We start from the raw sequence: 86,394 nt of genomic DNA on the forward strand, positions 1-86,394 counted from the left end.
GGCTTTGCCTATCTGGCGGTGGTGATCGACCTTTACTCCCGCCGAGTGGTGGGCTGGTCGATGCAGAACCGCCAGATCACCGATCTGGTCCTGCAGGCACTGCTGATGGCGGTGTGGCGCAGGAAGCCGAAGAACACCGTGCTGATCCACTCGGATCAAGGATCGCAGTTTACCAGCATGGACTGGGCCTCGTTCCTGAAGGCGCACAACCTGGAGCACTCGATGAGCCGGCGTGGCAACTGCCATGACAACGCGGTGGTCGAGAGCTTCTTCAACCTGCTCAAGCGTGAACGCATCCGGCGACGGACCTATCGCTCACGAGACGAGGCCAGGCAGGATGTGTTCGATTACATCGAGATGTTCTACAACCCGATACGCAAGCATGTGAGGAACGGGATGCTGTCACCCGTAGAGTTCGAACGGCAGCAGATGATGAGCACCGAGGGCGTCTAGACAACTCGGGGCTATTCACAGTTCCGGCAGGTGATAAGCAATATGGTCGAAATGGAGGCGACCACGCTGGCGGTCATTCACGTTTTTTGGGCAACCTCCGCCATGCTTTTAATGGCCACGGCCCTCATCTGGCTCGCCCCGCGACCGACGAAATCGGGCGGCATGTCAATGGGGCATTGAATCGCGAAACGAGCTGCCGCGATAGTCATTTCGCCGACTTGGCCTCCACTAACGTGGCAATTGCCGCGGGAACAGAAGTGTCCTCAATTGTGGGAGGAATTTCAAAAGGCTCGCTGTTGACGATCTTGCGCAGCAAGTTGCGCAGAATCTTGCCGGAACGGGTTTTGGGCAATTGCGGCACAACATGGACTTTCTTCAGAGCCGCCAGCGCGCCGAGCTCGTCGCGCACGGCTTCAACTGTGCGGCTTGCCAGAGCCTCGTCGCCGTCGTGCCCGGTGCGGGCAGAGACAAAGGCAATCGGAATCATGCCTTTGATCGGATCATCGGCGCCAATTACAGCACATTCGGCAACGCCGTCCTGGCTCGCGACGATCTGTTCCATCTGACCGGTCGAAAGCCGGTGACCAGCGACATTGATGATGTCGTCGGTGCGCCCCATGATGTGGAGAAAGCCGTCGAGGTCGCGATAGCCGGCATCGCCCGTTTCATAGAAACCGGGAAAAGTCGCAAAATTCTTCTCATAGCCCGCCTTGTTGTTCCAAAGGGTCCGGAAGGCCCCAGGCGCTAGCGGCGCACGAATGACGACATTGCCGCTGTCGCCTTCGGCAACGGGCTTTCCGTGATCGTCCAGGATCGCGAACTCATAGCCCGGCACCGCCAAGCCGGCGCTGCCGCGCTTGCGGCGTCGATCACCCAGGCCAATGCAGGTGGCGATGGCGGGCCAGCCCAGCTCTGTTTGCCACCAATGGTCGATCACGGGCAGGCCGCTGTTCTGTTCAAGCCAGTCTATCGTATCGGGATCGGCGCGTTCGCCAGCCAGAAAGATTGCCTGGCATCGTCCGGTGCCGATCTGCCCGAGCAACCTTCCGTCAGGGTCTTCCTTGCGGATGGCGCGGATTGCGGTCGGCGCGGTGAAGAACGACTTCACGTGGTGACGGGCGATGATCCGCCAGAATGTCCCGGGGTCGGGTGTTCCGACCGGCTTGCCTTCGAACAGGACGGTTGTCGCTCCGACGAGCAAGGGTCCATAGACAATATAGCTGTGACCGACCACCCAGCCGACATCGGAAGCCGCCCAGAACGTGTCGCCGACTTCGATACCATAGATATTTTCCATGGACCAGGCCAGCGCCACAGCATTTCCGCCATTCTCGCGCACCACGCCTTTGGGCAGGCCAGTTGTTCCCGAAGTGTAGAGTACATACAGCGGATCGGTTGCCGCTACCGGAGCGCAGGGCGGTATTTCATCGCCAATGGTGCGTGTACGAAGTTCCATCCAATCGATATCGCGGTACGGGTTTAGCGTGGCGGCAACCTGTTCGCGCTGGAGGAGCACGACGTTCTGGACCGGGTGAGAGGTCAGCGCGATCGCCTCGTCCACCAATGGCTTGTAAGCGATCGTTCGTCCGCCTTCGATCCCACAAGAAGCGGTCAAGACAAGTTTCGGCGTGGCATCGTCGATGCGTTTGGCGAGTTCGAGTGGCGAAAAGCCGCCGAACACCACCGAATGAACCACACCGAGCCGGGCGCAGGCGAGCATGGCAAAGACGGTCTCCGGGACCATCGGCATGTAGATGACCACCCGATCTCCTTGCGCCACTCCCAGGTTCTTGAGCATTGCTGCCACCCGACCCGTTTGTTCGAGAAGTTCGGAATAGCTGTACCGCTTGATCGTCTTGGTGACCGGGCTGTCGTAAATCAGCGCAGTGGATCCGCCGCGACCTGCTGCCGCATGCCGGTCGAGACAATTATGGCAGGTGTTCAGCTTGCCGTCCGGGAACCATCCCTCAATATCATCAAATGCCACATTCGGGGGCGTGAACCAGTCGATGGCTTGGGCTGCCCGCCCCCAGAATTCGGCTGCGTTCTCGCTGGCTTCTTGCTGTGCCCTCTCAAGGCGGCGTATTGCGCCCTGCGACGATGGGTTTCCGGTTGAACTCATTTTTTGACTTTCCTCGACAACAGGATCGACGCGATTATGATCAGCGATCCAAGTACATGATATTGCTCAAACCTCTCTCCCAGGAGCGGTACAGCCATCAATACGCCAAACACCGCCGGAAGGTTCATGTAGATGCCGGCCCGCATCGATCCAATGAGGGCAACCGCCCGGTTGAACAAGGCATAGGAAACGAGTGAAGGAAAGATGCCAATGAACACCAGCGCACTTGCCGAGGTTAGCGAGAGAGCGGACGGGCCTTCGAGCAACAGGTGCAATGCGTAGGGGATGGCAAGCGAGACGATACCCGCCGCAAACAACACCACCAGCAGGCTCAGGTGATGCAGCTGGGGTGCCTTGCGCAAGGACGTCGCATAGGCGGCGTAGAGAAACACCGCGGCCAACGCTAGCAGATCGCCAGTGTTGAGCGCCTCGAGGCGCAGGTTCGCCAATTGCCCCTTGGTCATGAACCATGCGACGCCCAAGATCGACAGTCCGGCGCAGGCAAAATGGAGCAAGGCCACGCGTTCGCGGAAAATCACTGCCGGCATGACCAGCGTCATGATCGGCATGGTGGATTGGAGCAGCAGATTGTTTGTTGCCGTAGTCAGCTGGAGACTACTGTAGACGAGCAAGGAAAAGACCCCGACACCAAAGAACCCCAGCAATCCCAGGAAGGGCCAGGACCGGCGAATAGCCGGAAGGTCATCGCGAAGATGCGGCCAGGCGAATGGCAGGACACATGCCGCGGCGATAAGCCATCGCCAGAAGCCTATCGTCACTGGGGTCAGGTCGTCTCGAATCGCCCGACCGACAATCGGGTTCAATGCCCAAAAGAAACTTGCCAGGCACAGCAGCAGCGTCGGAGTGTGCCAAAAACTGGACACAATTCCGTGCCTGAAACGTCGGACGTGATCGACTGTCGACATTGCACTCTCACCCGGCACCGGGGACCGAAAGATACGGCTTGCATCCCACAAGTGCATTGCATATGGTGCATCGCGTTGCATGTATAGTGCGAATCGACTATGCAGTACTCAGACAAAAATGCATGGGAGCGATGTTATGAAAGGATCGTCGGCACTCGTCGACAACATCGGTGCGAGCCAGTCTCGCCGGGTGTTCTGGGATCAAGATGTCTATCAGCTGGAGCTGGAGCGGATATTCTCGCGATGCTGGCTCATGCTCGGACATGATTCGCTAGTTCCCAAACCGGGCGACTTCATTACTACGTACATGGCAGAAGACCGTGTCATCTTGTCGCGGCAGCCGGACGGTTCACTGAAGGCGTTCATCAATTCCTGCACTCACCGCGGCAACCAGATCTGTCATGCCGACAGCGGCAGCGCCAAGGCGTTCGTGTGCAATTATCATGGTTGGGTTTTCGGTCAGGATGGTTCGCTCGTCGATGTTCCGATGGAAGAGCGGTGCTATCACAGCGATCTCGACAAATCCAAGCTGGGGCTCGCGCCGATCCGGGTCGAAACTTACAAGGGCTTCATCTTCGGCTGCCATGATCCCGAAGCGCCCTCGCTTGAGGACTATTTGGGGGACTTCTGCTGGTACCTCGATACGATCTGGGATGGTCCGGACGGTGGTCTGGAACTGCTCGGGCCGCCGTTGAAGAGCACCCTCGCCTGCAATTGGAAAGTCCCGACCGAGAACTTCGTCGGCGATGGGTATCACGTGGGCTGGACGCATGCCGCCGCTCTCCAGATGATCGGGGGCGAGCTGGCTGGCCTATCGGGCAATCGCGCCGACATGCCGTTTGACGACCTTGGTCTGCAATTCACCATGCGGCATGGCCACGGGTTTGGCCTGATCGATAACGCGGCGACTGCGATCCACGTCAAGCGCGACGGGTACGTCAAATATCTCGAGGAGACGCGGGGCGGAATTCGCGAAAAATTCGGGCCGGAGCGCGAACGGCTTTATGTCGGTCACTGGAATACGTCGATCTTCCCAAACTGTTCGTTCCTCTACGGAACCAACACCTTCAAGATCTGGCATCCGCGCGGGCCGCATGAAATCGAGGTCTGGACCTATACCATGGTGCCGAAGAATGCCGACACCGAAACTAAGCGGTCGATCCAGCGCGAAGCGATCCGTTCATTTGGTACGGCGGGAACGCTCGAAAGCGACGATGGCGAAAACATGTCGTCGGCCACCTACAACAACAACGGTATCATCACCCGCAAGGGGTGGATGAATTCGAGCATGGGCAAGGACCGCGAAGGGCCGCACCCCGTCTATCCAGGAATTGTCGGGGTCAGCTTCATCGGCGAAACTTCGTATCGAGGCTTTTATCGTTTCTGGCAAGAAATGCTCGATGCGCCAGATTGGGCCGCCATCCGGGCCAATGACGATACCTGGGATGCAATGTGGACCAACCGTAATTTCTGGCCTGAACGTCTGTCGGCGAAGCAAGCCGAGCCGCAAGACTGATCCCGACAGCAATCTGGACCGCAAGATGACCGAAACACGCAAGCCCGTAGGCATGGAACTGCATCATGCCATCGTCAGTCACTATTCCGCCGAGGTGCGGATGTTGCAGAACCAGCAATATCGCGAATGGTTCGATACTGTAATCGCCGAAGATATCCATTACTGGATGCCAGTTTACGAACAGCGGTTCGCACGTGACCGCCGCCCGGATCCAACCCCGGGGGATGCCGCAATCTACAACGATGACTATGCCGAGCTGCAGCAGCGGGTCGACCGGTTGCTGACGGGTCAGGTATGGATGGAAGATCCGCCATCACGTATCCGCTATTTCGTCACCAATGTCGAAGCATTCGAAATTGCACCGTTTGAATTCGAGGTCTTCTCTAATGTTCTGGTGCACCGCAATCGCCGACAGAGCGAAGTTTACGTGCACACGCTGGGACGCGAAGACAAGCTGCGGAAAACAGACAGCGGCTTCAAGGTATTCAGCAGAAAGCTGAATATCGACGCGCGCGTCGTGCAGGACAAGAATCTCTATTTCTTTGTATAAGCAAATTCAATCAACTGGAAATCAGGAAACGGGAGAGCAAGAATGGACGCATACGCGGCAATTATCGAGCGTCAAGGCGGCGAATTCGTTCTGGATAACGTCTCTATCGAGGATCCGCGCGACGGCGAAGTGCTGGTCAAGGTTGCCGCAGCTGGCATGTGTCATACCGACCTGACGGTTCGCGATCAATATTACCCGACGCCGCTGCCGGCGGTGCTGGGCCATGAAGGTTCGGGCGTTGTCGAAAAGGTCGGACGTGGCGTCACCACTGTCAAGCCAGGCGACAAGGTCGTGCTCTCCTTCAGCTATTGCGGCACCTGTCCATCGTGCCTCAAGGGGCATCAGGCCTATTGTCCGAGCCTGTTCCCGCTCAATTTCATGGGCCGCCGCCTGGATGGTTCGACGCCGATTACCCGCAACGGCCAAGAGGTCAACGCCTGCTTCTTCGGGCAATCCTCGTTCGCGACCTATTCGATCGCGTCGGAAAACAACTGCGTCAAGGTTGCCGACGACGCACAGATCGAACTTTTGGGCCCACTGGGCTGCGGTATCCAGACCGGGGCGGGCAGCATCCTCAATGCGCTTTGTCCCGAACCTGGCTCCTCGATCGCGATCTTCGGGGTCGGGTCGGTCGGCCTCAGCGCAGTGATGGCCGCCAAGGCCTCGGGCTGCCTCAAGATCATCGCGGTTGACCGCAACGCAGACCGCTTGGAACTGGCGCGCGAACTGGGCGCCACCGATGTGATCGACGCCAACACGGTCAACGCTCAGGAAGCGATCGTCGCGATGACCGGTGGCGGCGCCGACTATGCCATGGATACCACCGCCATTCCAGCGGTGCTGCGCTCGGCGGTGGACAGCACGCACAACATGGGTGAAACCGCAGTGGTCGGCGGGGCGAAGCTGGGCACCGAATTTTCGCTAGACATGAACAACATGCTGTTTGGCCGCAAGTTGCGCGGCGTAGTCGAAGGATCGAGCACCCCGCAGGTCTTCATCCCGCAACTGATTGCGATGCAGGAAGCCGGGCTGTTCCCGTTCGAGAAGCTCTGCACCTTCTATGATCTCGACCAGATCAACCAGGCCGTCGAGGATACCGAAAAGACCGGCAAGGCGATCAAGGCTATTCTCAAAATGTAGGCCCACGGGGCGGTCACCAGGACTTCCAGCTGAAATGAAGAGCGTATTTTCCTTTGGTTCGGGCATTGGACCCGAAGGCGCGCTCGTGCTGGACAAACGCGTCCTTGGCGGGAAGGGCGCAAATCTTGCAGAAATGGCGCAAATCGGCCTTCCGGTCCCGCCGGGCTTCACTATTGCCACCGGCGAATGCCTCGCTTATCTTGACCACGGCAGAGCGTCACTTGATCGCATCCGCGATGAGGTTTCGGCTGCTTTGGGGCTGGTCGAACGGGCGACGGGCAAGACGTTCGGCAATCCTCGCGATCCCCTGCTGGTCTCGGTGCGTTCGGGCGCGCGGGTATCCATGCCGGGGATGATGGACACGATCCTGAACCTTGGCATCAATGATGCGACCGTCACCGGCCTGGGCCAGACCTCCGGGGATGAGCGGTTCGCGCTCGACAGTTATCGCCGCTTCATCCAGATGTATTCCAGTGTCGTGCTCGAAATCGAGCATGGTGTATTCGAGGCAGCCCTTGACCGCATCAAGGAAGATCGCGGCGTCGATGAGGATATCGATCTTCGAGTGGAGGATCTGCGCGGCGTGATCGCGACCTTCAAGGATCTCGTGCTTGCCCATCACGGCGCGGCCTTTCCTCAGGATGTACAGGAACAACTCTGGACGGCAATCGAGGCGGTGTTCCGCTCATGGGACTCACCGCGAGCCAAGGTCTACCGGCGCCTGAACGATATCCCCGGAGATTGGGGCACGGCGGTTAACGTCCAGGCCATGGTGTTCGGAAATCTTGGCGAGACTAGCGCTACCGGCGTCGCCTTTACCCGCAACCCTGCAACCGGCGAGAAGGCTTACTACGGCGAATGGCTGGCCAACGCCCAGGGTGAGGATGTTGTCGCCGGCATCCGCACGCCCCAGTATCTGACCAGGGCTGCCCGCGAAGCCGCAGGTGCGCGGCTTCCCTCAATGCAGGAAGCGATGCCGAAGGCCTATACCCAACTTGCTGAGGTGTTCGAACTGCTGGAGCGCCACTATCGCGACATGCAGGACATCGAATTCACAGTCGAACGCGGCAAGCTCTACCTCCTTCAGACCCGTTCGGGCAAGCGCACCGCCAAGGCCGCGCTCAAGATTGCCGTCGACATGGTCGAAGAGAGCCTGGTCGACGAAGTGACCGCGCTGCTCCGCCTCGACCCGGCCTCGCTCGACCAGTTGCTTCACCCCTCGCTCGATCCGAATGCCCCGCGGGTGCTGCTCGGAAAGGGTTTGCCTGCCTCGCCCGGGGCAGCCTCGGGAGGTGTGGTATTCGATGCGGAAACAGCGGCACGGTGGGCCGAATTGGGAGAGAAGGTCATCCTCGTCAGGCATGAGACGTCGCCTGACGACATCCATGGCATGCACGTCGCAACCGGCATCCTGACGGCGCGCGGCGGCATGACCAGCCACGCGGCCGTGGTCGCGCGGGGTATGGGCCGGCCATGCGTGGCGGGCACCGCCAGTCTCAAGATCGACCCGGTCGCGCGGGTCGCCGAGATCGGCGGCCAGCGGCTCGAAGAGGGCGCATTCATCACGATCGACGGTTCGACCGGCGAAGTGTTCCTGGGCGAACTGCCGACGATCCTGCCCAATCTTTCGGGCGATTTCGCAACGGTGATGGCATGGGCTGACAAGCATCGCCGCCTGAAGATTCGGACCAACGCGGAAACCCCGCTCGATTGCGAAATGGCCCGCCGGTTCGGGGCCGAAGGGGTCGGGCTTTGCCGAACCGAGCACATGTTCTTCGATGAAAGCCGGATCCTCGCCATGCGGCAGATGATCCTGGCCGACAGCGAAAAGGAACGACGCTCCGCGCTCGACCAGCTATTACCCGAACAGCGCGCCGACTTCCGCCGGATCTTCGAGATCATGGAAGGCTTGCCAGTCACCATCCGCCTCCTCGATCCGCCGCTGCACGAGTTTCTGCCGCATACGGATAGCGAACTCACCGAGCTTTCGCGGGCGATGGGTATTGACGTGGAGCAGGTTCGGCATCGCGCAATCGAATTGACGGAAGCCAACCCCATGCTGGGGCATCGAGGCTGCCGACTGGGCGTGGTTTATCCCGAAATATACGAAATGCAGGCTCGCGCGATTTTCGAGGCTGCGCTCGAAGTCGCGGGCGAGGCGGGCATGGCGGTCTGTCCCGAAATCATGATCCCGCTGGTCGGATTGCCGCATGAACTGGAATCACTGAAGGATACCCTGTACAGGGTCGCTGAAGTCGTGTTCGCCGAAAAAGGCGAGCGGATCGCCTTTAGCGTTGGCACCATGATCGAGCTGCCGCGGGCAGCCCTGGTTGCCGACGAAATCGCTGCAAGCGGGGAATTCTTCTCGTTCGGAACCAATGATCTGACCCAGACTACGCTGGGGATCAGCCGCGACGATGCGGCGCGTTTCCTGGGTGCTTATGTGGAAAAAGGCATTATCGCCAAGGACCCGTTCGTCACCCTCGATATCGAAGGGGTCGGCAAGCTGATCGAAATGGCATCGCGCAAAGGGCGCGAAACCCGGCCCGACCTAAAACTGGGGATCTGCGGCGAGCACGGCGGCGATCCGGCCACGATCGCCTTCTGTGAGGAGATCGGGTTGGACTATGTCAGCGCATCGCCTTTCCGGGTGCCGATTGCCCGACTGGCTGCGGCCCAGGCGGCGCTGGCGCCTCCATGAACGGACGATGCAAGCTGAAATTCTGAACCAAATCGAGATGAGGTGCACCTAAAATGGAATATGATCGTAAGGATGCCAAGGCCTGGGCAACGAAGACCGTAAGGGGCTTCTATCAGTGTCCGATCACCCCGATGACCGCCGATTACAAGTTCGATGTGGACGGTATCCGCTACAACATCGATAAATATGTCGAAATGGGCGTAGATGGCTTGGCCGTCGGCGGGTTCATCGCCGAATGCTGGAACGTCTCAGCGTCAGACTGGTTTCGCTATCACGAGATCGTTGCCGAGGCGAATGCCGGGCGGCTCGATCTGTGGACCATCGTGCTCGATCCAAGCGTCTATACCGCGATCGAGAAGATGCAGTTCGTCGAGAAGCTCGGGTATAACGGGGCTGAGGTGATCAACCCGGTTGTGCAGCTCAAGCGCGACGACGAAATCTATTCCTGGTTCAAGTTCCTGACCGACCACACCGATCTGGCCGTCTGCCTCTACCGGACCCCGGTTTCGGGCACCGTGCTGAGCTGGGACCTAATGCGCCGCCTGGCCGATATCGAAACCGTGATCGGCGTCAAACAAGGTGCCATGAGCCGTGCCGAGACAATCAAGATCCGCCAGCTAATGCCTGAAGGCTTCAACACGATGGAGCCATTCGAATACTTCTTCCTCGACGATCTGCGTCTTGGCGGCACCGTTTGCTGGGGTGAATTGTCCTACATGCTGTACGGCAAGAAGCGCCATTTCGCCAAGGAATACATCCGCCTGGCGCATGAAGGAAAATGGGAGGAAGCGCGGGCCGCTTCCGATCAGCTCAGCGAAGTCCGCGAATTCTATCACGACAACTTCCTGTGGGATATCGCCCGCACCGCGACCTATGCCAGCGCACTTGCCAATGTGAAGGCCTGGTACGAAGCGATTGGCCTCAAGGCTGGCCCGATCCTGCCGCCGGTGGCTGATGTGACGCCGGAAAAGAAAGAGCAGATCAGGGCCAAGCTGATCGAACTGGGCATTGCCTGAACCGAACCAACGGGAATCCCAAAGCATGTCCAAGCAATTGCATTTCTGTTTCCACGGCGCCGGCGGGCTAGGCTCGGTCATCGGCGGATTCCTTGCGCGCGGCGGCCACAAGGTCACGCTGATTGCGCGCAAGCCCCATGTCGAGGCGATCCGCCGGGATGGCCTGAGTATTTCGGGTGTGCGGGCGCAATTCGTCCAGCGCGAAAACCTCTTCGCGGTCGAAACGCCCGAGGAGGTTGAAGGCGACATCGACTATTACATCCTGCTGACCAAGGCCAAGGGTACCGATCAGGCGCTGGACGATGCGCAGGTGTTGGTCGATCGCACCGCTTGCGCGCTGACTTTGCAGAACGGCGTGGGCAAGGAAGGCAAACTCCAGGCCGCGTTTGGCAAGGACAAGGTGATCGGCGGCTCGATCATGGACGGGGCGACCCTGCTCGAACCGGGCAAGGCGCTCAATCACATGGCGGTTCCCGTCACCGCTTATTTCGGCGAGCTGGAAGGCGGGGAGAGCGAGCGCACGCGGATCATGGCCGAAGCGCTCGACGCTGCGGGCATGGGTTCGCGCTCAACTCCCGATATTGTCCATGTCCATTGGGAAAAATTGGTTCAGGTCGGTGGAGCATCGTCGTGGAGCGCCAGTACGCTGGGCGCGCTTCCAAAGCTCGATTTTGTGGATGGTGTGGCGGTTCGCGAAGGCGCCGAACACTATGTCCACGTCGTCAAGGATCTGCTGGCGATCTACAAGGCACTTGGCTACGAACCGCAGAACTATTTCGCGCCTGTATCCAGATTGGTCGAGATTGACCGTGAAGGCTTTGAAGAGGCAGTGTCCGGTGTCATGGCGATGGGCACCAGATTCAAGCCGGAAAACCGTCCCGTCCGCACCTCGATGCATGACGATCTCGTAGCGGGCCGGCGGATGGAAGTTGACGAGGTCCTGGGGCCGCTCGCGGCGGCAGCGGAGCAACTGCAGGTTCCTGCGCCAGCCTTCCTCAGCGCCTATCGGGTGCTCAAGACTTTGAACAGCTATCTGTAGTGAAAGATTGACCATGAGGCGTTATTCTATCGCCAGCATTCCGGGAGATGGAATTGGCCGCGAGGTGGTGCCTGCCGCAATCGAGGTGCTGACGGCGGCAGCGGCCAAGTGCGGTTTCGTGCTCGAATTCCGGCACTTCGACTGGAGCTGCCAGACCTACCTCAAAACCGGCAAGATGATGCCCGATGACGGGCTAGATCGGTTGCGGGATCATGATGCGGTGTTCCTCGGCGCGGTCGGCTTTCCCGGGGTACCCGATCATATCTCGCTGTGGGGGCTGCTGCTGCCGATCCGGCGCGAGTTCGAGCAGTACGTCAATCTGCGTCCGGTGCGGCTGCTGCCGGGCATCGCTTCGCCTCTGCGCGACAAGGCTCCTGGCGACATCGATTTCTGGGTGGTGCGCGAAAACTCGGAAGGCGAATATTCCCAGATCGGCGGTCGGACCGGGACCGGCGAGAACGAAATCGTCGTCCAGCAGGCGATCTTCACCCGCCGGGGCACCGACCGCATCTTGCGCTATGCCTTCGACTTCGCTCGGCGGAGCGGGCGCAGGCATGTGACCAGCGCGACGAAGTCCAATGGACTCTATCATTCGATGCCGTTCTGGGACGAGCGCTTTGCCGCGATCGGCGCCGAATACCCCGATGTTGCCGCCGATCAGTATCATGTCGATATTCTCGCCGCACGCTTTGTGATGTCGCCCGAACGGTTCAATGTGGTGGTTGGTTCGAACCTTTTTGGTGATATCCTATCCGATCTGGGGCCGGGAATCACTGGCACCATCGCTGTGGCTCCTTCTGCTAACCTCAACCCCGAACGGCGGTTCCCTTCGATGTTCGAGCCGGTCCACGGGTCTGCCCCGGACATCGCCGGGCAGGGCATCGCCAATCCGATCGGCCAGATCTGGTCGGGTGCAATGATGCTGGAGCACTTGGGCGAAGACGAAGCCGCCGCGCTGGTGATGCGCGCGCTCGAAGCCTCGCTCATTGCTCCTGATATTGACAGGACCCCCGATCTTGGCGGAAACGGGACAACCGCCGGATTTGCAGAGGCAATCCGCACCAAGTTGCTGGGATTCTAGCCTGAAGGCTGGCGATCCTGGCCATGACGAAAGGAAACAGGGTGATGGCTGCCTATTTCATCGGATCGATCAAGTCGCACGACGAAGCCTGGGTGGCAGACTATATGGCCGCGGTTCCGGCGCTGATCGGACGCCACGGCGGGGAGATGGTCTGCCGTTCGCACGAGTTCGTCCGTTATGAGGGCGAGGGAGCCGCACCTGACTATGTCGTGGTGATCCGGTTTCCTTCGATGGAGGCGATCGACGCCTTCATGAACGATCCGGACTATGCGCCGCACAAGGATGCGCGCATCGCCTGCGCCACATCGGATATCTTCGCGATCGCCTGAGGAGGCCGCCATGAAGGTTCTGCGTACTTACCTGATCGCCGTGGGGATCTGGTATCTCTGCAATCTCGTGCTGCTCTGGCCTCCGGTCTACGGCGCGGCGCTGCCGTTGATCTACCCTGGGATCGCGCTGGGGCAGGGGACGCCGATGTTCGGCCTGTTGCTCGACGCATGGCTGATCGTCGGCGTCCAGTTGGCCGCGATCGGCGTCGTGGCACTATGGGGTGCTCGCGACCCGATGCATTACCGCGCGCTCGTCCCGGTGATCGTGCTGACCGAGTTGGTCGGTTCGGCCTGGGACATCTATAGCATTGTCTGGAGCGGTGAGGCTTTGTGGGTCGGGTTGACGACCTTGGCAGCGCACGCAGTGATTGTCGCGGGCGCTTGGTTTGCCGTGCGCGCGGTTGAGCGGGAAACCGCCGGATCAGTCAAGGCGTAGTCCACGGGCGCGCAACCGCGCAATAACATCGTCTGCCGCAGAGCAGGGCAGCCCTGCCTGCCGGGCGAAACGAGGAATCGCGCCGGTGAGGTGAGCGAATTCCGAAGGTCTGCCGCTTTCGAGATCGCGCTGCAGCGAACTGGTGACGTCGGGTGGAAAGCGGCCGATGAAGTCCAGCTTCTCGTATATGCAATCGGGCGGCAATTCGATGCCCAACGCCGCTGCGATCCGTTCGACCTCGGCCATGGCCTCGCGCAAAAGCGCGCTGGCCTGGGGATGGCCCAGCACCTGACCGACCTTCAGGCCGAACGCCGGGGCCACCGCGCCGATCGTCGCGGCCATCAGGAACTTGTCCCACAACGCTGGGCGCATGTCGCCTGTCAGAGTGGTGGGGACCCCAGCGGCAATAAGGTCGCCCGCAAGGATTGCCGAAGCCTGTCCGGCAGCCGGGTCGGTTGCGCGATCGGCGACCGGGCCGGCCAGCAGCGTGGCGGGGACGCCGGTGTGGCGCACGATCCCGTCTTCCAGCTCGAAGAAGCCGTGCATGCGTGCGCCAAGCACGACAGCGCGGGGCAGGGCGGCCTGGGCGATGCCGGGTGCTTCGACCCCATTCTGCACCGTCAGCAGCGTGAAGCGGCTTCCGCGCAGTGGTTCGAGCAGGGCAAGCGCGGATTCGATCTGAAACGTCTTGGTTGCCAGGATGGCATGATCCGGCGGCGTTGCGGGATCGCATGCTGCGGACACCGGCACACGCACTTGCCGCTCGGCCCCGCCTTCGGACAGCAGCACGCCGGTGTTTCGCAAGGCCTCGAGCCGCGCTCCTCGGGCGATCAGCAGAACTTCATGCCCGGCGTTGTGCAACCGCGTGCTCAGGAAACTGCCGATTGCCCCGGCGCCGATGATGACAAACCGGCTCACCGCATCAGGCGAAGAAGCGGTTTTCCGGGCGCGGCAAGCCGAGATGATCGCGCAGCGTTTCGCCTTCGTATTCGGTGCGGAAGAGGCCGCGCGCCTGCAGTTCCGGCACGACCTTGCCGGTGAAGTCTTCCAGGCCTTCGGGCAGATAAGGGAACATGGTGGTGAAGCCGTCGCAGGCGCCCTGCTCAAGCCAGTGCTGCATTTCATCGGCGATGGTCTTGGCGGTGCCGACAAAGGCCAGCCCGCCATAGCTGCCGGCCTTGGCGGCGAGTTGCCGGATCGTCAGGTTCTCAGCTCTGGCCAATTCGATCATGAACCGCCGCGAACTTTTGCTGGCGTTGGATTCGGGGATGTCGGGCAGGGGGCCATCGGGATCGAAGCTCGATACGTCGTGACCCAGCATGCCGGACAGTGAATGGATGCCGCTGTCGTAGTGGACCAGGCTGTCCAGTTTCGCGCGTTTCGCTTGGGCTTCCTCGACGGTGTCTCCAACAACCAGGAATACGGCCGGCATGATCTTGATGTGATCGGGATTGCGTCCTACCGTCGCCGCCCGCCCTTTGACGTCGTCGTAATAGGCTTTGCTGCCTTCCAGCGTCGATTCCGCAGCAAATACGGCTTCGGCGGTTTCGGCAGCGAGCTGGCGGCCCGGGTCCGAGGCACCGGCCTGGAAGATGACCGGCCAGCCTTGAACCGGACGGGCGATGTTAAGCGGCCCGGTGACCGAGAAATGCTCGCCCTTGTGGTTCAGCGCACGCATCCGGGCGGGGTCGAAATAGATGCCCTTTTCTGCGTCCATAACGAAGGCATCGTCGGCGAAACTGTCCCACAGCCCGGTCACCACGTCATGAAACTCGCGGGCGCGGTGATAGCGCGCGGCGTGATCTGGCTGGGTCTCCAGGCCGAAGTTGCGGCTGCTGTCCGGATTCGAAGTGGTCACAACGTTCCAGCCGGCCCGCCCGCCGCTGATGTGATCGAGAGAGGCAAAGCGGCGCGCGACATGGAACGGCTCGTCGTAAGTGGTCGAGGCCGTTGCGACGAGGCCGATTCGCTCAGTCACCCCGGCCAGTGCGGAAAGCAACGTGAATGGCTCGAACGAGGTCACAGTGTGGCTGCGCATCAGCGCCTGGCGTGGCAGGTTGAGCACGCCGAGGTGATCAGCCATGAAGAAATAATCGAACTTGGCAGCTTCAAGGCTGCGGATGAAGCGCTGGATCGCTTTGAGGCTGAAGTTCGCGTCGGGTAAGGCACCTGGATACCGCCAGGCTCCGGTGTGGATGCTGACCGGACGCATGAACGCCCCGAGGTGAAGTTGCTTGGCCATCAGTGCGTTTCCCGGTCTGGAGGTACGGCCGGACCATACCGAACGGTCCGGCCGTTATTTCGTTAGGCAGGCTTTGCCTTGCCTTGCGCTTGGTCGAGTTCCCGGCGAACCGCAAAGTGGTCGTCATAGTTCTCGGGCTTCAGGGCGAAGGCTTTCTGGCGCGTGATACGGTTGGCGTTGATTTCATCGTACTTGAGGTAATAGGCCTTGTGCATCCGGTAGAACGGGATTTCCGGCCAGAGGTGGTGGATCAGGTGGTAATTCTGATAAACCATCAGCGGGTTGAGCAACCATTCCCAGCCGAACCGCATGGTTGTCGCCATGTAAGGGTCTTCGTCTTGCGCGATGATCGCGGGATGATGTGGCAGGATGACGAAGACGATGGCGATGAGGAACAGCGTGATCCGTGACGGCACGAACCACAGCATGAACAGTTCCCAGCCGAAGCCGAAGTAAATTGCCGCAACGAACAGCAGCGCGAGGAGCGAATAGAAGACAAGCAGTTCGGTGCCATGTTTCTTGCGCACGTTCTGACCATATTTGACGAAATACCAGATGTAGGCACCATCGAAGAAGGTCCAGCGGAATGTAACCTGCCACCAGGGCGATTCATGCTCGAACCGGTCGGGGTCTTTGGGTCCATTGGTATGCGTGTGGTGCTTGTTGTGGACCCAGCGGACCAGGACCATCGGGGCATAGGGAAAGAGGAAGAACAAGCCGATCGCGCCGATCGATTCGTTGATCCAGCCAACGCTAGACAACGACTTGTGCGAGGCGTCGTGGATCACGCTGAAGAGCAGATAGGTGATCAGTCCGTTGGCGATTGCGCCGACCCAAAGCGGAAGCATCGAGTTCAGCGCCAGGTACCAGGTCGTTGCGATCCCTGCCATGGAAATGACAAACAGGAGAGCCGTCGGCAGGGCGAGAACGGGCGCCTTTCGCAGCTGTTCGAAATGCTCTTCGGACGATCTGGGAAACGCGATTGCAGCCATTACCCGGGTTCCTTTCCTCTCACTGGCTTAGAAGCGCCTAGTTGGGTTGACGCTTGGCCTCTTTGTCGTATTTGACCGAGGTTATGCTCTTGAACAATTTTGCCGCCTACACTATTCGTTGGACAATATGCAACTCTTTTCCCGTCATGCAAGGGGACTTCGGGCCGGGCAATGCTGGTAATGGGAGTACCGAATGAATGCACGCAAGGCTAGCCAGCTTTCAGCTAAAGGTGATGAAATGGAACATCAGGCTACCGAGCGCTTGCCTCCCAAAGATTTGAGCGCGAATGATTCGCCGCGCAAGGCTATCCAGTCCGTGGAAATTGGTGTTCGCGTCCTCAGGGCCTTGATGGATTGCCCAAGGGATGGCGCACATCTGCGTGATGTTGCCGAGAAATCGGGTCTGTCACGCAGCCAGGCACACCGTTACCTGCTGTCTTTTGTCAATACAGGCGTGGTCGAGCAGAAGGTCCAGAATGGCCGCTATGCACTAGGTGAGTTTTCAGTTCGTATTGGCATGGCCGCGCTGGCGCGGGTGGAGCCGGTACGGATCGCTGGCGATAATCTGGCGAGCGTGCTGGAAGAACTGCAAACGACTGGGTTGCTGTCGGTCTGGGGCAATTATGGGCCAACGGTGATTCGCTGGATCGATGGCGGTCTGCCCCTGTTTACCAGTTTGCACGTCGGCTCTGTTTTGCCCTTGCAGGCTTCGTCCACCGGCATCCTGTATTTGACCCATTGTTCACGAGCTTTGACTCGGCCCGTCATCGCCCAGGAGCGCGCCAGCGGGCTGGTGGTTTCCGACGACGAACTGGAAAGGCAGATAGTCCAAGCGCGCGAGATGGGATACGCGACCACACAGGGTACAGTTGTGCCTGGTCTCTCTGCCTTGAGTGTACCTGTGCTTGGTTCCGGGAACAGGCTTGTTGCAACGATGAGCGTTCTCTCGCGAGTTCAGGACAAGCATTTTTATTCGAAGCCGAAGATCGAAAAGATCCGTTCGGCGGCCATAGCAGCGAGTCGTGCGATCGGCTGGCAAGGATAGCTCCTGCGGTTTTCCATCAGAAGTGGACTGGCCTCCATATTGGTGGACCGGCTTCATGGCGGGGGCGCTGCCAGGCCCGACCATCCGGAAGGTATAAAGATTGTCGCTGACCCATAAAGAGCCAATCGGCAAACGGGAGTTCATCGCCATGATGGCGATGATCCAGGCATTGCAGTCACTTGGGTTTACAACTTTGCTTCCGGTCTTAGGTGTCATGGCAAACGATCTGGGGGCAAGCGGTTCAAACCAGCGGCAATGGGTCATCGGCACCTTCCTGATCTGCTCCGGCCTGTTTTCGCTCGTCCCGGGGACGATCTCCGACCGGCTTGGGAGGAAGCCGGTCCTGCTGGTTTGCATGGGCCTGTTCGCCCTGATCAATCTGCTTTGTGCTTTCGTGGCTGACTTTTCCGTCCTGCTGGCGGCCCGCGCGCTGCTTGGCTGTGCCTCGTCCGCCCTGACCGTCCTTCCTATGGCGATCATTCGCGACCGCTATCAAGGCGAAGACATGGCCAAGCTGCAAGCCTTTGTCGCGATGCTGTTTATGGCAGTCCCGACCCTTGCCCCAAGTTTGGGTTATGTGATCTTTACTACGCTCGGCTGGCGTGCCGTCTTCATTGTCATCGGCGTGCTGTCGATGGGAGTGTCAGCATGGTATTTCTACCGCATGGAAGAAACGCTGCCGCTTTCCCGGCGGCAGTCCCATGGTGCCAGAGAATTGTTCGGTAACATCCGCCTCGTTCTGACAAACCGCCGGTCGATCGGTTACGTCATTGGCATGGCCCTGATTTTCGGCGCTCACTTCGGCTTCATCAACAGCTCGCAGCAATTGATCGGCGAACATTTCGGGGCCGGCGGGGCCTATTCGGTAATCTTTGGCTTGATGGCGGGCTCGATGATGCTGGCCAGCATTGCCAATTCTGCGATCGTACACCGTTTCGGAACCCGGCGGCTTGGGCATGCCGCGATCCTCTGCTACCTCATCGTCTCGGTCTGCCAGGTCTATCTGGCATCGCGCCCGGGCGAGACCTTGTTGCAATTTGTCTTGCTGATGTCCGCGAACATGTGCCTGCTGATCACGGTATTCATCAATTTCACCGCAATTTCACTGCAGCCGTTCGGTAAGCTCGCTGGCGCTGCCGCCTCGGTCCAGACCTTCTTTCGGTTGGTACTTGGTGCTGGGCTGGGTGCCTTGATCGGTCAGGCCTACGACGGTTCGCCACTGCCTTTGGCCTATTCGCTCGTTGGCGTGGCGACTGTGACTATTCTACTGGTACTGTTCAGCGAGGGGGGCAGACTGTTCGCAGCGAGTGTGGCGGTACGGACGAAAGGCTGATCGCCGGACTTATTCGACCTTGAAGGGCTGAGGTATGCCCGGTGCCGGTCGGTCCGAAACCATTCTCACACCGTCTATCACGATCGGGCTAGCGACACCCTTGTAGCCTTCCGGGGTTACCGCCAGACCCCTTGCAACGACATGCGGATCAGCGAACACTTCGTCGAGCTCGTTGATCGGTCCGGCGGGTACGCCCGCGTCCTCCAGCGCGTTGAACAGTTCCTGCCGGTTCCATCGGGCCGTAAGCGTCTCCACGGTTTCGATAAGTTCGGACCTGTTCGCAAGCCGTGCGGGGTTGGTGGCGAAGCGTGGGTCTTCATGCAGTGAACACCGCAAAACGCGGCACAAGCTGGCGAACTGGCCGTCGTTGCCGGCCGCAATCACCAAGGGCCCGTCAAGCGTGGGGAAGGCTTGATAGGGTGCCAGATTGGCGTGACCGTTGCCGAACCGGCGCGGCACATTACCCGATGTCATCCAGTTCATCGCCTGATTGGCCATGACCGCCACCTGGGTATCGAGCAGTGCCATGTCGATGTGGGCGCCGCTGCCGGTGCGGTCCCGGCGGTTGAGCGAAGCGAGGATCGCCACCGTGCTGTACATGCCCGTGAACAGATCGGCCACGGCGATGCCCGCCTTCTGCGGTTCGCGATCGGGTTCGCCGGTCATCGACATCATGCCGCCCATGGCCTGGGCGATGAAATCGTAGCCTGCGCGGTGGGCGTAAGGCCCGGTTTGTCCGAACCCTGTGATCGAGCAGGTGATCAGGCGCGGGTTCAGTGCGGAAAGCGCGGCATGGTCAAGCCCGTACTTCGACAGCCCGCCGACCTTGTAGTTCTCGATCACGATGTCTGCGCCGCTTGCCAGTTCGCGAATGATGGCCTGGCCCTCCGCGCTGGCGATGTCGATTGCGAAAGACCGCTTGCCGCGATTGGTCGAATGGAAATAGGCCGCTCCCAAATTGGTGCCATCTTCCGCTGTCACGAACGGCGGCCCCCAATGCCGCGTATCGTCTCCTACACGGGGCCGTTCGATCTTGATCACTTCGGCGCCAAGGTCCGCCAGCAGCTGTCCGCACCATGGGCCAGCCAGGATGCGGGCTAATTCAAGCACCCGGACGCCATCAAGCGGTTTGACCGGGTCACTGGAACGAGGCGTCTGCCAAGCCGGTTTCGCCATAGCCTCAGTTGCCGCCCTGTGCCGCGATACGCTCACGCCAGACCCGGAGTCCGTCGCCCGCGCCCTTGGCCAAGGTGAGGCTGTCGATCCCGTTGGCGATGAAGCGGGCACCGCCATCGAGGAACTGCTGGACGAGCCGCTCGTCGCGCGAAAGGATCCCGGCCGGTTTGCCGGTTGCCACGATACGCGCCAGCGCCTCGCCGGTCAGCTTGAACAGGGCATCGAAGCTGCTTCCGCCCAGCAAACCTTCGGTCGCGGCCAGGTCCGCAGGTCCAAGAAACAGCGCGTCGATCCCGTCCACTGCGGCGATCGCCTCAATATTGTCGACGGCGGTCGCGGTCTCGATCTGGGCGATGATGCAAACCTGCGCATTGGCTTCTGCGACATAAGCAGGATAGCCACCCCAGCGCGCGGCACGGGCGCCACCGAGGCCGCGTTCGCCTGCAGGCGGATAGCGGGACGCAGTTACGATGGCCTGGGCCTGTTCGGCGGTTTCGACCATCGGAACCATCAGAGTCTGCGCTCCAAGATCGAGAACCTGCTTGATTGCTACCGGATCGTGGCCGGCAATCCGGACGATCGCCGAACACGGCGGCGTCGCCTCGATCGCACGCAGCTGCGCGACGATTCCGGGCAGGGTCTGCGGGCCATGTTCGCCATCGATCAGCAGCCAGTCATAGCCCTGGCCCGCACTGATTTCGGCAATGTCTGGATGGGCCAGGGCCAACCAGAAGCCAAGCTGGACCGGACCTTCGCGCAAGGCCGCCTTGAAGCGGTTGACGGGTGTTTGCATTGTCGCCCTCTATACGAACCGGAACCCAATTGAACCAAACTCGCCGAAATCGGCGTTGAAGACATCGCCCGGCGCCGCTTCGACCGGACGCGTGAACGATCCGCCGAGCACGACCTCTCCGGCTTCTAGCCCTTGCCCCCAGGGCGCGAGCCGCCTTACCAGCCACGCGACGCCGTTGGCGGGATGGTTGAGAACCCCTGCCGCAAGGCCGGTCTCCTCGATCACCCCGTTGCGGCTGAGCAGCGCGCCGATGCGGCGCAGGTCGAGCCCGTCGGGTTTCGCCGGCAGACCGCCGACAATGATTCCGGCATTGGCGGCATTGTCGCTGATCGTGTCCAGGACCTTGCGCGCGGCCCCGGTTTCGGCATCCTTGGGATGCACCCGTGTGTCGATGATTTCGATTGCCGGAACCACATAGTCGGTGGCGCTCAGGACATCGAAAATCGTCGTCTGTGCTCCTTCCAGGCGGCGCCCGAGCACAAAGGCCAACTCGACCTCGACCTTGGGCGTGATGAACCGCGCGGCCGGAACGTCGCTGCCCTGTTCGAACACCATGTCATCCAGCAAGGTGCCGTAATCGGGTTCGGTGATTCCGGCTGCCTGCTGCATCGCGCGCGAGGTCAGGCCGATCTTGTGACCAAAGACGGTCCGGCCGCGCTCTCGCTTGAGATCGACCCAGGCCTGGTTGATGCGGTAGGCATCCTCGATCTGCATGCCTGGATAGCGCACGGAGAACGGCCGGATCCGTTCGCGGGTCTGCTCGGCATGGTCGAGTTCCTGCGCCAATTGCGCGACCAGTCGATCGTCGAATGTCTCGCCTGTCATGTGTCCTGCTCCCAATGCGCAACACTTGGGAAAACTCATTGCACAATGTCAAACGATATCTTAGGCTCCGGCGAAATTGACTGTGAACTCCGGCAAGGAGTCGCGCGGATATAAGGAGTCGCGCGGATATTTCGTCAGGATCACATGGGAGAATGTCATGGCTGCTGAAGGGGTTATCAGGGAAGAAAAGATCACGGGCCGGGGCTTGACCTCGCACACCCTCTTGGCCGGCGATCCGTCCAAGCCGGCAATTCTGCTGCTTCACGGTGCGGGTCCGGGCGCACATGCCGCATCCAACTGGTATCACCTGATGCCGGACCTCGCCGAAAACTTCTTCGTGATCGCGCCCGACCTGATCGGTTTCGGCCAGTCGGTGATTCCCGATCCGTGGCCTGACAGCGTGATGGGCTGGATCGGCACCCGGGTCGACCAGTGCTTTGGCCTGCTTGAGGCGCTCGGTGTGAAGAAGGCCCACGTTGTCGGCAATTCGATGGGCGGCGCGCTGACCCTGCAGATGATGAGCGAGGAGCCCGACACGATCGACAAGGTGGTGCTGATGGGTTCGATCGGAGCCCCCGGCCCGCGCACCCCGGAACTGATCCGCCTGCTCTCGTTCTATTCCGATCCACGATATGCCCGCTATCGCCAGGTGATGCACAGCTTCGCCTACGATGCCGAGAAGTTCGAAGGCATGGAGGAAATCGTCGAGAACCGTTACAAGATCGCCACCGATCCGGGAATCATGAAGACCGCGGTCAAGATGATCGATTCGATGAAGAACGGCATTGAGACGCTCAACATGCCGCCCGAACTGCTGGGCAAAATGCCGCACGAAGTGCTGATCTTCCATGGCCGCCAGGACCGGGTGGTGCCGCTCGACACCAGCCTCTACCTGATCCAGCATCTCAAGCATGCCGAGCTGTACGTTCTCGACCGTTCGGGCCACTGGTCGCAGCTGGAACGGTGGGATGTCATGCGTCCGATGATGGAAATCCATTTCGGCGCCCGCACGTTCTAGGCGGTTGGCCTCGTTGCATGTCTGGTCAGCATTTTCACCAAGGTCCGCGATTGGGTACTTCGGCACGGTCGGACCAAGGCCCGGCCGTGCCGCCAGTGGGTGATGAAGCTTCAATTCAGGTGGAGCAGCACGCGGCGGCGTTATGGGACTATTCTTTACACATTTATGCCAAGCCGGGTGTGGCAGCTTCCTGCCTTGCCTTGCAGGACCAGCATGGGTGTGACGTCAACACGGTGTTGCTTTGCCTTTGGTTGGCAGGGGCGCGTAGCACCATTCTCGCTGTTTCGGACATCGAGGCCGCGCAGCACTCGGCAGCAACTGCGAATGAACGCTTCGTGCAACCGGTCCGTTCGGTGCGGCGCTGGATGAAGCAGTGGTGCCAAGGTACGCCTGAGTCGGAAATTAACGCCGCAGCCTATGCGGCGCTGAAGACGGCAGAGTTGCATGGTGAACGTCTGGTCCAGTCCCAAATGCTCGCTGGGCTGGACCTGGACCAGTTGACCCGTGCCGAGTCGTCCGAAGCAGCAGTCCAGGCAAGCTTTGCCAACTATTGTACCTTGGCGAGCACATCTGGCGGAGTGGCAGAGGAACTGGGTGAGCTTGTTGCCAGGGCCTGGCATTGAGCCAGTCCTGCCTGTCGGGCTAATTGCATTTGAGGAACGGGATATGGATCGGTGCCTGGATGGATCAGTTGTCGCGATCACTGGTGCCGGGCGCGGAATAGGTCGCCAACTGGCGTTGTATTGCGCCGCGCAGGGGGCGGCAATTATCGTCAACGATCCTGGCGTGGCGCAGGCGGGCAACGGCGGCGATACCGCATTCGCTCAGAACACCGCCAACGACATCATCGCTGCCGGGGGCAAAGCGGCGGCCAACTTCGGTAATGTTGCAGATCCGGCGGAGGCGCAGAGCATTATCGAGGATGCGGTACGGAAATTTGGCCGAATTGATGCGGTCGTGAACAATGCAGGCATCCTGCGAGACAGCATCTGGCACAAGATGAGTCACGCGGACTGGACCAGCGTCATCGCGGTCAATCTTACTGGTGTCTTCAACGTTTCCCAGGCCGCCACGCCCTATTTTCGTGAACAGAAGGCGGGCAGTTTCGTTCATTTCACTTCGACGAGCGGTCTGATCGGCAACATCGGGCAGGCGAACTATTCGGCGGCAAAGTTGGCCGTCGTCGCGCTTTCGCAGTCTATCGCGCTCGACATGGCGCGGGTTGGCGTCCGCTCGAACTGCATCGCGCCTTTTGCGTGGAGCCGCATGACCTCGTCAATTCCCGCGACAACCCCTGCCGAACACGAACGTGTCCAACGGTTGCAATCCATGTCGGCAGACAAGATCGCGCCTTTGGTTGCCTATCTGGCATCCGACCTGTCCAAGGACGTGACGAACCAGATTTTCGCGGTTCGCAAGAATGAAATCGCCCTGTTTTGTAAGCCCCGGCCGATCCGGTCGATGACCAAGGTCGAAGGCTGGACGCCGGAGGCAATTGCCCACGAGCTTGTACCTTCGTTTCGCAGCAGCTTCGCGCGCGCCGATGAAGTCTCGGCGCATGTCTTTCCTTATGATCCAATCTGACAGGTAACCGATGTGCAACGCCGGCATGGATGCAGAAGTCTTCGAACAATTCTTGATACAGCTTGAACGCTTCGTGCGCGACCGGCTCATTCCTGTCGAGCGCAAAATTATTGAAACCGACCTCATCCCCGAAAGCGTCCTCGAAGCGATGCGCGACATGGGTCTGTTTGGATTGACCATACCGGAAGAGCATGGCGGCGCCGGCATGAACATCAGCCAGTATATCCGCACCATGCACACGCTAAGTTATGCGATGCCGGCATTCCGCTCGATCATCTCGATCAATGTCGGCATGTTCGCATCAGCCTTCAAGAATGGTGGAACAGAAGCGCAGAAGGCTGCATGGCTGCCGCGCATTGCCGCGGGTGAAATCGCCGCTTTCGGCCTGACCGAACCCGGTTCGGGATCAGATGCGGCGGGTCTGCAGACGACTGCGGTGCCGACCGCCGACGGCTGGCTTCTCAATGGCACCAAGCGATATATTACCAACTCGCCCTTTGCGAAGGTTGGACTGATCATGGCGCGGACGGCCACGGAAAATCTGCCCAAGAACGCCCATATATCGGCATTCATCGTCCCTCTTGACATACCCGGCGTGACGATCTGCAAGTCGGACAGGAAGATGGGCCAGTCGGGTAGCCATATCGCCGATATCGTGCTGGAAGATGTCCACGTTGGCAGCCAGGCTTTGCTCGGCGGCGAACTTGGCAAGGGCTTTGCATTCGCGATGATGAGCCTCGACAACGGCAGGATGTCGGTGGGCGCCGCAGCGACCGCTTATGCCCGCCGGGCGCTGGACAGCGCCATCCGATACGCGACCGAGCGCAAGGCATTCGGCGAGCCGATTGCCAACTTCCAGTTGATCCAGCAGATGCTCGCCCAGAGCGAGATCGAAATCTATGCCGCCGAATGCATGATGGACGATGTCACCCGGCGCGCCGACGCAGGCGAGAACATCTTGCGCAAAGCAGCGGCGTTCAAGGTTTTCGCGACGGAAATGTGCGGCCGGGTGGTTGATGCCTGCGTCCAGATCCACGGCGGTGCCGGCTATCTTGCCGAATACGATGCCGAACGTTTCTTCCGCGATGCGCGCATATATCGGATTTATGAAGGCACGACCCAGATCCTGCAACTCCAGATCGCTAAGCACATGCTGCGCGAATTTGCGGCGGCGAATTGACCTTCGTGGGTTGCACTTCATCCGCAGGCTGCACCATGGGCGGCCAGGGGTTTCATTCCGCCCCGCCCTGGCGCGTGGCCAATTCGCCTGCGGGCCGGATCAAACGCCATGTATAGTTTTCTCGATGGCCTATCGATCATTGAGGCATCGTCATTCGTCGCCTCTCCCACGGCGGGCCTTTATTGCGCGCAATTTGGCGCACAGGTGATACGTGTCGACCAGACTGGCGGCGGCCCCGATTACCGGCGCTGGCCTGTGACGGAGGCGAACGACTCGCTCTATTGGGAGAATCTCAATCGTGCAAAAAAGTCAGTCGCGGTTGATCTTCGCAGGCCTGAGGGGCGTGAAATAGTGCAGGAACTGGTGAGGGCAACCGGCCAGCTCATCACCAATTTTCCGGCGGATGGTTTCCTGTCCCATGCCCTCCTCGCGCAGGGGTGTCCGGATCTTGTCACCTTGCGGATAATGGGGTGGGCCGATGGCTCGCCCGCGCTCGATTACACCATAAACAATGCCGTGGGATACCCTATGCTGACTGGAACCGGCCCCGATCCGGTCAATCATGTCCTGCCCGCGTGGGATCTCATTTCCGGCGCATACGGAGCATTCGCCATGCTTGCCGCGATGCAGTGGCGAAGCACAAGTGGCGAAGGATGCGAGATCCGGCTGCCGTTGTCAGACGTGGCGATCGGCACGGTCGCCAACCTCGGTGGACTTGCAGAAATGCTCTATACGGGCCGGGATCGTCCGCGCCTTGGCAATGCAGTTTATGGCTTGTTCGGTCGCGACTTCACCACGCGCGACGGGGTGCGGACAATGATTGTCGTTGCCACGCATCGCCAGTGGGCCAATTTGCTGGTAGCGCTGGGCCTTTCCGAAGATGTTGCGGCCATCGAACAAGAGCGCGGTGTTTCTTTCGAACAGGATGACGGCCTCCGATATACCTTGCGTGACATGCTCTATCCCTTGTTTGAACGGGCAATCCGTTCGCGTGATTACGCCGATCTGTCCACTGCCTTCGATGCGGGGGGAATCGTCTTTTCGCCCTATCGCAGGATGCTTGATGCGGTTCACGATCCAGCGCTGGTAGCGAACAATCCGATTTTCGGGACGGTGCCAAATCCCAGCGGCTTCGACTATCCCGCCGCGGGCACATTCGCCACCGTTCCTCAAATGCACCGTCGGGAGCCTTGTCCCGCGCCGTACAATGGCCAGCATACCGAAGAAGTCCTGGCGGATCTGCTCTCGCTGCCTGCCGCCGAAATCGGCCGCCTGATCGACGCAGGTATTGTGGGCAACATAGCGAGTGGAGACCCGAAATGACCCTTCGTCGCGCAGCCATTGTCATGCCGATCCGCACTGCGGTGGGCAAGTTTGGCGGCTCTCTTTCGCCGATGACTGCAGGCGAGCTTGGCGCAGTCATCCTCAAGGCCCTGATCGAGCGCACGAAGATCGATCCCGCCCGGGTTGACGATGTCGTGTTCAGTCAGGGATATGGCAACGGCGAGGCGCCGGCCATCGGCCACTGGTCATGGCTGGCTGCCGACCTGCCGCTTGAAGTCCCCGGCTATCAGCTCGACCGGCGCTGCGGTTCGGGGCTGCAGGCGATCGTCAACGCCGCGATGATGGTGCAGACGGGGATGTCCGACGTTGTTGTCGCCGGCGGGGTCGAATCAATGTCCAACGTCGAACATTATTCAACCGACCTTCGCGGGGGCAAGCGTTCCGGCAATATCACCCTTCACGACAGGTTGACGCGCGGACGCCTTATGTCTCAGCCGACGGAGCGTTTTGGTGTTATTTCCGGCATGATCGAAACGGCCGAAAATCTTGCCAGGGATTATGACATCAGCCGGGAACAGGCAGATGCCTATGCCGTGCGCAGCCACCAGCGGGCCGCGGCCGCCTGGGCGAATGGAATGTTCGACGACGAAATCGTGCCGGTTGTGGTGCCGCAAAGAAAGGGCGCGCCTGCCATCTTCGCACACGATGAAGGTTATCGCGGCGACGCGACGATGGCTTCGCTCGGCGCGCTGAAGGCGATTGAGGGCGGCGTCGTAACCGCTGGCAACGCCAGTCAGCAGAACGACGCCGCTGCCGCTTGCCTAGTGGTGGCCGAAGACAAACTCGACGAACTGGGGGTGGAACCGATCGCCTTTTATCATAGCTCGGCCGCGGCGGGCTGTGATCCCAGTCGCATGGGAATTGGTCCCGTTCCTGCAGTGCAACGCTTGTTCGCCCGCAGCGGCCTTGGCTGGGGCGATATTGATCTGGTTGAGCTGAACGAAGCCTTCGCACCGCAAGTCCTGGCGGTTCTGAAAGGATGGGGCTGGTCGGATGACGACGGCCGGAACGAAATCCTCAATGTCAATGGTTCGGGTATATCGCTTGGCCACCCGATCGGTGCAACCGGTGGTCGTATTCTTGCCAACCTTACCCGCGAACTTGTGCGCACGAAAGGCCGCTACGGTCTTGAGACGATGTGCATCGGCGGCGGACAAGGCATCGCCGCAATCTTCGAGCGCGCGGCCTGAAGGTGGCTGATCTGCGCCAGGCCCTGAACGCCGCGAGAGACTATCGCGCCTCGGTCAAGGCAGCGTTGGGCGCGCGCTTGGTGTCCGGAAGGATTGATGAGGAGCAGCGGGCCGCGCACGGCTATGCCTGGGTGGCCACGCTTGTGGCTGCGCTGGAAGCGGTGCTCGAATGGTCCGAGGCCAGGGGCAGCAAGAATGATCTTGACGCCAGGATCGCCATTCTGGCCTTCGCTGAATGCATTGGCCAGATCGGTGGCGGCCTGCCGATGGGCCAGAACGAAATCTTCCGCCCCGGCGACCTCGGACTTGGCAGCGCTGCCCGCACGCTTTTCGACCGGTGCGCGGACCTGCTCGATGTGGACTATGCGGCAACCAGAGGCGAAGTGGCCGCAGCCCTGGCTCAGGGGCAATGGCCAAGCGAGTCGCTCGATGATGCCGAAGCCGACACGATCCGCGAGCAATACCGTCGCTTCACCAATGCTGTCATCGTGCCCCAGGCGCACGGATGGCATCTGGCGAATGACCTTATCCCCGAGGCAGTGATTCAGGCCATGGCCGATCTCGGTACATTCGGAGTCTGCATACCCGAAATCTATGGGGGTCTTGGCCTTGGCAAGCTAATGATGTGCATCATAACCGAGGAATTGTCGCGCGGCTGGATTGGCGCGGGTTCGCTTGGCACGCGGTCCGAAATCGCCGGCGAACTGATCGGCTTGAACGGCACCGAAGCGCAAAAGGCCTGGTGGCTACCCAGGATCGCGAGCGGCGAGGTTTTGCCGTCAGCAGCCTTCACCGAACCCGACACCGGATCGGATCTTGGCTCCATTCAAACCCGCGCACGGCACGACGGCGATCACTGGGTCATCAACGGGGCGAAAAACTGGATTACCCATGCCAGCCGATCAGATCTGATGACGATGCTCGTGCGAACATTACCTGAAGCCAGGGGTTACGCCGGGCTGTCGATGTTGCTGGTGCCCAAGCCTCGGGGCACGAGCGATGACGGTTTCCCAGCCCCTGGCATGACCGGAAGCGAGATCGAGGTCCCCGGTTATCGCGGGATGCGCGAATATGCCCTGCAGTTCGATGCCATGACCGCGCCGGCAGACGCCCTGCTGGGCGGCGAGGAGGGGAAAGGGTTCAAGCAGCTCATGCGTACCTTCGAGGGCGCACGCATCCAGACCGCCGCGCGGGCAGTCGGCGTCGCGCGGCGGGCCCTCGAACTGGGCCTCGACTATGCCTTGGTTCGCAAGCAATTCGGCAGGGCCATCGTCGGGTTTCCGCGCGTGTCGGACAAGCTGGCGATGAGCCTTGTCGATTTTGTGATGGCGCGTGAACTCTGCTATGCTGCCGCGCGAGCCAGGGATTCGGAAAAGCGCTGCGATATTGAGGCCGGCATGGCAAAGTTGCTTGCCGCTCGCGCCGCCTGGTCGAACGCCGACGCTGCGCTGCAGATCCACGGCGCCAATGGTTATGCCCTTGAATACGAGATCAGTCGCATCCTTTGCGATGCGCGCATCCTCAACATTTTCGAGGGCGCTGCGGAAATTCAGGCTCAGGTGATTGCCCGCGGCCTGACCGGAGATGATTTATGACCACCCAGCCAGACGAACAATGGCAAAGCTGGATCGGTCGTGAAGAATTGCGTCACGACTATCTGGAACTCGCTGCCGCAAGACGGTGGCTGGCGACTTTCGACCGCGTTGCGCCGGCAGATGGCAGCGTGCCGCAAGGCTATCATTGGTGCCTTTGCCTGCCAGACGCGCCAACAGCGGCATTGAGCGTGGATGGCCATCCGGTGCGCGGCGGCGAAAGCAGCTTCATGCCACCACTTCCTCAGTCGCGCCGGATGTGGGCATCGAGCAAGATCGAATTTCTTTCGCCGTTGCTCATCGGTCAGAAGGTGCAGCGCAGATCGCGGATCAATTCCATCGCCGAAAAGCAAGGGGCGACCGGCAAGCTTGTTTTCGTCGAGATAGCACAAGAAACCCGCTGCGAAGGCGAACTCTCCGTTCGCGAAACCCAAGCGATCGTTTATCGGGATCCCATGCCTTTGGGCACCGCAGAGCTGCCAAGGCCGTCTGACATGATCTTCGACGGATCCCGATGGGTTGCGCACCGCGCGCTGGTCCCCTCCGAAACCTTGCTGTTCCGATTTTCGGCGCTGACCTTCAACAGTCACCGGATTCATTATGATCGGGCCTACACCTGCGAAATCGAGGGGTATCGCGGCCTCGTCGTTCACGGTCCGTTGACGGCGACACTGCTGCTGGAACTCGCCCAGCAGCACTTCGGCGACAATGCGCTTCGGTGCTTCGATTGCCGAGCGGTGTCTGCCGCGATCTGCGGCGAGGAACTGCATTTGGCGCTTCGCGCGAACGGCAATAGTGTTCAGTTCGTCGCCCATGCGCGCGATGGCCGTCCGATCATGGTTGCCAGCGCCACCCTTTGACCACCTTCCAGGGAAATTGAAAGTGACAATCGATCCGCAAAAATTGCTCAACTTTCGTATTCCTGCGGTTCGTCAGACCGTCACTCCACGCGATGCTGCATTTTACGCCTTATCGATCGGGATGGGGCGAGATCCTACCGACCTCGCGCAGCTGCCATTCGTGGATCCCCTTCGTGGACCGGTTGCCATGCCCGGCATGGCGCTCGTTCTCGCGAGTCCCGGGTTCTGGCTGGGGCACCCTGATTCCGGTGTAGATCCGGTTTCCGTCCTGCATGCCGGCCAATCCATGGTACTGCTTGGCCCGGTTCCGGCAACTGGCGAAGTCGAAAGCACAACCCGCGTCACCCACATTGTCGACAAAGGCGCGGGCAAGGCCGCGTTGATATTCACCGAAACCAATATCCGCGATGATCGCGGCACCTGCTTTGCCTGTCTTGAACGTACGATCTTCATTCGCGGCGGCGGCGGGTTCGGAGGGGAAGGCGAAGCACCGCGAAGTTCGCCGGTACCCGTGGCGGAAGGCAATGCCGGTCTTGTCATTGACCTGACGACCGGTCCCGAACAGGCCCTGATCTATCGTCTCAATGGAGATCTCAACCCGCTGCACAGCGATCCCGCAATCGCGGCGCGCGCCGGGTACAGGATGCCGATATTGCACGGCTTGGGCACGATGGGCATCATCGTTCACGCCATCCTCCGCGGGCGACTTGGCTACCAGGCCGAGCGCCTGCGCGCAGTGCAACTGCGTTTCGCCGCGCCGGTGTTCCCTGGTGAAACCATCAGAACCGAAATCTGGAATAATGGCGCTTTTCGGGCATCGGTGCTCGAGCGCGACGTCATCGTTGCAGATCAAGGGTTTTTCACAATCTCTCAGGATGAGGGCGATGCAGTTTCTTAGTCCTTTCGAACCTCAACACTTTCACGAAATCCGCGACGGCGTGCGCCGGCTGTGTGAAAAGTTCCCGGGTGAATATTGGCGCAAGCTCGACGCTGATCGCGAATATCCGACCTCCTTTGTGGATGCGTTGACGAGCGCTGGCTATCTTTCGGTGCTCATACCCGAGGAATATGGCGGATCAGGTCTGGGCCTTTCGGCTGCAGTTGCCATCCTTGAGACGATTCAAGCGATGGGTTGCAACGGAGCGGCATGCCATGCCCAGATGTATAACATGGCCATCATCCTCAGACATGGATCGGATGAGCAAAAGCGCCTTTATCTTCCCGCGATCGCAAGCGGCGCACTGCGCTTGCAGGCTTTCGGCGTAACCGAGCCGGGAAGCGGCTCCGATACCACTGCGTTAAGGACGACGGCAGTTCGCGATGGGGACTATTTTGTGGTGAGCGGCCAGAAAATCTGGACCAGTCGCGCCGAACACAGCGATCTCATGCTGCTGCTAGCGCGGACTTCGCCGCGCGATCAAGTGACGAAGAAAACCGACGGTCTTTCCATATTCATCGTCGATATGAATCAGGCTCGCACCGCGGGTTCGCTAACGATCCGGCCTATCCGCACCATGATGAACCATGCCACGACGGAACTTTTCTTCGACAGGATGCGCATCCCGGTCGCCAATCTCTTAGGCAAAGAAGGCAAGGGCTTTCATTGCATCCTTTCGGGCATGAATGCGGAAAGAGTTCTTATTGCTGCCGAATGCGTCGGTGATGCAAAATGGTTTACCCGAAAATCCATTGCTTATGCCAATCAACGGGTGGTTTTCGATCGCCCCATTGGCATGAATCAGGGCGTCTCTTTCCCGATCGCGCGAGCCCACGCAAATATGCGCGCTGCCGAGCTCATGGTCCATGAGGCCGCGCGCCTTTACGAAGCGGGGCTTGAACATGGACCCGAGGCGAACATGGCAAAAATGCTTGCCGCGGACGTAGCAGTCGAAGCGGGCAACGCCTGCATCCAGACATATGGCGGATATGGCTTTGCTGAGGAATACGACATCGAACGGAATTTTCGAGAGGCCCGCCTTTATCAGGTGGCACCTGTTTCGACCAATCTCATATTGTCATTCATCGCAGAGCATGTCCTGAAACTACCGCGAAGCTATTGAGGCGGCCACCACGCTCCGTCGTTTCCGCTCACTCGACACAACGATTGTTGCTGCGACCAGGCAGCGCAACACTGAAGAAGAAAGGTGGCCTGCCCTAGAATGCGGCAATGCCAGTGAGTGCTCGACCAAGGATGAGCGCGTGCACATCGTGCGTGCCTTCATAGGTGTTGACGGTTTCCAGATTCACCATGTGCCGCATGACTTGATATTCATCGCTGATGCCATTACCGCCGTGCATGTCTCGGGCATGGCGCGCAATATCAAGCGATTTTCCGACATTGTTACGCTTGACGAGAGAGACCATCTCCGGCGCGAACCTGCCTTCATCCATTAGGCGGCCGACACGCAATGAGGCTTGCAACCCTAGCGCAATGTCTGTTTGCATATCGGCGAGCTTCTTTTGATAGAGTTGGTTGGAGGCAAGCGGCTTTCCAAACTGGTGCCGATCAAGCCCATATTGGCGGGCTGCGTGCATGCAATATTCTGCTGCGCCGAGCGCTCCCCAACTGATCCCATAGCGTGCGCGGTTTAGGCAATCGAAGGGGCCCTTGAGACCCTGGACCCCGGGGAGCAAGGCTTCTTCGTCAACCTCAACCTCATCCATCACGATCATGCCGGTGGTCGAGGCGCGCAGGCTGAGCTTGCCCTCGATCTTGGGAGCGGAAAGCCCCTTCAGGCCCTTTTCAAGCACGAAGCCGCAAATGGCCCCATCATGTGCTTCGCTCTTTGCCCAGACGACAAAGACGTCGGCGAAAGGAGCATTCGAAATCCATGTTTTGATGCCGGAAAGGACATAGCCACCATCAATCCTCTTCGCGATTGTGCGCATGCCCGCAGGATCAGATCCCGCATCAGGTTCTGTCAGGCCGAAGCAGCCGATCAGCGAGCCTGCGGCTAGGCCAGGCAGATATTTAAACCGCTGTTCCTCCGAGCCGAAAGCAAAAATCGGATACATGACGAGCGAGCTTTGCACCGATGCCATTGACCGATAGCCCGAATCCACGCGCTCAATCTCGCGCGCGATCAGACCGTAGGAGACATAGCCAGCTCCAGCACCGCCATAAGACTGTGGGATCGTCGCTCCAAGCAAGCCGGCTTGTCCCATGAGTGGAAACAACTCTGCTGCATCCAGCTCTTCGCGGAAGGCATTGATGACCCGGGGCTGAAGTTCGCCTTGCGCGAAGCCATGAGCCGCATCATGCACCATTCGTTCTTCTTCAGTCAGTTGATCGTCAAAGTTGAAGGGATCGCTCCAATCAAACCGTGCCATCTCGATCATAAATTCCACTCGTCATATGATATCATTCGGTTCAGATGCAGTAATGGCGAGGAGTTCTTCAAGCGTTACCGCGAACCTTGTGAGTTGGACAAATCCCGAAAGTGAAACAATCCACGCAAATACCCGCATGCGGTTGTAGCGAGCTGAAATTCCCCCGAAGGCTACCCTGCCGAGCATAAGGCCAACCGGGCCAGCGAGGAAAACTGGGCCAAAAGCGCTTTTGTCGAGCAGCGAAGCGGAACCGAACACCAGTGCAATCAAGCGATAAATTGCGCGTCGTAGCCATAGATAACGACGACTATCCAACACAAGGTGCGTCCTCACTATGGCGACTGGCTATCCGCATACTCCTTTGGCGTCGCACCAAGTTCAGCCATAGGAACCCTGTTAATCTTTCTCGCCCATTTTGATTTAAGTTTACGGTGTTTTGTTTTTGGCGGGTTGAGCCTTCGCGGGGGGAAGCTTCTGCGCCATGATGTGATCGTAGATCTGCTTGATTTCCGTGTCCGACAATTCGGTCGGGCGGAACGGCGGCATTTCGATCAGGCCCTGGCGAACGACCGAATGTAGGTAATCGTAATCTAAGTCCTTGCGACCGATGAGCGAAGGCACCGGAGCACCTTTTTCGGCCAGCAGCATGGTGCCACCGTGGCCCGGGCCGGGGTTGTGGCAACCTGCGCAGTAACGCTCATAATTCTCCGCGCCATCCGCGACCACTTCGCCTTGCTTGGACGAACAGGCGCCAAGAGTGGCGAGGAGCGAAAGGACGAGGAGCTTGTTCATTGTACCTCCGCAGGCATGGCGACGCATCGGCTCAGACCGAGGCAAAGATCGAGTTGGGATCGAGCGCCTGCTTGACCCGCGCATGCAGGGCCGAGCGGCCACCCTTTTCATAGGTCTTGGCAACCGCCGCCCCCAGCCCGGGGTCGGTCAGGATCTGGCCGAAGCCGGCCTCGGCCTGCGCGGCGATCAGGGCTTCGGCGCAATTCTTGGCCCGTGCCGCATCCTCGCCCTTCCCGGCGGCATGGGACAGTACTTGGCGATGGTTGGCCGAACGCCAGATCGCGGTGGTTTCGCCAACGAAGTCGAAGCCGTTCTTGGCACAGATATCGCGCGACAGTTCATAAAGCTTGACGGCTTCCTCGCCATCCACAGGGCTGACCGGGTTGACCGTAAGCGCCATATCGCCGCTCCAGCCCGCGGTCCTGGCCGGGGGATCGGTCACGACGCCGGTCATCGAGCCCATCCGCCATGCCCACAGCTTGGGATCCACGCCCTTGCCATCGACGATGACCCTGGCGCCGCTGATCGACGAAAACGCGCCCTTGACCATGTCCCACAGGATCGCGACGTTGTCTGGCAACCCATAGAGCGAGCCGTAGAGGTTCCAGTAGCCAAGGCCGAGTGATTCGCCCGCGGCTTTGACCGCGCTCGCCGCCATCGGCCCCTGGCCTTCAAAGTCGGCGCGGCGCTTGCCGAGCAGGGCCGCTTCGTGAAGCGCATTGCCCACCGCGACGCCATTGGCCACCACCATGTTGAGCTTGAGTGGCCCGAGCACATCCAGCAATGGGCCAAGATCGTCCTCTTTGGGAACCGCGACCATGAAGGTCTGGTGCGCCGGAGGCTGCGGCATCATCCACATCCCGACCTTGGTCACTACCCCGAAATCGGACTGGGTGAACAGCCCATCAACCCACGGGCCATAGCCGAACTTGAACAGCTGCCAGCAGGTGCTCTTGGGCATGGCACCCATGCCGGTTCGCACCATCTTGCCATCAGCCAGCATCACCTCGAGCCCGCACTGCATCAGGAAGTGATCGGAATAGGGGGTGTAGCCGGGGCGCCGGTTGATGAAACTGGCGGCCACGCTTTCATCGGGATTGCCGGGAAAGTCGACCCACAGCTTAATCCCCTTTTCCTTGATGTGGGCATCGAGCTGGCGGAAGGTGACGCCCGGTTCGACCAGGCAGGTGGCCAGTTCGTCATTGACCTCGAGGACCTTGTTCATCTTCTGCAGGTCAAGCACGATCACCTTGTCCTGTACGGCTTTTTCAAGTCCGTAGGCGCCGTTGCAGACCGTCTGGACCACACCGCCGCTGGTGCGCGCGGCTTCCAGCACCCTGGCGAGCTGGGCTTCATCGGCCGGAAGCACCACGCCTGCCGGTACCATCCCCGGGGCAGCATAGCGGGCCAGGGTCTGCGGGCTGGTATCGACGGTCTCCTTGCCCAGTGCCTGGGTGAGGGTGCCGAGCGTGGCCGTCTGGCGGGCTTGATCGATCATGGCGTTGGGAGCCTTATTGCTGGAGAATCTTGGGATAACGTTGGAGATCGCCGGCATCGACGGCAAAATCGGCCGAGCGCGCAGCAGGGTCGATCGCGCGGGCCGGTTCGCTGTCGCGCCAGGAAAAGTTGCAGGTCGGGCAGCGCAGGATCGTCCACACGACCGCGCCGTCCTGCCTGCCCTGATGATCGGTGACAGCGCCGCTCGATTTGCAGCGCCCGCAGACGGTGGTGGTCATGACAGGGCTCCCAGCTGCATTTCGCGGATCCGCTTGCTCAGGGCGTCGATCTCGTCCCCGGTTGGCGGGGTGACAAGGTGCGCTTCACCCACCGGATCGGGCGGGAGATAGCTGGTCGCGTCGATGATAAGGCGGTGCCCCTTGCCTGGGATCACTGCCGAAGGATCGATCGGAACGGCAGGCATGTTGGGCAGCACGATGATATCGTCTGCACGGGTGCGGGTCGAAAGCGCCCACATCACCTGGTTGAGATCGAACGGATCGACATCGGCATCGACCATGATCAGGTTCTTGAGGTACATCACGCCGTGCGGCGTGCTCAGCGCGCGCAGCGCGACCGTCTTGGCAAAGCCGGCCATGCGGTTCTTGACCGAGATGATCCCGGTCAGTCCGTGCTGGTAAAGCGCGTTGACCGCGGTGACTTCGGGGAAGCTCTCGCGCAGCTGGGCATAGATCGGGGCGGAGGTGTGCAGGCCGATCAGGGTATCGTGCTCGGTCCAGCCGCGCCCGATGTAGATGTTCTCGAAGATTGGATCGCGCCGGTGGGACACCGCTGTGACCTTGAAGATCGGCGCCTTGCGCACGCCGCTGTAGGAACCGGGAAATTCGCCGAACGGCCCTTCCAGCTCGCGTTCTCCCAGTTGCAGCTCGGCCTCGATCACGATTTCGCTGTCGGCCAGGATGTCGATCCCGTTGCCCGATTTGGTCAGCCGCATCGGCGCGCCCATCATCGCCGAGGCATAGGAATATTCCGATTCCTCGTAGCCGATCGGGGTGGCAGCAAACACCGCAAGGCCGGGATGATTGCCCAGCATGACCGCAATCTTGAGCGGAACGCCTTCCCGTTCGGCCGCCATGATCTGACGTCCCATGTCGTGGGAGGGGATCGTCATCAGGGTGAAACTGTCCGGCCCCTGGATCTGCAGGCGATAGATGCCGACATTCTGCTTGCCGAAATTGTCTGGATCGAGCGGATCGCGCGAGGCGACCGAGGCCTTGCCGATGTAGAAGCCGCCATCATATTCGTTGATCCGATAGACCGGGAGGACATCGTAAAGGTTGATGTCCTGTTCGATCCGGCATTCGTGCACCGGGGCCTGGGCTTCGGGAACAACGCTGATCTGCGCTTCCTGATCGCCCCAGCGGCCGGCGATCTCGAAGAACAGCTCGCGGATTGTCGTGCCTTTGGGGCGGCCCAGCAGCAGGGCGATGTTGTCCCACGAACCATGAACGCCCACCGCCAGGCGCTTGCCGGGATAGCCGGTGATGTTGTCGAACACGATCGCCGGCGCGCCGTTGGCATCGCGTGAGGCGGCAACCGCAATGTTGCGCACGCCGGGTTCGGGCATCACCGGATCGCTCCAGGTGATGGCCTGGCCCGAATCCTCGAGCAGTTCGAGGAAATCGCGCAGCGAGGAGATCGACCGGGCGCGGTTGGGAAGATCGTTCATTGCCGTTGCATCCCGCCTGTCAGTGTCCGCCCGCGCCCGCAGTCGCCGACTGCATCGTGACCCATTTCCATTCGGTCATGATTTCGAGATCGGCTTCGGTCCCTTCGCGGCCAAAACCCGATGCCTTGGTCCCGCCGAACGGAACGTGCGGCTCGTCGTGCAGGGTCGGCGCGTTGATGTGGACCATCCCCGCTTCGGCCCGCTGGGCAAAGGCCAGCGCCTTGTCGAGATCGCGGGTGAAGATCGAGGCGCTGAGGCCGTATTCGGTGTTGTTGGCGAGTTCGAGCGCCTCCTCGAGCGTGTCGAACGGATAAAGCGAGGTCACCGGCCCGAAGGTCTCTTCTTCGAAGACCGTCATTTCCGACGTGACTCCACGCAGCACCGTGGCGGAACAGCAGTTCCCGTCCCATTCGCCGCCGGCAAGTACCTCGGCGCCCTTGGCGCGGGCATCGTCGATGTGGCGGCGGACGCGGTCGCGCTGGCGCTCCGAAATGATCGGCCCCAGCATGGTGGTCGGCTCGCGCAGTTCGCCGCTCTTGGCGCGGCCTGTCGCGGCGGCGAAAGCTTCAGCGAACTGGTCGAAGATCGACCGTTCCACATAGATCCGCGAAGCCCCCATGCAGACCTGGCCCTGGTACATGAAGATGCTGAACAGCGCGGCGTTGACCGCCTTGTCCAGATCGGCATCGGCGCAGATCACCAGCGGGCTCTTGCCGCCCAGCTCCAGCGTGTACTTCTTGAGGTTGCGGGCCGCGATTTCGGCAATGTGCTTGCCGACGCGCGAGGACCCGGTGAAGGTTATCGATGCGACCTTGGGATGGCCGGTCAGCACGTCGCCGATCTCCGCGCCATTGCCGTAGACCACGTTGAACAAGCCGTCGGGAACGCCGGCCTCCTTCCACAATTTAGCGAGCAGATCGGCGATCATTGGCGCGGATTCCGAGGGTAGCAGCACGAAGGCGTTGCCTGTGGCCAGGGCCATGGCTGACTGTTTGATCCCCTTGATCAGCGGCACGTTGAACGGGGTAATCCCGGCGACCACACCGACCGGCTGGCGCAGGCTCATGCTGAACCGCCCAAGGGTGTCCGAAGGGATCGTTTCCCCCCGAATCCGGCGCGGCACGCCGATCGCCGCGCGCAGGAAGCTGACCGCGAAGCGGGTTTCGAACCCGGCCTTGGCGATCGGCGAACCGATTTCGTCGACCAGCACGTCGGCGAATTTGGCGGTATCGCGCTCCATGATTTCGGCGGCTTTCGCGATCCATGCTTCGCGCACGGGTGCGGGCAGATCGCGATGTTTCAGATAAGCCTGATAGGCGGTTTCGACCGCGCGGTTCACGTCATCGGCGGTGCCGGCCGGCACCCGCGAATAGACCGAATCGTCGACCGGATTGAGGTCGTCGAAGTAGGCACCGTTCGATGCGGCAACGGCGCCTCCGCCAATCCAGTGTTCAAGTTGGGTCATGGTCTCTCGATCCTTGTATTCGTCTTGCAGGCGGTCGTACGCTCACCCCTGGTTGCGCATCGCCTTGGGCCAGATCCCCTGCTTGCCCGGGGAAAGGATGCCGTTGGGGTCGAGCACATCCTTGAGGCGATGGTGCAAATCCCACAGCGCCCCATCGTTGTGCTTATAGGTCTTGGCGATCTGGTCCATGAAGGCGAGGTGCGTTCGATACTCGCCAAAGCCAGCATCCGCCGCTTCGTCGACCAGCTTGGCGAACAGATCGTAGGCTCCCTTGCGCATGACCTCGTCGGCGCGGTCGTACATGATCATCAGGATGTGGTGCATGTCGCGCCACCCCACGAGAAACTCGCCGATGTAGTCGAAACCGTAATCATGGCAGCGTTGCTTGATCAGGTTGTACTGGCTCAGCGCTTCCTTGCCGTCGGGTGCCGAGATCGGCGAGAAGTTGATATGCCCGCCGCCGCCGATCCAGTTCATGATGCTGAACTCGGTCATGTTCGGCTCGCCGCGCATGAGCTGAATTCGATAATCCCAGGCGGGATCGTTCTCGCGGCTGAGGTACAGTTTTGCGCCGGGAATGCTCATCATCGCTTCCTCGACGAGCTTCCAGTTGTTCTCGATGATCGGAGGCGGGCCGTACAGCGCGGCATAGAAGTTCCACATGCCCAGGTCATGGTCCGAAGCGATCTTCTTGCGGATCGAGTCCGGGATAGGGCCCTTGCCGTCGAAATAATGGCGGCGCGTGGTCTTGGCGGAGACTTCCCACAGGAGGTCGACCGCCACAGCGGCGTTGGGGATCACCTGGTTGATCTTCAGCGGCAGCACCGCGTCGAAGATCGCAGCAAGGTCTTCCTCGCGCTCGTAGGTGATCATGAACGGCTTGTAGCCCGGCGGTTCAGGCATCAGCCAGATGCCCATCTTGGTCACTACGCCGAAGTTGGACTGGGTGAACATGCCGTCGAAATGCGGGCCCGCTGCATGCTTGGTGGATTGCCAGTGCGGCGATCCCTCGATTGCGCCCTGGCCGGTGCGGACGACCTGGCCATCGGCCAGAACCACTTCCATGCCACATTGCATGATGAAGTGATCGCCATAAGGCGTGTAGCCGGCACCGTGTTCGAGCGCGTTGCCCATCACGCCACCCCAGCCCGGAGCCGCCGGATCAACCCAAAGCTTGCTGCCGATCTGGCGCAAATGGCGGTGAAGCTGATAATAGGAAACGCCTGGTTCGACCAGCGCATAGCCGTATTTCTCGTTGACTTCGAGAATGCGGTTCATCCGCTTGAGGTCGAACATGACATAACCGGACTGGCGCGGGGCCGGGCCGCCATAGGCGAAATTGCGGCCGTTGCCGAATGTCCAGATCGGCAGCTGGTAAGCGTTGAATACCTTCAGCGCCTGCTGAATCTGTTCCATGTTGGCCGGTGCCACAGCAGCCGAGGGCAGCAACTCGCCATCGGCTAGCGGTGAATAGGCATCGCGGTAGGTCGACAGCGGAAGCTCATCGACAAAGACCCATTCTTTGCCGACGATCGCGGCCAGTTCGTCAAGTGCCTTGCGAAAGGTCGGGGCATCGACGCCTTGGGGCATGCGCGTGCTCACGAGTGTTGTACTCCCGCTTCGAATGCCCATGAAACGAGCATGCCGGGGCTCTTGCCATCGAGGCCGCAATGTCCTGACTGGCACCGCAGTTCGGCATCCTGGCGATCGCCGACGAGCGCATCCTGCATGTGGTGGGCAAGAACGCTGGGCCAGCCGACGCTGGCCCGCGCAAGCAGCTTCGGCGCGCCAACAGTCTGGTGTTCCCAGCGCAGCTTGCGGTATTGATGGGTCCACTGCAGTAGCGGGCGGGCGCCGCCGGCCACCAGGATCTGCTCGGCGATCATCGCCGCGGGATCGGAAGTAAGGCCGACCAGCACGCCTTCAATCGCTTCAAGTTCATGCAGCAGGCCGTTGAGCGAGCGGTCGATCCGGATCACTCTTGCGGCTCGCCCCGAGTTGACGAAAGTTTGGGCAAAGAGCCTGCTTTCGGGAACTTCCGTCTCCTCGATGACGATGATCTTGCGCGGCCGCTGCGCCAAAGCGCTGCGGCCGATTCCCAGACCGGCAACGACAGCACCCACGGCGCCACCGCTCATTACCGTGCGACGGCTGACATCCCACGCCATTCTCAATTCCCTTCCATTTGCCCAGCACCCGAAACAAGGCTTGCCGCCTCTTTGCTAAGGCCTTGCCAGCGTTTCTCCGACTTCGCATGAAGCCCGAACAGATCCAGTACCCGCATGCAGCTGTGATCGACCACGTCGGCCAGCGAGCTCGGCCGCGCATAGAAGGCCGGCACCGGGGGGAAGATCACCGCCCCCATTTCGGTGCAGGCCGTCATGTTGCGCAGGTGCGCCAGGTTGAGCGGCGCTTCGCGGGTGATCATCACCAGGCGGCGCCGTTCCTTCAGCATCACGTCGGCCGCGCGGGTGATGAGGTTGTCGGACAGGGCGTGCGCCACCGCGCCCAGCGTGCGCATCGAACATGGCGCGATCGCCATGCCTTCGCACACGAACGAACCGCTGGCGATCGAGGCGCCGACGTTGCGGACGTTGTGCACCACATCGGCCAGCGCTTCGAGCCGAGCCTTGCCTTCGGGCAGTTCCTCGCGAATGTTGAGCAGCGCCGCCGGAGACATCACCAGATGGGTTTCCCAACCGCCCGTCTCGCGCAGCAGCTCAAGCAGGCGAAGACCATAGACCGAGCCGGTTGCGCCGGTAATCCCCACGACCATGCGTTTCAAGGCAGGAGACTTTCCTGCGCGTTTTGGGCGGTCAAGGTCGCGTAAGGCCTAGCCCTGAAGGGCATGCTGAATTCCATCTCCCGATCTTTTGTCGACATCATACAATGCATTCCGCATTGAGCAACAAAAATCTTGATTCCTTGGGACCGCATTCCGCTTACACCGGACTCTCGGGCCGGACCCCAACACTGATAGTCTTCATCTCCAGGAATTCTTCAATACCGTGTCGCGAACCTTCTCGGCCCAGTCCCGATTCCTTGATGCCGCCAAACGGGGCGGTCTCGGTCGAGACGATGCCGCTGTTCAAGCCGACCATCCCGGTCTCAAGGCCTTCGGAAACCCGCCAGGCGCGGTCAATGTCGCGGGTGAAGGCATAGGCCGCCAGCCCCGAGTGCGTGGCGTTGGCAAGCGCCAGCGCTTCGGCCTCGGTTTCGAAACGGAACACCGGGGCAACCGGCCCGAAGGTCTCCTCGTCCGCCAGTCGCATCGCCGGGCTCGCTCCGGTCAGTACGGTTGGTTGGAAGAACAGATCTCCGGCCTCGTGTCTCTTGCCGCCGGTGACCAGCTGGGCACCTTGCGCCGCGGCATCGGCGACATGCCCCTGAACCTTGGCCAAGGCTGATGCGGTGATTAACGGTCCCTGGTCGGTTGCGCCTTCAAGGCCGTTGCCGACCCGGAACGCGGACACCCTGGCGGCCAGCGCCTCGACGAAGCGGTCATGAATGCCGCTCTGCACGAGGATCCGGTTGGCGCAAACGCAGGTCTGTCCGGTGTTACGGAATTTCGAGGCGATCGCCCCCTCGACAGCCTGATCGAGATCGGCATCGTCGAACACCAGCAGCGGGGCATTGCCGCCCAGTTCCATCGAAACCCGCTTGAGCGTGGCAGCGCATTGTGCGGTCAACAACTTGCCAATCGCGGTCGAACCGGTGAAGGTGAACTTCGTAACATCGGGATGGCTGGTCAGGACCGATCCGATTGCGGGCGCATCCCCGCAGACCACGTTGAACACGCCGGGCGGAATGCCCGCTTCGAGGGCGAGCTTCGCCAGAGCGAAAGCGGTCATGGGGGTGAGTTCGGACGGTTTGAGGGTCACGGTGCAGCCCGCCGCCAGTGCAGGCGCGACCTTGCGGGTGATCATCGCGGCGGGAAAGTTCCACGGCGTAATGGCGCCCACCACGCCGACTGGCTGACGGATCACGACGATCCGCCGGTCAGCGCTGGCCGGAATGACCTCGCCATAGACACGGCGCGCCTCTTCGGCGAACCACTGGATGAAGCTTGCGGCGTAATCGACCTCGCCCAGCGCTTCGGCCAGCGGTTTGCCCTGTTCGGCGGTCATCAGCAAACCAAGATCGTGGCGATGGAGCCGGACCAGCGCCAGCCAGTCATGCAGCAGGCGCGCGCGTTCCTGAGCGGGCCGCTTGCGCCAATCGATGAAAGCGCGGGCATTGCTTTCAATTGCCCGGCGCGTCTGGGCAGCGCCCAGCTTGACGACATTCGCCAGCGTTTTGCCGGTTGCCGGGTTAGTGACCGCGTAGGTAGAGCCGGCACAGATCTCGGCGCCGTCGACAAGCGGTTGGCCGGTCAGGAAATCGCTGCGCTCGAGCGGGGGGATCGTAACGCCCAAGACATTGCTCCTTTAGCCGCAAGACAAGTTGCCAATACCAAATTTGGGCGGCGAGGTGTCTCGCAGGCTCTTGGTCGGTGCCACCAGAAGGGTGAGGGCGGCGGCGGACCGCCGCCCCCGGGGGTGGTAAGTGTCAGTACTTATAGGCGAGCTTGAGGAACCATTCACGCGGGCGTGAATAGGTTGCCACCGCTGTCCCGGCGACGAACGGATCGACGTAACCGCCCTGGATATAGCGTTCGTCGGTCAGGTTGGTCACACCAGCGGTCACGGTGAAGTGCTCGCTCTTCTCGGTGAACGAAGCACTGGCGCCGAAGACGCTGTAGCCAGGCTGGCGCAGTTGCGGGCTGTTGATCGCATCCTTGAAGGTTTCGCTCTGGTACGACCAGTCTCCGCGCAGCGCCAACCTGCCCATGTCGCCTTCATAGACGTCGGCGTTGAACGAGGCCGATCCGGTCCATTCCGGCACGAAGGCGAACTTCGAGTCCAGGTTCACGGGGAACGCCAACGGATCAATGGAGCGGTAATAGGCATCAAGATAGCCAACGCCGAAGGTCAGGCTTAGCCAATCGGTCGGACTCGCCTCGCCTTCGACTTCGAAGCCTTTGATGCGGCCGGAACCGGCGTTTCGTGCCCGGGGGGCGATGCCTTCGCTGACGACGACCTGGATGTCATCGTAGTTTGACATGAACGCGGCGAAGTTCAGGCGCAGACGGCGATCCAGCAGCTCGGTCTTGAGGCCGAGTTCGTATGATTCCACGAATTCGGGCCTGAACTCCGGCGCAACCTGTTCAGCCGGGAAGACCCGCTGCGTGAAGCCGCCGTTCTTGAAACCCTTGGAATAGGAGGCATAGACAAGGATATCGTCGGTGATCTTGTAGTCAGCCGAAATCGCCGGGGTCCATTCCTTGGCCTTGACGGCAACCTGGACCGCCGGAAAGATGTGGTTTCCACCAGGGTTAGTGGCGGCTGGTTCGCAGCCTCCAGGCAGCGGGAAGCCGAACAGCGGGCTCGCCGGATCGGTCACCAGCAAGGGCTCTGGCTGGCCGGTCACGCACTGGCTGAAGGCGATGAACACGCCTTCGGGGTAAGGGATTATGCCGGCCTGCCCAAGCGGAGCAGTGTAATCAACATTGATGGTCTGGAACGAAGGATCGAACCGCTTGGTCTCGTCGGTATAGCGGATGCCCGGCGTGATCGAAAGGCGATCGGTCACCTCGATCGTTGCCTGCAGATAGGCAGCATAGCTGTCGTTGTCGATCTTGCCGCCGCTGAAGAAGTCAGCGAAGCCGAACAGCAGGTTGTTCTTGTCCTGGCCCTTTTCCTTCAGATAATAGCCGCCCAGAACGAACTTCACCCGATCATTCAGGACACTGCCGGTCAACTGCAGTTCCTGCGAGGCCTGCCACAGGTCGATATTGTTTGTCAGGGTGAGGTAGGGATGTGGCGTTCCGTCGAAGTCGAACTGGATCGTGGCCTTCTGATCGCGATATGAGCTGATCGACTTCAGGCTGATGTCACCAAAATCATAATCCAGCGTCAGGTTCGTGCCCCACAGGTCGAAATCCGACTGGTTCTTGGCCCCGGACCAGGTTGAATCGATATCGCCGGTGATCCACTGCGTGGTGGCGCAGCGCGGATCGTTGACCGGTGCTAGCTCCCCGTCCGCACCGCAGAAACCTGCGCCGCCCTGCAACTTGTTCCAGGCATAAGTCGAACTGGGGAAAACCACGGTTCGGCCATTCAAGTCGACAACCTGCAGCAGGTTGGGCGATTCGAAAAGGTCGACCAGCGTCGACGCAGCCATTTCTTCGCGCCGGATATTGATATCGCCGCTCAGGTTGACGGTCAGCTTGTCGGTCGGCTCCCACTTGAACGCAATGCGTCCGCCGAAGCTGTCCTTGTTGCCCTGGCGGCCGCCGTCGAACAAACGCTTCTGGTAGCCGTCGCGGGTTTCATAGGACGCGACGGCCCGCATTGCGAGAATGTCGCTCAGCGGCACGTTGACCATGCCCTTGAAATCGGCGCGGTTGAACCGGCCGGTCGCCGCTTCGAGCTTCATGTCGAAATCGTACTGCGGTTCGACCGAATTGACGACGATCGCGCCGCCGATGGTGTTCTTGCCGAACAGTGTGCCCTGCGGCCCGCGCAGGACCTGGACGCTCGAAATGTCGGCCATGTCGAGCAGCGCACCGACCGAGCGGGCGACATAGACGCCATCGACATAGACGCCCACGCCCGGGTCGACGGTGATATTGAAATCGGTCTGGCCCACGCCGCGGATGAACGAGGTGATCGAGGCGCTCGAACCCGAAATGTTGGCGACCGGCGAGATGTTCACGTTCGGCGCGAATCTTGCGACTTCAGCCACGTTGGTGATCTGGCGTTCCTCGAGCATTCCGCCGGTCATCGCGGTGATCGCGACCGGCGTTTCCTGCAGATTCTCGGCCCGCTTGCGCGCAGTCACGATGATCTCTTCGAGGCCGCCGGTCTGTTGCTCCTCGGCCTGAGGCTCACTTGTTGCGGCGTCCTGCGCATGCGCCGCCATCGGTGCGAGCCCGATTGATCCGACGATCGCCGAGGCGCTGGCGCGCAGGACGACCTTCCTGAAATTGATCGATTGCTTTGTCATTGGTGTCATCCTCCCTGTTGTTATGTCACTTTAAAACTCGGTCTCGATTGTCATTCCAATCTTACGAGGTTGTTCATAGAACCCGTCGGTGCTGAGTGCGCCGGGCCGGACCGTCTGCAGCACCTTCTCGTTGGTGAGGTTGGTGACCCACAACCCGATCTTGAATCGCTCGCTCTCGGGCGTCCAACTGACCGACCCGTTGATGAGCGTGTAGGACGGTTGCGAGAAGAGGTTCGCGAAGTCGTAATAGACCCGTGAGCTCCAGGACAGGTTACCTGCGAAAGTGATACGACCATTGCCGACGTCACTGCCCCAGTCGATGCCGAAGTTGCCGGACCATTCGGGGGCCCGGGTCATGACATTGTCCGAAGCGTCGAATGTCACCACGTCGTTGCCGCCGTCGGCGCGCGGAAAGAAGCCCTGGGCATCGGGGAAATCCTGATAACGGGCGTGGGTATACGCTACCGCGCTCCGCAGCGTCAGGTCTGCTACGGGACGGACGAAAACCTCGAACTCGCCGCCGTAGATTTCCGCGTTGGCGGCGTTTTGCAGGATGTAACTAGGACCGATGGCGTCTTTCGCCTGTAGCTGGAGATCCTGGTAATCGTAGTAGTAAATCGACAGGTTCGTCCGCAACCAGTCGAGCGGATCGGATTTGATGCCGAACTCTGCGGCGCTGATATTCTCGGGATCGACCGCCGTCGCGCTCGCTGCGGCCATATTGAACACCCCGCTCTTGAACGCGGTGCTGTAAGTGGCGTAAACGCTGGTGTTATCGGTGATCTCGTAGCGAACGCCGAGTTTGTAGTTGAACTTGTTGAAGGTCTCTTCGGCGTCGTTGACGACGACGTTTCCATTGATCCGCTGCGTGAAGTTACGCGTTTCGGTAGTGTACCGTGCGCCAACGGTGAAAAATAATCCGGGCGTTACTTCGTAAGTCCCTTCGCCAAAGCCCGCGAAGGAGCGGCCTTCGAGCTCGGGTTCCAGCGTTGGACCTGCAAGAGGGAGCGTGGGATTTGCGGCGGTCCACGGCTGAAGGAAGGAATTCCCGCCGAATTGGTAGAAGTAGCCGCCCAGGAGCCACTGGAAAGGACCGGGATTAGCCGAGTTCAGCTTGATTTCCTGGCTGATCGATTCGACATTGAAATCCGCTAGGAAATTACCGAGCTGCAGGTTGGACGCGTCGGAATCGGTGTCCTGCTTCCAGCGCAGCAGCATGTATCCGGTTGTCGTGTCCAGTGCGACCGAGCCGAGATCGAGCTTCGTATGCAGCGCTGCGGAATAGCGCTTGAGGTCCAACGTCGGATCCTTCGTAAGCGATGCCTGCCAGGCATCGGTCGGTAGGATCACGCCGGGAAAGCGGCGACCCGCCGTATTTCCGTCCAACGGTTGTGGGGAGTTGGTGGTGCTTTCCTGGTTGAAGTACTCGCCCGTCAGGACAACCTTGAAATTGTCGGTCGGCTCGAACAGCAGTTTGCTGCGCAGGTCGATCACACGCTGATTGCCGAGCGTTCCTCCCCGAACCAGATCGTCGATATATCCGTCGTTCTTCCGGAACAAGGCGGCGAAGTCGGCGGCGGCGTTTTCGCTCAAGGGGCCAGTGAAATAGACGCGGGCATCATAGTCGCCCGCGTCGCGGCGCATCCGCCCCATCCGCAGCGATGCCTTGCCTCGAAAATCGAAGCTGGGATCGGGGGTGATGACATTGATCAGACCGCCGGTGGCATTGCGTCCGAAGGTTGTACCCTGCGGGCCGCGCAACACCTCGACGCGTTCGACCTCGACCAGATCGATCCAGTTGGCGGCGGATTCAGGCTGATAGACGCCATCGACATAGGTAGCGATGTTGGGCTCGTCGCCGATCGAAATCCCCGTCGAACCGACACCGCGCACGACCGGCTGGAACACGCCCATGTTGCGGCTGCCGATGAAGCCGGGAACAACCTGCGTCAGTGAGCGGACTGTCGACACGTCGGCCGCGGCAAGTGTATCGCCGGTCACCGCAGTAACCGCAATCGGCACATCCTGCAGCTTCGCCTCGCGCCGGGTGGCTGTCACCACGATATCGCCCAAGCCTGTTTCTGCTTCTTGCGATGCCTCCGGTCCGGTTGAGGAGTTCTGTTCTTGCGAGGTGTTGACACTCTGGGCCAAGACCGTCTGCGGGGTCAATGCAGTCGCGCAAAGCAGGGTAATTGAATGAGCTTTCAGCCACGCCATTTCAGCACTCCCATCTTAGTTTATGTATTTATTTAGTAAGGTAATCAGAAAGAAAATCTATTCGATCGTTGCCCCAGAATATTTGGTCGTCGACAAACATCATTGGGGCACCGAACACGCCGCGCTGGATCGCTTGGGAACGTGCCTTGCGATATTCGTTCTGTCCGATCGGAGAATCGACGAATGCCAGCAGCGCATCGGCATCGAGGCCTGCCGCTGTCGCGCAAGCGGCGAGTTCGCCGCGGTCACGCGGATCGATGCCCTGGCCCCAGATCCGGCGATACGCGTCGGTCACGAACTGTTCAGCCCTGCCGTGCTTTCGGGCGTACAGGACCGCGCAATTCCAGTGTGCGCAGTCGAAGCTGGCCGGAAAGTTGAGGGGCACGCCATAGCGATCCGCCCAACGTTCGAGATCGGCTTTCATCACCTTGATCTTGGGCAGGACCTCGCGATTGGACGGGCCATAGTTGCCGGCGGCAATCTTGGCTTCGGGTATGTCGATCGGCCAGTAGTCGACCTCGCACCCCGCCGCCCGGGCGATTTCCGGCAGCTTCAGCTGCGCGAGGTAGCTGAACGGGCTGATGAAATCGAAATAAAAGTCGATAGTGCGGGTCATGCGGGCTCAAGGTCGAATCCGACCATCTCCCGATAGTTGTCCCAGAAGCCGATGATCGCGCCCTCGGTGACGAGATGGTCGGCATCCTCCGCTCGGCCGCCACCCATCGCGATGTAGGACGTCGCGCTTGCCTCGCCGACGATGGCGTCCTGGACAATTTCCACCGCTTCGCCGTCTTCCATCGAAATGAGCCCGGCGGGGCCGATCAGGTTGGCTTGCTTGAGCCGGATGGCCTGCATTTCCGCATCGTCGTCCTGGTAGCCGAAATGGGTCCAGACGAGCTCGAATTCATCCGGCCCGTAGGTCACCGTCTGGCGCACCGCGAGCGTGTTCTGGATCTGCTGAAGGACCAGATTGGGGTAGACCGCAAGGATCACCAGCGTGACGTTATCCGCGAACTCCTGCCGACCTTTCAGCAGCGACATGTCCTGCAGCTTGAATTCGGTGTCGAAGGTGCGCGAATCGCCATAGGCCTGCTTGTCGGCGGCATCGTCGTTGCTGGCCGCGATCGAATAGAGCAGCGAGTGGCGTTTGTTGGCATCCATCAATGCCTCACCTGTCTGGGTCGAGCGATAGAGACCAAACGTGTTGTGGAACAGGTGCAGCAGGCTGGCGTGGTAGGGATCGCGGGTGTTCTCGGCGTAGAGCTTCCAGTTCCCGCGTATCCGCTGGCGCTGGTCGCCCAGCACGGTGATCGGCTTGCACATGATCCGCTCGATCTGCTCAACCACGATCGGACCGAGGAAATCGCGGCAGGATTCGACAGTTTCGGAGAAAGAGGCAAACACCAGACCGCCAACGGTTTCGGTGCGCAGCTGGCGAAGATTGTGCTGGGACATGTCGAAATCGCCCGGCATCCCGCCCTGTCCCTTAAGGCCGCGGCGGAAGGGAACCCCGATCAGGTTCCCCTTCAGATCGTAGGCCCATTGGTGGTAGACGCATTCCAGGCTTGCGCGGTTGCCGCGCATTTCGCGGCAGACCAGGGCACCGCGATGGGCGCAGCGATTGACCACGACATGCAACGAGCCGTCGCTGTCGCGCGTGAGGATCACCGGTGTTTCGCCCACGAAGGTCGATTTGAAATCACCCGCCTGCGGAACTTCAGCCTCAAGTCCGACGAAGGACCAGCAGTTACCCTTGAAAATGTTCTCCTGTTCGCGATCGTAGTACTGGCGATCGGTGAAAACGCGGTACGGAACCCGGCATCCTGCAGTGGACGGGGCTTGATCGAAGGCGTCTGTTTGCTGGCGAATGGACATAATTGGGTGCTTTCAACTTTGCAGCTAGATCGGGCGGACCATCATCGTATCGATGAGGTGGGTGTCGAAGATCGCGGTCTTGGAAAGGAAGCGCGGGGCAGCCCCGGAAACGTCGATTTCATCGACATATTTTCCGGAATTGTAGATCGACGTCTGACCGTCGTTGCGCGTCATCAGGACCACATAGTTGGTCTGTGCGGTGACGATCTGCCCGCTCGTCGACTTCACGCGGGTCGGACCGAGAATATGCCGGTAGCTGTGCGCGGGAAAAATGTTGGCGCGGCGCAAAGACACGATGCGATCGACCAGCATGCCGCGGCTGTCGCAGAACACCGCGGCCAGATTCAGCGAACGATTGTGGTTCTCCGCAGAGATCACACTGTATCGACAATTTTCCTCGAACAGGTCGGGCCATTCTTCCAACCGGTCGTCATCGATCAGTTCCGCGTGAAGCGCATTGACCTGCGCAGCGGCATGCTGTAACTGCATCTGCTCAAGGGTGGGAAGGCCCATCATGCCGCCCCTTCGGGCTTCGTGATGCAGACCCAGCCATCCTCGATTTCGACCGGATATGAGACGATCGCCACCTGGCAGGGAAAGGCATTGGCCGCCCCCGTCTTGATGTCGAACGAGCCGCCGTGAAACGGACATTCGATGACATCGCCGTCCTGGTACCCGTCGGTAAGCATGGCATTGCCGTGGGTGCAGAGATTGTCGGTAACGAAGATCTCGCCATCGACATTGTATACAGCGAGCGCAGGCATCCCTTCGGCGAAGGCCGCGACCGGCTCACCGTCCTTCACGTCGGCGACTTCACAAAGGCGTAAGTTTTTCGACATGGTCGATCTGTTTCCCTGTCAAGAACTGATTCAAATTGAGATTGTCAGAGCAGCGGAATGTCCATCCCGTATCCGGCTGCCTCGTTCCCGTGCCCGAAGATGTCGCGGGTGTAGTATTCCTGCTGGCTCGGCGCCTGGCGCGCACCCCAGCCAAATTCCCACAGCCAACCCGACGGGTTAGCGCAGTAAAAAGTCAAGGCCTGGTCGTTGGCGTGCTTGCCCAGCTGGAGCGCGACGTCGATCTTCTTCTCACGCACAATGTCATGGGCCATCCCGAGATCGTCGAGATCGGTGTATTCGAACATCAGGTGGTTGATGCGCTTTTCCATCGGTCCGAGGCCGAAGGCTACCGAGTGCTGGCGCTCGTTGCAGTGCATGAAATAGGGCTGGGCGACCATGCCGTTGGGCAGGTGGAGAAGGTATTCAACCGACCCGCGCAGGCCGAGCAGTTCATAGAACTGGGCCGCCGCCTCGACATCGTCCTGGCGCAGGATGCAGTGCCCGATCCCTTGCGAGCCGGTCAGGAACTTGCCGAACATCGGGCGTCCGGGATGAAACGGCTTGTGCGTATCGACCTGGGGGCCGAAGAAAATCTCGGTCGGGTTGCCGCCCGGATCGGCCAGCTTGAGCAGCCCGAGAACCCGGCGTTCGCGCGCCTCGGCTTCGGTGCCCACGGTGAAGGGGATTTTCGCCGCGCTCAGCTTTTCCTGCATCGCGGCGAATTCCTGCGGCCCGGCCACGCGCCAGCCCATGTAGGCCAGGTCATCGCTGCCATCAGCGTGCAGGACGATGCGGTGATGCCAAAGGTCCATCCGCAGATAGAGCCGGTCCCCTTCGCCTTCATCGACGACTTCCATGCCGGCGACTTCGGCGGCGTAAGCGCGCCAGGCAGCGAGATCGGAAACGGTAAGACCAAGATAGCCGAGTTCGGTGACGACCGACATAGTTCAAATTCTCCCAATTCACCCCAAAGCGGGGACATTTTGCGTTTTTCTGGTTGCGATTTTCTGGCCGCCTTGCTTCGATTCGAGCCGCCAGTTTCAGCCAATTCTGCGTAATCACCTACCAGTTTCTGCACAATCACCTACCAGAACGTTTTTCATTGTGCAATACGTTGCACGAAATGATGGGATGCGGTAGTAGCCTTGTGCGATCTGCGGTTGATTCGCGGAGGTATGGGGTACCCGACGCACAGAACGGGAGAGGATTGATGGAACTCACTGAGAAAATCGGCGGCAGGATTGCCGACTTGCAGGGCTTGAAAGAGCGCATGCGCGCTTGGCTCAAGAAGGATCACGAGCGCGGGATCTTCCAGCTGGACCGCGCCGCTTTCACCGAAGCTGCGCTGTTTGAGCTCGAGATGAAGTACATCTTCGAGCGCAACTGGGTCTATCTGGCGCATGAGAGCCAGATCGCTAAACCTAACGATTTCATCACGACCAAGATCGGGCGCGTTCCTATCCTGGTCACCCGTGACAAGACGGGAGAGGTCCGAGCCTTCGTCAATGCGTGTTCGCACCGTGGCGCGCGCATTTGCCGCGAGCGGGCCGGGAACAAGCGCAACCACATGTGCCCGTTCCATGGTTGGACGTTCTCGTCCGGGGGCGACCTGTTGGACGTCACCGATGAGAGCATCGGGGGCTATCCGGAGGCATTCAATCGCGCTGATTTCGGGCTTCAGCCGGTCGCCCGGGTGGAAAGCTACCGTGGCTTCATTTTTGGCAGCCTCTCCGCCGATGTCGTCCCGCTGGTCGATCACCTCGCCGGCGCGCGGGATTTCATCGATATCTTGGTGGACCAGTCGAAGTCCGGCGCAATGGAAGTTTTGCCCGGAACCAACCGCTACCGCTATCACGGCAACTGGAAGATGCAGGTCGAGAACGGGCTCGACGGTTATCACGTCATGACCACGCACGCCAACTACTTCATGACGGTTCAGCGCCGCGTCGAAGGCGTTTCGAAGAACGAAACCAAGGCGATTAGCTTCGACGGCTTCACCGCGCGCGATGGCGGGTCGTTCTCGTTCCACAACGGACACACTGTGTTGTGGGCCGACTATGCCAACTACATGGATCGCCCCAATTTCGAGATCCTCGACTGGCTCGAAGAGTCCTACGGCGCCGAAAAGGCCAAGTGGATGAACAAGCGCATCCGCAACCTGCAGCTGTTTCCCAACGTCTTCCTGATGGACCAGACCAGCACGCAGATCCGCATCATCCAGCCGCTGGCGGTGGATGAGACCGAAGTCAGCACGGTGTGCATCGCCCCGGTCGGCGAAAGCGCCGAGGCGCGGGCCCTGCGGCTGCGTCAGTATGAGGATTTCTTCAATTCGACCGGCATGGCGACCCCGGACGACCTGACCGAATTCAACAACTGCCAGACCGGCTTTGGCGCCGGCGAAGGCCGCTACAACGAGATGTCGCGCGGTTCGACGCGCTGGGACACCGGCCCGGGCAAGTTCGGCGAGCCGCTCGATTTAAATGTGGTGCTGAGCAGCCCGGCGGTTGCCGACGAAGGCCTCTATGTGGCGATCCATGACGAGTGGCTCACGCTCATGGAAAAGGCCATCGACAGCGAGTGCAGCGAGCTTGCCGCCTTCCTTGAGCGTTCGCTGGAGAAGGCATGATGACCGCATTCCATTCGCGCTGGCTGGCGGTTTCCCGCTTCATCGGTCAGGAAGCCATGGCGCTTGACGACAAGGACTGGGATGCCTGGCTGGCGCTCTATCACGAAGATGCGGAATACTGGGTTCCAGCCTGGGACGATCACGAACGGCCGACTGCGGATCCGCAGAACGAAGTCTCGCTGATCTACTATCCCAACCGGGGCGGGCTTGAGGATCGGGTGTTTCGGATCAGGACCCGGCGCTCGGCGGCGAGCACGCCGCAGCCACGCACGGTTCACCAGTTCTCCCTGCTGTCTGCTGAGGAGAGCGATGGCCAGGTGCATGCGCGGACGTCTTGGACCACGGTTTCGGTGCTGGAAGGAAAAGTCGCCACTCTCAGCGGGTGGGCCTTCTATGACCTCGAATCTCGGGATGATACGTTCGTGATCCGCCGCAAGAAGACGGTTGTCGTCACCGACCTGTTCCAAGAAATAGCCGATGTCTACAGCCTCTGAGCGGGTGCGCCCCGTCGTCGGGACGATGATCGGCGATCCCGCCGGGATCGGACCGGAAGTGGCGGTCAGGGCGCTGGCCGACGGTGCCGTCCACGCGGATTCGATCCCCGTGCTGGTCGGGTCTGCTGCGGCGGTAGAGCGGGCGCTCGATTTCACTGGCATCAAGGCACGGCTGCGGGTGATGCGCAGCTTCGAAAAACCCAGCGACGATCCCGCGATCATCGACGTTATCGATACCGGCGCGCTGCCCGATGGCGTTCTGCCCCTGGGCGAGGACACCGAGGCCGCCGGGCACGCCACCGCGCAATGGCTGGATGAGCTCGACGCGTTGGCCCGCGACGGTTCTTTCGCCGCCACGATCATGGGGCCGATCAGCACTGGTTCGCTTAAACTGGCCAAGAAGCTCGACAGGGTCATCAGCCCGACCCCGGGCGAAAGCTATCTGGTGCTGCTGACCGGGCCGCTCAGGGTTGCGCATCTCACCGACCACATGTCGCTGCGCCAGGTGATCGACGTCATTTCAGCCGATCTCGTCGCCACGGCGGTGGGGCAATTGCACGAAGCCATGCGATCGTGGGGCATCGCCCGCCCGCGGATCGCGGTTGCCGGCCTCAACCCACATGCCATGGGTGACGAGGATCGCCTTGAGATCGCACCCGGGGTCGAAGCGGCGCGGGCCAGGGGCATCGATGTCGAAGGGCCGATCGCGCCCGATTCGGTCTTCCGCCAGTGCATCGAGGGCCGTTACGACATGGTCCTCGCGATGTTCCACGATCAGGGCCACATCGCTGTCAAGACCTGGGGCTTTTCGGGCAACAGCGTGATCATCATGGGGCCGCCGTACCTGCACATGTCGGTGGCCCATGGCACCGCCTACGACATCGTCGGTACCGGCAGAGCCGATGCCGCGATGATGCTGAGCGCGATGCGCATTTGCGGACGACTCGCTTCGGGCCGCGGTTTCGAACAAGCTTAGGAGGAAAGAACATGAACGCCAAAACCATGCCTGTCGCTGCGGGGTCGGAGCCGAATGCGGTCGATTACGCAGTCTATCACAGCCAGGCGATCTTCACTGCCGAACAGGAAAACATCTTTCGCGGACAGACCTGGTGCTACCTCGGCCTCGAAGCCGAGCTGGCCAACAGCGGCGATTTCCGTTCGACCCATGTCGGCAATACTCCGGTGGTGGTGACGCGGGCAACCGATGGCACCATCCATGCCTGGGTAAATCGCTGCGCCCACAAGGGCGCAACCGTGTGCCGCTCGCTGCGCGGTAATCAGGCCGACGGGGCGTTCGTATGCGTCTATCACCAGTGGGCCTACGACGCGACCGGTGCGCTTGTCGGCGTGCCGTTCCGGCGGGGGATGAAAGGCGTGGGCGGGTACCAGGCCGATTTCGATCCAGCCGAGCATTCGCTGGAAAGGCTGCGAGTGGAATCCTTTGCAGGCATGGTGTTCGGCACATTCAGTCCGGCCATTGCCCCGCTTGAAGACTTTCTCGGTCCGGTGATGCGCAAGTATATTTCTCGCGTCTTCCAGCGCCCGGTGAAGGTGCTGGGTTATGCGCGGCAGTTCATGGCCGGCAACTGGAAGCTCTATTCGGAAAACAGTCGTGACAGCTACCACGGGGCACTGCTTCACCTGTTCTATCCGACCTTCGGCATATACCGTCAGAGCCAGGAAAGTGCAGGCGAGCTTTCGGAAGAAGGCTTCCACAACGTGTTCACGGTGTCGAAGCCCAAGGGCGATGTCGACTACGGCTCGTTCGGTGACGAGGCCAACCGCGAGATGCAGGGTGAGGCCAAGTTGCAGGACGAGCGCCTGCTGGCATTCCGCCCGGAGATCGCTGATGATGTCGGACTGCACATCCAGTCGATCTTCCCGTCTGTCGTTGTCCAGCAGATCCAGAACACCCTCGCCACCAGGCAGATCGTGCCCCACGGGACCGACAGGACCGAGCTGGTCTGGACCTATTTCGGTTACGCCGACGACGACGAGGAAACGACCCGCCACCGGCTGCGCAACCTTAATTTGGTTGGGCCATCCGGGCTGATCTCGATGGAAGACGGAGAAGCGGTGGAGCTGTGCCAGCAGGGGACGATCGGCGCCGAAGGCAAACGCAGCTTCGTCGAAATGGGCGGCGACGACGTGCGCCAGTATTACGCGCCGATGGGCATGGATGAAAATTCGGTGCGGGGGTTCTGGAAGGGCTATCTCGGGCTGATGGGCAATGCCCTGGCCGATCTCGCAGCGGAGGGCCGGGCATGAGCGCTGCAGCCGAAGTAGCGCAAGTCGCGCAAAGTGCGATCGACGATTTCAACGCGGCTTACGGGCTTTGCCTTGATGATGACCGGCTCGAGCAATGGCCCAACCTGTTCGTTGACGATTGCCTGTACCAGGTGATCGCGCGAGAGAATGTCGATAACGGCTTGCCAGCGGCGGTGATGTATTGCGACAGCAGGGCGATGCTGGTCGATCGGGTGGTCGCGCTGCGCAAGGCAAACGTCTTCCCCGAACATTTCAACCGGCACCTGATTGGGCGTGCGGTAATCACCGGCGTGGAAGGCGACCAGGTTTCTGCTGAAGCCAGCTATGTCGTCTTCCAGACCCGTAATGATGGTGAAACGCGCATCTACAATGCCGGCAAATATGTCGATCGGTTCGATCTTAGCGGTGGAACCGTTCGACTGAAAAGCCGGACCTGCATCTATGACACGCTGCGCATCGCCACGCTGTTGGCGACCCCGATCTGAGCCAATCCCCAATTTCCTGTTTTTCCCAGAAGGAGACTATCCATGAAGCTGTTCATTAGCCCTGGTGCCTGTTCGCTCGCTCCGCATATCGCCCTGCGCGAAACCGGCGCCACTTTCGATGCGGTGAAGGTCGATCTGGCGACCCGCAAGGTCGAGACCGGAGACGATTTCCTGACGGTCAACCCGTCGGGCAAGGTTCCGGCGCTGACCCTCGACAGCGGCGAAACCCTGACCGAAAATCCCGCGATCCTGCTTTACATCGCCGACCAGAAGCCGGAAGCCGGCCTGGCGCCGCGCGACGGCACCATGGACCGGTACCGCCTGCTCAGCCGGCTGAGCTTCCTGGGTTCGGAGTTCCACAAGGCCTTCGTGCCCCTGTTTACGCCCGGCACCAGCGATGAAGCCAAGGCAGCCGCTACGACCGCAGTCAAGAATCACTTGGCCGCGCTCGATAAGGATCTTGCCGGCAAAGAGCACTATGTGGGCGCCGATTTTAGCGTGGCCGACATCTATCTGTTCGTGATACTGGGCTGGCCTGCCCATGTCGGAATCGACATGAGCGCCTATCCCGCGCTGGGCGCCTATTGCGGTCGGATTGCGCAAAGGCCAGCGGTGGGGGCGGCGCTGAAGGCTGAAGGGCTCATCTGATCGAAGAGCGCGGGGCGGCGGCGATTGCCGTCGCCCACGTCGTTCTTCATTTGCAAATGCGTTTCAAATAGTGCAATGGATGAGGCTGCTGGCGACAGAGACAGCGATTCGGCGTCCAGGTCCAGCCGAATGCAAAATCATCGAGGCGGGAAAGGATCGGAGGGCAGAATGGCAGACGCGACTTTGGACACGACCCGTCCGGAGATTGGCAAGTCGCTGGTTGTCGGCGGAAGCTCGACCAATTATCATGACATTGGCGAGGGCGATCCGGTGCTGCTGGTCCACGGATCGGGCCCCGGTGTGACAGCCTGGGCCAACTGGCGGCTGAATATGCCGATCCTCGCCGAGGATTTCCGGGTCATCGCGCCCGACATGTTCGGCTTCGGCTATTCGGACAGCAAGGGCCGGATCGAGGACAAGCAGGTCTGGGTCGATCAGCTCGCCGGCTTTCTCGACGGTCTGGGCATCGACAAGGTTTCGATCGTCGGCAATTCTTTCGGTGGCGGGATCACACTGGCGTTCATGATTGCCCACCCCGATCGGGTCGAGCGCGCCGTTCTGATGGGACCTGCAGGGCTCAACTTTCCGATTACCCCTGCGCTCGACAAGGTCTGGGGCTATGAACCCTCGGTCGAGGCGATGCGCGAATCGCTCAAGTACCTTGCCTGGGATCACAGCCGCCTGACCGAGGATCTGATTCAGTCGCGCTATGTCGCCAGCGCCCGGCCCGAAGCACATGAACCCTATCATGCAACGTTCGGCGGCGCCGACCGCCAGGCCAACGTGGCGATGCTCGCCAGCCGCGAAGAAGACATCGCCGCGATTGAGCACGAAACCCTGATTTTGCACGGTATTGCCGATCAGGTGATCCCGCTGGATTCGACCGTGCGCCTCGCCACGTTGTTGAAGCGGGCCGACCTCCACCTTTTTGCCGAATGTGGCCACTGGGTCCAGATCGAGCGGATGGCGAGTTTCAATCGGACTGTCGCAGAGTTTTTTAAAAGTGGCCTCAAGGCCTGATCGGAGAGGAGTAAACGTCATGGCTCTAACAGGTGTCATTCGTCCTGGTTACGTGCAGCTCAGAGTTCTCGACCTGGACGAAGCCATTTCCCATTATCGGGATCGCATCGGCCTGAATCTTGTCAGCCGTGACGGCGACCGCGCTTTCTTCCAGGCCTTCGACGAGTTCGATCGCCATAGCATCATCCTGCGCGAGGCCGATCATCCCGGCATGGACGTCATGGGCTTCAAGGTCGCCAAGGATTCAGATCTCGATCACTTCGCGGAACGCCTGCTTGATTTCGGTGTGCATGTCGATGTGGTCCCGGCTGGCGAAGATCCAGGGGTTGGCCGCAAGATCAGGTTCAATACGCCCACACAGCATGTGTTCGAACTTTACGCCGAAATGGAACTTTCGGCCACCGGTCCGGCGACCAAGAACCCGGATGTTTGGGTGGTTGAGCCACGCGGGATGCGCGCTACCCGCTTCGATCACTGCGCGCTGAACGGCGTGGACATTGCGGCCTCGGCGAAGATCTTTGTCGATGCGCTCGATTTCTCGGTGACCGAGGAATTGGTCGATGAGGGCAGCGGCACCCGCCTAGGCATTTTCTTGAGCTGCAGCAACAAGGCGCATGACGTCGCCTTCCTCCACTATCCCGAAGACGGCAAGATCCACCATACGTCGTTCAATCTGGAATCGTGGCACGACGTCGGTCACGCAGCCGACATTATCAGCCGCTACGACATTTCGCTCGATATCGGGCCGACGCGTCACGGGATCACCCGCGGCCAGACGATCTACTTCTTCGATCCCTCGGGTAACCGCAACGAAACCTTCAGCGGCGGTTACATCTATTATCCCGACAATCCGCAGCGCATGTGGCAGGCAGAGAGCGCCGGCAAGGCGATCTTCTACTACGAAAAGGCGCTGAACGACCGCTTCATGACGGTGAACACCTGATCATGGACGGGGTGGTTTCGGTCCGGACGGTAGGCCACGAACTGGCGCTCAAGGCAGCGGCTGCCGCCGTTGCCATGGGTGCGGCGGCGGGCTGTCCGGTCGTTGCCGCGGTGGTCGGCGCCGGGGGAGATCTGGTCGCGTTCGTCCGCGCCAGCGGCTCCCCTTCGCCATCCGCAAAGATCGCGCAAGATAAGGCTTACAGCGCCGCCAGCTTCCGCGTCCCGACGCCGGATCTCTATGCGATGGTTTCCGGCAATCCGGCCCTGCGCGACGGAATCGTCGCGCAGCCGGGATTAGCAATGTTCGGCGGCGGCCTGCCGATCGAAATCGCCGGTGTATTCGTCGGTGCGATCGGTGTTTCCGGCGGGAGCGAAGCGATGGACGTCGAATACGCCAACGCCGGTCTCGCTGCGATCGGCGCAAGGCAATTCTGACGCACCATGGCCTCCGGCCAACTCAGGTATTATGCACCAATGACCTCAACTTCCTCCTCTCCGGTCACCGAAACTATCCTGAACTTCATTGACGGTTCCTATCGCAAAGGTAGCGAGGGTAAGTCGTTTCCCAACGTCAATCCCGCCACCGGTTCGCAGATCGGGCTCGTCCACGAAGCAAGCCAGGCCGACGTCGCAGACGCCGTGGCTGCGGCCAAGGCAGCGCTTACCGGGCCATGGGGCAAGATGACCACGGCCGAGCGGGTCAAGCTGATCGCCGCCGTGGCGACCGAGATCGAACGCCGAGCGGATGATTTCCTGGCTGCCGAAGTGGCCGACACCGGCAAGCCGCGCCACGTTGCCTCGCACATCGACATTCCGCGCGGGGCCGCCAACTTCCGCATGTTCGCGGATGTCGTCTCGACAATGCCGGGCGAAAGCTTCAACACATCGACCCCCGATGGCGGCCAGGCGCTCAACTATACCGTGCGCAAGCCCAAGGGTGTGGTCGCGGTGGTCTGCCCGTGGAACTTCCCGCTGCTGCTGATGACCTGGAAGGTTGGCCCGGCGCTGGCCTGCGGCAATACCGTGGTGGTCAAGCCGTCCGAGGAAACGCCTCGGACTGCTGCCCTGCTGGGTGAAGTAATGAACGCGGTGGGCATGCCCAAGGGTGTCTACAACGTCGTCCACGGATTCGGTCCGGGTTCGGCCGGCGAATTCCTCACGTCCAACCCCGATGTCGATGCCATCACCTTCACCGGCGAGACCGGCACCGGACAGGCGATCATGCAGAAGGCCGCGATCGGCGTTCGCGACATTTCGTTCGAACTCGGTGGCAAGAACCCGGCGATTGTGTTCGCCGATGCCGACCTCGACAAGGCGGTCGAGGGTCTGTCGCGCTCGGTCTTCCTGAACACGGGGCAGGTCTGCCTCGGAACCGAGCGGGTCTATGTCGAACGACCGATCTTCGACGCCTTCGTGGCGCGGATGGCGGCGGCGGCGCAGGGCTTCAAGCCGGGCGTGACCGGTGATCGCGCCTATCTCGGCCCGCTGATCAGCGCCGAGCACCGCGAGAAAGTGCTGGGTTACTATCGCCGTGCGGTCGAGGACGGGGCCACCGTGGTCACCGGCGGCGGCGTTCCCGAAATCTCGGGTGCGGAAGCCGGTGGGTTCTTCGTGGAACCGACGCTGTGGATCGACGTCGCCCACGGCGATACCGTGATGCGCGAGGAAATCTTCGGACCGTGCTGCGGTATCGTGCCGTTCGACAGCGAGGACGAGGTGATCGCACTTGCAAACGATACGGTTTACGGCCTGTGCGCCTCGATCTGGACCGAAAACATGTCCCGCGGACACCGCGTGGCGGCGGCGATGGACGTGGGGGTGTGCTGGGTCAATTCCTGGTTCCTGCGCGATCTGCGCACGGCTTTCGGCGGGTCCGGCCATTCCGGCATCGGCCGGGAAGGCGGGGTGCACAGCCTCGAATTCTACACCGAGATCACCAACATTTGCGTGAAGCTGTAAGACGATGACAATTGACTCCAAGACTATCGAACAAGCGGCCTTGGCCCTGCGCGGCGCGGCCGAAACGGGGAAGCCTGTCAGCCCGATCCGCGACCTGATTTCGGCTGGTGGCGTCGAAGCCGCCTATGCCGTGCAGGAAGCCAACACCAAGCACTACCTCGCCAATGGACGGCGCCTGGTCGGCCGCAAGATCGGGTTGACCTCGATCGCGGTCCAGCGCCAGCTTGGGGTGGATCAGCCCGACTATGGGATGCTGTTCGCTGACATGGACGTGCCGGAAGGCATCCCGGTGTCGCTCGACCAGGTGATCCAGCCCAAGGTTGAGGCCGAGATTGCGATCGTCGTTGGGCGGGATTTGCCCCACCCCGACATGACGACCGCCGAAATGATTCGCGCGGTCGAATATGTCGTTCCGGCAATCGAGATCGTGGACAGCCGCGTCGCAAACTGGGACATCAAGATCTGGGACACGATCGCCGATAATGCCTCGAGCGGGCTGTTCGTGCTCGGCGCGGTGCCGCGCAAGCTCGACGGGCTCGATCTGCGCAGCTGCGGCATGGTCATGGAAGCCAAGGGTGAGCCGATTTCGGTCGGTGCCGGGATCGCCTGTCTGGGCAGCCCGATCACCGCCTCGCTGTGGCTGGCGCGGGTGATGGCCAAAGCGGGGCGTCCGTTACTCGAAGGCGATGTAATCCTGTCGGGCGCGCTCGGGCCGATGGCCGGGGTTGCACGCGGCGATGTGGTCGAAGCCCGGATCAACGGACTCGGAACGGTCCGCGCCGCGTTCGCCGCTGACTGAATTCAAATTGGAGGCTGGTCAAATGGCCAAGATGAAGTGCGCAATTATCGGCTCCGGCAATATCGGGACCGACCTGATGATCAAGCTGCTCAAGGGTTCGGATACACTGGAGCTAGCGGCGGTTGTCGGGATCGATCCGGCCTCCGAAGGGCTGGCGATGGCCAGCGAACGCGGCGTCCCGACGACCCACGAAGGAATCGAGGGCCTGTGCCGGATGCCGCAATATGCCGATATCGGCATCGCCTTCGATGCGACCTCGGCCTATGCGCACAAGGCGCACGACGAAATCCTCGCCCGTGACGGCAAGCTGATGGTCGACCTTACCCCGGCCGCGATCGGCCCGGCGACCATTCCCCCGGTCAACCCGGCGGTCGATGCCGCGGTGCGCAACATCAACATGGTGACCTGTGGCGGGCAGGCGACGATCCCGATCGTCGCGGCGGTCTCGCAGGTCGCCAAGGTGCACTACGCCGAAATCGTCGCGTCGGTTTCGTCGCGCTCCGCCGGTCCCGGCACCCGTGCCAACATTGATGAGTTCACCCGCACAACGGCGCGGGCGATCGAAACTGTCGGCGGCGCGGCCAAGGGCCGGGCTGTGATCATCCTTAATCCCGCCGAACCGCCGATGATCATGCGTGATACGATCTTCACGCTGTCGGAAATGGTCGATGAGGACAAGGTGCGCGATTCGGTCCTGGCTATGATTGCAAGGGTGCAGTCGTACGTGCCGGGCTACCGGCTCAAGCAGGAAGTACAGTTCGAACGCTTCGGTTCGAACCGGCCGCTCAATATCCCCGGCTACGGTGAATTCGAAGGACTCAAGACCAGCGTGTTCCTCGAGGTCGAGGGCGCGGGCGATTATCTGCCCAACTATTCCGGCAACCTCGACATCATGACCGCTGCCGCCAAGGCGGCAGGCGAGAGCCTGGCCAAGACTCATATGGAAAAGACTGCAGCATGACCTTTGATCCAACATCTGATCGGCTCTACATCCAGGACGTGACCTTGCGCGACGGGATGCACGCCATCCTGCATATGTATGGCACCGACAGCGTCCGCACGATCGCTAAGGCGCTTGACGAGGCAGGGGTGGATGCGATCGAGGTCTCGCACGGCGATGGCCTGAACGGTTCGACCTTCAATTACGGATTTGGCGCCCATACCGACTGGGACTGGATCGAGGCTGCCGCCGACGTAATCAAGAACGCGGTGCTGACAACGCTTCTGGTGCCCGGTATCGGCACCGCCGAAGAACTCAAGCGGGCCTATTCGATGGGAGTGCGCTCGGTCAGGGTCGCGACCCACTGCACCGAGGCCGACGTCGGCAAGCAGCACATCGGCATCGCGCGCGATCTGGGCATGGACGTATCGGGCTTCCTGATGATGAGCCACATGATCGAGCCCGAGGCGCTCGCCCAGCAGGCGCTGCTGATGGAAAGCTATGGCGCGCATTGCGTCTATGTCACCGACAGCGGCGGGGCGCTCGACATGGATGGCGTGATTGCACGTCTCCAAGCCTATGACCGGGTGCTCAAACCTGAAACTCAACGCGGCATCCACGCGCACCACAACCTGTCGCTGGGCGTGGCCAACTCGATCGTCGCCGCTCAGGCCGGCGCGGTGCGGATCGACGCCAGCCTTGCCGGGATGGGCGCGGGCGCCGGCAACGCGCCGCTCGAGGTGTTCATCGCCGCGGCCAACCGCAAGGGCTGGAAGCACGGCTGCGACGTGATGGCGCTGATGGACGCGGCGGACGACATCATACGCCCGCTTCAGGACCGTCCGGTGAGGGTCGATCGCGAGACGCTCAGCCTGGGCTATGCAGGCGTCTATTCAAGCTTCCTGCGCCATGCGGAAAAGGCAGCGGAACAGTACGGAATCGATACCCGCGAGATCCTCGTCGAATTGGGCAACCGCCGGATGGTCGGAGGCCAGGAAGACATGATCATCGACGTTGCACTTGATCTGATCAAAGCCAAGGCGAACTGAGATGGACAGGCTTGCACGCTACGCCGAAACCCTCGACACCGCTGCTCGCGAGGCGAATGCTACGCCGCAGATCACGCCTGTAGATACGGAGTTCTCCGTTACCGAGGCGTACCAGGTGCAGAAGCTCTCGGTCGATCGACGCCTGTCGCGCGGCGAGCGACGCATCGGCGTGAAGATGGGGCTGACCAGCCGGGCCAAGATGCAGCAGGTCGGTGTCGATGAGGTGGCTTGGGGGCGGCTGACCGATGCCATGCTGATCGAGGAGGGCTCGGCCATGTCGCGCGCTCGCTACGTCCATCCCCGGGTTGAACCCGAAGTGGCTTTCCTGATGAAGGCACCTCTGGTCGGCAAGGTGACGGCCGCCGCAGCACTGGCGGCGGTCGAGGCGATCGCCCCTGCAATGGAGATCATCGACAGCCGATACGAGAATTTCAAGTTCGCGCTGGAAGACGTGATCGCCGACAACACTTCCTCGTCGGGGCTGGTGATCGGATCCTGGCACGATCCCCGGATCGATTTTTCGAATCTGGGCGTGATCCTCGAAATCGATGGCGAAGTGGTACAGGTCGGGTCGACCGCGGCGATCCTTGGCCACCCCATCCGTTCGCTGGTTGCTGCGGCCCGGCTGGTTGCCGAATCGGGCGAACAGATCAACGCCGGTGACATCGTCATGGCGGGGGGCATTACCGCAGCGCCCAACCTGGCACCGGGTCAGACTGTGCGGACGACAGTGCAGAATCTCGGCGCGGTCATGTTCCAGGTGGAAGACTGACATGCCGATCATTGAGGTCAACCTGCTCGAAGGGCGTCCGCCCGAAGCCAAGGAACGACTGATCCAGGCGCTGACCGACGCGGCCATCGACGCGATTGGAGCGCCGCGGGAATCGGTTCGGGTAATCCTGCGTGAAATGGCGCCGGCCCATTTCGCGGTAGGCGGGCAGAGTCTTGCAGCCAAGGCCGCCGGTGCGAAGCAAGTCAAGGTCGAAGAAGATTGGTCGGATGACAGCTGATTCACATCAAATCACATTGGTCGGTGGCGGACAGTTCCCTTGCCGGGGGGATGAACGCGTACTGACCGCGATGGAACGTAGAGGGGCTGACCACATAAGCATTGGATGTCGCGGTGGTGGTTGCGGAGTTTGCCGAGTTCGCGTCGTCGAAGGCAAGTACCGGACAGGGAAGATGAGCGCCGCTAAAGTTTCCGCGACAGACCTGCGCCAAGGCTATGCGCTCGCCTGTCGGCTCTACCCATTGGATAACCTACTGATCGAAGTTTCATGAATTGAAGGGAGAATTGTGATGGCTACGCAGTTGAAAAGTGCAGAAAACGAATACGGGATCAAGTCCGAGTACGGCCACTATATCGGCGGCGAGTGGATCGCCGGGGACAGCGGCAAGACCATCGATCTGCTCAATCCCTCGACCGGCAAGGTGCTGACCAAGATTCAGGCCGGCAACGCCAAGGATATCGAACGCGCGATTGCCGCCGCTAAGGCGGCGTTTCCCAAGTGGTCGCAGAGCCTGCCCGGCGAGCGCCAAGAAATCCTGATCGAGGTTGCGCGTCGTCTGAAGGCACGCCATTCGCACTATGCCACCCTCGAAACTCTCAACAACGGCAAGCCGATGCGCGAATCGATGTATTTCGATATGCCGCAGGCAATTGGCCAGTTCGAACTGTTCGCTGGTGCAGCTTATGGCCTGCATGGCCAGACGCTCGATTATCCCGACGCGATCGGCATCGTCCACCGCGAACCGCTCGGCGTCTGCGCGCAGATTATCCCATGGAACGTGCCGATGTTGATGATGGCGTGCAAGATCGCGCCCGCGCTGGCCTCGGGCAACACTGTCGTTCTGAAGCCGGCCGAAACGGTCTGCCTTTCGGTGATTGAATTCTTCGTGGAAATGGCTGATCTGTTGCCGCCGGGTGTGATCAACGTCGTCACCGGCTATGGCGCGGACGTGGGCGAGGCGCTGGTCACCAGCCCCGATGTCGCCAAGGTCGCCTTCACCGGGTCAGTAGCGACTGCGCGCCGGATCATCCAGTACGCCTCGGCCAACATCATCCCGCAGACGCTCGAACTCGGCGGCAAGTCTGCACATATCGTTTGCGGCGATGCCGACATCGACGCGGCGGTGGAAAGCGCGACCATGTCGACCGTGCTCAACAAGGGCGAAGTGTGCCTGGCCGGTTCGCGCCTGTTCCTGCACCAGTCGATCCAGGACGAGTTCCTGGCCAAGTTCAAGACCGCGCTTGAAGGCATCCGCCAGGGCGACCCGCTCGACATGGCGACCCAGCTGGGTGCTCAGGCATCGAAGATGCAATTCGACAAGGTTGAAAGCTACCTGCGCCTCGCGACCGAGGAAGGGGCCGAAGTCCTGACCGGCGGCAGCCGCTCGGATGCCGCAGATCTGGCCGATGGCAATTTTATCAAGCCGACGGTGTTCACCAACGTCAAGAACACCATGCGTATCGCGCAGGAAGAGATCTTCGGTCCGGTCACCAGTGTCATTACCTGGAACGACGAAGACGACATGATGAAGCAGGCGAACAACACCACCTACGGTCTGGCCGGCGGCGTTTGGACCAAGGATATCGCCCGGGCTCACCGGATCGCGCGTCAGCTCGAAACCGGCACGGTGTGGATCAACCGCTACTACAACCTGAAGGCCAACATGCCGCTGGGTGGTTACAAGCAGAGCGGCTTCGGGCGTGAATTCAGCCATGAAGTGCTGAATCACTACACCCAGACCAAGTCGGTGGTGGTCAACCTCCAGGAAGGTCGCACCGGAATGTTCGATCAGTGATCGGCAAGCAACGATCATTGGGACAAACGATGTGACTGCAAGACTCGAAGGACAGGTGGCGCTGCTGACCGGCGGCGCCACCGGGATCGGCGCGGCGGTCCTCGCCCGCTATCTCGAAGAAGGTGCAAAGGTAGGCGTCCTGGTCAGGGACGCCGACCAAGCTGACATGGTGCGCATGCGGCATGGCGCGGCAGTTGTCGTGGTTGAGGGTGATGTCCGAAACTACGCCGACAACGAACGGGCGGTCGCGGCGACCGTGGATGCCTTCGGCAAGCTCGACGTGTTTGTCGGCAATGTCGGCATCTGGGATTACATGACCCCGCTAGCGGACATGGATCCGGACAAGCTCTCCGAAACGCTGGACGAGATCTTTGGGGTCAACGTCAAGGGCTACTTCTTTGGTGCCCGAGCCGCGATCCCTGAACTCAGGAAGACCAAGGGCAGCATCATCTTCACGGCCTCGACCTCGAGCTTCTATACCGGCGGCGGTGGCACGCCCTATGTGGCATCGAAGCACGCGGTCCTTGGTCTGATCCGCCAGCTGGCATGGGAACTTACCCCCGATGTCAGGGTCAACGGCGTGGCTCCGGGCGGCACCCGGACACCCCTCGGCGGCACCAAGGCGGGCGGAACGGCCGATGTCCACATGGAGGACATGGAAGGCCTCGACGCGATGATTGCCGGGATGACGCCGCTCGCGCGGATCGCTGAACCGGATGATCACACAGGGCTCTATGCCTTGCTAGCCTCGCGTCGGGACTCGGCCTACATGACAGGAACGGTTTTGCTCAGCGATGGTGGCATGGGCATTGGCAAGCGTCCCGAAGGCTGAAGCGGCTTAAATCTCTCCACCCTTGGCGGGTGCTCGCTTCGTCGAGCGCCCGTCTTTTTTTACGTGCGATTGCTGCGATCGAGCAAGCGGTCAGCCGAAATGACCGAACGTGAGATGCCGGCGGCGAGCAATTGCGCTTCGGCAAAGTCGATCATCGCCGGTGGGCCACACAGATAGGCTTCGTGCGCCGCGAGATCTGCAACGCCCGCAATCTGCTCGGTGATCAGCCCACGCGCTCCTGCCCAGTCGCTGTCTGGCTCTTCATCCGACAAGGCCGGGACGAATTCGAAAGGGGCCATCCAGCGTTGACGAAGGGCCGCAATTTTGTCGAGGGCATAGAGATTGGACTGACGGCGCGCACCGTACAGCAGGTGCACCGCCCGGTCTGCGCCCCGGTCAAGCGCCTGCTCCAGAATCGAGATTATCGGCGCTAGACCACTACCCCCTGCGATGCAAAGAATGGGGGCAGTGCTGTCCTTGAGGGCGAATTGCCCATAGGGGGCGGTAACCTTCAGCTCCATTCCGGTGCGATCGGTGCAGAACAGCCAGTCGGTAAATGCGCCGCCCGGAACGTGCCGGATGTGAAAATGCAGTTGCTGGGTGGGTTCGCCAACCGTCGCGAAGGCGAAAGAATAACTGCGTGCACCTTCGATGCCGGGAGCGGTCAGATCAGCGTATTGTCCGGGAGTGAAGGCCAGTGGCCGATCCAGTTCGATGGTCAGCCCGATGATATCCTCGCACAGCCGTTGTGCAGCGACGATGGTGCCGCGATATGTAGCAATGGCGATCCCTTGCGAGAGTGGCGCATCAACCGCGATTGTCAGATCCGAGCGCGGAATGGCCTGGCAGGCGAGGCGAAAGCCGCTGCGCAGTTCGTCGCCCTCAAGTGCAAGGGCCGACGGGCTCAATTCGCCGATCTTGCCAGACACGAGCTTGAACTTGCAGGTACCGCACGAGCCGACCTTGCAATCGTGCGGCATGGCCAAACCCGCGTCCAGCATCGCTTCAAGAAGTGTCTTGCCCGCCGGTATGTCTAGCGTGGTCGGCGATCCTTCCACGGTTACGGTGTTCATCTTGGATTTGCGCAGGAAAGAAAACATTGTCGGGTTTGTCCGAAATGGGCGGGCGGAATCCGCAGTTGCGGATTGTCGCCCGAATGAGGGTGGACGATTGGCCTGGCGTTCAAGTGCTGGCCAGCCAGCGCGGCCAACCAGCCTGTGCGTTGGCCTGATCCGCCAGCTTGCGTTCGCCGGGGGTGGCGAAACGTTCGTCCCAGTCCTTGAGGCGCGGTTGCGCGATGAAGCGGAACCAGACCGGCGGGATCAGTCCGGCGGCGAAGCACAGGAACAGTGAGGGCATCTGCGGTGCCTGCGGTTCGGGCTTCAGCGCATAGAAGGGGATATGCCCGTCAAGGTGATGGTTGATGTGGTTTGTGATTTCCGCACCGATCGGCCGGACGATCGCTCCGAGATGGTTCCAGGCGTGATGGAGCTCGATCGGCGCCCCTTCGACCCGGATCAGGCCATAGTGCTGGAAATAATTGAACCCTTCCACGAACATCTTTGCCAAAAGCATGGCACCGATGGCAGTCAACGCAGCGGCAAGCCCCGCCGTCAGACCCACATAGGCGACAATGCCGCCCGAAAGCAGCGGAAACAACCACATCACATTCCGCCAACCGAGCCGAGGATGGCCCAGCTTGCCGAGGATTTCGACCGTCTTCTCCCATGAGTCCTTGTAAGAACCCCAGGTCGCCTGGAACACGAAGCTGTAGATGGTCTGCCCGCGCCGAGGGGTATCGCTTTCCTTTGCCGTGTCGAGATGTACGTGGTGGGTGACGATATGGGCGATATCGCGATTGGGGTCGCCGTAGAATGCACTCAGACACTTGGCGACATAGCGGGCGAACCAGTGGCGGCGGTGCATCAGCTCGTGCGCTACCGGCAGGGTCGGCACCGCCGAGAGCCAGCCCAGGCTGAGCAGCGATCCGGCCAGTTGCCAGCTTGAATTGTCGGCGCCGGTGATCGGGTTGATCGCGGTCGCAACCGATCGGGCAAAGGCCCAGACGAGCAGGATCATCAGGGGCAGTTGCAGGTACATCGCGATGTCACCGAGCATGGCGGCGCCCTTCGCGCGGACTTTGTGATCGGGCGGCAGCAGCAGGTCCAGAGCCATTAGAACCGGGAATGTAGCCGCGCCCAGCCAGACGTAGCTACCGCCGAGCATGAATCCGATAACGCCCGCCAAGGTCATGACTGGGATGAGAAAATAGCGTAGTCCGTCCTTCGGATTTCTCCCGAGTTATTTTGCTCTGGCCTTGACCGTCGAGGCAAGGGTGAGGGCGGCGGCGGTGCGCCGCCCTCGGGTATAGGGTCTTAGTATTTGTAGGCGAGCTTCAGGAACCACTCGCGCGGACGCGAGAAGCTTGCGGTGGCGGCGCCGCCGATGTCGAGATCGACGTACCCGCCTTGGATGTATCGTTTATCGGTCAAGTTGGTGACGCCGCCAGTCACGGTGAAGTGATCGCTCTTCTCGGTGAACGAAGCACTGGCGCCGAACACGCTATATGCTGGCTGAAACAATTGCGGGCTATTTACCGCATCCTTAAAGGTGTCGCTTTGATACGACCAGTCACCACGAAGCGTCAGTTTGCCGGCTTGCCCTTCATAGACATCCGCATTGATAGCTGCCGAAGCTGCCCATTTGGGTACGAAAGCAAATTTCGAATCCGTGGTGACGGGGGCGGCTGATAAGTCGATGTCGGTGTAATAGGCATCCAGATAACCTACACCAAAGGTCAACTGAACCTGATCGATTGGAGCCGCTTCGCCCTCGACCTCAAATCCCTTGATCCGGCCGGCACCGGCGTTGCGAACCTTCGGAGCGATCCCTTCGTTCACAGTGATCTGCATGTCGCTGTAATCGGAAAGGAACGCCGCGATGTTCAGGCGCAGGCGCCGGTTGAACAGTTCGTTCTTCAGGCCGATTTCGTAGGATTCGACGAATTCCGGCGTGAACGAGGGGGTCGCGATTTCAGCCGGGAAGATGCGCTGGCTGAACCCGCCGTTCTTGAAGCCTTTCGAATAGGACGCATAGATCAGCGAATTGTCGGTTATCTTGTAGTCCGCCGAGATCGCCGGGGTCCACTCCTTGGCCTTGGCCGAAACCTCGATGGCCGGCATCGTGTGGTTGCCGCCCGGGTTGGTCGCCGAAGGCGTGCAGTTCGGTAGCGGGAAACCGGCCAGCGGGCCTGACGGGAACAGGTTGGCCGCCGGGTTTGCCTGTCCGACGAGGCACTGGCTGAACGCGACGAATGCGCCCTGCGGATAGACCGATGCCAGCACTGGATCGAGTTGCGAGCGGTCGTTGAAGATCGTCTGCACAGACGGGTCGAACCGCTTGGTCTCGTTAGTGTAGCGGATGCCCGGCGTGATCGAGAACCGGTCGGTCAAATTGAAGGTGGCCTTCAGGTATGAGGCATAGCTGTCGTTGTCGATGTCGCCGCCACTAAAGAACTGGGCAAACCCGAATTCCATCGGGGTGTAGTCAGTGCCCTTTTCCTTGAGATAATAGCCGCCCAGAACGAACTTCACCCGGCCAGCCATCAGGCTTCCGGTAAACTGCAGTTCCTGCGAGGCCTGCCACACATCGATATCGCTCGCGATCCGCAGGATCGTATGCGGAGTGCCGTCGAAATCGTATTCCATGTGCGAAGTCTGGTCGCGGTAGGCCGAAATCGACTTCAGGCTGAAATCGCCGAAATCGTAATCGAGCGTGAGGTTGGTGCCCCATAGATCGAAGTCCGACCGGTTGACGCCGCCAGCCCAGGTGGTGTCGATGTCGCCAGTGATCCAGCGGGTGCTGGCGCAGGCCGGGTTGCCGGTCGGCGCAAGGGTACCCGGAACGCCAAACCCGCCCCAAGGTGCTCCGCAGCTGCCATCGGTGACGCGGATCTTGTTCCAAAAATACATCGAGCTGGGCGCGGCGATCTGGCGGTTGGTGCCCCCAGGGGGGCGCTGTTGGGAATCTCCACAAAACGCAACGGAACCGGCTGGTCTCGCAGTTCGATCAATGAGATAGCCGTTTGTTCCTCGCGCCGGATATTGATATCCCCGCTCAGGTTGACGGTCAGCTTGTCGGTCGGCTCCCACTTGAACGCAATGCGTCCGCCGAAGCTGTCCTTGTTGCCCTGGCGGCCGCCGTCGAACAAACGCTTCTGGTAGCCGTCGCGGGTTTCATAGGAAGCAACCGCGCGCATTGCGAGAGTGTCGCTCAGCGGCACGTTGATTATGCCCTTGAAATCGGCGCGGTTGAACCGGCCGGTCGCCGCTTCGAGCTTCATGTCGAAATCGTACTGCGGTTCGACGGAATTGACGACGATCGCGCCGCCGATGGTGTTCTTGCCGAACAGTGTGCCCTGCGGCCCGCGCAGGACCTGGACGCTCGCAATGTCGGCCATGTCGAGCAGCGCGCCAACCGAGCGGGCGACATAGACGCCATCGACATAGACGCCCACGCCCGGGTCGACGGTGATATTGAAATCGGTCTGGCCCACGCCGCGGATGAACGAGGTGATCGTGGCGCTGGAACCCGAGAGATTGGCGACCGGCGAGATGTTTACGTTCGGCGCGAATTTTGCGACTTCGGCCACGTTGGTGACCTGGCGTTCCTCGAGCATTCCGCCGGTCAACGCGGTGATCGCGACCGGCGTTTCCTGCAGGTTCTCGGCCCGCTTGCGCGCAGTCACGATGATCTCTTCGAGGCCGCCGGTCTGTTGCTCCTCAGCCTGAGGCTCACTTGTTGCGGCGTCCTGCGCATGCGCCGCCATCGGTGCGAGCCCGATTGATCCGACGATCGCCGAGGCGCTGGTGCGCAGGACGACCTTCCGGAAATTGAACGATTGGTTTGTCATTGGCGTCATTCTCCCTCTTGTTGATGTATTTTTATTTATAAGCGTGGATAGACTAAACGTAGATATTCAGATTCTTGCTCAGCATCACGTTGTGCTTGAGGATCGCACGGCGTTTGACCAGTTGAAAGCTGTTGCCGACCTGGCGCCAGATATCGATACGGTTGCCGATCAGCGAATCCTCGTCGCGTTCGTTGCGATTGCGATAGGCATAGAAGTCCGAATAGACCCGGAACTCGTCGGCGTTTTCGGTAAGCTCCACCTCGACGTTGGTGATGATATGGGTGCAGCGCGTCGCCGGATCCTCCGACCAGGCCGTTCCGGTCTCGAGCCGCGAAAGCCGCTTGAGGATTTCGGGCTTGCTGTCGTTGTAATAGGCCATCCGGGTCAGGTCGGTCACCTGATCGGTCTTGTCCCGGCGGTAGCGGGTTTCGATTCCCGGCATGTGGTAATGCAGGTCTTCCGCCAGCATCTCTGCCCAGTCGGCATAGTTCTCGGTGTCGAGCAGGCGCGCTTCGCGATAAAGCGTCTGGGCCAGCGCGTGGGTCAGTTCGAGCGATGCGGCAGTGCCTTGGCGTGTGCGCTCGAGGGTTGCGGTGTCGGTCATGGTTGTGATTCCTCTCAGAGCGCGAACAGGCCGGGCAGGTCGCGGGTTTCGGCCACGTTGCCAAGCCTCGGTTCGGGGCGTGTCGGCATCTTACCGAACTCGTCATGGGTCATCATGTCGAGCCAGCGCTGGTAGAAGCCGCGCTGGTTGGCGTCGTTGTACTGGCCGCGATAGACGATGCCCGGCAGGGTATCATGTTCGATCTGGCGGCCGATGCCGCAGCGATAGTGCAGGCGCTCGTGCCTGGTGACGACTCCGCGGTTGACGGTGGTGCAGTTTTCCCAGTTCTCCCCGTCATCCATCTCGAAGGTGCCACCGGGGCCGAAGGTCTGCATGACGCCCTTGGTGACTTCTTCCTTGATGTCATCAGGCATGTTCTTGTTGACGATCACCCAGGTCTTCAATTCGAACTGCATCGGTCCCTTGGGCTGCCATTGGCGGAAGGTGGAGATGCCGGGCAGGAACGAGACATTGGGGAAGATTGAGGCCGAGGCGACCGAGCCGAAGATCTTGGAGCGCATCTCGCCCAGGCGTTCAGCCATCTTGGGGCGGATCTTGTTGTAATAGTCCATGACCTTTGGACGGCCGAGCAGGACGAGATCGCCAACGCCCTCGGTGCCGAATTCCCAGCCGTGACCGTTCACGCTGGCATGATAGGAGTATTCCATGTCGATCGGCGGGAAGGGCATGCCATCGTTCATCGAACGGCAGCCGGAATCGTGCGTCCAGCCGGCGTGGTAAGCATCGCCGATGAAGTTCTCGACCCCGAACTTCCAGTTCGCGCTCATCACCGATTTGATGCAGCCGCCAATGAATTCGGTGCCGCCTTCCTCGTTGTCGAGGATCATGTCGAGATACCAGCGGAAATCGCCCAACCATGCCTCCAGGCTCGGCGCATCGCCGTTGAAGGTGGCGAACACCAGGCCCTTGTAGCTGCTGACCTTGGCGACGTTCTTGAGGCCATGGTTCTTGAAGTCGATATCGCCATTGTCGTAGCAATATTCCTCGTGCATGCCTTTGAGGTCGCCTGCGGTGTCAAAGGCCCAGCCGTGGTAATTGCAGACGAACCGACGAGTGTTGCCGGCATCGGCGAAGCAGACCTTGTTGCCGCGGTGCGGGCAGGAATTGAGCATGACCCGGATCGAACCATCGGCCTGACGCGCGACGATCACCGCGTCTTCGCCCATATGGGTGGTCAGGAAATCTCCGGCCTTGGGGATCTGGCTTTCGTGGGCGACGAACAGCCACGACCGGGCGAAGATCCGGTAAAGCTCTTCCTCATAAATATCGGCGTCGGAAAAGATCCGCCGGTCGAGCCAGCCTTCCTTGAGGTCCATGTAGCGTGAATAATCCGGCTCGCGGCCGATCCGTTCGAAGCGCATGGTTTAACCTCCCAATTGTGATGTTTGAAATTGCAGTTCAGAAGAAGGCGTTGAGATTGCTGTCGGGCAGCACGGAATGGTCGAGCACGATGTCGCGCCCCGCGAGCAGCCAGGCCTGGCCTTCGCCGCGCCACAGGTCGGTGCGCGCGGCGGTGAGCACGCGGGTGGTGCCGTCGATCCGGTTGCGGTGCATGATCAGCACCGAATGGACCCGCACCTCGTTCTCCGCAGGTCTGGCCACTACCTCGACGTTGGAGATGGCGCGGCGAATGAAGTTGGGCGGGTCTTCGGCCCAAACGAAGCCGGATTTCAAGCGATCCACCCGCAGCTTGAGACGGCCAAGATCCTCGTTGAAGATCACGCCCGGGCCGACCGGCAAGGGGGGCGAACGATCCGCACGAAACCGGCGGCTCTTCAATTCCATGCGATAGCAGATGTCTTCGTTCAGCATGGCCAGCCAGCCGTCGAAGTCTTCATTGTCGAGCAGCCGCGCCTCGCAGTGGAGCGCCTGGGTGACCGCGACGATTACCTCGACCGGGGGAGGCGACAGGGGCCGGTCAAGCATGTTCGGCCTCCTGCGCTGTCAGCGAGTTGATGTTGTAGGTGGGCACCTCGGCCCAGGTTTCCGCCATCATGTGCTCTTGCCAGCGGCGGTAGAAATAACGCTGGTTGTGTTCGCTCACCAGGCCGGCGGCGATGTCGCCCGGAAAGCCTTCGCGTTTCCCGGAACGCCCCAGGGCCATATTGGTATAGACATCCATCTGCGCCGTGCGCCAGCCGCGCGATTGTTCAGTGCAGGCGGCAAGGTTGTCGCCGTCGTCGTTGTCGAACAGTCCGGCCAGGCCGACGGTCAGGCACTGGTTCTCGAGGATTTGTGTCTTGACCGCCTCGAGCATGTCGTTTTCGGCCATCGCCCAGGTCCACTGCTCGATCTGCCCGGGGCCCTTGGGATGATAGACCCGAAACCAGTTGAGGCCGGGCAGCAGTTGCAGGTTGGGGAAGATGGTAATGTTGACCTGCGCTCCCCAGACCTGCTTGCCACGCACCTCGCCCAAGCGGTCGATCACCGTCTGGCGGTTGGCTTCCAGGTATTCGAGGATCGGTTTGGGATCGGGATAGAAGGCGTAGCCCGAAACACCGTCGAGCGCGCTCAGCACCATGTGGCCGTTCATGCCGGCTACTGAGAGCCCCCCATCAAGATCGACGCCCGAATTGCCGACGTTGAGCCCCGTGAGGTCCATGGACTGCACGGCTGACATCGCGCCGGCATGGGCCCAGCCAAGGTGATAGCCATCGCCGCAGACGTTCTCGACCGGCAGCTTCCAGTTGGTGCCTAGCACCATCTTCTGGGTTTCGCCGAGCAGCGCTGATCCGCCCGGCATGGCATCCAGCCAGACATCGAGGAAAACTTTGCGTCGCCTAGATAGTCTTCGAGGCTGGGCGAATTTGCGTCCCAGCAGCCGAAGACAAGACCCTTGTATTCGGACACTTTAGTCACGGGAACCAGCCCGAACTTGCTGCGGTCTAGCTTACCAAAATAGGCCTCGTTTTCCAGCGGAACCCCGGCGAGCGCCCCATCGGGGGCAAACGACCAGCCGTGGTAGTTGCAGGTAAACGCCCTTGCGTTGCCGCGGTCGGCGCGGCAGACGCGGTTCCCGCGGTGGGTGCAACTGTTCAGGAACGCCTTGATCGACCCGTCCTTCTGGCGAATGACGATGACATCGTCTTCGCCCATGAACGTGCGGAAATAATCGCCTGTTTTGGGAATCTGGCTTGTATGGACTAGAAACAGCCAGCAGCGTCCAAAGATCCGTTCCAGTTCTCACCCGAGATGGGCCGCATCTGGCGCGATGGCGAGCGTTGCGTCTTGCTAAGCAATTCTGCCCTTGCCGGGCTTCGGGGACACATGGTTTCCCAGTTAGGACTGGACGCGGCCAGCAAGTTCTTCTGGGAGCTCGGCTTTGCCGAAGGTGCGCGGTGTGCAGTCGGCGCGAAGGAACTACGACCCGATCGAGACTTTCTCGATGCATTTGCCGTAGGACCCCAGGCCCATGCTTTGACCGGTTTTGGCTGGACCCAGATCGAAGCGCTCGAAAACGACAAGTCCCGCGGACACTTCGAAGGACGGTTCCTGGTCCACGATTCAATCGAAGCCGCCATTCACCTCAACGCCGAAGGCCGCGCCACCGATCCGGTCTGCTGGATGCAGACTGGCTTTGCCAGCGGTTTTGCCACTGCATTTGCCGGCCAGCCGATCATCATGCGCGAACTGGAGTGTGCCGGTATGGGCGATGCGGCATGTCTGCTGCATGCCAAGCCAGCCATGGAATGGTCACACCTTGACAGCCCGGAAAAATCGGCCTTGCCGCTGGAACCGCCGGTCCTGGATTCCGGCGAAAACAGCATGGCCGTTGGCGTATCGGCTGGCTTCATTGCCGTGAAGACGATGATCGAGCGATCGGCGCCAAGCGACGCAACCTTGTTATTCACGGGAGAAACCGGGGTCGGCAAGGAGGTGCTGGCGAAATTCGCGCATCGCTTGAGCCGGCGGAAGGAAGCTCCTTTTGTCGCGCTCAATTGCGCCGCCATTCCTGAAGGGTTGATCGAATCCGAGCTTTTTGGCGTGGCCAAAGGCGCTTTCACCGGGGCCGTGGCTGCGCGACCGGGTCGCTTCGAACTTGCCCATGGTGGGACGCTCTTCCTCGATGAGATATCCACTCTCTCGCCTCTGGCCCAAAGCAAGATCCTGCGTGTGATCCAGGAAGGCGAATTCGAGCGTGTCGGCGACACGCGAACCATTAAGGTGGATGTTCGCCTGATGGCCGCTGCCAACGCCGATCTGACTCAGTCGATGCGCGATGGCCTGTTTCGCGCCGACCTGTTCTACCAGATTTCGACCTTGCCGATTTGGGTGCCGCCGCTGCGCCAGCGCCGCGAAGACATACCCGGGCTGATCGAGCATTTCCGTTTTCGTTTCTCGCGTCGTCACCAACGCGCGGTAGCTGGGTTCACCACGAGGGCGATCAATGCCTTGCTGGTCTACGATTACCCCGGCAACGTGCGCGAACTCGAGCGAATGGTGGAGCGGGCGGTGTTGCTCGCCGATGATGGGCAGGCGATCGACCTCCGGCATCTGTTTCTGGGTAACGATTTACCCGATCTAAAGCCGGCCATGGGATTGGCTAGTGACGGCAAGATTATGCCTGTTACCGATATCCATGATCGTTCGGAGTTGATTCGCCAGGTGCTCGATTTGATTGTCGAGGGTGGCGAAACTCTGTCGAACGTGGAGGGCCTCGTCATCCGGGAGGCGGTGGAAGCCTCGGGCGGAAATTTTGCGCGAGCCGCCCGTACTTTGGGGCTGTCGCGTCGTCAGTTGGCGTTGAGAATGGAAAAGATCGGACCCACTGGCCGGACATAGCGCAATCACACATTTGCAACGCATTACATAATGTGCAAAGATATGGAAGGAAGGTGGTCGAATGACAGCCGGCTGTTCCGGTATGCTTTCAAAGTTGGGAGAATTGCATGAAATCGATAGCCGTGGTCGGAGCAAATCTTGCGGGTGGCCGCGCGGTGGAGTCCTTGCGCCAGGCTGGCTTTGATGGCCGGATCACCCTGATCGGCGAGGAACCCTGGCGTCCCTACGAGCGCCCGCCGCTGTCCAAGGAAGTGTTGTGGGATCCGGCCAACGTACCGGACAACTTCTTCCTCCACGATGAAGCATGGTACGCGGACAACCGTATCGACATGCGGCTCGGGGTGCGGGCAGAAGCGCTCGATCTGACCGCAGGCGGCGTCCGCCTGGGCGGAGGCGAACTGGTCCAGGCAGATCGCATACTCCTCGCGACCGGCGGCTCGGCGCGCAAGCTCAACATGGAGGGCACCGATGCCGCCAACGTGCATTATTTGCGCACCCGCGACGATGCCACGCGAATGGCGGCGGATCTCAAGGATGGGGCCCGCATCGTCATAATCGGCATGGGCGTGATCGGCGCGGAAGTGGCGGCCAGCGCGATCAAGTTGGGCTGCCGGGTGACGGCGATCGAGCCGTTCGCGGCGCCGATGATCCGGGCGCTCGGGCCGCAGTTCGGGCAATGGCTGGGCGAGGAACATCGCCAGCGCGGCGTCGATACCCGCTTCGGACGCGGCGTGAACGCGATGAGAGTCCTAGATGGTCGGGTGACTCAGGTCGAACTCGACGACGGGTCGCTGGTGGATTGCGATGCCGTTGTGGTCGGGGTCGGCATCGTGCCGGAAACCAGCCTTGCCAAGGACGCAGGCATCGTCACCAATAACGGCATTATCGTCGATAGGCAGTGCCGCACCAGCAATGAGAATGTCTTTGCCGCCGGCGACGTCGCCGAACAGGACAGCTTCTTCGGCGGTCATATCCGCCAGGAAACCTACCAGAACGCTGCCGACCAGGCCCAGGCAGCAGCGCTCGCGATGCTCGGGCAGGACGTCGATTACTGCAAGCCGGCTTGGTACTGGAGCGATCAGTTCGATCTCAACATCCAGTTCTGCGGCCATATCCCGGCGCAAGCCGAGGTAACCCTGCGCGGAGACATGGCAAGCAACCAGTTTACCGCATTCTTCCGGTCAGGCGAGACGATCGAGGGCATCCTGACTGTCAACCGCGCCCCGGACATGGGCATCGGCAAACGGCTGATAGAGCGCCGGGCCAAGGCGTCGGCCGGGCAGCTGGCCGATGCCGATGTGTCGCTCCGCGAAATCCTCAAGCAGGCTGGTTAGGCTCGCAAGGCGGGCGGGATCAGCCGATCCCGCCACCTGCGACGTAGAGCGTCTGGCCGGTGATGTAGGACGCCTCGTCAGCGGCGAGAAAGCAGATTGCGGCGGCCAGTTCCTCGGGCTCGCCGAAGCGGCCCAGCGGGGTATCGCGCAAGGTCTGCTCCATCACTTCGCCAAAGCCCTTGCGGTCCGCGTCGGAGGGCGGGGCAGGATTGCGTGGGGTGACACGGGTCACGTTGACCCCGCCGGGAGCCACGCAATTTACCCTGATGCCACAATCCTCCAATTCCAGAGACAACGCAGCGGTCAGCGCCGCCACGCCGCCTTTCGCAGCCGCGTAGGGCACGCGATTGACCCCGCGCGTTGCCACCGAGCCGATGTTGACAATCGCGCCGCGACCTGCCGCGCGCATGTGGGGCAGCACTGCATGGCAGCACCACAGCGTCGGCCACAGCGATCGATTAATCTCGGCGACGATTTCTTCGGTGGTGTATTCCCAATAGGGCTTGGCCCATATCGTACCACCTACATTATGGACGGCCACGTCGATCCGCCCGAATTTATCGCTTACAGCGTTATACAGGGCAGCGGCTCCAGCCTGTTGCTCAAGGTCGTGGATGGCGGGGTGCGCGTCGACAGATTCGGCCATAAGTCGCGCAACCGCATCCAGTGTCGCCTGTTCTGCACGATCGGCAACCACGACCGTGGCCCCTTCTCGCCCTAGGCGCTGGGCGGTAGCAAAGCCGATCCCCTGGGCTGCTCCTGTGACAACTGCGATCTTGCCTGCAAATCTGCCGTTCGCGTCTGTCATCCCTGATTTCTCCCAACCCACACCGCATCCGGCCGGACGCGTGCAATCCTAGTGGCATTCGGCCTCATAAATCCGTATTCCACCCTTGCCAAGTCAATAGGCAATGCGTTACACATTGGCTAATGTTTGAAGAGTATTTGGGAGATGTTTTGTGGCGCGTGAACTGCTGACTGCTGCTGATGTGAGGGGTGCCTGGGCGATCGTGCCGACGCCGGCCAAGGAAGGTGCTTCCGACTGGCGTGCCACCGATACTGTTAATGTCGACGAAGCAGCCCGCATGGTCAACGGCCTGATTGAGGCCGGGGTCGACGGCATTCTCAGTATGGGGACGCTGGGCGAGGCCGCGACCATGACACTTGACGAAAAGCTCGTCTTTATGAAGACTATCGTCGATGCCGCCGCGGGCCGGGTGCCGGTGTTTGTCGGCACAACCTGCATCAACACCCGCGACACCATCGCGCTGACCCGCCAGGCAGTCGATATCGGCGCGACCGGGACGATGCTGGGCGTACCGATGTGGTGCGCGCCGAGCGTCGATGTCGCGGTCCAGTTCTACAAGGATGTCGCTGAGGCGGTGCCCGATATCAATATTGCAATCTATGCCAATCCCGAAGCATTCAAGTTCGATTTCCCGCGCCATTTCTGGGGTCAGGTCGCCGAAATTCCGCAGGTTGTCACTGCCAAGTACATCGGCGTCGGCACACTGCTGCCCGATCTGGCCGCGATCAAGGGGCGGATCAAGCTGCTGCCGATCGATTTTGATTACTATGGCGCGGCGCGGATGGACGATTCGGTCGATGCCTTCTGGACCAGCGGCGCGGTCTGCCATCCTCTCGTCAGTACGACATTGCGGGATCTCGTCGCCCAGGCCCGCGCCACCGGCGACTGGAGCAAGGCCAAGACATTCATGGGGCGGCTCGCGCCCACGGCAGCAACGCTGTTTCCCAACGGCAGCTTCAAGGAATTCTCCACCTACAACATTCCGCTGGAAAAGGCGCGGATGACCGCCGGTGGATGGATGAACGCCGGACCTTGCCGTCCGCCCTATCACCTGTGTCCCGAAAACTATCTCGAAGGTGCGCGTAATTCGGGCAGGATGTGGGCCGAACTGGGCAAGGCGCTCGAGGCGGAGCGTTGAAATGAGCTGAATTGCTGCAATCAAACCTGTGGGGAAACGAGGATGGCTGAAACAACACTGACCTGGCCCAAGAACTATAATGAAGTTCCCAAGGCGGCCTTTACTCGGGCGGATCTCTACGCTGACGAGATCAGGCGGATTTTTCACGGCCCGGAATGGCACCCGATTGCGCATGAAAGCGAATTGCCCAATCCCGGTGATTTCAAGACGATGCGGCTGGCCGGAATCCCGCTTCTGATCTCTCGCGACGAGGCCGGCGTGGTGCGGGTGTTTTACAACGCCTGCTCGCACCGCAGCAACCAGCTCGAAACCGCAGTGATGGGCAACAAGACCGAGTTTGAGTGCCCCTATCACCGCTGGCTGTTCAACGCCAAGGGGAACTTGGTCGGCTGCCCCAACCCGCGCGAATTCCTGCCCGGCTTCGACAAGGCCGATTACCCCTTGGAGCAACCGCGTTTCGAACTTTTCTATGGTCTGATCTTCGTCACGTTTTCGGCCGAGACTGAGCCACTTGACGAGTTCCTCGGCGAAGCCGGCGAAACACTGCGCGAACTGATGGCCGGCGACGGACGGCTGAAGCTGCTCGGCTATCAGAAGGTTCGCTACGACAGCAACTGGAAGGGCTACAACGACAACGACGGCTATCATGCCCCGTTGCTGCACGCGGCGTTCAAGATGCTCAACTGGCAGGGCGGCAAGGGGCGGCAGTATACCGCCACCAAACGCGGCCATGTCTGCTTCGAATCGGCACTCTCCGTGGCGAGCGGCCCCAGCGTTCTGAAAGACAAGGATCTGATTTCCTTCAAGGGGCAGGATCCATCGGTCGGGTCGCGGATCGTCCAGCTGTTCCCCACCTTCGTCTCGACCAAGCACCTCGATGTCATCAATCTGCGCTTTGCCAACCCGGTCGACGCAGAGACTACAGAAGTTCACTACGCCTATTTCGCCCACCAGGACGACGATGCGGACATGGTTCGCCACCGCTTGCGGCAGAGTTCCAACCTGTTGGGTCCCTGCGGGCTGATCAGTATGGAAGACGCCTCGATCTTCCACCGGATCCACATCGGCAGTCACACGCCGGGCAACGCTATCTTCCAGAAAGGCGTGCGTGATCCGGGCAAGCTGGAATCGGAGTTTCTGCAGAACGATGAAAGCGGCAATCTGCCCCGCTGGGAATATTACCGCTCGGCGATGGGTTTCGAGAGGGCAGAGGCATGACGGCCACCACTCCCGAGCTGGAAAAAGCGATCGACCGATTGCTGCTGGCCGATGCCAACGCGCTTGACAGCAAGGACATGCCGGGCTGGCTGGCGAACTATGCCGAGGAAGAACAAGCATCCTATTATTGCCGCGCGGTCGAAAATAGCGAGCACAACCTCGAGCTCGGATTCATGTTCGACGATTGCCGGGCACGGCTCGAAGATCGCGTCACCTATGTGAACGAGATCTGGGCCGGCACCTTTCAGGACTACCGCACCCGTCATTTCGTCCAGCGCGTCAGCCATCGCCAGGTCGATGCCCGAACGGTGGAAGTGGTTTCGAATTTCTCGGTGTTCATGACGCCGATGGATGCCGGCGTCACCCAAGTCCTGGCCGCCGGCCGCTATCTCGATACAATGCGACTGTCAGACGATGGTGGCGCCAAGTTGCTGTCCCGCCGCGCCGAGCTCGATACATCGGTTCTCCCCCGTTATCTGGTCTACCCGATTTGAGTTGCTACACTCTGTCTTCAGCCCGAAAATGCGCTTAAACCAACGGGGGTAAGGATAGATGATCATCGACGCGCATGCCCATCTGGTTGCTCCGGCATCGCTTTATGTGCACAGAAGCAGTCTGATTGTTTCGGGGGGCAATACGGAGAGAGCAATAGTGTCCGTCGTCAGAACATTTGGCGCAACTCGCGGCGTAGATTAGCGGAGTGCGGGCCTCGTCTGGGGGTTTCTTTGGTTCCGTCGGGCAGGATGCCGAGCGCGATGTAGACCGCCTTGTTGCGAACGAAGCCTTCGTCGCGAACCTTCACGCGGATCGCGTCGAAGAACACCAGAGGATAGCAATCATCGAGCGGCCGGCCCTGCCATTCGGTCACCGTTTCCAGCACGGCGTCGGTGATCGTGGAGATCAGATCCGGCGCACGTTAATGCCGTACAGCTCTTCCAGGTGCCCCCGGATCTCACGCACCGTCATGCCGCGTGCGTACATCGAGATGATCTTCGTATCGAAGTCCGGGAAGTGGCGCTGATACTCGGCGATCAGCTTGGGATCGAATGTACCCGAACGGTCGCGCGGAATATCCAGCGTCACTTTCGACGTGCCGGTCAGCATCGTCTTCTTCGAGCTGCCGTTGCGCCGATTGGCGACGCCGGCCTCCGCTTCCGATTCGAGATGATCGTCCAGTTCTGCCGTCAGCATCCGTTCCGACAGTGCCTTCTTCAACTCGTCAATCAGTCCGTCCCGGGCGAATAACTCTTGCGGGTCACGTCCGTCCAGCTGGTCCAGTAACTCCTTGTCGATTGCCATATCGATGGTCCTTTCCATTCCATCTATATGACCTCGCGCACAAAATTACTGACAGTCCCCGACCGGAACGCCGGCACGCTTGCCGCTGTTCACCTCGGCCTTCTTCACCCACTCCAGCAGCGTGTGACCCGAGCAGTCAATCATGGCCGCTATGGATGTGATCGCTGCCCAACGGGAGGGATGCTCGCTCTCTTGATCCAGCGCCAGGCGAACAGCCCGTTCACGCACCTCAGGTGAAAACTTGTTCGTTGTCTTGCTCATCGTAGACCCTTCCTCTCAGGAGTTAGGGCCTCCGGCAATCCCGGGGCGGTTCAAGAACGTATGGCCCGCCCCGTCTGCAAGGACTATTTTGAGGCTGGCAACTGACTGGTCTGCATCAACGTATACGGCATATCAGCGTTGCGCTGTCGCCAAGATGGAGCTTCGCACGCTCTGAACCTCATAATGGGGGTGGCAGCAAAGTGCCGTTCTTGGTACCAGGCTTTCAGGGCGTCGATTTACCGTCAGGCCATCTTCAAAATTCCTCCCGCAGACATCGTGGTCACACAACCGGTCGAGGACCGGTGACCAGGATACTCAGATCGGCATTGCAGCACGGTCGATCGACAACGTGTCTCCGCGACGCAGTGTGACCCAAGCGATCCGGGCCAGCTTGTTGGCCAGTGCCACCGTCACCGTGTTGTAGTGGCATCTGGCAAGCAGGCCGAGCAGCCAGCTCCCCAGCGGCGTCTCGCTCTTGGCAAGCGATGGCAGTGCAGCTCTTGCACCATGGATCAAAAGGGTTCGCAGGTACCTGTTTCCGCGTTTGCTTATTCCTCGAATCTTCGGTTTCCCGCCTGTCGTGTATTGCTTCGGTACCAAGCCCAGCCAAGCGCTGAGATCACGGCTCCGTTCAAAGGTCGACGCATCTCCGACTGCGGCTGCCAGGGCTGTCGCATTGAGCGAACCGATCCCTGGGATCGTCAAAAGCCTGCGCGCCAGTTCATCGGTTCGGGTGAGTTCTAGAAACTCCATATCAAGCGCCGCGATCCTGTCGTCCAGCGTCTTCCACTCCTCGCGTGTTTCCATCATGAACCGACGGATCCGACCCTCGGGAAGACGATCCGTATCGGCTAGCATCGCATCGAGTGCCCTCTCGAACTTCTGGCGGCCTTGGGGCGCTACGATCCCGCGTTCCATTAGGATCGCTCGCGCCTGATTTATCAGGTTCGTACGCGCTCCCACGAGCTGCGACCGCACGCGATGGAGCGACTGAACATCGAGCTGATCCTGGGTCTTCATCTCGACGAACCGCATGGTCGGTCGCGTTGCGGCTTCCGCGATCGCCTCTGCGTCGCGATCATCGTTCTTTTGCGCCTTTACGTAGGGACGGACATATTCCGGCGACATCAACCAGACGGTATGGCCTTGAGCCGCCAGCAACCGACCCAGATGATGCGCCCCGCAACAGGCCTCCATCGCGATCACGCATGGCGCCAGCTTCGCTGTGAAGCCTGGAATTGTGGACGGGCGCATGCGTCTGCTCAGCACGACTTTGCCAGTCGTATCAAGCCCGGCAGCACTGCAGCTGTTCTTGCCCAGATCGACTCCAAGTGTACAAATAGTCATGGCTCGCTCCTTTCCTTTTCACCAACAACCGCATCCTATCAGATGCTGGAAAAGGGGCGGGCCATTCCATAATTGGTGGCGGGAAACGAGAATGAAGATAGTGTATATCGATCGCTCGATGTCGGCGTTCAGGAGCCCAACTCGTTTTCGCGGGACATGTTCCGCAAAGGTCATGACAAAGCTGACGCAGGTTTATCCCGATGCGGAAATTGTCTACCGCGACCTCGCCGCTGATCCGCTTCCGCATCTTCGCGCGCATACGCTTCCGGCTATTTTCGGGCAGGCTGAAAGCGAAGACTGAGACACGGCGACCGAGCCTGGTCTGAGCAAGGAAGCTCTTGCGCAGTTCATGGATGCCGACGTTGAATAGCCCCTAGATTTGTGGACGCCTTCTTTCCTAAATTTGAGGACAGGAGGCGACGATGGGGAAAGCTAATTTCAGCGACGAGTTCAAGCGTGATGCGGTGGCCCAGATCACCGAGCGCGGCTACCGGGTGACCGAGGAGCGCGACATCCTAAAAACGTATGGCCCGCCCCGTCCGCAAGGGGTTTATCAAAGACGGCACGA

Annotated in this window: 84 protein-coding genes and 2 pseudogenes; 47 read left to right on the forward strand and 39 right to left on the reverse strand. The window is 60.7% G+C overall.

Features of this window, described 5'->3' with window-relative positions:
* A partial coding sequence (locus tag B2G71_RS19590; RefSeq protein ID WP_141521636.1) for an IS3 family transposase occupies nt 1-453 on the forward strand: 453 nt, incomplete at its 5' end.
* A 205-nt stretch (nt 454-658) separates the two neighbouring features.
* On the opposite strand, the gene B2G71_RS19600 is transcribed toward B2G71_RS19590, so the two are convergent.
* Both B2G71_RS19600 and B2G71_RS19605 read right to left on the reverse strand, forming a co-directional pair.
* Nucleotides 659-2,575 (reverse strand): AMP-binding protein, encoded by a 1,917-nt coding sequence (locus B2G71_RS19600; RefSeq protein ID WP_098108407.1) that lies wholly within the window; start codon nt 2,573-2,575, stop codon nt 659-661.
* Nucleotides 2,572-3,501 carry a DMT family transporter gene (locus B2G71_RS19605; protein ID WP_066762459.1) on the reverse strand — a complete coding sequence of 310 codons (930 nt, stop codon included), beginning with the start codon at nt 3,499-3,501 and terminating at the stop codon, nt 2,572-2,574. The genes B2G71_RS19600 and B2G71_RS19605 overlap by 4 nt, the downstream gene beginning before the upstream one ends.
* 136 nt (nt 3,502-3,637) lie before the next feature.
* Here B2G71_RS19605 and B2G71_RS19610 point away from each other — a divergent pair, with 136 nt between their 5' ends.
* The 9 genes from B2G71_RS19610 to B2G71_RS19650 are packed head-to-tail and all read left to right on the forward strand — an operon-like array spanning nt 3,638 to nt 13,309.
* Nucleotides 3,638-5,017: an SRPBCC family protein gene (locus tag B2G71_RS19610; RefSeq protein WP_066762456.1), complete on the forward strand. Its 1,380-nt coding sequence runs from the start codon at nt 3,638-3,640 to the stop codon at nt 5,015-5,017.
* A 25-nt stretch (nt 5,018-5,042) separates the two neighbouring features.
* The gene (locus B2G71_RS19615; protein WP_066762449.1) at nt 5,043-5,567 is read left to right on the forward strand and encodes an aromatic-ring-hydroxylating dioxygenase subunit beta; all 525 of its coding nucleotides are present in this window, start codon (nt 5,043-5,045) and stop codon (nt 5,565-5,567) included.
* Nucleotides 5,568-5,609: 42 nt separating this feature from the next.
* The gene (locus B2G71_RS19620; protein WP_066762443.1) at nt 5,610-6,707 is read left to right on the forward strand and encodes an NAD(P)-dependent alcohol dehydrogenase; all 1,098 of its coding nucleotides are present in this window, start codon (nt 5,610-5,612) and stop codon (nt 6,705-6,707) included.
* 34 nt (nt 6,708-6,741) lie between these two features.
* Nucleotides 6,742-9,408, forward strand: a complete 2,667-nt coding sequence (gene ppdK / locus B2G71_RS19625; protein WP_098108408.1) for a pyruvate, phosphate dikinase — start codon at nt 6,742-6,744, stop codon at nt 9,406-9,408.
* Between the two features lie 53 nt (nt 9,409-9,461).
* Complete coding sequence (locus B2G71_RS19630; RefSeq protein ID WP_098108409.1) at nt 9,462-10,424, forward strand: dihydrodipicolinate synthase family protein; 963 nt, start codon at nt 9,462-9,464, stop codon at nt 10,422-10,424.
* Nucleotides 10,425-10,449: 25 nt separating this feature from the next.
* Entirely contained in the window at nt 10,450-11,463 is a 1,014-nt protein-coding gene (locus tag B2G71_RS19635) for a 2-dehydropantoate 2-reductase (protein WP_098108410.1), read from the forward strand.
* 13 nt (nt 11,464-11,476) lie between these two features.
* Nucleotides 11,477-12,544: a tartrate dehydrogenase gene (locus tag B2G71_RS19640; RefSeq protein ID WP_098108411.1), complete on the forward strand. Its 1,068-nt coding sequence runs from the start codon at nt 11,477-11,479 to the stop codon at nt 12,542-12,544.
* Between the two features lie 44 nt (nt 12,545-12,588).
* Entirely contained in the window at nt 12,589-12,873 is a 285-nt protein-coding gene (locus B2G71_RS19645) for a DUF1330 domain-containing protein (protein ID WP_098108412.1), read from the forward strand.
* A 10-nt stretch (nt 12,874-12,883) separates the two neighbouring features.
* The gene (locus tag B2G71_RS19650) at nt 12,884-13,309 is read left to right on the forward strand and encodes a BphX family protein (protein ID WP_098108413.1); all 426 of its coding nucleotides are present in this window, start codon (nt 12,884-12,886) and stop codon (nt 13,307-13,309) included.
* On the opposite strand, the gene B2G71_RS19655 is transcribed toward B2G71_RS19650, so the two are convergent.
* The 3 genes from B2G71_RS19655 to B2G71_RS19665 form a co-directional block, all read right to left on the reverse strand.
* Nucleotides 13,295-14,227 carry a 2-dehydropantoate 2-reductase gene (locus tag B2G71_RS19655; RefSeq protein ID WP_098108414.1) on the reverse strand — a complete coding sequence of 311 codons (933 nt, stop codon included), beginning with the start codon at nt 14,225-14,227 and terminating at the stop codon, nt 13,295-13,297. The genes B2G71_RS19650 and B2G71_RS19655 overlap by 15 nt on opposite strands.
* A 4-nt stretch (nt 14,228-14,231) precedes the next feature.
* Nucleotides 14,232-15,551: an LLM class flavin-dependent oxidoreductase gene (locus B2G71_RS19660; RefSeq protein ID WP_098108415.1), complete on the reverse strand. Its 1,320-nt coding sequence runs from the start codon at nt 15,549-15,551 to the stop codon at nt 14,232-14,234.
* Between the two features lie 62 nt (nt 15,552-15,613).
* Nucleotides 15,614-16,543: a fatty acid desaturase gene (locus tag B2G71_RS19665; protein WP_098108416.1), complete on the reverse strand. Its 930-nt coding sequence runs from the start codon at nt 16,541-16,543 to the stop codon at nt 15,614-15,616.
* 193 nt (nt 16,544-16,736) lie between these two features.
* Between B2G71_RS19665 and B2G71_RS19670 the strand changes: the two genes are divergently transcribed.
* Together B2G71_RS19670 and B2G71_RS19675 are read left to right on the forward strand one after the other, a co-directional pair.
* Nucleotides 16,737-17,588, forward strand: coding sequence for an IclR family transcriptional regulator (locus B2G71_RS19670; RefSeq protein ID WP_240530244.1), 852 nt, complete (start codon nt 16,737-16,739; stop codon nt 17,586-17,588).
* A gap of 100 nt (nt 17,589-17,688) precedes the next feature.
* A complete protein-coding gene (locus B2G71_RS19675; protein WP_229660418.1) occupies nt 17,689-18,921 on the forward strand; it encodes a multidrug effflux MFS transporter in 1,233 nt (410 codons plus the stop codon).
* A 9-nt stretch (nt 18,922-18,930) separates the two neighbouring features.
* Here the strand turns inward: B2G71_RS19675 and B2G71_RS19680 are convergent, their stop codons facing one another.
* From B2G71_RS19680 to hpaH, 3 genes are read right to left on the reverse strand one after another with little or no spacing between them, the layout of a single operon-like run.
* Entirely contained in the window at nt 18,931-20,097 is a 1,167-nt protein-coding gene (locus B2G71_RS19680) for a CoA transferase (protein WP_098108418.1), read from the reverse strand.
* A gap of 4 nt (nt 20,098-20,101) precedes the next feature.
* Nucleotides 20,102-20,857 (reverse strand): HpcH/HpaI aldolase/citrate lyase family protein, encoded by a 756-nt coding sequence (locus B2G71_RS19685; protein ID WP_240530245.1) that lies wholly within the window; start codon nt 20,855-20,857, stop codon nt 20,102-20,104.
* 42 nt (nt 20,858-20,899) lie between these two features.
* Nucleotides 20,900-21,715: a 2-oxo-hept-4-ene-1,7-dioate hydratase gene (gene hpaH / locus B2G71_RS19690; RefSeq protein WP_098108420.1), complete on the reverse strand. Its 816-nt coding sequence runs from the start codon at nt 21,713-21,715 to the stop codon at nt 20,900-20,902.
* A 205-nt stretch (nt 21,716-21,920) separates the two neighbouring features.
* Between hpaH and B2G71_RS19695 the strand changes: the two genes are divergently transcribed.
* The 10 genes from B2G71_RS19695 (at nt 21,921) to B2G71_RS19740 (ending at nt 32,543) form a co-directional block, all read left to right on the forward strand.
* Nucleotides 21,921-22,733: an alpha/beta hydrolase gene (locus tag B2G71_RS19695; protein ID WP_240530246.1), complete on the forward strand. Its 813-nt coding sequence runs from the start codon at nt 21,921-21,923 to the stop codon at nt 22,731-22,733.
* Between the two features lie 95 nt (nt 22,734-22,828).
* On the forward strand, nt 22,829-23,356 hold the full coding sequence (locus B2G71_RS19700) for a TIGR02444 family protein (RefSeq protein WP_240530247.1): 528 nt from the start codon (nt 22,829-22,831) through the stop codon (nt 23,354-23,356).
* A gap of 43 nt (nt 23,357-23,399) precedes the next feature.
* A complete protein-coding gene (locus B2G71_RS19705) occupies nt 23,400-24,317 on the forward strand; it encodes an SDR family NAD(P)-dependent oxidoreductase (RefSeq protein WP_066762401.1) in 918 nt (305 codons plus the stop codon).
* Between the two features lie 10 nt (nt 24,318-24,327).
* Nucleotides 24,328-25,497 carry an acyl-CoA dehydrogenase family protein gene (locus B2G71_RS19710; protein ID WP_098108421.1) on the forward strand — a complete coding sequence of 390 codons (1,170 nt, stop codon included), beginning with the start codon at nt 24,328-24,330 and terminating at the stop codon, nt 25,495-25,497.
* A gap of 108 nt (nt 25,498-25,605) precedes the next feature.
* On the forward strand, nt 25,606-26,820 hold the full coding sequence (locus B2G71_RS19715) for a CoA transferase (protein ID WP_098108422.1): 1,215 nt from the start codon (nt 25,606-25,608) through the stop codon (nt 26,818-26,820).
* Complete coding sequence (locus B2G71_RS19720) at nt 26,817-28,031, forward strand: acetyl-CoA C-acetyltransferase (RefSeq protein ID WP_061939684.1); 1,215 nt, start codon at nt 26,817-26,819, stop codon at nt 28,029-28,031. Before B2G71_RS19715 ends, B2G71_RS19720 begins: the two co-directional genes overlap by 4 nt.
* A gap of 2 nt (nt 28,032-28,033) precedes the next feature.
* Entirely contained in the window at nt 28,034-29,626 is a 1,593-nt protein-coding gene (locus B2G71_RS19725) for an acyl-CoA dehydrogenase family protein (RefSeq protein ID WP_098108423.1), read from the forward strand.
* Nucleotides 29,623-30,483 (forward strand): MaoC family dehydratase N-terminal domain-containing protein, encoded by an 861-nt coding sequence (locus tag B2G71_RS19730; RefSeq protein WP_061939682.1) that lies wholly within the window; start codon nt 29,623-29,625, stop codon nt 30,481-30,483. The genes B2G71_RS19725 and B2G71_RS19730 overlap by 4 nt, the downstream gene beginning before the upstream one ends.
* A gap of 22 nt (nt 30,484-30,505) precedes the next feature.
* Complete coding sequence (locus B2G71_RS19735; protein ID WP_061939680.1) at nt 30,506-31,381, forward strand: MaoC/PaaZ C-terminal domain-containing protein; 876 nt, start codon at nt 30,506-30,508, stop codon at nt 31,379-31,381.
* Nucleotides 31,368-32,543 carry an acyl-CoA dehydrogenase family protein gene (locus B2G71_RS19740; RefSeq protein WP_098108425.1) on the forward strand — a complete coding sequence of 392 codons (1,176 nt, stop codon included), beginning with the start codon at nt 31,368-31,370 and terminating at the stop codon, nt 32,541-32,543. Before B2G71_RS19735 ends, B2G71_RS19740 begins: the two co-directional genes overlap by 14 nt.
* A 94-nt stretch (nt 32,544-32,637) precedes the next feature.
* Here B2G71_RS19740 and B2G71_RS19745 read toward each other — a convergent pair whose 3' ends face one another.
* From B2G71_RS19745 to bphC, 18 genes are all read right to left on the reverse strand, one after another.
* Nucleotides 32,638-33,822 carry an acyl-CoA dehydrogenase gene (locus B2G71_RS19745; RefSeq protein WP_168176420.1) on the reverse strand — a complete coding sequence of 395 codons (1,185 nt, stop codon included), beginning with the start codon at nt 33,820-33,822 and terminating at the stop codon, nt 32,638-32,640.
* Nucleotides 33,823-33,834: 12 nt separating this feature from the next.
* Nucleotides 33,835-34,131: a hypothetical protein gene (locus tag B2G71_RS23845; RefSeq protein ID WP_141521637.1), complete on the reverse strand. Its 297-nt coding sequence runs from the start codon at nt 34,129-34,131 to the stop codon at nt 33,835-33,837.
* A gap of 108 nt (nt 34,132-34,239) precedes the next feature.
* Nucleotides 34,240-34,605 (reverse strand): cytochrome c, encoded by a 366-nt coding sequence (locus B2G71_RS19750; protein WP_066762383.1) that lies wholly within the window; start codon nt 34,603-34,605, stop codon nt 34,240-34,242.
* 31 nt (nt 34,606-34,636) lie between these two features.
* Nucleotides 34,637-36,103 carry an FAD-binding oxidoreductase gene (locus B2G71_RS19755; protein WP_098108426.1) on the reverse strand — a complete coding sequence of 489 codons (1,467 nt, stop codon included), beginning with the start codon at nt 36,101-36,103 and terminating at the stop codon, nt 34,637-34,639.
* Between the two features lie 13 nt (nt 36,104-36,116).
* The gene (locus B2G71_RS19760) at nt 36,117-36,341 is read right to left on the reverse strand and encodes a non-oxidative hydroxyarylic acid decarboxylases subunit D (RefSeq protein WP_098108427.1); all 225 of its coding nucleotides are present in this window, start codon (nt 36,339-36,341) and stop codon (nt 36,117-36,119) included.
* A complete protein-coding gene (locus B2G71_RS19765; RefSeq protein ID WP_098108428.1) occupies nt 36,338-37,792 on the reverse strand; it encodes a non-oxidative hydroxyarylic acid decarboxylases subunit C in 1,455 nt (484 codons plus the stop codon). Before B2G71_RS19765 ends, B2G71_RS19760 begins: the two co-directional genes overlap by 4 nt.
* A gap of 19 nt (nt 37,793-37,811) precedes the next feature.
* Nucleotides 37,812-39,257, reverse strand: coding sequence for an aldehyde dehydrogenase family protein (locus tag B2G71_RS19770; RefSeq protein WP_066762376.1), 1,446 nt, complete (start codon nt 39,255-39,257; stop codon nt 37,812-37,814).
* 42 nt (nt 39,258-39,299) lie between these two features.
* The gene (locus B2G71_RS19775; RefSeq protein WP_066762374.1) at nt 39,300-40,859 is read right to left on the reverse strand and encodes an FAD-binding protein; all 1,560 of its coding nucleotides are present in this window, start codon (nt 40,857-40,859) and stop codon (nt 39,300-39,302) included.
* The gene (locus B2G71_RS19780; RefSeq protein ID WP_066762372.1) at nt 40,856-41,425 is read right to left on the reverse strand and encodes a hypothetical protein; all 570 of its coding nucleotides are present in this window, start codon (nt 41,423-41,425) and stop codon (nt 40,856-40,858) included. Before B2G71_RS19780 ends, B2G71_RS19775 begins: the two co-directional genes overlap by 4 nt.
* A gap of 2 nt (nt 41,426-41,427) precedes the next feature.
* A complete protein-coding gene (locus tag B2G71_RS19785) occupies nt 41,428-42,033 on the reverse strand; it encodes a UbiX family flavin prenyltransferase (RefSeq protein WP_276306934.1) in 606 nt (201 codons plus the stop codon).
* Nucleotides 42,034-42,199: 166 nt separating this feature from the next.
* A complete protein-coding gene (locus B2G71_RS19790) occupies nt 42,200-43,633 on the reverse strand; it encodes an NAD-dependent succinate-semialdehyde dehydrogenase (protein ID WP_230281947.1) in 1,434 nt (477 codons plus the stop codon).
* A 172-nt stretch (nt 43,634-43,805) separates the two neighbouring features.
* On the reverse strand, nt 43,806-46,304 hold the full coding sequence (locus B2G71_RS19795; protein WP_098108430.1) for a TonB-dependent receptor: 2,499 nt from the start codon (nt 46,302-46,304) through the stop codon (nt 43,806-43,808).
* A 30-nt stretch (nt 46,305-46,334) separates the two neighbouring features.
* Nucleotides 46,335-48,521 carry a TonB-dependent receptor gene (locus tag B2G71_RS19800; protein ID WP_098108431.1) on the reverse strand — a complete coding sequence of 729 codons (2,187 nt, stop codon included), beginning with the start codon at nt 48,519-48,521 and terminating at the stop codon, nt 46,335-46,337.
* A 28-nt stretch (nt 48,522-48,549) separates the two neighbouring features.
* Nucleotides 48,550-49,137, reverse strand: a complete 588-nt coding sequence (locus B2G71_RS19805; RefSeq protein ID WP_066762479.1) for a 2-hydroxychromene-2-carboxylate isomerase — start codon at nt 49,135-49,137, stop codon at nt 48,550-48,552.
* Entirely contained in the window at nt 49,134-50,396 is a 1,263-nt protein-coding gene (locus B2G71_RS19810) for a Rieske 2Fe-2S domain-containing protein (protein WP_098108432.1), read from the reverse strand. The genes B2G71_RS19805 and B2G71_RS19810 overlap by 4 nt, the downstream gene beginning before the upstream one ends.
* A 24-nt stretch (nt 50,397-50,420) precedes the next feature.
* Nucleotides 50,421-50,909, reverse strand: a complete 489-nt coding sequence (locus B2G71_RS19815; protein ID WP_066762534.1) for an aromatic-ring-hydroxylating dioxygenase subunit beta — start codon at nt 50,907-50,909, stop codon at nt 50,421-50,423.
* Nucleotides 50,909-51,235 (reverse strand): non-heme iron oxygenase ferredoxin subunit, encoded by a 327-nt coding sequence (locus B2G71_RS19820; protein ID WP_066762489.1) that lies wholly within the window; start codon nt 51,233-51,235, stop codon nt 50,909-50,911. Before B2G71_RS19820 ends, B2G71_RS19815 begins: the two co-directional genes overlap by 1 nt.
* Nucleotides 51,236-51,279: 44 nt before the next feature.
* Nucleotides 51,280-52,179: a biphenyl-2,3-diol 1,2-dioxygenase gene (gene bphC / locus B2G71_RS19825; RefSeq protein WP_066762492.1), complete on the reverse strand. Its 900-nt coding sequence runs from the start codon at nt 52,177-52,179 to the stop codon at nt 51,280-51,282.
* Between the two features lie 266 nt (nt 52,180-52,445).
* Between bphC and B2G71_RS19830 the strand changes: the two genes are divergently transcribed.
* From B2G71_RS19830 to hcaB, 18 genes are all read left to right on the forward strand, one after another.
* The gene (locus B2G71_RS19830; RefSeq protein WP_098108434.1) at nt 52,446-53,861 is read left to right on the forward strand and encodes a Rieske 2Fe-2S domain-containing protein; all 1,416 of its coding nucleotides are present in this window, start codon (nt 52,446-52,448) and stop codon (nt 53,859-53,861) included.
* Nucleotides 53,858-54,355 carry an aromatic-ring-hydroxylating dioxygenase subunit beta gene (locus tag B2G71_RS19835; protein WP_230280493.1) on the forward strand — a complete coding sequence of 166 codons (498 nt, stop codon included), beginning with the start codon at nt 53,858-53,860 and terminating at the stop codon, nt 54,353-54,355. The genes B2G71_RS19830 and B2G71_RS19835 overlap by 4 nt, the downstream gene beginning before the upstream one ends.
* Complete coding sequence (locus tag B2G71_RS19840; protein ID WP_098108435.1) at nt 54,339-55,331, forward strand: 4-hydroxythreonine-4-phosphate dehydrogenase PdxA; 993 nt, start codon at nt 54,339-54,341, stop codon at nt 55,329-55,331. The genes B2G71_RS19835 and B2G71_RS19840 overlap by 17 nt, the downstream gene beginning before the upstream one ends.
* Before the next feature lie 11 nt (nt 55,332-55,342).
* Nucleotides 55,343-56,623 carry an aromatic ring-hydroxylating dioxygenase subunit alpha gene (locus tag B2G71_RS19845; RefSeq protein WP_066762497.1) on the forward strand — a complete coding sequence of 427 codons (1,281 nt, stop codon included), beginning with the start codon at nt 55,343-55,345 and terminating at the stop codon, nt 56,621-56,623.
* Nucleotides 56,620-57,108: an aromatic-ring-hydroxylating dioxygenase subunit beta gene (locus B2G71_RS19850; RefSeq protein WP_066762504.1), complete on the forward strand. Its 489-nt coding sequence runs from the start codon at nt 56,620-56,622 to the stop codon at nt 57,106-57,108. The genes B2G71_RS19845 and B2G71_RS19850 overlap by 4 nt, the downstream gene beginning before the upstream one ends.
* 42 nt (nt 57,109-57,150) lie before the next feature.
* Nucleotides 57,151-57,756 (forward strand): glutathione transferase GstA, encoded by a 606-nt coding sequence (gstA, locus tag B2G71_RS19855; RefSeq protein ID WP_098108436.1) that lies wholly within the window; start codon nt 57,151-57,153, stop codon nt 57,754-57,756.
* Between the two features lie 168 nt (nt 57,757-57,924).
* The gene (locus B2G71_RS19860; protein ID WP_098108437.1) at nt 57,925-58,776 is read left to right on the forward strand and encodes an alpha/beta hydrolase; all 852 of its coding nucleotides are present in this window, start codon (nt 57,925-57,927) and stop codon (nt 58,774-58,776) included.
* Nucleotides 58,777-58,795: 19 nt separating this feature from the next.
* The gene (locus B2G71_RS19865; protein WP_098108438.1) at nt 58,796-59,719 is read left to right on the forward strand and encodes a catechol 2,3-dioxygenase; all 924 of its coding nucleotides are present in this window, start codon (nt 58,796-58,798) and stop codon (nt 59,717-59,719) included.
* A 2-nt stretch (nt 59,720-59,721) separates the two neighbouring features.
* Nucleotides 59,722-60,153 carry a heme-binding protein gene (locus B2G71_RS19870; protein ID WP_098108439.1) on the forward strand — a complete coding sequence of 144 codons (432 nt, stop codon included), beginning with the start codon at nt 59,722-59,724 and terminating at the stop codon, nt 60,151-60,153.
* A gap of 39 nt (nt 60,154-60,192) precedes the next feature.
* Nucleotides 60,193-61,677 (forward strand): 2-hydroxymuconic semialdehyde dehydrogenase, encoded by a 1,485-nt coding sequence (locus B2G71_RS19875; RefSeq protein ID WP_066762512.1) that lies wholly within the window; start codon nt 60,193-60,195, stop codon nt 61,675-61,677.
* Between the two features lie 4 nt (nt 61,678-61,681).
* Nucleotides 61,682-62,476 carry a fumarylacetoacetate hydrolase family protein gene (locus B2G71_RS19880; RefSeq protein WP_010891017.1) on the forward strand — a complete coding sequence of 265 codons (795 nt, stop codon included), beginning with the start codon at nt 61,682-61,684 and terminating at the stop codon, nt 62,474-62,476.
* Nucleotides 62,477-62,498: 22 nt separating this feature from the next.
* Nucleotides 62,499-63,437 carry an acetaldehyde dehydrogenase (acetylating) gene (locus B2G71_RS19885; RefSeq protein WP_066762514.1) on the forward strand — a complete coding sequence of 313 codons (939 nt, stop codon included), beginning with the start codon at nt 62,499-62,501 and terminating at the stop codon, nt 63,435-63,437.
* The gene (dmpG, locus tag B2G71_RS19890) at nt 63,434-64,465 is read left to right on the forward strand and encodes a 4-hydroxy-2-oxovalerate aldolase (protein ID WP_010891015.1); all 1,032 of its coding nucleotides are present in this window, start codon (nt 63,434-63,436) and stop codon (nt 64,463-64,465) included. The genes B2G71_RS19885 and dmpG overlap by 4 nt, the downstream gene beginning before the upstream one ends.
* 1 nt (nt 64,466) lies before the next feature.
* Nucleotides 64,467-65,237: a fumarylacetoacetate hydrolase family protein gene (locus B2G71_RS19895; RefSeq protein ID WP_066762516.1), complete on the forward strand. Its 771-nt coding sequence runs from the start codon at nt 64,467-64,469 to the stop codon at nt 65,235-65,237.
* A 1-nt stretch (nt 65,238) separates the two neighbouring features.
* Nucleotides 65,239-65,475 carry a 2-hydroxymuconate tautomerase gene (locus B2G71_RS19900; protein WP_066762519.1) on the forward strand — a complete coding sequence of 79 codons (237 nt, stop codon included), beginning with the start codon at nt 65,239-65,241 and terminating at the stop codon, nt 65,473-65,475.
* Nucleotides 65,465-65,746, forward strand: a complete 282-nt coding sequence (locus B2G71_RS19905) for a 2Fe-2S iron-sulfur cluster-binding protein (RefSeq protein ID WP_098108440.1) — start codon at nt 65,465-65,467, stop codon at nt 65,744-65,746. The genes B2G71_RS19900 and B2G71_RS19905 overlap by 11 nt, the downstream gene beginning before the upstream one ends.
* 18 nt (nt 65,747-65,764) lie before the next feature.
* Entirely contained in the window at nt 65,765-67,270 is a 1,506-nt protein-coding gene (locus tag B2G71_RS19910) for an aldehyde dehydrogenase family protein (protein WP_098108441.1), read from the forward strand.
* 31 nt (nt 67,271-67,301) lie between these two features.
* Nucleotides 67,302-68,102 (forward strand): 3-(cis-5,6-dihydroxycyclohexa-1,3-dien-1-yl)propanoate dehydrogenase, encoded by an 801-nt coding sequence (gene hcaB / locus B2G71_RS19915; RefSeq protein ID WP_098108442.1) that lies wholly within the window; start codon nt 67,302-67,304, stop codon nt 68,100-68,102.
* A gap of 59 nt (nt 68,103-68,161) precedes the next feature.
* Here hcaB and B2G71_RS19920 read toward each other — a convergent pair whose 3' ends face one another.
* The 9 genes from B2G71_RS19920 to B2G71_RS24600 form a co-directional block, all read right to left on the reverse strand.
* Entirely contained in the window at nt 68,162-69,175 is a 1,014-nt protein-coding gene (locus B2G71_RS19920) for a 2Fe-2S iron-sulfur cluster-binding protein (RefSeq protein ID WP_240530249.1), read from the reverse strand.
* 109 nt (nt 69,176-69,284) lie between these two features.
* Entirely contained in the window at nt 69,285-70,355 is a 1,071-nt protein-coding gene (locus B2G71_RS19925; RefSeq protein WP_066762532.1) for an alkane 1-monooxygenase, read from the reverse strand.
* Nucleotides 70,356-70,477: 122 nt separating this feature from the next.
* Nucleotides 70,478-71,953 carry a TonB-dependent receptor gene (locus B2G71_RS24590; protein ID WP_230281949.1) on the reverse strand — a complete coding sequence of 492 codons (1,476 nt, stop codon included), beginning with the start codon at nt 71,951-71,953 and terminating at the stop codon, nt 70,478-70,480.
* Entirely contained in the window at nt 71,845-73,014 is a 1,170-nt protein-coding gene (locus tag B2G71_RS24595) for a TonB-dependent receptor (protein WP_240530250.1), read from the reverse strand. The genes B2G71_RS24590 and B2G71_RS24595 overlap by 109 nt, the downstream gene beginning before the upstream one ends.
* A gap of 52 nt (nt 73,015-73,066) precedes the next feature.
* Nucleotides 73,067-73,618, reverse strand: a complete 552-nt coding sequence (locus tag B2G71_RS19935; protein ID WP_066762541.1) for a 3-phenylpropionate/cinnamic acid dioxygenase subunit beta — start codon at nt 73,616-73,618, stop codon at nt 73,067-73,069.
* Nucleotides 73,619-73,632: 14 nt separating this feature from the next.
* Entirely contained in the window at nt 73,633-75,000 is a 1,368-nt protein-coding gene (locus B2G71_RS19940; protein WP_066762544.1) for an aromatic ring-hydroxylating dioxygenase subunit alpha, read from the reverse strand.
* Nucleotides 75,001-75,037: 37 nt separating this feature from the next.
* Nucleotides 75,038-75,565: an aromatic-ring-hydroxylating dioxygenase subunit beta gene (locus B2G71_RS19945; RefSeq protein WP_098108444.1), complete on the reverse strand. Its 528-nt coding sequence runs from the start codon at nt 75,563-75,565 to the stop codon at nt 75,038-75,040.
* Nucleotides 75,558-76,382, reverse strand: a complete 825-nt coding sequence (locus B2G71_RS19950) for an RHO alpha subunit C-terminal catalytic domain-containing protein (protein ID WP_229660438.1) — start codon at nt 76,380-76,382, stop codon at nt 75,558-75,560. The genes B2G71_RS19945 and B2G71_RS19950 overlap by 8 nt, the downstream gene beginning before the upstream one ends.
* Nucleotides 76,334-76,735: a Rieske 2Fe-2S domain-containing protein gene (locus B2G71_RS24600; RefSeq protein WP_229660439.1), complete on the reverse strand. Its 402-nt coding sequence runs from the start codon at nt 76,733-76,735 to the stop codon at nt 76,334-76,336. Before B2G71_RS24600 ends, B2G71_RS19950 begins: the two co-directional genes overlap by 49 nt.
* A gap of 96 nt (nt 76,736-76,831) precedes the next feature.
* Between B2G71_RS24600 and B2G71_RS19955 the strand changes: the two genes are divergently transcribed.
* Nucleotides 76,832-78,421 carry a sigma-54-dependent Fis family transcriptional regulator gene (locus B2G71_RS19955; protein ID WP_066762552.1) on the forward strand — a complete coding sequence of 530 codons (1,590 nt, stop codon included), beginning with the start codon at nt 76,832-76,834 and terminating at the stop codon, nt 78,419-78,421.
* A 107-nt stretch (nt 78,422-78,528) separates the two neighbouring features.
* A complete protein-coding gene (locus B2G71_RS19960) occupies nt 78,529-79,755 on the forward strand; it encodes an FAD-dependent oxidoreductase (RefSeq protein ID WP_066762556.1) in 1,227 nt (408 codons plus the stop codon).
* A gap of 19 nt (nt 79,756-79,774) precedes the next feature.
* Here the strand turns inward: B2G71_RS19960 and B2G71_RS19965 are convergent, their stop codons facing one another.
* Nucleotides 79,775-80,563, reverse strand: coding sequence for a 1,6-dihydroxycyclohexa-2,4-diene-1-carboxylate dehydrogenase (locus B2G71_RS19965; protein WP_066762559.1), 789 nt, complete (start codon nt 80,561-80,563; stop codon nt 79,775-79,777).
* A gap of 151 nt (nt 80,564-80,714) precedes the next feature.
* Between B2G71_RS19965 and B2G71_RS19970 the strand changes: the two genes are divergently transcribed.
* The 3 genes from B2G71_RS19970 to B2G71_RS19980 are packed head-to-tail and all read left to right on the forward strand — an operon-like array spanning nt 80,715 to nt 83,413.
* The gene (locus tag B2G71_RS19970; protein WP_066762562.1) at nt 80,715-81,701 is read left to right on the forward strand and encodes a dihydrodipicolinate synthase family protein; all 987 of its coding nucleotides are present in this window, start codon (nt 80,715-80,717) and stop codon (nt 81,699-81,701) included.
* 42 nt (nt 81,702-81,743) lie between these two features.
* On the forward strand, nt 81,744-82,919 hold the full coding sequence (locus tag B2G71_RS19975; RefSeq protein WP_066762564.1) for an aromatic ring-hydroxylating dioxygenase subunit alpha: 1,176 nt from the start codon (nt 81,744-81,746) through the stop codon (nt 82,917-82,919).
* Nucleotides 82,916-83,413, forward strand: a complete 498-nt coding sequence (locus B2G71_RS19980; RefSeq protein WP_066762567.1) for an aromatic-ring-hydroxylating dioxygenase subunit beta — start codon at nt 82,916-82,918, stop codon at nt 83,411-83,413. The genes B2G71_RS19975 and B2G71_RS19980 overlap by 4 nt, the downstream gene beginning before the upstream one ends.
* Before the next feature lie 227 nt (nt 83,414-83,640).
* Here B2G71_RS19980 and B2G71_RS19985 read toward each other — a convergent pair.
* From B2G71_RS19985 to B2G71_RS19995, 3 genes and pseudogenes are all read right to left on the reverse strand, one after another.
* Nucleotides 83,641-84,218: pseudogene (locus B2G71_RS19985) on the reverse strand (transposase); the annotation flags it as partial.
* Between the two features lie 66 nt (nt 84,219-84,284).
* Nucleotides 84,285-84,479, reverse strand: a pseudogene (locus B2G71_RS19990) (IS3 family transposase); the annotation flags it as partial.
* 315 nt (nt 84,480-84,794) lie between these two features.
* Nucleotides 84,795-85,826 (reverse strand): IS110 family transposase, encoded by a 1,032-nt coding sequence (locus B2G71_RS19995; RefSeq protein WP_066762568.1) that lies wholly within the window; start codon nt 85,824-85,826, stop codon nt 84,795-84,797.
* Nucleotides 85,827-85,998: 172 nt separating this feature from the next.
* Here B2G71_RS19995 and B2G71_RS24765 point away from each other — a divergent pair, with 172 nt between their 5' ends.
* Nucleotides 85,999-86,127 carry a hypothetical protein gene (locus B2G71_RS24765; protein WP_268237109.1) on the forward strand — a complete coding sequence of 43 codons (129 nt, stop codon included), beginning with the start codon at nt 85,999-86,001 and terminating at the stop codon, nt 86,125-86,127.
* Between the two features lie 121 nt (nt 86,128-86,248).
* A partial coding sequence (locus tag B2G71_RS23850; RefSeq protein WP_141521638.1) for a transposase occupies nt 86,249-86,394 on the forward strand: 146 nt, incomplete at its 3' end.

Origin of the sequence: Novosphingobium sp. PC22D, assembly GCF_002556635.1 — a bacterium.
Lineage (GTDB): Bacteria > Pseudomonadota > Alphaproteobacteria > Sphingomonadales > Sphingomonadaceae > Novosphingobium.

Excerpts from the sequence above, each read along its gene's own strand:
- B2G71_RS19600 (WP_098108407.1), bottom strand. The coding sequence starts at position 2,575 with ATGAGTTCAACCGGAAACCCATCGTCGCAGGGCGCAATACGCCGCCTT.
- B2G71_RS19605 (WP_066762459.1), bottom strand. The coding sequence starts at position 3,501 with ATGTCGACAGTCGATCACGTCCGACGTTTCAGGCACGGAATTGTGTCC.
- B2G71_RS19610 (WP_066762456.1), top strand. The coding sequence starts at position 3,638 with ATGAAAGGATCGTCGGCACTCGTCGACAACATCGGTGCGAGCCAGTCT.
- B2G71_RS19615 (WP_066762449.1), top strand. The coding sequence starts at position 5,043 with ATGACCGAAACACGCAAGCCCGTAGGCATGGAACTGCATCATGCCATC.
- B2G71_RS19620 (WP_066762443.1), top strand. The coding sequence starts at position 5,610 with ATGGACGCATACGCGGCAATTATCGAGCGTCAAGGCGGCGAATTCGTT.
- ppdK (WP_098108408.1), top strand. The coding sequence starts at position 6,742 with ATGAAGAGCGTATTTTCCTTTGGTTCGGGCATTGGACCCGAAGGCGCG.
- B2G71_RS19630 (WP_098108409.1), top strand. The coding sequence starts at position 9,462 with ATGGAATATGATCGTAAGGATGCCAAGGCCTGGGCAACGAAGACCGTA.
- B2G71_RS19635 (WP_098108410.1), top strand. The coding sequence starts at position 10,450 with ATGTCCAAGCAATTGCATTTCTGTTTCCACGGCGCCGGCGGGCTAGGC.
- B2G71_RS19640 (WP_098108411.1), top strand. The coding sequence starts at position 11,477 with ATGAGGCGTTATTCTATCGCCAGCATTCCGGGAGATGGAATTGGCCGC.
- B2G71_RS19645 (WP_098108412.1), top strand. The coding sequence starts at position 12,589 with ATGGCTGCCTATTTCATCGGATCGATCAAGTCGCACGACGAAGCCTGG.
- B2G71_RS19650 (WP_098108413.1), top strand. The coding sequence starts at position 12,884 with ATGAAGGTTCTGCGTACTTACCTGATCGCCGTGGGGATCTGGTATCTC.
- B2G71_RS19660 (WP_098108415.1), bottom strand. The coding sequence starts at position 15,551 with ATGGCCAAGCAACTTCACCTCGGGGCGTTCATGCGTCCGGTCAGCATC.
- B2G71_RS19665 (WP_098108416.1), bottom strand. The coding sequence starts at position 16,543 with ATGGCTGCAATCGCGTTTCCCAGATCGTCCGAAGAGCATTTCGAACAG.
- B2G71_RS19670 (WP_240530244.1), top strand. The coding sequence starts at position 16,737 with ATGAATGCACGCAAGGCTAGCCAGCTTTCAGCTAAAGGTGATGAAATG.
- B2G71_RS19680 (WP_098108418.1), bottom strand. The coding sequence starts at position 20,097 with ATGGCGAAACCGGCTTGGCAGACGCCTCGTTCCAGTGACCCGGTCAAA.
- hpaH (WP_098108420.1), bottom strand. The coding sequence starts at position 21,715 with ATGACAGGCGAGACATTCGACGATCGACTGGTCGCGCAATTGGCGCAG.
- B2G71_RS19705 (WP_066762401.1), top strand. The coding sequence starts at position 23,400 with ATGGATCGGTGCCTGGATGGATCAGTTGTCGCGATCACTGGTGCCGGG.
- B2G71_RS19710 (WP_098108421.1), top strand. The coding sequence starts at position 24,328 with ATGTGCAACGCCGGCATGGATGCAGAAGTCTTCGAACAATTCTTGATA.
- B2G71_RS19715 (WP_098108422.1), top strand. The coding sequence starts at position 25,606 with ATGTATAGTTTTCTCGATGGCCTATCGATCATTGAGGCATCGTCATTC.
- B2G71_RS19720 (WP_061939684.1), top strand. The coding sequence starts at position 26,817 with ATGACCCTTCGTCGCGCAGCCATTGTCATGCCGATCCGCACTGCGGTG.
- B2G71_RS19730 (WP_061939682.1), top strand. The coding sequence starts at position 29,623 with ATGACCACCCAGCCAGACGAACAATGGCAAAGCTGGATCGGTCGTGAA.
- B2G71_RS19740 (WP_098108425.1), top strand. The coding sequence starts at position 31,368 with ATGCAGTTTCTTAGTCCTTTCGAACCTCAACACTTTCACGAAATCCGC.
- B2G71_RS19745 (WP_168176420.1), bottom strand. The coding sequence starts at position 33,822 with ATGATCGAGATGGCACGGTTTGATTGGAGCGATCCCTTCAACTTTGAC.
- B2G71_RS19750 (WP_066762383.1), bottom strand. The coding sequence starts at position 34,605 with ATGAACAAGCTCCTCGTCCTTTCGCTCCTCGCCACTCTTGGCGCCTGT.
- B2G71_RS19755 (WP_098108426.1), bottom strand. The coding sequence starts at position 36,103 with ATGATCGATCAAGCCCGCCAGACGGCCACGCTCGGCACCCTCACCCAG.
- B2G71_RS19760 (WP_098108427.1), bottom strand. The coding sequence starts at position 36,341 with ATGACCACCACCGTCTGCGGGCGCTGCAAATCGAGCGGCGCTGTCACC.
- B2G71_RS19765 (WP_098108428.1), bottom strand. The coding sequence starts at position 37,792 with ATGAACGATCTTCCCAACCGCGCCCGGTCGATCTCCTCGCTGCGCGAT.
- B2G71_RS19770 (WP_066762376.1), bottom strand. The coding sequence starts at position 39,257 with ATGACCCAACTTGAACACTGGATTGGCGGAGGCGCCGTTGCCGCATCG.
- B2G71_RS19780 (WP_066762372.1), bottom strand. The coding sequence starts at position 41,425 with ATGGCGTGGGATGTCAGCCGTCGCACGGTAATGAGCGGTGGCGCCGTG.
- B2G71_RS19785 (WP_276306934.1), bottom strand. The coding sequence starts at position 42,033 with ATGGTCGTGGGGATTACCGGCGCAACCGGCTCGGTCTATGGTCTTCGC.
- B2G71_RS19795 (WP_098108430.1), bottom strand. The coding sequence starts at position 46,304 with ATGACAAAGCAATCGATCAATTTCAGGAAGGTCGTCCTGCGCGCCAGC.
- B2G71_RS19800 (WP_098108431.1), bottom strand. The coding sequence starts at position 48,521 with ATGGCGTGGCTGAAAGCTCATTCAATTACCCTGCTTTGCGCGACTGCA.
- B2G71_RS19805 (WP_066762479.1), bottom strand. The coding sequence starts at position 49,137 with ATGACCCGCACTATCGACTTTTATTTCGATTTCATCAGCCCGTTCAGC.
- B2G71_RS19810 (WP_098108432.1), bottom strand. The coding sequence starts at position 50,396 with ATGTCCATTCGCCAGCAAACAGACGCCTTCGATCAAGCCCCGTCCACT.
- B2G71_RS19815 (WP_066762534.1), bottom strand. The coding sequence starts at position 50,909 with ATGGGCCTTCCCACCCTTGAGCAGATGCAGTTACAGCATGCCGCTGCG.
- B2G71_RS19820 (WP_066762489.1), bottom strand. The coding sequence starts at position 51,235 with ATGTCGAAAAACTTACGCCTTTGTGAAGTCGCCGACGTGAAGGACGGT.
- bphC (WP_066762492.1), bottom strand. The coding sequence starts at position 52,179 with ATGTCGGTCGTCACCGAACTCGGCTATCTTGGTCTTACCGTTTCCGAT.
- B2G71_RS19830 (WP_098108434.1), top strand. The coding sequence starts at position 52,446 with ATGGAACTCACTGAGAAAATCGGCGGCAGGATTGCCGACTTGCAGGGC.
- B2G71_RS19835 (WP_230280493.1), top strand. The coding sequence starts at position 53,858 with ATGATGACCGCATTCCATTCGCGCTGGCTGGCGGTTTCCCGCTTCATC.
- B2G71_RS19840 (WP_098108435.1), top strand. The coding sequence starts at position 54,339 with ATGTCTACAGCCTCTGAGCGGGTGCGCCCCGTCGTCGGGACGATGATC.
- B2G71_RS19845 (WP_066762497.1), top strand. The coding sequence starts at position 55,343 with ATGAACGCCAAAACCATGCCTGTCGCTGCGGGGTCGGAGCCGAATGCG.
- B2G71_RS19850 (WP_066762504.1), top strand. The coding sequence starts at position 56,620 with ATGAGCGCTGCAGCCGAAGTAGCGCAAGTCGCGCAAAGTGCGATCGAC.
- gstA (WP_098108436.1), top strand. The coding sequence starts at position 57,151 with ATGAAGCTGTTCATTAGCCCTGGTGCCTGTTCGCTCGCTCCGCATATC.
- B2G71_RS19860 (WP_098108437.1), top strand. The coding sequence starts at position 57,925 with ATGGCAGACGCGACTTTGGACACGACCCGTCCGGAGATTGGCAAGTCG.
- B2G71_RS19865 (WP_098108438.1), top strand. The coding sequence starts at position 58,796 with ATGGCTCTAACAGGTGTCATTCGTCCTGGTTACGTGCAGCTCAGAGTT.
- B2G71_RS19870 (WP_098108439.1), top strand. The coding sequence starts at position 59,722 with ATGGACGGGGTGGTTTCGGTCCGGACGGTAGGCCACGAACTGGCGCTC.
- B2G71_RS19875 (WP_066762512.1), top strand. The coding sequence starts at position 60,193 with ATGACCTCAACTTCCTCCTCTCCGGTCACCGAAACTATCCTGAACTTC.
- B2G71_RS19880 (WP_010891017.1), top strand. The coding sequence starts at position 61,682 with ATGACAATTGACTCCAAGACTATCGAACAAGCGGCCTTGGCCCTGCGC.
- B2G71_RS19885 (WP_066762514.1), top strand. The coding sequence starts at position 62,499 with ATGGCCAAGATGAAGTGCGCAATTATCGGCTCCGGCAATATCGGGACC.
- dmpG (WP_010891015.1), top strand. The coding sequence starts at position 63,434 with ATGACCTTTGATCCAACATCTGATCGGCTCTACATCCAGGACGTGACC.
- B2G71_RS19895 (WP_066762516.1), top strand. The coding sequence starts at position 64,467 with ATGGACAGGCTTGCACGCTACGCCGAAACCCTCGACACCGCTGCTCGC.
- B2G71_RS19900 (WP_066762519.1), top strand. The coding sequence starts at position 65,239 with ATGCCGATCATTGAGGTCAACCTGCTCGAAGGGCGTCCGCCCGAAGCC.
- B2G71_RS19905 (WP_098108440.1), top strand. The coding sequence starts at position 65,465 with ATGACAGCTGATTCACATCAAATCACATTGGTCGGTGGCGGACAGTTC.
- B2G71_RS19910 (WP_098108441.1), top strand. The coding sequence starts at position 65,765 with ATGGCTACGCAGTTGAAAAGTGCAGAAAACGAATACGGGATCAAGTCC.
- B2G71_RS19920 (WP_240530249.1), bottom strand. The coding sequence starts at position 69,175 with ATGAACACCGTAACCGTGGAAGGATCGCCGACCACGCTAGACATACCG.
- B2G71_RS19925 (WP_066762532.1), bottom strand. The coding sequence starts at position 70,355 with ATGACCTTGGCGGGCGTTATCGGATTCATGCTCGGCGGTAGCTACGTC.
- B2G71_RS24595 (WP_240530250.1), bottom strand. The coding sequence starts at position 73,014 with ATGACAAACCAATCGTTCAATTTCCGGAAGGTCGTCCTGCGCACCAGC.
- B2G71_RS19935 (WP_066762541.1), bottom strand. The coding sequence starts at position 73,618 with ATGACCGACACCGCAACCCTCGAGCGCACACGCCAAGGCACTGCCGCA.
- B2G71_RS19940 (WP_066762544.1), bottom strand. The coding sequence starts at position 75,000 with ATGCGCTTCGAACGGATCGGCCGCGAGCCGGATTATTCACGCTACATG.
- B2G71_RS19945 (WP_098108444.1), bottom strand. The coding sequence starts at position 75,565 with ATGCTTGACCGGCCCCTGTCGCCTCCCCCGGTCGAGGTAATCGTCGCG.
- B2G71_RS19950 (WP_229660438.1), bottom strand. The coding sequence starts at position 76,382 with ATGCCGGGCGGATCAGCGCTGCTCGGCGAAACCCAGAAGATGGTGCTA.
- B2G71_RS24600 (WP_229660439.1), bottom strand. The coding sequence starts at position 76,735 with ATGGGCGAAGACGATGTCATCGTCATTCGCCAGAAGGACGGGTCGATC.
- B2G71_RS19955 (WP_066762552.1), top strand. The coding sequence starts at position 76,832 with ATGGGCCGCATCTGGCGCGATGGCGAGCGTTGCGTCTTGCTAAGCAAT.
- B2G71_RS19960 (WP_066762556.1), top strand. The coding sequence starts at position 78,529 with ATGAAATCGATAGCCGTGGTCGGAGCAAATCTTGCGGGTGGCCGCGCG.
- B2G71_RS19965 (WP_066762559.1), bottom strand. The coding sequence starts at position 80,563 with ATGACAGACGCGAACGGCAGATTTGCAGGCAAGATCGCAGTTGTCACA.
- B2G71_RS19975 (WP_066762564.1), top strand. The coding sequence starts at position 81,744 with ATGGCTGAAACAACACTGACCTGGCCCAAGAACTATAATGAAGTTCCC.
- B2G71_RS19980 (WP_066762567.1), top strand. The coding sequence starts at position 82,916 with ATGACGGCCACCACTCCCGAGCTGGAAAAAGCGATCGACCGATTGCTG.
- B2G71_RS19995 (WP_066762568.1), bottom strand. The coding sequence starts at position 85,826 with ATGACTATTTGTACACTTGGAGTCGATCTGGGCAAGAACAGCTGCAGT.
- B2G71_RS24765 (WP_268237109.1), top strand. The coding sequence starts at position 85,999 with ATGACAAAGCTGACGCAGGTTTATCCCGATGCGGAAATTGTCTACCGC.